The organism is Paraburkholderia sp. J67 (assembly GCF_905220265.1).
In the GTDB taxonomy this organism is placed as follows: Bacteria; Pseudomonadota; Gammaproteobacteria; order Burkholderiales; family Burkholderiaceae; genus Paraburkholderia.
In genome coordinates, this window is record NZ_CAJMZK010000014.1 from 1 (window position 1) to 115,343 (window position 115,343).

The window sequence follows — 115,343 nt, forward strand, 5'->3', positions numbered from 1 at the left end:
AACGCCCTGCGCAAGGGCGCATCTGCTGCAAACCCGCGGGCGCTTGCGCTTGTCGCCATTCTGGTTGCATCGGCGGCGGCAGCGATGGGGGATTTCGCTTCGCCGCGCGTCGAGCATGTGTTGCTCGGCGCGCTTGCCGTGCTATTCGGCGCGGGGGCATCGCTTGGGATTGTCTACACGCTGCTGGCCGGTGTTCTGGTCGGGCGTTTCTTCAAGCGCAGCGTCAGGTTGCCGGCGCAGTTTCCCGGCGTGACGGTGGTGAAACCGCTGCATGGCGACGAATGGCAATTGCCCGAGCATCTCGCGTCGTTTTTCAATCAGGATTACCCAGGACCGGTTCAGTATCTCTTCGGCGTGCATGATGCGAACGATGCCGCGCTCAAACGGGTCGAGGCGCTCCGTGCGCGTTATCCCGACGCGCACATCACCATCGTGGCGGATGGGCGGCTTTACGGGCCGAACCGCAAGATCGCGAATCTCGTCAATATGCTCGAGCATGTCAGCCACGACATTCTGTGTTTCGCGGACAGCGACGTGCGAGTCGACGAATCGTATCTGCGTCACGTCGTGGGCACGCTCGGCGAGCCGGGTGTGGGTCTGGTCACCACGGTCTATCGCGGACTTTGCGCGCCCGGTTACTGGCCGCGTATCGCCGCGGCGCTCACGAACTATCATTTCCTCCCTGGCGTGATCACGGGCGTAGCGATCGGGCGGGCCCGGCCGTGTTTTGGACAGACGATTGCGATCACGCGCCAAACGCTCGACGCCGTTGGCGGTCTCCAGCAGTTCGCCCATCATCTCGCCGAAGACCACGCGCTGGGCGAGGCCGTGCGCCGCATCGGCGCGACGGTGGCGATTCCGCCCGTGACCGTCCAGCACGCCTGCGTGGAAGCGACGTTCGCAGAGTTCTTCAGTCACGAATTGCGCTGGAGCCGCACGATTCGCGCGGCCGATCGCTCCGGCCACCTGGGCGCCGTGCTGATGCATCCCTTGCCCTTGGCGCTGCTTGCCGTGGCGTTCTCCGGTGGTGCGCTAGCGGCATGTTTCATCGCCTGCGCCGCCGTACTGGCCCGCGCCCTGCTGGTGCTCAGGGTCGATCGCGCCACGAACAGCCGCACCCACGGGTTGTGGAATCTGCCGCTCTGGGACATGCTGCAATTTGCGGTCTATCTCGCGAGTTTCTGTTCGTCCGCCGTGGTGTGGCGCGGCATTCGATTCAGTGTGGATGGCAACGGCATGCTGTCGCCTGTCCATGACGAGTGAGCGAGGCGGCATGATGATCGCTTTCTCGAAGAGGGCAATGCACGCAAGAGGGCGTGACAGATGAAGCAGCTTGGTCGTATAGCAGCACTGGCCGGTTTTGCCGTGGCCGTGTACCTGGTGTGGCGCGAACATCCGGCGACGACATGGCGCCTGATGCGCGATGCGGGATTCGGTCTCGTACTCGCGGCAATTGTGCATATCCTGCCGATGTGGGCGAATGCATGGGATTGGCGCACGCTGATCCGTCCCGCCGAGCGTCCGTCCTTGCTGACGATGCTTAAGGTGGTCTGGATCCGCGAATCGGTGAACGGTCTTTTGCCGGTGGCGCGCGTGGGCGGCGAGATCGTGTCGTTCCGGCTGCTTGGCCGTGCGGGCGTGCGTCCCGCGACGGCGTTGGGCAGCCTCGTCGTCGACGTTCAACTGACGCTCATCAGCCAGCTTCTGTATGCATTCCTCGCCTGCGCCTACGTGCTGCACTATTCCACTTCCAGCGCGGCGCGCCCGATCGAAACGCTGCTATGGAGCATTGGCGCGGCCGTCCCCATTCTGGTGATTTTCTCGCTGGTCCAGCATGCGCGGCCGTTCGAGCGGCTGGCTCGCGTGCTCAATCAGGCCACGAGCGGCAAGTTGCTGGCCCTCGTCGGCAAGTCGGTCAGGATCGACCAGGCCGTCAAGCTGATCTGGCGTCGCCGGGGCGTCGTGCTTCGCTACCTGTTCATCTGGCAGACGATCCAGTGCGCCGGGTTCGCGCTCGAAATCTGGATCGCGCTGCGCGTGCTGGGCGCCGAGCCGACTTTCGCTCAAGCCTGCGTGATCGAAGCGTTGATTCAAGTGGTCAGCAGCATTGCGTTTCTCGTGCCCGCGAATCTGGGCGTGCAGGAGGGTGGTTTCGTGCTGATCGGCTCCTTGTTCGGATTCGATGCCCCCACTTGCCTCGCGCTTGCGGGCGCACGGCGGATCCGCGATCTGCTGTTCTATGTGCCGGGTCTCGTCGCGTGGCAACTGGCCGAGTATGTGAAGCCGCGAGAAAGCCAGTCGGGCGCTGCTGCCGCGTCGTGGAATGGCGCGGAGCGCAGCGCCGGGAAGTGAAGTCGCGGGCAGTAACGCCGCGCACGCAATACAATTCGATGTTGGCCGCCTGACTTGCTATGAGCCGGTGGCCGGTCATCCAGAAATTGGCAACAAGCTATGCATGTACAGATTGCGTCGGATCTCCACCTCGATGCCCTGCAAAACAAGTTCCCCGCGAGCCTCCCACTGGAGCCCGCGACCGATGCCGATCTGCTGATACTCGCGGGCGACATCCACCTCGGTGCGGCCGCAGTGGAACGGTTCGCCGACTGGCCCGTGCCGGTGGTCTACGTCAGCGGCAACCACGAGGCTTACGGCGCACGCTACAACGAAACCGTGACGGAGATCGCCGCCCGTGCGCAAGGGACGAACGTCCATTACCTCGAGCGCAGTTCGATCGAGTGGAACGGTGTGCGCTTTCTGGGCTGTTGCCTATGGACGGATTACGAGTTCTACGGCGACCGCGCAACGAGCATGGCTTACGCGCGCGAAGCGATGTCCGATCACCAGGCGATTCGATGCGAAGACGGTTCGCCGTTCGGCCCCGAGGAAGCGCTGGCCGAGCATCGGAGTGCGATCCAGTGGCTCGTCAGGGAACTCGCCGTACCTTTTCGCGGGAAAACGGTTGTTATCACGCATCATGGTGTTTCGCCCGATTCTGTCCACGAACGGTTTCGCGATCATCCGGTCAACGCGGGGTTTCTCAGCGACCTGCGCAAGCTGCTGCCCTTTGCGGATCTCTGGATTCATGGGCATGTGCACGACTCCTTCGATTACCGCTCAGGCGGCGCGCGAGTCATTGCGAACCCGCGTGGTTATCCGCTGAACCTCGCGTCGGCGCAAAGCATGGCCGACTTGCAGTGGGAAAATCGGGCGTTCGATCCGCGTTGCGTCGTCGAGCTTTGATGGCTTCAGAGCAGGCGGATCGAGTCGATGCGCTGGGGCCGCTTTAGTGATCGGTCGAGACCGTTACCGCCTCCCACGCGCGGATCTCCTGTTCCAGCGCCGACAGTTTGCCCCTCACGAGCCCGAGCGCGTCGCTCCCGAGCAATAGATGAGCAGGAGGGTGCTCCGAGGCGATAACCGCGAGCATCGCCTGCGCGGCCTTGCGGGGGTCTCCCAGTTGCTTGCCGCTTTTCTCCTCGCGGGCCTGGCGGATCGGATCGAACAGGACGTCGTAATCGGCAATCGAACGGGGCGTGCGCGTCATCGAGCGGCCTGCCCAGTCGGTGCGGAACGAACCCGGCGCGACGGCGGTCACGGCGATGCCGAAAGGCGCGACCTCCTTGCCCAATGCCTCGGAGATGCCTTCCAATGCGAATTTGCTTCCGCAGTAGTAAGCAATGCCAGGCATGGTGATATATCCGCCCATCGACGTGATATTCAGAATGTGGCCGCGTTTGCGCGCGCGCATGAAGGGCAGGACGGCCTTCATCATGGCAACGGCGCCAAACACGTTCACATCGAATTGCCGGCGCATCTCGGACAACGACGACTCTTCCATGATGCCTTCGTGGCCGTAACCGGCATTGTTGACCAGCACATCGATGGGGCCGACGTCGGCCTCGATGCTGGCCACGATGCCGTCGATCGCGTCGAAGTCGGTGACGTCGAGCACGCGCGCATGGGCGGCCTGCCCGGAGTGCGCTTCGAAATCGCGCGCGGCCTCGGCGCTTCTTACCGTACCGACGACCTGGTGACCCGCCGCTAGCGCCTCTTGTGCGAGCGCGCGGCCGAAGCCGCTGCTGACGCCCGTGATGAGCAGAGTCTTGCTGGATGCCATGGTGGTTGCTCTCGATTCGTGTCAGGAGAGTGCATGGTAGTCTGAGTAAAATGGCAAAATAAGCAAGATTCAACTATTCATCTTGCCTAAAGCTATGAGCGTTAAGCCGATGTATCCCCAGCATCCGAGCTCCTCTTCGCGTAATCGCAACCGCAAGCGCATGATCGCGTTGCTTCGCGAATTGGCGCCGGATGAAGGCTACAACCTCACGGCGCAGCCGGGCGTTCGCATCCTGCGCTCGAACCGGCCCTTGTCGCGCACGCCCGTGCTTTACGACCCCGGCATCGTGATCGTGTGCCAGGGCCGCAAGCGGGGGTATTTCGGCGACCAGCTCTATCTGTACGACGAGGACCACTACCTCGCTGTGTCCGTGCCGGTGCCGTTCAGCATGGAAACCGAAGCGACCGAGGCGCACCCTCTACTCGCGCTATATCTGCACCTGGATTTCGTCCTCGCGGCCGAACTGGCGGCGCAGATTGATGGTGAAGGCACGATGGAGCCCGTGCAGGCGCCGCAAAGCATGATGTCGACGCCGATGGACGACGCGATGCAGGTATCCGTGTTGCGTTTTCTGGAGGCGATGGGGCGGCCGCTCGAAGCCGCCGTATTGGGACCGGGCCTGCTGCGCGAACTGTATTTCCGTGTGCTCACCGGCGCGCAAGGCAGTTCGATGCGCGAGGCGCTGGCGATGAAAGGACAGTTCGGCCGCATAGGCCGATCGCTACGCCTGATTCATGCCGACTACGCACAGGCTCTGGACGTGACGCAACTGGCCGGGGAGGCCGGCATGAGCGTGCCGAGCTTCCACAGCCACTTCAAGACCATCACCCAGGTGTCGCCGATGCAGTATGTCAAGTCGACGCGCTTGCATCAGGCTCGCATGTTGATGGTCCGCCAGGACCTCAGCGCCGAAGCGGCCAGCCACGCGGTGGGCTACACGAGCGCGTCCCAGTTCAGCAGGGAGTTCAAGCGACTGTTTGGCCTGACGCCGGCCGCAGAGGCGAAACGCTTGCGCGAGAGCTTTGCTCTCCCGGAGTCATTCGATGATGCGATTTACGTCTCGTCGCATTGAGTCGCTAAACCGATCCGATGTTAGATAATTCGGTATCCTGCTTATTGCCGACTACAACCTCCCGTCGTCATCGCCATGCACTTGCCCGAGTATTTCGACCGGCCGGTATTCGCTCGGCGGCACGCCCAACTCGCGGCGGAACATGTCGCTGAAGCTGCTGGGCAGATAGCCGAGCAGGCGCGCCACGGCGCTCACCGACTGGCCTTCGGCGAGCCGCGAAACGGCAATCGCCAGTTGCACCTGACGCCGCCATTGTGCGAATCCCAACCCCAGTTCCCGCGTGAACAGACGCGCAAGGGTGCGCACGCTCGCGCCCACCGACGCCGCATGCTGCTCGAAGGCGATCTCGTTCGAAGGTTGGTCGATCACGGCGCGGCACAGCATTGCAAGCCGGCGGTCGCCCGAGCCCGAAGTGTCCGGCAGCGGCACGCGTAGCGACGAACGGCGCGCGTGCGCCAGTTCCATCGCGGCGAGTTGTGAGGCGGTGGCGAGCCAGGCGTCGTCGCGCTCGGCCTCGTGTTCGGCGATGGTGCGGATCAGCTCGCGCAGCAGACCGTCGATCTGGAACACCTCGCAGCGCGCGCTCAGATGGCCGATATCGCGCTCGTGCAGATACAGATTGCGCATCTCGACCTCGCTCATCATATGGATCGCGTGCGGCGTGCCGGGCGGCAGCCAGACGGCGCGCTGCGGCGGTACGACGAGCGCTTCGCGGCCCGCCTCGACCCACATCACGCCGGAGACGGCATAGAGCACCTGCGCCCAGGTGTGCGAGTGCGGCTCGATCTGCAGGCCGCGCGGATAGTGGCGCGCGAGCGAGCGTCCACGGCCGGGGGCGTCATCGAGAACAGGGGGCGCGGCGCGGGTCATAATGGTGCGAGGCGGCAAGGCGAAAGGCGAAGATGAATACGCTATCACGAGCGCGCCGCGCACGGGGTTTAGAAGCGATACGTCAGCGTAATCTGCGCGACCGGATACCAGCGGTATCCGCTTACCTTGTCGTTCAGCCGCTGTTCTTCGAGTGCGATGTTCGCGGGCGTGGCGAACAGTTGATAGATCGACGGCACGTTGTACGCCACGCGCGGGCGCCCATAGGCCACGCCGAGATCCACCGCAAGCCCGAAGCCGCGCGTCGCGCGCCGATGACCGTAGCCCAGGCCGATATACGGCATGGCCCGCGGCAGCGTGATGGTGGCTTCGGGGGCAGGCCCCACTGCGGGCACATAGGTATTGCCGATCACATAGTTGCCGAGCGCATTGGGCACGGCATGACCGTCGAACGAATCATCGTTGATCAACACACCGGCGCTGAGACGGAATCCGTTGGAGGCGAACGGAAACAGATCGCCATAGAGGCCTCCCTGTAGCAGCTTGACGCGTCCTTCGTAGCGGCCGCCGTCGACCGAGGCCGACGAATCGAAGCCCATCCCCTCGATGTCCGCGCGCAAACCGAAATGCGTGCCGAGGTTGATCGCGAGGCCCGGTCCCACGCCCAGCGTGCCGCCAGTTAGATAGGCTTCCTGTGCATAAGCGCCGCATGGGGCGATTGTCGTGCAGACGATGGCCAGCGCCGCCCGGATGAGGCGGGATGGCCTGCCTTGTCTCGTCCTTGCTGCTCTCATCGGTTCCCCTCGTCGTGTTGAGCCAGTCGTTGTGTTGATGGGCTGAACTTTAGGCCCGTGCGTCCGGGTTCGATACGAAAAGGAAGTGGGGATTCGCGGTCTAAATCAGACGTGATCGACGGTCCTTGTCGGAATCCTGGTCATGTAGGAAAGATCTGTCTTGACGCAGGAAGGAGGGTTTTTTTAGGATTCGAGCCAATCTGGATTCGACGTACATCTGGCGTCATTCGTCGATTTCGATACAAGGCATCAGACGTGGCCGGATCGTTGATCGCGCCGTGCCGAATGCGTCAAACCACCTTTGCAAGGGAGTTCACATGGCTCGTCATCACGTGGCGTTCACGGTTTGCGGAGCGCTCCTGAGCGCGTTGATGGTCGTGGCGCTGGGTGCCTGCGGTGGAGGTGGCGGCGGGGGCGCTAGCGCTGCGGTTTCAACCGGTGTCTCGGCGGGGGCGGCATCGGGGGCGAGTGCGTCGTCAGCGGCATCGGACAGCGGCGCGTCGAGCAGTCCTGCGGCAGCGTCGGCACCAGCGGCCAGCAGCACACCCTCTAACGGGGCCACGGCCAATGTGCTGAGGCTGTCGACCGCGGTGCAAAACCAGACCGTCGCGAAGGATGCGGCGGCCTCGGGAATGCTCGCAAGCGTGGGCGTGGCAGGCGTCTATATGGCCGCCGCGAAGCCGTTCCTCACGGCGGTGCTGGCAGGCGCGCCGGCCACGACGGCGAACTGCGCCAAGGGCGGCACCGTTGCCACGGTCGTCAGCAATGCCGGTGCGCCAGGCGTGCGGGCAGGCGAGACAGCCAGTGTCTCGTTCAGCCAATGCGTGGGGCAGATTGCGGCGCCGGAGTTGTCGTCCGCCGATGCGCTTGGCGGAAACGTGAGCTTCGCGGTGCAGTCCGTACAGGGCAGCGTGGGCAGCCGCACGGCGAACTGGTCCTACAGCGCGACCGAGACCGCGAACGCGCTAGCCATCGATTCGTCGAGTGGCTCGACGACCTTCAACGGGACGGTCACGTTCACCGTGGCTTATGACGCGGCCACGGCAACCATGACCACGACGGCGAGCGCGCCAAACCTGACGATTGAGAGAACGCAGACGTCGGCGTCTGGCACGTCACTAGATGGAACGATTTCGATTGGCTCGCTCACATGGACCGATGTCGATAACGTTGCGACCACAACCGAAACGTTGAACGCGTCGTGCGCGGTGAGCGATGTCGTTGCGGGTGTCACGCTCGCGTTCGACGTGACGACGCCGGTTTCGCTCACGATAGCCAACGGCGCGATCGGTGCAGGCACGCAGCAGCTTTCTACCGCGGATACGACGGAAAGCATTGTCGCGCAAAACGCCGCGACGTTCGCGATTACCGTGACGTCTCAGGGCTTGACGGGTGTGTGGACGCAGAGCGCGAGTTCGCTGGCGTCGTGAGTGGTGCGACTAGAGCCAATGGCGGCCTTAACCGGCAAATCACAATGATAAAAGGCCCGCGAACGATATGCGGGCCTTCGGGGTCATTCTTGCGTGGGGGCATCTTTCCATTCACTTAGAATTGCGCTGTTCCATACACCGAGTTCGATCGCTCTCTGTAGCATCCCAACGGTAAGTGGCTCCCGGGGTTCGTATTTTTGGATTCCCCAACGTCGGTGTAGCCAATTCGTGAAAATAGAAAACGGCCACATACTGAACCCTTCCATCTCAAAGTAACGATGGAAATCGAAATCACCCGGTTCGACGTTAAAGTGCTTCGCGAACGCGTCCATAAAGTCATCCGCGTCATCTCCCGTCACGCCTAAATCGTCTTCCAGCGTATCGGATGCGTTCAACTGCCGCTTCGAGGATAGACCGATCTCCCGACGGACGAAATCCTCCAGTTCAACCGAGACTGCCTGTGGTTGCATCGTTGATCTGGTCCTCTGGTCGGGCGAGTTGGTTATAGTGGAGAACCGTCAAGGTAGCGATTTTGACGACATCATAGACCGTTATGGCCCAGCCGATATACGGTGTCCACCGTCCTATGAAAACTCCAAGGCTGTTAACCATGCGGAATTTCATATTCAGCAGTGATTTGTTCGTTAGCGTTGGCAGAATCTGGCGCTCGAAATTGTAATCGAACAGCGCACGGCTGACGCGAGAGGCAATCGACGTTCCTTTGGTCGCATCTCCGAATTTGCCCCGAGTTGGGAGAAAGGGTTGCCCCGCCAGGATGGCGACTACCGACCCAATCTGCTGTATGTCGAGCGCCTTAACTGCTTCCTCGACCATCACACAGAAGAACAGCCCTTGCGGCGTGAGGTTCTTGCGTTCACCGTAGGTATAGCGAGTGGCCCTTTCTGGTGGAACGTCAGCAATTTGGCGTTCATATTCGTTCATTGTTGACCTCGCGTAGGTCAGGCGATAGTGATTAGGAAAGCAGAAAAGTTCCAGCGTATATCTGGTTTTTCCGATGTCCATGGAATTGGAAAAAAACTTTGATTGACGTCATTTTTTCGGTATCTTAATGAGACTCGTAGGTCTAGCGGTGCCGAGGAATCGGCAGGCGCATCTCCCCCGCCAATAAAAAAAGCCGCTCTCACGAGCGGCCTTTCTCACCAGCTTTTCTCACCACCCATCACGCGAACCCAAAGCCCGCGTGACCGGCTGGCAATCAATCCTCCAACAACGAAAGATCGCGCACCGCGCCCTTGTCGGCCGACATCACCAGCTTCGCATACGCCTTGAGCGCAGCCGAAACCTTGCGCGGACGCGGTTGCGCCGGCTTCCAGCCCTTCGCGTTCTGCTCTTCGCGACGACGCGCCAGCTCTTCATCCGACACCAGCACGTTGATCGTGCGATTCGGAATGTCGATGCGGATCTTGTCGCCATTGCGCACGAGACCGATCGCGCCGCCTGCCGCTGCTTCCGGCGAGCAGTGACCGATCGACAGACCCGAGGTGCCGCCGGAGAAACGACCATCGGTCAACAGCGCGCAGTCCTTGCCCAGACCCTTCGACTTGATATAGCTGGTCGGGTAGAGCATTTCCTGCATGCCGGGGCCGCCCTTGGGGCCTTCGTAGCGCACGATCACCACGTCGCCGGCCTTGACCTTGTCGGCGAGAATGTTCGCGACCGCTTCGTCCTGCGATTCGGTCACGTGCGCCGTGCCTTCGAACACGTGGATGCTTTCATCGACACCTGCCGTCTTCACCACGCAGCCATCCAGCGCGATATTGCCGGTCAGGACGGCCAGGCCGCCTTCCTTCGAGAACGCGTGCTCGTACGAGCGGATGCAGCCTTCGGCGCGATCCGAGTCGAGGCTCGGCCAGCGCGTGTTCTGGCTGAACGCCACCTGGCTGGGGACGCCTGCCGGGCCGGCCATGTAGAACGTCTTGACCGCTTCGTCCTGGGTGCGGGTGATGTCCCACTGATTGAGCGCGTCGCCAAGCGTCGGCGCATGCACGGTCGGCACGTCGGTGTGCAGCTTGCCCGCGCGTTCCAGCTCGCCCAGGATCGCCATGATGCCGCCTGCGCGGTGCACGTCTTCGATGTGGTACTTGTTGGTGTTCGGCGCGACCTTGCACAACTGCGGCACGACGCGCGAGAGGCGGTCGATGTCGGCCATCGTGAATTCGATCTCGGCTTCCTGGGCGATGGCCAGCAGGTGCAGGATCGTGTTGGTCGAGCCGCCCATGGCGATGTCGAGCGTGATGGCGTTTTCGAAGGCCTTGAAGCCCACCGAGCGCGGCAGCACGCGGTCGTTCTCGCCTTCGTAGTATTCGCGCGTGAGCGAGACGATGCGCTGGCCGGCGCGCTTGAAGAGCTGTTCGCGGTCCGCGTGCGTGGCGACCACCGTGCCGTTGCCCGGCAGCGAGAGGCCCAGCGCTTCGGTCAGGCAGTTCATCGAGTTGGCCGTGAACATGCCCGAGCACGAGCCGCAGGTCGGGCAGGCCGAGCGTTCGACTTCGGCGACTTCGGCGTCGGAGAACTTGCTGTCGGCGGCGATCACCATCGCGTCGATCAGGTCGAGCTTCTTGACTTCGATGGCCTTGGTGACCGGGTTCGCGAGACGCGTCTTGCCGGCTTCCATCGGGCCGCCCGACACGAAGATCACGGGGATGTTCAGGCGCATCGCGGCCATCAGCATACCCGGGGTGATCTTGTCGCAGTTCGAGATGCAGACCATGGCGTCGGCGCAGTGCGCGTTGACCATGTACTCGACCGAGTCGGCGATGATGTCGCGGCTCGGCAGCGAGTAGAGCATGCCGTCGTGGCCCATCGCGATGCCGTCGTCGACTGCGATGGTGTTGAATTCCTTGGCGACGCCGCCCGCAGCCTCGATTTCGCGCGCGACGAGCTGGCCCAGGTCCTTCAGGTGCACGTGACCCGGCACGAACTGGGTGAACGAGTTGACGACGGCGATGATCGGCTTGGCGAAGTCTTCGTCTTTCATGCCGGTGGCGCGCCAGAGGGAGCGCGCACCTGCCATGTTGCGGCCGGAGGTGGAGGTTTTGGAACGGTATGCGGGCATCGTGGGTGCTAGTGAAAAGTCGCTGAAAAATTAGCGGGCCACGGGAATAAAGGCCCCTTGCACGCCCTCGCGGCCCACCTTTTGAGCGGCGCCCCGGGCAAAAACGGTAATTATCCCATATGGACGGGGATGACGTGCCGGTGCCCCGTTTTCAGGTGTTTGCGTGCGCGCGCAAGGGTTTCTCGCGAAAGCGGCCGGGCTCGGAGGTAAACCGGCGAAAAAACAGGCGAAAAAAAACCGCACGCGAGACTCGCATGCGGTTTTTGACGATCCCCAGGATCGTGCTGCGCCGGCCGACACTGCCAGCCGGCACGCGACATCAGAAGATGTTGCGCAGGCCGACTGCAACGCCGGTCTGGTTGTTGCGGCCCGGGAAGTCGGCCGTTGCCGCGCCCGTGCCACGGGTGAAGTCGACCGTCGTATAGACTTCCGTGCGCTTGGACAGCGCGTACTCGGCAAGCAGTACGGCCGAGTAGCGGATGCCCGTGCTCAGCGTTGCGCCGTCCGAGTTCAGCGCGTTGCTGGCGTGGTCGTAGTAGTAAGCGGCGGTCAGCGTCAGCGGAGCCGTCACTTGCCACACAGCGCCGGCGTAGAGGCCGTTGTCGATGCGGTTGGTGCCCGTCACAGGCGTCGAGAAGCTCGCAGCCGGCGAACCGGACGCTGCCATGTACATGTCGACGATGCCGGTGTTGTCCTGGCCATAGAGCCAGCCTGCCATCGCCTTGACCGGGCCGATCTGGTACACGCCGCTCACGTTGACCACACGGTACTTGTTGTTGTGCAGGTCGCTGTTTTGCTGGTAGCCGGCGTCGAGCGAAACCGGGCCGAACGAGTACGCCGCGGTCACGCCGTACATGTTGTTCGCGCCGGTGCTGCCTGCCACGCCGCCGAAGCTGTACATCGCTTCGACTTCGAGGCCGCCGAAGTGGCCGTCATACTTGACCGAGTTGTTCTGACGCAGACCGTAGCCGAGTGCGCCCGGCAGCCAGCTGTCCTGGTCGAAGTTGCCAACCGTCAGCGGGTCGAACACATTGCCGAGCTGGTCGAACAGCGGGGTGTTCTGGCGGCCGAGCGTCACGGCGCCGTACTGGTTGCTTTGCAGACCGACATACGCCATCCGGTTGAACAGCGTGCCGGAGCTGGCCATCTGGCCGTTCCAGAGGTTGAAGCCGCTTTCGAGGCGGAACACCGCCGACAGACCGCCACCCAGATCTTCCTGGCCCTTCAGGCCCCAGCGGCTGCCGGTGATCGGGCCGACGCCCATCTGGACTTCGCTGTCGTTGTTGGCGTTGGCGTTCGTGAGGTAGCGGACGCTGGTATCGACGATACCGTACAGCGTGACCGAGCTTTGCGCGAAAGCGGACTGGGCCGAGACGGCCAGCAGGAGGGCGCCGAGTGCTGCGGTGGTCTTCTTCATGTAATCCCCGTTTGTATTCGTTGATCCAGCGGTGCAGGGGTGCGAGCGCTGGCGTTAGTCTTCAAACCGTTTATCGAGGGCGGTGTCCCGCGCACGAAAGTGGCGATAATATTTCGAACCATTAAAACTTCTGCAATAAATTTGTCGTGGTGTCGCACAGGCACAACATGGACTGGCGCTTCGCGCAATTGCCCGCTATTCGGGGCGTCGGCGGATTTTTGTTGCCTTTGCAACGCGGTTTGCAGTCCGCCTCGGCATTAAATTGCGAGCGGGTAATATGAACGGCTTGAAACGGGGTTTCCCCTAATTCTTTCTTTCGCGCGATTGGCTCGTTTGCCGCATTGACCGCATTTGCCCATGAATACCCAGGCTCTCGCAGTTCACGACGATGGTCCAGAAGGCCTCTATACGCGCGGCTCGGGCGCAGCGCGTGAATGGTGGCGCGTCTCGCTGTCCGAGCGCGCGAACATGTTCCGCATCGAGCACGGCCACGGCGTCGTCGAGGCGGGTGCGGTGGACATCGACACGGTCGTCGATCTCGACAACCTGGAGGCCAAACTGCTCAAGTGGCGCCGCGAGGGCTTCGTCTCAGGGGGCGAGCGCGAGGACGAGGCGCGCGCCAGCGAGGCGGGCAGCCGCTTCGCGGCCGAGCTTCGGCGCGCGGCAGGGGCGGCGCTCGCGGCGCGCAAGGCGGCGCAGGGCCAGCCTGAGAGCGCTTACGTGCGCATCGGCAATGTCGACATGCCGCTTGCGCACGCCGGCACGCCCTCGGCGCTGGTGCCGGGCATCAACCCCGCGTATCTCTTCACCGCGCTCGCCGACGACATCGCGCTCGATATCGTCGAGAACCGCCGCATCATGCTGATCGGCCACACGGGCTCGGGCAAGACCAGTTTCATCGAGCAGGTCGCCGCGCGCACGGGACATGGCGTGCTGCGCGCGAACATGAACGGCCAAAGCACCATCGGCGACTTCGTGGGCTTCTGGACCGTGAAGGGCGGCGAGACGGTGTGGGTGGACGGCGTGCTGCCCGTGGCGATGCGCGAGGGCTACTGGCTCATCATCGACGAACTCGATTTCGCCGAGCCGTCGATTCTGGCCGTGCTCACCGCCGTGCTGGAACCCAAAGGCCGGCTGCTGCTCAAGGAGCGCGGCAACGAGATCGTGGCGCCGCATCCGTCGTTCAGGCTGTTCGCCACGGCCAATGCTGCGGGCGCGATGAGCGCGTATCGGCACCTGTATCAGGGCGCGAATCTGCTCAACGAGGCTTTCCTCGACCGCTGGCGTGTGTATCTGTTCGACTATCTGTCGAAAGATGAGGAAACCGAAGTATTGGTGCGGACCTTGCCCTCGTTGACGCGAGAACTTGCGCACACGCTCGCCGCGATCGCCGCCGACTGCCGTGCCGCGTTCGCACGCGAAGATCTGGCGAGTGCGTTTTCCACGCGCCGCCTGATCGACTGGGCCGAGTTGATGCTGCGCGCGGGCGACGCCGAACGTGCCGCCGGTCCTGCGATCTACGCGAAAGTGAGCGCCGAGGACGCGGCGCTCATTCGCAGCATCATCCGTCATCATGCGATCTTCGACGCCGATTCCGGCGCGAACGCGTGATGTGAGCCGTTCATGGACAACGCCCGGATCGATGAACTCGAAGTGCGCCTGGGCAAGCTCGCGCGCGTGCTGACCGGCGAGCCGCGGCTGGCCGTGTCGATCGGCGCGGGCGGGCCGCGTGCGGAACGCGAGCGTTTCGTGCTGCCATCGCGTGTGCTTGATTCAATAAAGGATTCCGAAGCAATTGAGGATGTCGAAGCGGAAGAGGCGCTGCTGACCGGCTACCTCGATCTGCTGGCGGCGCGCTGGCGGCATAGCGCGGCGTATCGGCTCGATACTGTGCAGGCGGGGGTGACGGGGCGTATCGCGCAGACTATCGAAGACCGTCGCGTGCTGGCGCGTCTCGTGGCCGATTTTCCGGGCGCGCGGCGATATGTGTCGCGTTGGCGCGCGCAACTCGCAAGCGATGCCGCACGGCGCTGGCAGATGCTCACGTGGCCCGAGCGGCTGGTTTGGGCGATCGAACGCACGCTATGGGACGAGCCGCCCGACGTGAACGAGCGCGAGGTGGTCGCGCTGGCGGCGGCGCTACGCGTGCTCGATGACGAGAACGGGCCACTGCCGGCGGCGCGCGCGAGCCAGTCGACCGGCGCGAGCGTGCGGGCCGCACAGGCCATCGTCGCGGGCGTGCGCTCGCTGGCCTCGCGTGGCGCGAACAACATGATGCAGACGGCGCATCCGATCGAAGAGCTGGATGACGAATCGCTCGCGCGCGAGCTCGACGCGTTCGGTGCGCACGACGACACGGATTTCGCACTGACGCTGGAAGGCGATGAAGCGCAAGACGCCGCGCGCCAACCGGGCGCGCAGACACTCGATGCGGCCGATCAGGCGCAGGACGCGGCATCCGCGCCCGGCGCGGCGCTCTCCGAAGCCGACACCGCGCCGTCACGCGCGGCCAGCGTCGAAGCCGCCTTCGCGAAACCGCCGCGCTCGATCCCGCTCACCACGGCCTTCGACGTGGTCACCGACCTCACCGGCAGCGGCGACGCCACCGCGTGGCGCAAGCTGCGCACACTCGCGCGCGCAGAAACAGGCGCGCTCAAGACGCATCTCGAACGCGTGCTCAAGGCCGATGAACTCACCCACTGGAAGCGCGAGCAGGAGCGCGGCGAGATCGACCGCGCCGCGCTTGCGCGCCTGGCGGTTTCGCGCGGCTATCGCACGCCGTTTCGCGTGAGCAGCAAGGCGAGCGGGCGCGATGCGGCCGTGACGCTGTTGCTCGACCTGAGCGGATCGATGGCGGGGCGCAAGATCGAACTCGCGCGCCTGTGCGCCGCCGCGCTGACCGACGCGCTGCTGCAACTGGACTTCGAGGCCGAAGTGCTCGGTTATAGCTCGGTGGAATCCGCGCCGATGCGCGCGCATTACGAGCGCGAGCGCGCGGCGGGCGTGGATTTGCGCGGCTATAACCGCTTTGTCGAGCGGCTCGATCTGCGCGTTTTCAAGCGCTTCGACGCGCGTGATCCGAGCGGTCTTGCGGCCATCGACTGCGGCCATGAAAACCCCGACGGCGAGGCGCTGGCGTGGGCCGCCGCCCGGCTCACGGCGCGCAAGGCCCGGCGACGCCTGCTGTTCGTGCTCTCGGACGGCTATCCGTCCACCAGCGACGGCGACCCCGCGATCCTGCGCAGCGATCTGCGCGCGCGGGTGGCCGAGGTGGGCGAGCAGGGGATCGAACTCGTTGGCATCGGCATTCAGGACGACGCTGTGGAGGCGTTTTATCCGCATGCGGTGGTCGTGCGCAGACTCTATGAGCTACCCGCAGTGGCGTTTTCGACGTTGAGCCGGATGCTTGCGCGGCGGCGCTGAATGCGGCGTTGCGGCGCGGCCGCGCCTTGCATGCGGCGCAGGCGTGATATACCTTGACGGACAAAACGTTGCGCGGTGCGCAACGAATCGACTGAACAAAGCCAGCACAAAACCAGGAAACCCTACTTCGGTCATGCCCGCTCCCGACCCGAGGACGCACGAAGATTACGATCGCCTCTATTACCGGCTCGATCTTGAGCCCGGGGCCAGTGCGGCTGAAATCAAGCAGAACTATCGACAGCTCGCCCAGATTTTTCATCCCGACAAATGGCGGCATCCAACTGCGGCATCGCTCCATTGGGCTGACGAACAGTTCAAGAAAATCAAGGAAGCGCGCGAGGTGCTGGAGGCTTATTGGGCCGTGCATCACGAGGCGCCAACGGTCGGCTCGGCGCTCAGCAACGCACAACGGCTGCGCGTGCGCGAGCAGTTGCGCGACCTGGAGGTGCGCCGCGAGCGCCTGTGCGGCGAACTGGACGGCTTGCAGCGCGACAAACTGCGCGCGCTGACCGAGATGGCGCGCATGCAAACCGAGCGCGAGCGCTTGATCGGTGAGATCGCGCGCCTGCGCGACGACGCCTCGCTTGAGCGCGCGGCGCATGCTGCGTGGCGCGAACGGGCTCAGGATGCCGACGATGCCGATGCCATGAGCGCGTCGGATGCGACCCTTGCGGCCCCCGCCGAACCGGATCCCGTCCCCGCCGATCGACACCCCATCCGCAATTTTTTCTTCGCACGTTTCGACGATCCATCGCGCGGCTGGCTGATGACGCTGAGCGGCACCGTGTTTGTCTTGATCGTTCTGTTCGTGGCGGCGCACCGGATCGTCTTCAGCGTCTTCGATGCGACGGGGTCCTGGCGCTGGCTGGCGGTGTTGCTGCAAACGCTGTTGATTAGTGCGGGCGCGGTGCTGGCGGGCGGATTTGCCTGGTCGCAGCGCGTTTTGCATCGCGCCGATCGTGCCGGGCGCGTGCATGGCGTTCCGCTTCCGGCACGCGAAACGTGGCAGCGCGTGACAGCGGCCGTGCGTGGCACGAACCGTCACGGTGCAACCTGGCAAATCGAAAACGGCGCGTTGATGCCCGGCGATGCCGGCTTCGCGTTACAGGCGGTCCTGCGTTATTCGACGAAGCCGCAAGGCGAGGGCGAAACGCACCAGGCGGTGACGTTCCGTTGCGACGCGCAGGCCGCGGGTGCGGGCGCAACGCGTGTCGCCTGGGACTTCGCCATCGAAGCGCCCACATGGTGGCTCGTGCCTGCCGCGAGGGTAGTGCGCGATCTGCGCCGCCGCCTTGAAGCGGATCTTTCTGGGCGAGTCTGAGCGCGCCGTCATTTCACCGTCGGGTCGCCCGGATTCATGCCGTCTGTTCAGACTGCGCGAACGGCTGAAAGAACCGGATGCTCAGAACACCTGACGAAACACCCAGTACAAGGCCGCCGATAGCGCGATCGAAGCGGGCAGCGTGAGCACCCACGCGAGCGCGAGATTGCGTACGGTCGACCACTGCAGGCCCGAGCCGTTGGCGGCCATAGTTCCGGCCACGCCCGAGGCCAGCACGTGCGTCGTGGAGACGGGCAGACCATAGAGGTCGGCCATGCCGATGGTGAGCATGGCCACGGCTTCGGCGGACGCGCCCTGGCCGTAGGTCAGGTGCTGCTTGCCGATTTTCTCGCCCACGGTCGTGACGATGCGCTTCCAGCCCACCATCGTGCCCAGGCCGAGTGCGATGGCGACGGCCACCTTCACCCAGGTGGGGATGAACTTGGTCGCATGGTCCATCTGCTTGCGGAAACTGTCGAGCGTCGCGGAATCGGCGCTGGAAAATGCGGGGCTTTGCGCCTTTTCCATCAGCCGGATCGCTTCGGAGGCGACGTACATGTTGTTGCGCACGTTATCGACGATCACTTGCGGCACCTGCGCCATCGAGCCAGACAAGCTCACCTGGTCCGCGATCGTGTCCGTGAGGGCACGCAGCGCGGGCAGCGTTGCCGGTTCGAGCCGGTGCGTGCGCACATAGGTCTCGACGGTAGCGCGTGGATTGTCGGGCGGCGTCCCGGGCGCGTAATGGACCAGCGTGATCGAAGCGGCGCGCGCGGCGGCGACGAAGGTTTCGGTTTCGCTCGGCGTGACCGCCTTGTTGAGTGCGTACGCGGTGGGCACCACGCCGATCAGGATCAGCATGATGAGGCCCATGCCCTTCTGGCCATCGTTGGAGCCGTGCGCGAACGACACGCCCGTACAGGTGCCGATCAGCAGTAGACGGATCCAGAAGGGCGGCGGCTTGTTGGGTTCGGGTTCGCGATACAGGCTGGGCTTGCGCACGAGGAATTTCAATGCGGTCAGCACGAGCGCGGAAAGGACGAAGCCCACCACGGGCGAGAACAGCAGCGCCTTGCCCACACCCGCAGCCTGAGCCCAGTCGACCCCGGACGTGCCCGACGGGCCGCTGATCCACTGGTTCATGATGCCCACGCCGATGATCGAGCCCACCAGCGTATGCGAACTCGACGAAGGCAGGCCGAGATACCAGGTGCCCAGATTCCAGATGATGGCGGCGATCAGCAGCGCGAACACCATCGCGAAGCCGGCGCTACTGCCCACCTGCAAAATCAGTTCGACGGGCAGCAGTTGCAGGATGCCGAACGCGACGGCGCCGCTCGACACCAGCACGCCCAGGAAATTCCACATGCCCGACCACACGACCGCCACGTGCGGTTCGAGCGAATTCGTGTAGATGACCGTCGCGACCGCATTGGCCGTGTCGTGAAAGCCATTCACGAACTCGAAGCCGAGCGCGATCAGCAGTGCGATGCCAAGCAAAACGAAAGGCAATGCTGAGCTTTCCTGCACGACGCGCAGATCGACGACGAGATGATCGATAACGTAGATCGCGCCGATCGCGATGACGAGGAAGAAGAGCGTGACGGCAAGACCGCGGCGGCGTGGCTGCACCGCGCTCAGGGGGGATAAGGGGATGTCCGGCATGTGGGTGCGCTGATGGTTGGGCTCGTGAGCCTCGTGCGCTGCGCCGTAAAAACATCACGCCAGCCGATGCCGTTTGCAAACGTCGCGGCATCGCGCGTGGAAAGAGGCGGGGCGCGTCGGACACGCCGGAATCGTGGCGGGCCGTTCGAGACGCAACAGTGTCGCACAACGCGCGACGTCACTGCATCAGAATGGCTGCTCCGCGATATGTCCCTGCGCCGCGGCGCCCGTTTTATAAGGCTGCCGCGGCTTTCGCGTCGGATTGTCACGGCCACACCTCGCCGGCGAGGTACGCCCCGCCTTCTACATCGAGCGCATCAGAACAGCAGCGCGATACCCGCCATGCCCACAAACTGCGAGCGCGTGCTCGACGGCGTGCTGTTCTGCGAGTCGCCCACGGACGGGCTCGCGTTCACGATATCGCCTGCACCGTTCGCGCCGAGCGTCTGGCCGCTCGCGTGCTGATAGCCCTGAAGCGCATAGAGCGAGGTGCGCTTGGAGAGGTGGTACGTCTCCTTCAGCGAGATCTGCTGATAGCGTGCGGCGTCGCTGATGCCATTCGCCTTCGAGGCCATCGTGTACGCATAGCCGCCGCCCACGTCGAACGACGGCGTGAAGCGGTAGAACGCGAGCGCGGCCCAGGTGTTGAACACGGCCGTATTCGCGAACAGCGACTTGCCGCCCGCCAGGTATTCGACGTTCGAATACGAGGCGCCCAGCACGAGGTTGCCGAGCGTGTAGTTGCCCGCCACCGCCACGTGCTGCACCGCGCGCGCCGAGACATAGCCCGTATTCAGCGACGATTTGCCGAAGCTCCCCGTCGAGGACGTATCGAAGCCAGTCGTGGTCTGCGCGTTGTCCATGCGCAGGTAGGCGGCCGCGAGCGAGACCGGGCCGTTGGCGTAACGCAGCGCGGCACTCCAGGTCTGGCCCTTGCCGGTGCTGCCCGCAATGCCGCCGAGCGCATACATCGCGCTCGCCTGCAGGCCGTACCACGTGGGCGAGGTGTAGATCGCGGAGTTGTTGATGCGTATCGTGGTGTCGAGGCCGTCGATATCGCCGGGGTGCGCGCCCGTCGCGCCGGTGAGCCAGTTGCTGCCCGTGAGCGGGCCGACGAACTGGTAGTACGGCGTGTACTGGCGGCCGAGCGTGAACGTGCCTACGCTCTTGTTCTGCAGGCCCGTGTAGGCCTGACGGTTGAAGAGTACGCCGCTCGATTGCAGTGCACCGGTGTTCGGATCGAAACCGTTCTGCAAATCGAAGATCGCGTAGGTGCCGCCGCCGAGATCTTCCTTGCCCTGCAGGCCGAATTTCGAAGCATAAACGTTACCCTGGCGCAGGTAGACGTTCGAGTGACCGTTCTGGTTGTTGACGTAGGTGATCGCGTCGTCGACCGCGCCGTAGAGCGTCACGCTGCTCTGGGCGAATGCCGGGGTGACGATCAGCGCGGCGCTTGCCGCCACGAAAATGCCGGGGCCGAAGCCAGTCTTCTTCATCGTTTGCGTCTCCAATAAAAGGCAGGATTGCTTATTGTTTTAAATCGACCCGCACAAAATGGACGGGCTGCGCCGCCAGGGCGGCGCGGGGTCTCCGGTGGGATGCGGCCTTCTTTGCGAAGGCTCGCTTTTTAAATTTATTGCTTCAGATACAGCTCATTCGGCCTGCTCGCGCGCTGACCGGGCGCGTTGACGGGCCTGCGCGGCCAGACGCACGGCGGCGTTCGGCGCGCCGTAGCCGTCGTAGCCGCCACGCCGTTCGACCAGTTCGACGAAGAAGCGCTGATCGAGCGTTTCCGTATAGGCGTGCAGGAATTCGCCGCCTTTCTCGTCGCGGTCATAGAGCAGGTTGTGCTCGCGCAGTGCGTCGAGGAAGTCGGCCGGCATCGCGAAGCGCGCTTCGAGATCGTCGTAATAGTTCGCGGGCACGCGCAGCAGCGGCACGCCCGCGGCTTCGAATTCCGTCACGGCGCGGAAGATATCGCCCGTGCTGAACGCCACGTGATTCAGGCCCGTGCCGTGATACGCGCGCACGGTTTCCGCCGCGGCCGTGTGCTGGTCGACCGACGCATTGAGCACCACGCGCAGGCCACGGTCCGCGCTGAAGAGCGCGCGGCTGCGCACGAGACCGTAAGGGTCCGGCACCAGCACAGCGGCGCTCGCCTGCAGACCGAACACCGATTTCAGGAACAGGACCCATGAATCGAACGAACCGGCGGGCAGCGACAGACTCACGTGATCGATGCCGGTGATCGGGCCGACCTCGGTGGGACCGTCGACGTCGGTGAGCACGAAGTCGGCTTCGAACAGCGTCGGCTTGCCGGGCTCTTCGTTCACGAAGTAGTTAAGACTGCCGTCCGGCGCCTGCACGGCCGGCACCACGCGCTCATTGGGACCGACGCGGCCCGAGAACGGCTGATAGCCGAAACCTGCCGCGCGTTCGAGCGCGCCGCGCGCATCGTCCACGCGCAACGCGGAGGCGCACAGCGACAGGCCGTGGCGCTGGAAGAAGGCGTCGGCGAACGAATCGGGCTCGGCGTTCAGCACGATGGCTGCCGTGCCGTGCTGATAGAGCGTGACGTCCTTCGAGCGATGCTGGCCCGCGCGGCGGAAGTGGAGCTTGTCGAGCAGATCGGCCACATCCTTGCGCGTATCGTCGTTGACGGCGAATTCGAGGAATTGCCACTGCGTATGCGCGGGCGCGGCGGGCGGGGTGTAGAGCGTCGCGCCCGCCTTGCTGCCTTCCTTCGCCAGTTCCTCGTGCGTGAGTTCTTCGAGCAGCAGGAGCGAGCGATGGCCGTCGGCCGCGGTGGCGGCAGGCGGCGCGCCACGGAAACCGTCATTGAAGATTTCGAGCGAAAGCGGACCCTGATAGCCGCTCTTGACCACTTGCGCCGTGAAATCCGCGAGCGCGAAGTCGCCCTGGCCGGGGAAGCAGCGGTAGTGGCGGCTCCATTCGAGCACGTCCATCTGCATTTTCGGCGCGTCGGCGATCTGCACGAAACCGATGCGATCGCCCGGGATCGACGCGATCGCGTCGGGCGTATCGTCGAGCGAGAGCGTGTGGAAGCTGTCGAGCGCGAGCGTGAGATTCGGGTGATTCACGGCGTTCACGAGGTTCCACGCCTGACGGTAGGTGCGCACGTGGCGGCCCCAGGCCAGCGCTTCGTAGCAGGTCACGACGCCCGCGGCGCCCGCGGCCTGCGCGAGCTGGCCGAGCTGGTCGATGGCGAGCGCCTCGTCGCCGAGCGAATCGGGCGAGACATTGCTGCACACCAGCAAACGATCCGTGCCCAGTTCGTGCATCACGTCGAACTTGCGCTTGACGCGCTCGACGTTGCGCGCGAGGCGCTCGGCGCTCACGCCCTCGAAGTCGCGGAACGGCTGGTACAGCACGATCGCGAGCCCGAGATCGGCCGCCATGCGGCGCACATCGGCGGGCGTGCCGTCGAAATAGAGCAGGTCGTTTTCAAAGATCTCGACGCCCGTGAAGCCGGCGGCGCTGATCGCGGCGAGCTTTTCCGCGAGCGTGCCGCTGATCGAGACGGTCGCGATCGAACGGCTGAGAGGGGCGAGGGCTGGGGCTTGGGGCGACTTGGACATGGCGTGGCGCGGCAGCGGCAATAACGTTAAGCATAGAACCTGTGGCACCGGGCGGGGACGGCCCTCACCGCAGGATTGTCGCAAGGATAATAAAACTAACTAGTTAGTACAAATTCTGGGAAACCCCAGGTGACCAGCGGGCGCGGGCGGGGCACACTGGCGGCCATGCGTCGGGTGAGCGCATTGGCCGCATGGACTCATGCCGGTCGAATGTGCGCAAACACCGCGCCTGTCGAGACGTCGTAGTGGAGCGTGTAATGCAATTGCCGTCGGTACTGGTCCTCAATGGACCCAATCTGAATCTGTTGGGAACGCGGGAACCCGCGGTATATGGGTCCGAAACATTGGACGATGTGGCGCGCATGTGCCGCGAAGCGGGGCAGCGACTGAACCTCGAAATCGATTTTCGTCAGTCGAACGCGGAGCATCAGCTGATCGACTGGCTGCATGAAAGCCGCACCACGGTGGACGGCATCGTCATCAATCCGGCGGCTTACACGCATACCTCGGTCGCACTGGCGGATGCGCTTTCGGCCATCGCCAAGCCGGTCATCGAGGTGCATATTTCGAATGTGCACCAGCGCGAAGCGTTTCGCCATCACTCGTTCGTCTCGGCGGTCGCGTCGGGGATCATCGTGGGCTGCGGCACCCAGGGCTATGTGCTCGCGCTCGAGCGCATGGCTACGCTGCTGGCGAAATCGTCGGCTGGTTCGTCGGTAAAAAAGGGGGCGTAATGAGCACGCAGAACACCACACTGAAGCCCCGCTCGTTCCTGTGCGGACTGATCGGCAAGGGCATTGGCGGCTCGCTCACGCCCGCGATGCATGAGAAGGAAGGGCGCGAACTCGGCTACAACTATGTGTACCGCCGCCTCGACCTGGATCCGCTTGGTCTCACGCCCGAAGACCTGCCCGAACTGCTGCTCACGGCGCAGCGCGCGGGTTTCGACGGCCTGAACATCACCTATCCGTGCAAGCAGGCCGTGATTCCCCTGCTCGACGAACTCTCCGACGATGCGCGCGCGCTCGGCGCCGTCAACACGGTGCTATTCCGTGATGGCAAGCGCATCGGCCACAACACCGACTGGTCCGGTTTCGCCACGGCGTTCAAGCGCGGCCTGCCTGACGTTTCGCTCGAAGCGGTCGTGCAACTGGGCGCGGGCGGCGCGGGCGCCGCGGTCGCGCATGCGGCCTTGCAGATGGGCGCGCGCGCGCTCACGCTGTTCGACGTCGATGCGGATCGCGCCGCTGCGCTGGCCGCCGAATTGCAGGCGCGCTTCCCGGCGGCTCGCGTGAGCGCGGGCACGAGCGCCACGCTCGAAGCGACGCTCGCCGCCGCGACGGGCCTGATTCATTGCACGCCCACCGGCATGGCCAAGCTGCCCGGCCTGCCGCTGCCCGCCGAGTATCTGCACGCGGGCCTGTGGGTGGCGGACATCGTCTATTTCCCGATCCGCACGGCGCTGCTCGAAGCCGCCGAGGCGCGCGGCTGCCGCACGCTCAGCGGCGGCGGCATGGCGGTGTACCAGGCAGTGGACGCGTTCCGGCTGTTCACGGGCCTGGAGCCCGATGCCGAACGCATGTACGCGCATTTGCAGGCCATGCTGGCGCAGGACGCCAGCCAATAACAACGAGCACCGGGCGCTCAACCAGCCTTTACGTGCACATTCAGGTTCAGGAGACAGACATGGCACCACCCGTATCCACCGGGCGCGACGCGCCGGGCATGGCCGCCGCACCGGCCGAAGGCGCGCTGCGGCGCTCGAAGGCGCGCTACCGCATCCTCGGTCTGCTCGCCATCGGCACGATGATCAACTACCTGGACCGCACGGTGCTCGGCATTGCCGCGCCGCAGTTGACCAAGGAGCTGGGCATCAACGCGGCGCTGATGGGCCTCGTGTTCTCGGCGTTCTCGTGGAGCTACGTGGTCGCGCAGATTCCGGGCGGCGTGTTTCTCGACCGCTTCGGCAGCAAGGTCACCTATTTCCTGTCGATGACGCTCTGGTCGCTGTGCACGCTGGTGCAGGGCTTCATCGGCAGTGTGGGCGCGCTGTTCGCTTGCCGCCTCGGGCTGGGCGCGGCCGAATCGCCGTGCTTCCCGACCAATAGCCGCGTGGTGGCGACCTGGTTCCCGCAGCACGAGCGCGCCTTCGCGACCGGCACTTACACGGTGGGCGAGTACATTGGCCTTGCGTTCTTCAGCCCGTTCCTGTTCGCGCTGATGGGCGCTTACGGCTGGCGCTCGCTGTTCTACGTGGTGGGCGGCGTGGGCATCGTGTTCGGCTTCGTCTGGTGGGCGTTCTATCGCGAGCCGCACGATCACCCGGCGGCCAACCGCGCGGAACTCGACTATATCGAGGCGGGCGGCGGCCTCGCGAAGCAAGAGCGTAAGGCGGAAGCGTCGGCCAAGGACGGCAAGCAGGACGCCAAGGGCGGCTTCGACTGGCGCATGGCCGGCAAGCTGCTGCGCAAGCGCCAGCTCGCGGGCATCTGCCTCGGCCAGTTCGCCGGTAATTCGACGCTGGTGTTCTTCCTGACCTGGTTCCCGACGTACCTGGCCACCGAGCGCCACATGGGCTGGCTCAAGATCGGCTTCTTCGCGATCATGCCGTTCATCGCGGCTTCGGTGGGCGTGATGTTCGGCGGCACGTTCTCGGACTGGATGCTGCGTCGTGGCATCTCCGCCAACGTGGCGCGCAAGCTGCCGATCATCGCCGGGCTGCTGCTCGCGTCGACGATCATTCTCGCCAACTTCGTCGAGAGCAACGTGGCGGTGATCGCGATCCTGTCGGTGGCGTTCTTCGCCCAGGGCATGGCCGCACTCGGCTGGACGCTGGTCTCGGATATCGCACCGGCCGGCATGCTCGGTCTCACGGGCGGGATCTTCAACCTGGCCGCCAATCTGGCGGGCATCATCACGCCGCTGGTCGTCGGCATGATCGTGGGCGCGACGGGTTCGTTCGTCTGGGCGCTGGCCTTTATCGGCACGATTGCGCTGGTGGGCGCCGCGTCCTACATCTTCATCGTGGGCGACATCAAGCGCATCGAGCTTTGATGCGCGGATGAACCGAAGGCGAGCCGGCGAAAGCCGGTTCGCCGCCTCTGCCGATCCCGTGCGCGCGCTTCCCCGGCCCGGCGGGCACGGCAAGGCCCGGTAAGGGCCATGCTAGAATCGGCCGCACCCCTCCTTATTCACGGTCCACAGAATTATTATGGCAAGACCGGCGGCCGCGGCCGAACACAACGATGCTCAATCCGAAAGCCGGCGCAAGTACGATCCGGAGCAGACCAAACGCAATATCCTCGAAGTGGCGACTGCCGAGTTCTCGGCGATGGGTCTCGCCGGTGCGCGTGTCGACGCGATCGCCGAGCGCACCAACACCACCAAGCGCATGCTCTATTACTACTTCGGCAGCAAGGAAGGGCTGTACGAAGCGGTGCTCGACAAGGTCTACGGTGACATCCGGGCGCTGGAGCAGGACCTGCATATCGACGAACTCGATCCTGACGACGGCCTCAAGCGCCTCGTCGAATTCACCTTCGACTATCACGACCGCCATCGCGACTTCGTGCGTCTCGTGACGATCGAGAACATCCACGGCGCGAAGTACATCGAGCGGCTCAAGACCTTCCGCAACCGCAATGCCAGCGTGATCCGCACGATCGAAGATCTGCTCGCGCGCGGCGTGAGCGCCGGCGTGTTCCGCGACGACATCGATCCCATCGACCTGCACTTGCTGATCAGCTCGATGTGTTTTCATCGCGTGGGCAACCGCCATACCTTCGGGGCGGCGTTCGGGCGCGATCCTTCGCATCCGCGTCTGCGCGCGCGTCACCGCGAGATGGTCGTGGACGCCGTGACGCGCTTCGTGCGCAAGACGGCCTGAATGCGCTCAAGCCTGTCTGGCCGGGAAAACCGGCCGCACAGGCGGGGCAGTTGGGGGGCGACGTGCCGCGCCCGGTTATCGGCACGCGGCGCGTCTACCACATCCCCGACTTCCCTCATCCCATAAAAGTGCGCAAACGCATTACACTACGGCCCGGAAGCCCGCATGCGCGGGCCTTGCCCGCGCCGTCCGCCCGCTCGCGTCTCCTGCACCGGCTTCAATTGATCTGAAACCGGTCTGACATCGTTGCGCGCGTCCGGCGCCGGCTCACGCCAACCGGATAAGCCCACGCGCAATGAGCACCGCCATGCCCCGTTCCGGTTCAACCGGACTGCCCCGTCAGACCCAGGGTCGCTACACACTCGGTACGCGCATCGTCCTTAGCTTCGGCCTGCTGTTCGTGCTGATGCTCGCGACGGCCGCGATTTCCTGGGAGCGCCTGCGCGCCATCGACGACGAAGCCTTGAGCCTCACGCGCGACTCCGTGCCGGGCCTGTTCTACTCGACCTCGATGCGCGCCGCCGCGAACCAGACCTATAGCCTCGTGGAGCGCGCGGCTTTCGTCGAGCCCGATGCAGCAGGCATATCGCGCGTGCTCGGTCAACTGCCCGCCGCGATGAGCGAGGTCGAGCAAAACGTCTCGCATTACGAAGCCTCTGTGTTCGATGACGGCGACCGCGCGCGCTTCCAGCATTTTCGCGACGCCTACGCGCGCTTCCAGCCGCAACTGATGACGGTGGTGCACGACCTGCCGGCCCAGCGCAGCGACGCGCAGGCCGCCTTCCTGCAACTCGACGCCTCGTGGCGCGACGTGGTCACGGCCGCCAACACGCTCGTCGAAGCCAATCGCACCCAGGCCGACGACTCCGCGCAAACCATCCGCAGCTCGGTCACGGGTACGGAAATCACGCTCGCGAGCGCGCTCGGCATTGTCCTGCTGGCCGCGCTGGTGACGGGCTACCTGCTGCATCGCGCGATCACGCGGCCGATGGCGCGCCTCGTCGAAGTGCACGATGCCATGCGCATGGGCAATCTCGCGCAGCGCCTCGAACTGGGCCGTCGCGACGAATTCGGCGTGCTGGAAGACGGCTTCAACCGCATGAGCGACGAACTGGCGAGTCTCGTCGCCCAGGCGCAAAAGTCGTCGCTGCAGGTGACGACTTCGGTGGCGGAAGTGGCCGCCACGTCGAAGGAGCAGCAAGCCACGGCCAGCGAGACGGCGGCGACCACGACCGAGATCGGCGCGACCTCGCGCGAGATCTTCGCGACGGCGCGCGACCTCGTGCGCACGATGGGCGAAGTGGCGACCGTGGCCGAGCAGTCGGCGGGTCTCGCGACCACCAGCCAGAGCGGCCTCACGCACATGGAAGACACCATGCGCAGCGTGATGGAGGCGGCGGGCTCGGTGAACGCGAAACTGGCGATCCTCAACGAGAAGGCCGTGAGCATCAACCAGGTCGTGGCGACCATCACCAAGGTCGCGGACCAGACCAACCTGCTGTCGCTGAACGCCGCCATCGAGGCGGAAAAAGCCGGCGAGTACGGCCGCGGCTTCGCCGTGGTGGCGACCGAAATCCGCCGCCTCGCCGATCAGACGGCCGTGGCGACCTACGACATCGAGCAGACCGTCAAGGAAATCCAGTCGGCCGTGTCGGCGGGCGTGATGGGCATGGACAAGTTCGCCGAGGAAGTGCGTCGCGGCATGCACGACGTCCAGGCGGTGGGCGCGCAACTTTCGCAAATCATCGGCGCGGTGCAGACGCTCGCGCCGCGCTTCCAGGTGGTCAACGACGGCATGCAGGCCCAGGCCACCAGCGCCGAGCAGATCACCCAGGCGCTCACGCAACTCTCCGAAGCCGCGCAGCAGACGGCCGAGTCGCTGCGTCAGTCGTCGCAGGCCATCGACAATCTCACGCTCGTGGCCAACGAACTGCGTACGGGCGTCTCGCGTTTCAGGATCGAGGCGTGATGCGCTCGTCGCGTTGCCTGGGTCCGGTCTTTCTCTGAACGGAGCGTTCATGCTCTTTCTCGTGTTCGAGCTGGATGGCGAACGCTACGCGCTCGATGCGCGCGAGATCGTGCGCGTGCTGCCGCTGCAGCCAGTGCGCGCGTTCGCGGGCACGCCGCCATTCATTGCGGGCGTGATCGACCACGAAGGCGCGCCAGTGCCGGTGGTCGACGTGGCGCAGCTCGCGCTCGGACGGCCCGCGCATGCGCTGATGTCCACGCGGCTCGTGCTGGTGAACGACCGGCCGACGTCGGCAGCGGAGTCGGGCGCGCCGCCGCGCCGGCTCGCGCTGCTGCTCGAATGCGCGACGCGCACCCAGAGCTTCGCGCCCGAGGATTTCGCCGAAGGCGGCATCGCCACGCCCGAGGCACGCTGGCTCGGCCCCGTGGCGCGCGACGCGCACGGTTTCGTGCAATGGGTGAAGGCCGATCAGTTGCTCGACGCGCGTGTGCGCGCGCTGCTGTTTCCCGATCCGCCCACCTGGCAGCGCGACGAAGCGGCATCGATTAGCCCCTCGCCGACGGAGCGCGCGCCATGAACGACGCGCGCTTCGCGGCCTGGCTGCTGGAAGAGACCGGCATCGACGCCGAATCGCTCGGCGCGCAGGCGCTCGCGCGTGCCGTAGCCTTGCGAGCGGCCGCGACCGTCGCTGTGGATCTGGCGAACGGCGCCGCGCTGACCGCGCTCTCCGAGGCCGAGCGCGAGGCCTACTGGACGCTGCTGACGACCACCGCCGCCGAACGCCAGGCGCTGATCGACGCGCTCGTCGTGCCGGAGACCTGGTTCTTCCGCGAGCGCGAAGCCTTTGCGGCGCTCGCGCGTGGCGGCATGGAACGGCTCGTGCGGCATCCGGGCGACGTGCTGCGCGTATTGAGCGTGCCGTGCTCGACCGGCGAAGAGCCGTATTCGGCGGCGATGGCGCTGCTCGACGCGGGCTTCACCCACGAGCAATTCGGCATCGACGCGATCGACATCAGTTCGGTCTCGATCGAGGCGGCCGCGCGCGGCGTCTATGGCCGCAACGCGTTTCGCGGCGACTCGCTGGCGTTTCGCGAGCGCTACTTCCATGCGCGCCCGGAAGGCTGGCAACTTGCCGACACCGTGCGCCGCGCCGTGCATTTCGAGCGCGCGAACCTGTTCGACTGGCTCGCCGCGCATCCCGTGCGTTACGACTTCATCTTTTGCCGCAACGTGCTGATCTATTTCGACCGTCAGGCCCAGGACCGCGCGATCGGTCTGCTGCGCTCGCGCCTGGCCGAGGGCGGCATGATCTTCGTCGGGCCCGCGGAGACGGGGCTGATGATGCGTCATGAATTTGCCTCGGCGCAGATTCCGCTCGCGTTCGGCTTTCGCTGGACGGGGGGCGAGGGCGCTTATGCCGCCGATCCACTGACCTCCTCGCTGAGGCCCGCGCGCGCCGTCCAGGCGGCTACGCCGCAAAGCGCGCCATCCGCCGCATTGAGACCGCTTCATGCCGCGCCGCCCGCGCGCGCTGCCGATCCGTTTGCCACGCACGCGGCGACTGCGATGCCCACGACGCGGGGCGCGGCCCGCGCGCATATTGGCAATGGCGGCAATGGCGGCACGCCGCCCGCATCGCGCCCGGCAACGCCGTTCGCCGCGCCGGCATTCGCGGCAAGCAGCGCGAACGCCGTGCCGCCAACGCCGCATGCTCCCACGCTCGCCGAAGCCCGTCGTCTTGCCGATGCCGGGTCGCTCGACGCGGCCGCCCGCGCTGCCGCTCAGCACGCGCAGACCGCGCCCGACGACGCCGAGGTCTGGTATCTGCTCGGCCTGATCGCCGACGCCCAGGGCGAAGCCGCGCTCGCGCTCGGCCACTACCGCAAGGTGCTGTATCTGGAGCCGGGCCATTACGAGGCGCTCACGCATCTGGCCGCGTTGCTCGAAGTGCAGGGCGATGCCGATGGCGCACGCCGCCTGATGCGCCGCGCCGAACGTGCGTCGCAGCGCAGCCCGGGAGGCCCGAATGCTTGAGTCGAAGCTTGAGCCGAACGTGCCGCTCGACGTCACGAACGCCCACGCCGTCCCGCGCGACGACTGCTGGAACCGCATCGGCACACGTGGCGACAACTCGTGCGAACGCCTCACGCAGTACGTGCGCTGCCTCAATTGCCCCGTGTTCGAGCAGGCGGCCGCGCGCATGCTCGACCGCCCGGCGCAGCGCACCGTCGGCCCGCAAGCTGAACAGGCGTCGGCCGCGCAGTCCAATGGCGCACAGAATCACGCCAGCGCGCGCCGCGAAGGCTCGCTCGTGTTCCGGGTCGGCGCGGAATGGCTCGCGCTGCCGGCTTCGGCGCTGCGCTACGTGGGCGAGGCGCGCCCGATCCACTCGCTGCCGCACCGGCGCAGCGCCGCCGTGCTCGGCGTCGTGAACGTGCGCGGCGTGCTCACGCTCGCCGCTTCGCTTGCCGAGTTGCTGCATATCGAACCTGTCGCGCCCGCGGCATCGACTGCTGCGCTCACGGGCGCGCGCCTCGCCACGCCGCGCCTGCTCGTGACCGAGTGGGACGGCGAGACGACGGCGTTTCCCGTCGACGACGTCGAAGGCGTGGCGTATTTCGGCGCCGACGAACTCTTGCCCGCACCCGCCACGCTCGCCCATGCCGCGGGCCGTAACGTGCGCGGCGTATTGACCTGGCGCGGCCGCTCGGTGGGCGTGCTCGAATCCGATGCGCTGTTCGGCGCACTGACCCGGAGCCTGCGATGAGCGACGACGAACTGAGCCGCCGCTCGCTGCTCGACCTGTTCCGCGAGGAAGCGCAGACGCAGACGCGCACGCTCGCGGCGGGCCTGCTCGCCCTGGAGGCGACGCCGAAGGACGCGGCCACGCTCGAAGCCTGCATGCGCGCGACGCACTCGCTCAAAGGGGCGGCGCGCATCGTCGGGCTGCCCGAGGCCGTGGACGTGGCGAGCGCGATGGAGGATTGCTTCGTCGCCGCCCAGCACGATGAGCTGACGGTCGATGCAGGGCGCATTGATGCGCTGCTGGTTGGCATCGACCTGTTAATGGCGGCGGGCGATGCCTCCGCGCCGCCGCTCGCGCGCGAGGTGGTGGATGCGTTCGTCGCGCGGCTGGAAAGTGGCGGACAGGTGCCGGCCACGAATGCGTCTGTAGCGGAGCCTCCCGTTGCGCCCGCAGCGCCCGTCGATGCCGAAGCGCTGTTGGCGGCGAGCATCGCGAGTCTGCAAGCCGCTGCGCCGACACCCGCGCTCGTCACTGAGGAAACGGCGCAGGAGCCCGCAGAGGAAGCGACGCAGACGCTGCCCGCCACCGCCGAGCCATCGCCCGCGCGCGCGCCAGCCGCGCAGCCTGGCGCGGCACGCGCGACCCGTGACAGCGACCGCATGCTGCGCGTGCGCGCGGGCACGCTCGACCGCCTGCTCGGTCTCGCGGGTGAGTCGCTGGTGGAGTCGCGCCGCATGCGTCCGTTCGCCAACGGCCTGCTGCGGGTGCGCCGCGCCCAGGGCGATGTCCTCGCCGCGCTCGGCCATTTCAACGAACGTCACGGCGATACGCTGGGCGCGGAGGCGCAGGCGGCGCTCGCAGCGATCCGCGAGCAACTCTCGGCGCTCGGCAATCAACTGGCCGAGCGTTTCGACGATCTCGACCGCATCGACCGGCGCGGCACGCAACTCGCGCAGCGCCTCTACGACTCGGCCCTGCAATGCCGCATGCGTCCATTCAGTGAGATGACGCATACCTATCCGCGTATCGTGCGCGACCTGGGGCGCTCGCTCGGCAAGCGCGTGCGCTTCGTCATCGAAGGCGAGAGCACGCAGGTGGATCGCGACATCCTCGAAATGCTCGACGCGCCGCTCGGTCACCTGCTGCGCAATGCGCTCGACCACGGCATCGAAGACGCCGATACGCGCCGCCTGCTCGGCAAGCCCGAAGAAGCGACGCTCACGCTCGAAGCGCGTCATAGCGCGGGCAAGCTGCTGATCGCCGTGGCCGACGATGGCGCGGGCGTCGATCTGGGCGCGCTCAAGCGTGCGATCGTGGCGCGCGGCCTCGCGCAGGCCGATGCGGTCGAAACGATGTCCGAGCCCGAGTTGCTGGACTTCCTGCTGCTGCCGGGCTTCTCGATGCGCGAACGCGTGACCGATGTGTCCGGACGCGGCGTGGGTCTCGACGCCGTGCAGAATTTCGCCAAGGCCGTGCGCGGCACGGTGCGTATCGAGAGCGCGGCGGGGCGCGGCACGCGCTTCGTGCTGCAATTGCCGCTCACGCTGTCCGTGGTGCGCAGCCTGATCGTCGATGTCGCCGGCGAGGCGTACGCGTTCCCGCTCGCGCACGTGCGGCGCGCGCTGCGCGTGCCACGCGAGTCCATCGAAATGCTCGAAGGCCAGCAGCACATCGTCCACGAAGGACGGCCGATCGGGCTCGTCACCGCGCGCCAGTTGCTGGGCGCGAGCGGGGCGGTCACGGCCACCGCTTCGGGCGACGTGAGCGTCGTGCTGGTGAGCGACGGCACGGGCCACGACGCGGCGCCCTATGGTATCGCCGTCGATGGCTTCGCGGGCGAGCGCACGCTGGCGGTGCAGCCGCTCGATGCGCGCCTCGGCAAGGTGCGCAACGTGGCCGCGGCCGCGCTGCTCGAAGACGGCACGGTGACGCTGATCGTCGATGTCGAAGATCTCGCCGCCTCGGTCGCGCGGCTCGTGCGCGACGGGCAGCTCGCGGGCGTGACGCGCGGCGCCGACACCGCCGCGCGCGAACGCAAGCGCATTCTCGTGGTCGAGGATTCCTTGACCGTGCGCGAGCTGGAGCGCAAGCTGCTCGAAAAACGCGGCTATGCCGTAACGGTCGCGGTCGATGGGATGGACGGCTGGAACACGCTGCGCAACGGCCAGTTCGACCTCGTCATCACCGACGTGGACATGCCGCGCATGGATGGCATCGAACTCGTCACGATGATTCGCAACGACCCGCATCAGCGCAATGTGCCGGTAATGATCGTCTCGTACAAGGACCGCGAGGACGACCGCCGGCGCGGCCTCGACGCCGGTGCGGACTACTATCTGACCAAGGGCAGCTTCCACGACGAAGCGCTGCTCGACGCCGTACACGACCTGATCGGAGAGGCGACCTGATGAACATCGGTATCGCGAACGACATGCCCCTTGCCGTCGAGGCGCTGCGCCATGCCATCGCGGCGCGGCCAGGGCATCGCGTGTTGTGGGTGGCCGCCGACGGCGAGCAGGCCGTCGACTTCTGCGCGGCCCAGCAGCCCGACGTGATCCTCATGGATCTCGTGATGCCGAAGATCGACGGGGTGGAGGCCACGCGGCGCATCATGGCGCGCTCGCCGTGTCCGATCCTGATCGTCACGAGCAGCGTGGGCGCCAACGCCTGGCGCGTCTACGAGGCGATGGGCGCGGGCGCGCTCGATGCCGTCGACACCCCCACGCTCGCAGGTCCGGACGCGCGCAGCACGATGGATCTGCTGCTCGCCAAGATCGACCAGATCGGCCGCGTGAACGGCGTGACCGAAGCCGCGCGTGCGAGCGCCACGTTCGCGACCGGGGGCGGTGTTAGCACGCCGCTCGTGGCGATCGGTTCCTCGGCGGGCGGCCCGACCGCGCTCGCCACCGTGCTGGGCAGCCTGCCCGCCGGCCTGAACGCGGGCATCGTGATCGTGCAGCACGTGGATCAGTCGTTCGCCGTCGGCATGGCCGACTGGCTCGACGGCCAGACGCCGCTCAAGGTGCGCATCGCTCGCGAAGGCGAGCGGCCGGTGCCCGGCGAGGCGCTGCTGGCGGCGACCAACGATCACCTGCGCATGACAGCGAACGGCAAGCTGGCTTACACTCGCGAGCCTGCCGAGACGCCCTACCGTCCGTCCGTGGACACCTTCTTTCATAGCGTGGTCGAGAACTGGACGGGCGAGGCCATTGGCGTGCTGCTCACGGGCATGGGGCGCGACGGCGCGATCGGCCTGAAGGCGATGCGCGCGAAGGGGTACTACACGATTGCGCAGGACGAGGCGACGAGCGCCGTGTACGGCATGCCGAAGGCGGCTGCGGCGCTGGGCGCCGCGCGCGCGATCCTGCCGCTGCCCGTTATCGCTGGCGAACTGGTGAGCCGTCTGGGCGCGCCGCGCGCGGCCTGAGGCATGCGCCGAACGATACGAGAGTGATTGCCCGACCGGGTGCTTGAGAGCGCGCCCGTGCCGCACGCACCGATACTGTATAGACTAACGCGACCGACATCATGACCGAGAAGCCGAACCATTCACCCGTGCCGGAAGGCGCGCTGACCGAAGACGGGCCCGACGAGGCTTCGCTCGAAGGCGCGCTCGCGGCCGTGCGCACCGCGCTCGAGCAGCCTTTGCCCGGCGCTGCGGACGTGCCGATGATGGTGCTGCTGGTGGACGACCAGGCGATTGTCGCCGAGGCCGTGCGGCGCGCGCTGTCGAGCGAGCGCGAGATCGACTTTCACTACTGCTCGCATCCCGAGCAGGCCGTGCGCATGGCCGAGCAGGTGCGCCCGACCGTGATCCTGCAAGACCTCGTGATGCCCGGCACCGACGGCCTCACGCTGGTGCGCGCCTATCGCGCCAACGACGCCACGCGCGACGTGCCCATCATCGTGCTGTCGACCAAGGAGGAACCCGCGATCAAGAGCGCGGCCTTTGCGGCTGGCGCAAACGATTACCTCGTCAAGCTGCCCGACAGCATCGAGCTGATCGCGCGAGTTAGATATCATTCGCGATCCTATGTAAGCATGCTCCAGCGCGACGAGGCCTATCGCGCGTTGCGCCGCTCGCAGCAGGAACTGCTCCGGGCGAACCTGGAACTGCGCCGCCTCACGCATTCGGACGGCCTCACGGGCCTGTCGAACCGCCGCTATCTCGACGAGTTTCTCAGCGCGGAATGGCGTCGCGGACAGCGCGAGAACACCGAAGTCTCGATGCTGATGATCGACGTCGATTACTTCAAGCCCTATAACGACACCTACGGCCACGTGGCGGGCGACAACGTGCTGCGCTCGGTGGCGACCACGATCCGCCGCGAGGTGAACCAGCCGCGCGATCTGGTGGCGCGCTTTGGCGGCGAGGAATTCGCTGTCGTGCTGCCGGGTGCGGGCAGCGCGTTCGCGCGCCTGCTGGCCGAGAAGATGCGTCGCGACGTGGCGGCGCTGCAATTGCCGCACGTCGGGTCGGCGGTCAGTGAACATCTGACGATCAGCGTGGGCGTGGCGACGCTCACGCCATCGGTCGGCCTCGCGGAAACGGCGCTCATCGAGGAAGCCGACGCCGCGCTCTATCGCGCCAAGCGCGAAGGGCGCAACCGCGTGGCGTTCTCGACCGAAGTGACGGTGCGCAGCTAGGCCCACGCTCCCGCCCTCAAAAATCTTCCTGCTCCTGCGGGAATAAGCGCGCCGCGCGCGCGTTAGCCCATCGTCCCCATTTATTCACGCGACGATCATGGTTCCGCAGGGGCCGCACGAGCAGCGGCCGGTTTCCGAGGCCGATATTCAGGCCTACACTGACGGCTCGCTGTCCGGCGAGCGGGCCACGCGCGTGCGCGGTTATCTGGCGCGCCGACCTGGCGAGTGGCACCGGATCCTGTTCTATCGGCGGCTCAATGCGCAGATGCGGCGCTCGTTCGGCGAAGCTGCGCTGGCGGGCGATGTGCCTGCGCTCACGCGTGTTCGCACGCCTGCACGGGGGCCGCGACGCTGGCTGCTTGCCTTGGCCGGAGCGCTCGCGCTGGTGGCTGCGTCGCTCGCGTGGCTGGCCGCATCGGAACCCAGTCCCCAGGCGCTCAACAACGCGGCCGTCATGGCGTTGATGGAGGCGGGCGGCGGCGCGCAGCCCATGCCAGGGGAGTCCGGCGCGTCCGATACGCTCGCCGATGCGCTCGTGCCCGGCACGCCCGCCGCACTCGCTGCACCCGCCACCGCACCTGCGCCGTTCGATCTGCGCGCCGTGGGCCTGCGCTTCGTGGCCTCGGGCACGATGGAACTCGGCCCGTTCGCGCGTGCGCAGCGCTGGCTCTACGTGAACGCCGACGGCCAGCCGGTCGTGCTGCTCGCCTCGCGCGCCTGGTTTGCGCGCGCGGCGCCGCAGTGGAGCGCGCGCCGCGTGGGCGAGCTGCGGCTGATCGGCTGGATCGGGCGCGGCGAGCGCTGGGTGCTGGCGGGCAACGCGCGCACGCATGGCCTCATGCGTGCGGCCGACGCGGCGACCCAACAACTGGAAGCGCGGCAGGAAACGTCCGGGGACGCGTTGAATCCGGCGATGAGAGGGCAGACAAGGATGGAACATGGACATCCGTGACGAGCTGATCGAACACGTCCCGCGCCTGAGGCGTTACGCCCGCGCGCTGATCAACAACCGCGAACTGGCCGACGATCTCGTGCAGGACACGCTCGAACGCGCGCTCGCGCGCACCGAGCTGTTCCGCGCGGGCACCGATCTGCGCGCCTGGCTCTTCACGATCATGCACAACCTGTTCGTGAATCAGGTGCGCAAGTCGGCGGCGCGTGGCACGCATGTGTCCGTAGACGACGAAAGCGTGCCCGAGACCGACTACGCGGTGCCCGCGACCCAGACAGGTGGGCTGGAAGTGCGCGATCTCGACTACGCGCTGCAACGGCTGCCGGTCGAGCAGCGCGAGGTCGTGCTGCTGGTGGGCCTGGAAGAAATGAGTTACGCCGATGTGGCGCTGGCACTCGACGTGCCGATCGGCACCGTCATGTCGAGACTGTCGAGGGGACGTGAGCGCCTGCGCGCGCTCATGGCCGGAACCGTCCCGCGTGCGAACCTGAAGGTGGTGCGATGAGCGAGCAACAACATCCCGTGACCGAAGACGAGATCCACGCCTACGTGGACGGCACGCTTTCCGAAGCGCGCCGCGCCGATGTCGAGCGCGAACTCGAACGCCATCCCGAACTCGCGGTGCGCACGAGCGATTTTTTCTCGCTGAACAGCCTGCTGCACGAACGCTACGACCGCGTGCTAAGCGAGCCGGTGCCCGCGCGCCTGCGTGCGGCGGTGTCGGCATCCGCCGATGGTGCCGAAGGTGCGGGCCCGGCGGTGGGACCCGTCAAGGGCCACGCACGCCCGGCGGCCAACTGGACGAAGTTCGCGAGTCTCGCGGCGACGCTGGTGCTGGGCGTGGGGATCGGCTGGGGCACGCACTATGGCGCGGATCTCATGAATGGCGCGTCGGGCACTGTGGCGCGCGGCGATCTGCGCCCGGTGAGCGCCGACCCGACGATGAATTTCGTGCACGAGGCGGCGCTCGCCCACGTGGTCTATATGCCCGAGGTCGAACGGCCGGACACGATGGACGCGCGCCGTGAGCAGGATTTCGTGCAGTGGCTGGCGAACCGGCTTGGCACCGACGTGCATCCGCCCATGCTGTCGAAAAGCGGTTTCGAGCTGGTGGGCGGACGCCTGCTGCCCGGCCCGGACGGCGACGTCGCGCAGTTCATGTATCACAACGCACAAGGCGAGCGCGTGACGCTCTGCATCTCGCATCGCAAGGTCAGCAGCAACACCACGGCGTTCAAGCTCTACGAGGACGGCCCGGTGAGCGTGTTCTACTGGATCGACGGCGACTTCGGTTATGCGCTTTCGGGCGGCATCGATCGCAAGGTGCTGTTGCAGTTGTCGCACGATGTCTATGCGCAACTGACTGCGCGTTGATCTTTGGTTGAGCGTGCAACGGTACGCTCAGCCGTCGCTTCGCATGCCAACGCCGAAACCCCGCTCGTTATGAGCAGGGTTTCGGCGTTGCACGCTTAAGCGGCGGCATCAGCCTCCCGTGTAAATATTGCAGTAGCTAACCGGCCCGACGCAGGCGGCGCGCGGCGCGCCCGACTCGCTCGTGCCGGCCACGGGCATGCCCATGCCGCTCGTTTCGTGCGCGGGTGCGCTGTGCGCGACCTGTTGCGCGAACACCGGGCTCACGTCGGGATAGGAGGCGTCGGTGACGAAGCGCGAACCGTTGGCTTCGGCCTCGATCAGCTGCTGGCGCACTTGCTCGCGGGTGAGACCTTGGGCCGATGCACTCGTGACGGCGCCCACGGATGCAGCGGCGACGAGCGTGGCGATCAATACGCGGCGGATAGACATTTGGAACTCCTTATCAGATGGTGTGGTCTTGCGGCTGGCGTCGATTGAACCGGGTCTTGATGATCGGGTTCGTTTCGACGCGGCCTGCATGGATAAGAACGCACCAGCCTGGGAGTTATTCCGCGCGGCTTTGTATCGGGTTTGTATCTGCACAGCGCGATCTGGCCCGCTGCCCTTGCGGGCCAGATCGTTACTGCAGTTTCACATCGACGAAACTGCGCGCGTTATTGCGCTGGATGAGCAGCGCCATGCTGCGCGTCGCCTTCGATTCGAGCGCCATCGCCTGTTCGTGCGTTTCGATCAGCGTGTCGTTGAGCGACAGCACGATATCGCCGGGCTTCACGCCCGCGCGCGCGGCGGCGCCGGTCGACGCGTCCACCATCAGGCCGAGCGGCAAGCCGCTCGAACGGCGTTCGTCCTCGCTCAGCGCGTGCGTGACGAGGCCTAGCCGGTCCGCCACGCTGTGCGCCCTGGTGGCTTTCGTGGTGGTGCTTACGCGCGTCATGCCGCCGCCTTCATTGGCCGGCGCGGCGGCCGTCTCGGCTGTGACGGTGGCGACGGCTCGCGCGTCCTGCCCGTCGGCGGCGGAACTGGGCGCATCGGCGGCGTCCGCCGGGTCGCTTTGGTCGGTCGCCGGGGCGGCCGGCGCGGCGTGTGCCGCCTTGGCGGATTTGGCCGGGACCGCCTTGGTGGCCTTGGCGTCGAGGGTCGCGTTCGAGAAGCGCGTAAGCATCGGCCGGCGGTTGCGGATCAGCTTGAGCGGCGTCTGCGTGGCGGGCGGCACGGCCGCGAGCTGGGTGGCGAGCGTGGCCGCGCCGTCCACCGGTTCCTTGCCGACCTGCACGATCACGTCGCCTGCCTTCACGCCCGCTGCCTCGCCGATCGAGTTGGCATCCACGGTATCGACGAGCGCGCCGCCCGCACGCGGCAGACCGAGCGCCGCCGCGATCCCGGGACTCACGTCCTCGACCTGCATGCCGAAAATGCGCGTCGGCGCGGGCGCCGCCGCCGTGTTACCCGCCGCGTCGGCCTGATCGTCCTGATTCGCGGGCCCGGTCTTGCGCGCCGCCTGCAATTGCGCACGGAACTTGTTGGCCGCCTCGATCGGAATGCCGAAGGTCAGACCGTTGTAGCGGTCGGCGTAGACCTGCACGTCGATGCCGATCACCTCGCCTGCGCGATTGAAGAGCGGGCCGCCGGAGTTGTCGGGGTTCACGGCCACGTTGGTCTGGAAGAACGGGAACGCGTTGCCGTCCGGCAGCGTGCGCGAGGCCGCGCTGACGATGCCCGTCGTCACCGTGTTCTGGAAGCTGTCCGGCGCACCGAGCGAGAGCACCGGTTCGCCCGCCCGCAGCTTCGACGAATCGCCAAGCTTCACGCTCGGCAGATCGTGCGCGTCGACCTGTAGCACGGCGACATCGCTTTGCGGATCGACGGCGACGACTTCGGCCTTGAACTCGCGCTTGTCGGTCAACTGGACGATCACTTCCTGGGCGTTGTCGACCACGTGAGCCGTGGTCAGCACGACGCCATCCGGGCTCACGATGAAACCGGAGCCGCCGCCCGTCATCACGCGCGGCTCGTTCGTGCTCTGGCCTGGGCTCTGGCTGTCCATCGGAGGTCGGGGCGCGCGCTTGAAGAAGGCGAAGAACGGATCGTCGTTGTCGACGGCTTCCTGCTCGGGCGGCGCCGTCTGGTTGTCGGCGCCGCGTGCGATCACGTGCACGACGGCCGGGCCGTAACGGTCAGCCAGCGAAAAGAAGTCCGGTGTTGCCATTGCCGAAGCATTGGCGGGGGCGGGAGGATGCTTTCCCGTGGCCGGTTTTTCTGCGGCCGGTGCGGCGGCCGCCGGCTGGTCGGCGACGGCGTCGTCGGACGCCTGGGAGGGCGTGGCGGCGTGGGTGGTGAGGCAGAAGGTGCCGACGATTAGCACGGCAAGCGCGGCGGCGGGGCGCGAGGTGCAGGCGGGGAACAGACGGGGCACAGCACACCTCCAGTAGTCATCGTGCCGGCGAGCGGGTGCCGACGAAAATAGTGTAGTCACACCGCGCGAGGAGTTGGGGGAGGGTTTGTCCCGTAGCACACAAATATTCGCAATACGTCGGCTATTTCGCTGCGTCGCGGGTGAGCGATGGACGACCTGGTGTGTGACGGATTCGTGATTTCAAACGTCGGATTTCGAGGCGACGATCCGCGCGGCATGATTGCGCCGACAAACTTGCCGCTTTCGGATTGGACGGATGCGTAGTGGCGGGTATGCGGCGTGCGCAGCGCGGCACGGCTGGCGGAACCCGACGGTTTCCGATGCCGTGCCGCGTCGCCTGACGCGATCATCTGGATGGCGAATCGAATGGCGGACTATTCGCAATCGCACCAGCAATGCTGCGGATCGTGCGCAACGATCTGCCGGTACTTGCCGCCATGAAACAGCAGGGGCGGGCCAGCCGATTCGCGCAGCGCTTCCACACGGGCGGTGTAGATCAGGTGATCGCCGCCGCCATGCACCGCGTCGACGCGCGCCGCGATCTGTACGAGCGCGGCGCGCACCACCGGCACACCGCCCATGCGTTCGAGCGGATCGTCGAGCGCCTCGCGCGGCTGGCCGCCAAAGTGCCGGCTCAGCGCTTCCTGGTTTTGCGACAGAAAGCTCACGCCGAAGGCGTCGCCGTGCGCGATCGATTGTGCGAAGCGCGCCTGCGCGCGGACCGAGACGAGGATCATCGGCGGATCGACGGACAGCGACATGAAAGCATTGGCCGTCATGCCCGCCGTGCGGCCCTCGTGCCCGAATGTGATGACGGTGACGCCGGTTGCGAACTGGCCCATCGCGCGGCGGAACCGCGCCGCGTCGAGCTTGAGGTCAAGGTCGCTCTCGAGAGGAGCGAGGGTCGCATTCATGGCTCAGATCAGCGGCGTGCCGGCGCTCTGGCCGCAGGCGAGGCGCCCGTAGGTCTCGAAGTTGGTGGCCGGCGTGACGATGCCGTGCAACGACGCCACGCGCGCGTCATGCCAGACCCGCGCGAACGGGTTGCCGAGCGCCGCGAGCGAGCCGCCCGAGGCGGTAGCGAGCGTGTCCACGGCGTCCCAGATCAGCGTTTCGGCGAAACCCACGTCGCGGCGCACTTTCGCGCGATCCATATAGGCCATGTACTGCCCGGAAGCGGCGCACGCATCGAGCGCATCGGCGTGTTTTTCGATGATGGTGCGCGCGGCGTCGAGCTTCGCCGATGCTTCGCCCACTTGCAGATGCGTGACGGCCGCTTCGGCCTGCTTCGTGTACCAGGAGTACTGGATGCCACGGCGCGGCAGCAATTCCAGGAAGGTGTCGAGCGCATTGCGCGCGATCCCGAGCGCCGGGAACGCGAGGATGATCGCAAGCATTGGAATGCAGGCGACGCGATAGAGCGCCTCGCCCGCAAGATGCGTCGAGCCGTACTGGCCATCGATGGCCTTCGTCATCGACGCCACGCGCTCGTTGGGCACGAACAGGTTGGTCACGCTCACGCTGGAACTGCCGGTGCCGCGCAGCGCCATCACGTTCCAGTCGTCGAGCGTGCGCACGTCGCTCGCGCGCACCAGCGCCACGCCTTGATCGATCACCTTGCCGCTCTCATCGACGATGGGAATGCCCAGCAGATCCCAGTTGGCGTGATAGATGCCCGAGTTGAAACCCCACACGCCTTCTTCGATTACGTAACCGCCATCGACTTTCTTCACGCTGGCCTTGCGCGGCGAGAGCACGCCAACCACGCGGGCACGATCGGGACTGCCAAACACTTCGTCCGTGACTTTCTCGTCGAACAGCGCGGCGGCGGCCCACGTCGTCACGTTGATGAGCGCGGCAACCCAGGCGGTGGAGGCGTCGCCGCGGCCGAGTTCGGCGACGACTTCGAGAAACGTGCGCACCGACGCTTGCTGGCCGCCATAACGGCGCGGCGTGGTGAGTTCTAGCAGGCCGGCGGCGTTCAGGTCGTCGATCGTTTCTTGCGGCAGGCGCGCCATCTGGTCGACCGTCGTCGCACGTTGCTTGAGCGTGGGCACGAGTTCGCTGGCGGCGCGCACGAGCGCGGCTTCGGCGTTCTGGGGCGTGGCAAGGTCATGCGGGGCGTTCATGGTGTCGTCCTCGGTGTGTCTCGTTGTTGAATTATTGATATTGTTATCAAAAATGATGACTCAATCAATAATGAGTAGGCCTGGTGCTTTCCCTGGCGATTCGATAGCGCTTTGAATGGCGCATCGCAAGAGGGATAGGCGAGCGCGAGCGGTGCGAGAAGGCGGCTTGATGCCGGTATCGGGAGCCTGCCCGGCGGGAGCGCGAAAGCAGGGGAGCCGAACCGCGTCCGGCTCCTATCGGTGGGGGGCGTTGCGTCAGCAACGATTCATGCCGCCTGCCAGGCAGGCGCAATCAGGCACGATCAGGCACGATCAGGCATCGAAAGCATTGACCGGTCCAATGAAGTCCAGCTTCCCAACGTCGACGCCATTCGCGCGCAGGATCGCGTAGGCCATCGCAACATGGAAGTAGATATTCGGAATCACGATCTGAAGTAAATAGTTTTCGCCAGTCAGCTTGCCCGGTACCCAGGAGACCTTGATGATTTGACTGGCCGCGTCGTCGTATCGGTTTGCGGGCACGCTTTGCGCGAATTCAATCGTCTTGCGGATGCGTGCACGCGCGTCTTCAAGCGTTTGCTCATTGTCCTCGTGACGCGGCGGCTGCTGTCCAGCAAGCCAGGCGGCCCCGCCTTTCAAATAATCGCAGGCGCTTTGTATCTGATAGAGCAACGCGCCCATGTCGGGCGCGAGACGGGTCGACAATAAAACGGCGGCATCGAAATTCTTCGCGTTTGCGTAACGCTCCGCCTTGTCGAGATACGTTTGCATCGTTCGTACTGCTTGCACACATTGTGCGATTGCCTGTGCATACATCGGGATCTCCAGAAACAGGGTTTTTCATAAAGCAACGCGCCCGCACGACACCGTGAAAGCCCAGCGGGCCGCCCGGCAGGCTTGAACTTCCCCTACAATATTGCGACCTCATTCCACGTGAGAAAACGCGTTGGACCGACTAGAAGCCATGGAAATGTTGCTGAGCGCCGTGGACAGGGGAAGCCTGTCCGCGGCCGCTCGCGAACTGAAAATCCCGGTCAGCACCCTCACGCGCAAAGTCGCCGATCTCGAGGAGTTGCTGGGAACCCGTTTGCTGATACGCACTACGCGCAAGCTCACCTTGACCGACGCAGGCCTCTCGTACGTCGCGGCGGCCCGGCGCATCCTCGATCTCGTGCGCGAACAGGAGCATGAGGCCACGGGCGAATTCGCGACCGCCAAAGGCGAACTCGTTGTGACTGCACCCGTGCAGTTCGGCCGCCTGCATGTGCTGCCGGTCATCAATCAGTTCCTCGCGCAGTATCCGGACATTACCGTTCGTCTGCTGCTCTCCGATCGCAACATCGACCTGATCGATTCGCACGCCGATCTCGCCGTGCGGATCGGAGAGCTCGCGGACAGCAGCATGATCGCCACGCGCATCGGCTCGTTGCGTTCGATCGTCTGCGCGAGTCCGGCGTTCATGGCCCGGCACCCGGCCCCGCGCGAACCCGACGATCTCGTAAAGTACCCCTGCATCGTCTTCAATAGCCCGTATCTGTCGCCGTGGCGCTTCCGCCTTCCCGGCACCCACAAGGTGTACCTGCTGGAAGTGAAGGCCAGGCTGGAGGTCACCTCACCCGACGCCGCAGTCAGCGCGGCCGTGGACGACGCGGGTATCACTTTCGTATTCGAGCACGATGCCGACGAGGCGCTGCGCAACGGACAACTCGACATACTCTTGCCCCGCTTCGAGGTCGACCCTGTGCCCGTGCATCTCGTTCATGTGTCCAGAAACCTCATGGCGGTAAAGCTGCGGCATTTCATCGACTTTGCGGCGCCTAAGTTAAGGGAATCGATGTCCCGCTTCGGCAAGCAAAAGCGCACCTGATTCATCATTCCTCGGCCGGGTCACCGAGCACCCGATCATTGCGTTCGTCGATGACCGCTCGCGTCGTCTGCGTCGCGCCTGGACCGGCGGCGAACCGGACATCCCGATACGTCAGCGCCTGCCCGTTCTGTGCGCGAACCTCCACGGCTTCCACGGGATTGCCGCTCACGTCCTCGACCAGCGTGATTCGTGGCTTGCCATTCGGCGCCAGCCATTTGTCCCCCCATTGCATCAGCGCGACCAGCACCGGGTAAAGATCGGTCCCTTTCGCGGTCAAGCGGTAACCAAACGTGTTGGCGCGTTCCGCGATCGGGAAACGTTCGAGAATGTCCAGTTCGATCAAACGTTCAAGCCGTGCCGTGAGGACATTGCGGGCGATACCCAGCCCGCTCTGAAATTCGTCGAAGCGCCGGCTGCCTTGCGTGCACTCGCGAACGATCAGTAGCGTCCACCACTCGCCAACCTCATCGAGGGCGCGAGCGATCGAGCAGTCCATTCCATCGAAGCGTTTTCTGTACATGATGGAACGTATCCTGGCACAAGTTTCGTCACGCAACTTAACCAGATTCCGGGGAACAGCTTCCCGCTTTGGCCCCGTAGCGTGACGCAACCGTGTCTCCTATAGTTGCGTCACGAAACTTAGCCGACAGTGGCTTCGGGTGAATCGTCCCGGATCGCTGGCACGCTCTGGATCATCCCGCTGCTTTGCGAAGCGGCAACGATCGATCACCTGACGGGCGGACTGGGACATAGCTCTTCGTCGCGCAGCCAGTTAAATCACTTAGGAATGCCATGAATAATGAAATTGATCAGACCGAGGTGGCCGTCACGACGCCACCGGGCGCGGCGACATCCGGCTCCGTTCGATGGGTCGGCAAGGGCGTTGCCGCCGTTGCGATCGTTGCCGTGGCGGCGACGGCTTTGTACCTGCACGGGTCGAATGCCGCGCCCGTTGCCGCACCGCCGCCGCCGTCGGTCAGCATCAGTGCACCGTTACAGCGCGATATCGAAGGTCGGCTCGGGTTTCTCGGCCAGTTCTCGGCCGTGAATCGCGTGGAATTGCGTGCCCAGGTTGGCGGCACGCTCACCCGGATCAACTTCAAGGACGGCGACGTCGTCCATCAAGGCGATCTGCTCTTCGAGATCGATCCCGAGCCCTATCAGATCAAGCTGAGCGAAGCGACGGCCGCACTCGAGGCGGCGAATGCCCGGCTGGCGCTCGCCACGCGGGAACTGGCGCGCGCGCAGGAACTGCAACAGTCGGAGGCGGGAACGGTCGAGAACGTCGATCAGAAAGTCGCCGAGCAACGTGCGGCTCAAGCGGCCGTCGATAACGCCAACGCGCTCGTGCGCGACGCGCGGTTCGACCTCGATCGCTGCAAGATCACGGCGCCGTTTACCGGGCGTATCGGCACGCATCTTGTGTCGACGGGCAATCTGGTATCGGGCAGCCGCGCCGGCACCGGTCCGACGACGCTACTCGCAACCATTGTGTCGCTGGACCCGATCTACCTGGATTTCGACATCAGCGAAAGCGACTACGCCGCTTTCCAGCGCTCGCGCGAGCACCAGAGCGGGCCGCTGGCCGACACCGTGACGATTTCGCCAACCGGCGACAGCGGCTATTCGCGCACCGGCACGCTCAACTTTATCGACAACACGCTCGATCGTTCGAGCGGCACGATCCATGCGCGCGCAACGATTTCCAACAGCGATCTGTCCTTGACGCCGGGTGGCTTCGCCCGCCTGCGGCTGGCGACGACCACGCCACAACCGGCCTTGCTCGTACCCGACGCCGCCGTGCTCCAGGATCAAACGGACCACATGGTGTACGTCGTGGGCGCCGACAACGTGGCCGCGGCGAGGAAGGTGGAGATCGGCGACGTGCGCGGCGGTCTGCGCGTGATCCGCTCGGGACTTGCCCCTACCGATCGCATCGTGATCGACGGCATTCCCACCGTTCGCCCCGGGGCGAAGATTTCCCCGCACGCAGGAAAGATTCAGTTCTCGGCCGAGCAGGGCGATGACGGAGCAAAATCATGAAGCTGACGCACTTCTTTATCGAGCATCCGCGCTTTGCCGCCGTGCTCAATATATTCGCGGTACTGATTGGTCTGGCGACGATGGTGAAGCTGCCCGTGGCCCAGTATCCCAACATCGTTCCCACGACGATCCAGATCACGACCTCGTATCCGGGCGCGTCGGCCGATACGATAGCGCGCACGGTGGCCACGCCGCTCGAGCAGTCCGTCAATGGCGTCGAAAACATGGATTACATTTCGAGCCAGTCGACCAGCAACGGTCAATTGACGATCACGGTAATCTTCAAGGTCGGAACGGATCCCAACACGGCGCTTTTGCTTACCCGCAGCCGCGTGGAAGACACGCTGTCGCGTCTGCCCGTGGACGTGCAGTTGCAGGGCGTGCAGGTGAAGAAGACCATCCAGGCGCTGCTGCTGGGCGTGCATGTCTATTCGCCCGACGGCTCCCGCAGTCCCGAATATCTGTCGAATTACATGCTCAAGGTACGCGATCAGATTGCGCGTTTGCCGGGTGTGTCGGATTTTCAGCTGTTCGGCGAACGGCAGTACGCCATGCGAATCTGGATCGATCCGGACAAAGCCGCATCGTATAACATCAGCGCCGGCGAAATACTCACGGCACTGCGCGCGCAGAACGCCGCGGTATCCGCTGGCGTGCTCAATCAGCCCCCGGTATCGAACAACGGCACGGGTGCCTATCAGATCAACGTCGACGCGCTCGGCCGTCTCACGACCCCTGAACAGTTTGGCGACGTCGTCGTGAAGTCCGATGCGCAGGGCCGCGTGACACGTATTCGCGATATCGGGCGCGTCGAACTCGGCTCCGTCGACTATGGCTCCAAGGCGTATGCCGACCGATACGCGGCCACGCCGTGGTTCGTCATCGCCACGCCCGATGCGAATGTGGTGCAGGTTGAGCATGACGTGTGGGCCAAAATGGCCGAGCTGAAAAAGAGCTTCCCGCCCGGCGTCGACTACATCAAGATCTACGACCCGACCACCTTCGTTTCCCAGTCGATCCACGAGGTCGCCAAAACCATCGCCATCGCGATTCTGCTGGTAGTCGGCGTGGTGTATCTGTTCCTGCAAAACTGGCGCGCCACGATCATTCCCGTTGTCGCGATTCCGGTATCGCTGGTCGGCACGTTCACGATTCTTTCGTTGTTCGGCGCGTCGATCAACAATCTCTCGCTGTTCGGACTGGTGCTTGCCGTTGGGATCGTCGTGGACGATGCCATCGTGGTGGTCGAGAACGTCGAGCGGAACATGGCGCTCGGCATGTCGCCGAAAGAAGCCGCGCATCGCACCATGAACGAGGTGTCGACCGCGATCATTGCCATCGCGCTCACGTTGTGCGCGGTGTTCGGGCCGACGGCCTTGATGTCCGGCATTTCGGGTCTGTTCTTCAAGCAGTTCGCGATTACGATCGCCGCTTCCACGGTCATCTCGTGCTTCGTCTCGCTGACGCTGAGTCCCGCGCTGTGTGCAGTTCTGCTCAAGCCGCACGAGATGGAGAAGTCGCACGGCGGATCGACGGCACTGGGGCGCCTCCATCATGCAGTGTTCGGCCGCTTCAATAGCTCGTTCGACTGGCTGTCGTCGCGCTACGGAAAAATGACGGGCCGCTTTGTTCGCGCGACGACGATCATGCTGATCGCCTACGCCGGTCTGATTGGCGCGACGGCCTTGCAGATGTCGAGAATGCCTACTGGCTTCATTCCCGAGCAGGACATCGGCTATCAGGCGGTGATCGCGTTTCTGCCGCCGGGCGCGAGTCTCGAACGCACCGACAAGGTGATCCGCGAAATCAACGACATCGTGCTCGAAACGCCGGGACTCAAGGGTGTGACGCACACGTCGCCCGTATCGGGATTCGACGTCACGACGGGCACGATTGCGCCCAACGTGGGCACGTTGTTTTACGGTCTGCCTTCGCTGTACGGCAAGCATGTGCCCGGCGTGAATGCAGCGTCGACGCTGGTCGAACTGCGCAAGCGTGTCGCGGGTGTCAAGGACGCGGTGGTGGTCGTGGTCAATCCGCCGCCCGTGCAAGGTCTGGGTGCTGCTGGCGGCTTCAAGCTGATGCTGGAAGACCGGGGCGGACTGGGGCCGCAGGCACTGGCCGACGCGGCGCATGCACTCGTGGCCGCAGCGAACAAGGACAAGGTGTTCGGCGGTGTTTTCACGCTTTACAACGCGGGCGCACCCTCCGTCTATGCCGACATCGATCGCCTCAAGGCTGAAAAAATCGGACTCACGCCGACGGATGTGTTTTCCACGATGGATCTCTATCTGGGTTCGCAATACGTGAACGATTTCAACTTCATGGGGCGTACCTATCAGGTTCGCGTTCAGGGCGACGAAGCATTCCGTCGTACACCTGAGGATATCGGCAGGCTCAAGGTGCGCAACGCAACCGGAGACATGGTGCCGATCAGCAGCGTGGCGACGTTTAAGAACACCACCGAGCCGTATCGCGTGCCGCGCTACAACATGTACCCCACAGCGGAAATCATGGGCGCAGCCGCCCCTGGATTCTCGTCGGGTGAGGCCATCGAACACATGGAGCAGCTCGCTGGACAGGTCCTGCCGAACGGCATTACCTACGAGTGGACCGACCTCGCGCACCAGCAAAAAGAGCAGACCATGTCGCCGCTCGTGATCTTTGCGGCTTCGGCGTTGTTCGTGTTCCTCGTGCTCGCGGCGCAGTACGAAAGCTGGAAAACGCCGCTCGCGATCGTGCTGATCGTGCCGATGTGTCTGCTCGCGGCTGCAATCGGGCTGAATCTGCGAGGCATGCCCATCGACATTCTTGCGCAGATTGGCTTCGTGGTGCTCGTTGGGCTGGCTGCCAAGAACGCCATTCTTATCGTTGAGTTTGCGCGGCAGCGCCAGGACGAAGACGGCGTCGACGCGGAAGACGCCGCGACCCACGCAGCCCATGTGCGGTTGCGCCCGATCCTGATGACGTCGTTTGCCTTTATCGCGGGCGTGGCGCCGCTCGCCATCGCCAGCGGCGCGGGCTCGGAAATGCGCCAATCGCTCGGCACGACGGTGTTCTTCGGCATGCTCGGCGTGACGATCTTCGGATTGGCATTCACCCCGGCGTTTTACGCCTTCGTTCGCAAGCTTGGCACGAAAGGCACCACCGCCTTGCGGCAACTTCGCAGTGGAGAAGTGAAATGAACAACTTCGTATCCAGAACCTCGAAGGCGATCGTGGGCAGTCTGATTGTCAGCGCATTGCTGGCGGCTTGCGCCGTTGGGCCGAATTACGTTGCGCCCACAACAGAGATGGCGCCGTTTCACAACGCGCAGATCGTGGCCGACCGGCAAACCACATTGCCAGCGCCGAGCCTCGATAGCTGGTGGACCGGGTTCAACGATCCCGAACTGGTGAAGGTGGTGCAACGCGCGCTCGATCAAAACCTCGACCTTCAGGCAGCGATCGCCCGCGTTGCGCAGTCGCGGGCCGCGGCTCAGGCGGCGGGTGCCCGCCTGCTGCCGACGGTCGATGCGAATGCGTCGTACACGGCGGAACATCAGAGCGTGCAGAGCCCGCTTGGAGCGCTTGCGAGCGCATTTCCCAATTACAGTCGCGACCAGAAGGAATACATAGCGGGCGCGACCGCAAGCTGGGAAATCGATCTGGCCGGCGGCCTGCGGCGTGCGCACACGCAAGCCACCGAGGAAGAGCAGGCCGCCGAAGCGGCTCAAACAGGCACGCGCGTCTCGATTGCCGCCGATGCGGCCGACGCCTACCTGCAAATCCGCGGATTGCAGGCGGAACTGGCCGTCACTGAGGATCAGGTGGAGACCGATGCACGCCTGCTGCAACTAGTGCAAGCGCGCAAGCAGGCCGGTGCATCCGACGAACGCGAGGTGGCCCAAGCCGAAGCCTTGCTGCGGCAGGCACGCGCCACGGTGCCGACCTTGCGCGTGTCGCTGGAAGCGCAATTGAATCGGCTCGACGTGCTGATGGGTGCACAACCGGGGACCTACGCGGCAGAACTCGGCGCAAACGCTGGCGCCATTCCCGATGTGCCGGCAATCGGCAACGCGGATCAACCGGTCGACGTTCTGCGGCGTCGCCCCGACATCATTGCGGCCGAACGTCATCTGGCGGCGTCGAACGAAGCGATCGGCGTGGCGCTAGCCGATTACTACCCGAAGATTTCGCTCGCGGGCGCACTGGGATTCGACAGCATTTCGGCGGGCCACTTCCTGAGCGCGAAGTCGTTTCAACCCGTTGGGACAGGTGCGCTGCAATGGCGTCTGTTCGATTTCGGCAAGGTGGACGCCGAAGTCAAGAGCGCTCGCGGCGCCTACGCGGAAGCGCTGGCGCAGTATCGCGAGGCCGCGCTCAAGGCCACCGAAGATGTTGAGGATGCCTTGATGACGCTCTCGCAAACCGAGATCCGCGCGCAGGAAATCCAGCAGGAGGTCGACGCGTTGACGAAGGCGCGCGATCTTTCGGAGAAGGCTTATCGCGCGGGGGCGATCACGCTGACCGATGTGCTCGACGCCGACCGGCAGTTACTCGACGCGCGCGACGATCTCGATGCAACAAGGGCGGATGCTGCCCGCGCCGCAGTGCGCACGTTCCGTTCGCTGGGCGGGGGATGGGATGCACCCCGTCAGCAGGTCGCGCAGGCCAACTGACTCACAGCCACCACTTAACCGCTTTATGGGGAACAGCTTCCTGATCGCGGCCCGTAGTGCGATCAGGTTGGCTTCCCTATAGTTTCGTCACGAGACTTATTTCGAAATTGCTTCTGGAGCAGCCGACATGGATCGCCGCCTTCTAACACTCTCACTCGGTATGTTCGCGCTGGGCACCGATAGCTTTGTCTTCGCGGGCATCCTGCCTGAAATCGCACACTCGTTTGGCGTCAGCATCGGCGCGGCGGGTCAGCTGATTAGCGTCTACGCGCTGAGCTATGCCTTGCTCGGCCCGACCATCGCGGCGCTTGCGGCAAACGTCGCACGAAAGCGTTTGTTGCTCAGCGGCATTGGATTGTTCGTCATCGCCAATCTTGGCACCATCGTGGCGCCGAATCTTGGCATCGCCTTGGCCACGCGGGCTTTCGCGGGCCTGGGCGCGGCGATGTTCTCGCCGACTGCCAGCGGCACCGGCGCTTCACTCGTGCCGCCGGAGCGGCGTGGCTACGCGCTCTCGATCATCGTTGCGGGTTTGACGACCGCTACCGCGCTGGGCTCGCCCATCGGCGCCGTGATTGGCGGGCTCGCTAGCTGGCACTGGACGCTCGTTCTCGTTGCTGTGCTCGGTGCCGCCGCATTCGCCGGTATCCTGGCGTTCTTGCCCGAAGTGCCGCTGCCGCCGGCCATTTCGCTCGCTCAGCGCCTGTCGCCGCTCACCGATTCCCGCGTTGGGCTTACGCTCACGACGACCGTGCTCGCGCAGATCGGCACCTTCATTATCTTCAGTTACTTCTCCGTGGTATTCGACCGTGCTACCGGCCATAGCGCCATGGTGCTGGGAGGACTGCTGGTGCTGTGGGGCCTCGCGGGAACATGCTCGAATCTGCTGACGGGACGCATCCTCGACAAGATCGGTTCGCACAAGGTGGTGATGATCAAGCTGGCTATCGTGGCCGTCGTCATCCTCACCATGCCGATCACCGGCGCCCATCTCTGGAGTGCGGCGATTGCCGTCACGATCTGGGGCGCCTGTGCATGGGGCGTGCTGGTGCCGCAGCAGTTTCGCCTCGCAAGCCTGAATCCGCCGATGACCGCCGTGCTGGTCGGCCTGAATACTTCGGCGACCTATGTGGGTGTGTCGATCGCCGGTGCGCTCGGCGCGGCCGTGATCCCGGTTATTGGCAGCCACAACCTGGGCTACCTCTCCAGCATTCCCGTGGTCATCGCGATTCTCGTTTCCGAACTCGCGACGCGCCGCATCGCATCGTTTGCCAAAGCCGCCAAAGGTGCAGTAACGGCCTGAGCTTCAATCCCGATACAAGGAAAGCATCATGTCTAACGTCAGCACATTCCGTGAGTTGCACGAAAATTCGTTTCCGCTCCTGTTGCCCAATGCGTGGGATGCCGGTAGCGCAAGGCTAATCGAGTCGCTGGGAGCACCCGCAATCGCCACGACCAGCGCCGGCTTTGCGTGGGCGCTGGGATATCCAGACGGCCGCATTCTCCCGTTCGATGAGGTCGTGGGTGCCGTTCGGCGCATCGTCCGCGTGCTGAGCGTGCCCTTGTCGGTCGATATCGAGCATGGCTATTCCGACGACCCAAGGACCGTTGCGGACCATGTCATGCGACTGGTGGATCTCGGCATCGCAGGGATCAATATCGAGGACGGCCCTGACCCTGCATCGCTTCTCGCTTCGAAGATCGAAGCGATCAAGAATGCCGTGGCGAAATCTGGCTCGGACCTCTTCGTCAACGCACGCAGCGACGTCTTTCTTGCAAGGCTGGTTGAACCATCGAAGCAGCCAGAAGAGTCGATTGCCCGTGGCGCGCTGTATGCGTCATCCGGCGCGGATGGTCTTTTTCTGCCGGCGCTCGTGAATGCATCCGATATCGAAACGATTGCCGAGGCAACCCGACTCCCGCTGAACGTCATGGCCGTGTCAGGGCTCGCCGACGCGGCGACGCTCGGCAAGCTGGGCGTGCGGCGGCTCAGTGCGGGTAGCGGCATTTCGCAAGTCGTGCTCGGCAAAGCGAAAAGCATCGCGCAAGACTTTTTGGCGAACGGTCGCGCGGATGCGCTCGACGATCAGCCCTTGGCGTATTCAGCCATTCAGGGGCTTTTCGCCAACGTAGCGGCTGCGTGAAAGGAGCACGTGCAGCGAAGGATTGATCGCGCGCGTTTATCCATCGAGTAGGTGCCGGCGCATGCGGTCATTCAGATATTGTTATTCAGTCATGCTTATTTTTATTGTCAGCGAGTCAAGGAGATTGTGATGATGCTAAAGGGAAAACGCGCTCTGGTTACCGGAGCCAGTCGAGGTATTGGCGCAGCCATCGCCCAGGCTTTGGCGCAAGCGGGTGCGGATGTGGCGATCACCTATGAAAAGTCGGCAGAGCAGGCCGCCAGTGTCGTGAAGGCGATCGAGGCGCAAGGTCGGCGCGGTATCGCCATCCAGGCGGATAGCGCCAATGCAACGGCGGTTCTCGCGTCTGTGCAACAGAGCGTCGAAGCCTTGGGCGGGCTCGATATTCTGGTGAATAACGCCGGTATTCTCCGCATGGGCGATGTCAAGGATATTTCCATCGAAGACATCGACGCGACGCTCAACGTCAATGTTCGCGCACCGATTGTGGCAGCCAAGGCCGCCATTCCGCATCTGGGCGCGGGTGGGCGGATTATTTCAATCGGCAGTTACTTTGCCGACCGCGTGCCGGCGTCGATGCTCGGCGTGTACGCCAGTTCGAAGTCCGCTCTCATTGCGTTCACGCAGGGACTGGCAAGAGAACTCGGCCCACAAGGCATTACGGCGAATCTGGTCCAACCCGGCTCCATCAATACCGATATGAATCCGGTCGAAGGGCCGTTTGCGTCGACGCTGAAATCGCTGACGGCCACTGGCGACTACGGCAAGGGTGACGACATTGCCCAGGCGGTGGTATTTCTGGCGAGCGCCAACGCCAGTTACGTGACTGGCGCCACGCTCACGGTCGACGGAGGGGCTAACGCTTAAGCAGGTCACCCGGGGCGCGCTTCGCGCTCCGTTCCATCGCTTATCCAGAAGCGCATTGATCCAAATCGGCGGAAACTATCAGGCAAGCCGATGATTGAGATCGTAAATTGTGAGTTTTCTTATGTGCCGTGCGTTTATACGATATTCATTGCCGGCACAGTCTTCGTGCAGACGGCACCGCAAGCGCCTCTGGAGGAGCGATGGAACATCAGCCCCGCACGCAGAACGAAAAACTCGAAGTCAAGACGACGACTTGCTACATGTGCGCGTGTCGCTGCGGCATACGTGTGCATTTGCGTGATGGCGAGATTCGTTATATCGACGGTAATCCCGAGCATCCGCTGAATCAGGGCGTGATCTGTGCCAAGGGATCGTCGGGGATCATGAAGCAGTATTCGCCGGCGCGGCTCACACAACCTTTATTACGCAAACCTGACGCCATACGCGGTACGGCGCAGTTCGAGCCCATCTCCTGGGAAGCTGCGTTCGATCTGCTTGAAAAGCGCCTGGCCCATTTACGCGCGACCGACCCAAAACAATTCGCGTTGTTCACTGGCCGCGACCAGATGCAGGCGCTAACCGGTCTCTTTGCCAAACAGTTCGGCACGCCGAATTATGCCGCGCACGGAGGGTTCTGCTCGGCGAATATGGCGGCCGGCATGATCTATACGATGGGCGGATCGTTCTGGGAATTCGGTGGACCGGATCTCGACCGGGCCAAGCTGTTCTTCATGATCGGCACGGCAGAAGATCATCACTCGAATCCGCTGAAGATTGCGATTTCAAAGTTCAAGCGCGCGGGTGGCCGCTTCATCGCGATCAATCCGATCCGCACCGGCTATGCGGCAATCGCCGACGAATGGGTGCCGATCCGTCCTGGCACCGATGGGGCGCTTTTCATGGCGCTCATGCGCGAGCTGATTGAAAGCAACGCGTATGACCGCGAATTCGTGGAGCGTTACACGAATGCGGGCGAACTGCTCGATATGCGGCCCGAAAGCGATACGTATGGTTTGTTCGTGCAGGACAAAACGGTTGACGTACGCAATCCGCTCTTTCCGCAGAATCATCTGTGGTGGGACGCAGAGAAGCAGCACGAGGTGCCGCATCACGCGCCGGGCGTGCGGCCCGCGCTTGAGGGGCGCTATACGCTCGCGGACGGCACGCCCGTCGCGCCGTCGTTCCAACTGCTGCGCGAGCAGGTTGCCAATTGCACGCCTGAATGGGCTGCCGGGATCACCGGCATTCCCGCAGACACGATCCGCCGCCTTGCCCAGGAAATGGCCGACGTCGCGCGCGATCATCAGGTCACGTTGCCGATTCCCTGGACCGATGCGTGGGGCAAGACTCACGCATCCGTCACGGGCGCGCCGATTGCTTTTCACGCCATGCGCGGGCTCGCCGCCCATTCAAACGGCTTTCAGTCGATACGCGCGCTAGCGGTGCTGATGTCCTTGCTCGGCACCATCGACCGGCCGGGCGGCTTCCGGCACAAGTCGCCGTATCCGCGCGCGGTGCCGCCCTCGGCGAAACCGCCCAACAGCCCCGACAACGTGAAGCCCAACACGCCGCTTGCGAATGGTCCGCTCGGCTGGCCGGCCGCGCCGGAAGATCTCTTCGTCGATGCCAACGGCGAGCCCGTGCGCATCGACAAGGCTTTCTCGTGGGAATATCCGCTCGCCGTGCACGGGCTGATGCATAGCGTGATCACGAATGCGTGGCGCGGCGATCCGTATCCGATCGATACGTTGTTGATCTTCATGGCCAACATGGCATGGAATTCGTCGATGAACACCGTCGAAGTTCGCAAGATGCTGGCGGACCGGCACGAAAGCGGCGAGTACAAAATTCCGTTCATCGTGGTGTGCGATGCATTCCAGTCGGAGATGACTGCTTTCGCCGATCTCGTTCTGCCCGATACCACTTATCTCGAACGTTACGACGCGATGTCGATGCTCGACCGGCCGATTTCCGAATTCGATGGTCCCGTCGACTCCGTACGCGTGCCCGTCGTGCAGCCAACGGGCGAGTGCAAACCGTTTCAGGAGGTGCTGGTCGAACTGGCTGGGCGTCTGAAACTTCCCGCCTTTACGACACCGGAAGGCAAGCGTAAATACCGCGACTATCCCGACTTCGTCATCCATCATCAGACGGCGCCGGGCTCGGGCGTGGGCTTCCTGATGGGATGGCGCGGTACGGAAGGCGACAAGGCGCTGGTTGGCGAGCCGAACCCGCAGCAGTGGGAGCAATACGCGAAGCATAACTGCGTCTATCACTACACGCTGCCCGAGTCGATGCAGTACATGCGAAACGTCAACGGGCCTTATCTACAGTTCGCCGTCGAAAAAGGATTTCGTAAGTTTAACGAACCAATCGTTATCGCGCTCTACTCGGATGTGATGCAGAAGTTCCGGCTCGCCGCGCAGGGCAGGACGAAGGGGCGACAGCCGCCCGACCATTTGCGCGCGCGCGTCGAACAGTATTTCGATCCGCTGCCATTCTGGTATGCGCCGCTCGAACACGATGCGACCGATCATGCGCGCTTTCCGCTCGCAGCGGTCACGCAACGGCCGATGGCCATGTATCACTCGTGGGATTCGCAGAACGCGTGGCTGCGGCAAATCCACGGCGAAAACTATCTCTACATGAATCCGCGTACGGCGGCCGCACAAGGCATCGAGGACGGCGGCTGGATTTACGTCGAATCGCAATGGGGCAAAGTGCGCTGCATGGCGCGTTATAGCGAAGCGGTGGAGCCCGGCACGGTCTGGACGTGGAACGCTATCGGCAAGTCCGCGGGCGCATGGAATCTTGGTCCCGACGCCAACGAATCGCAGCGCGGCTTTCTGCTGAACCACCTGATCGCCGACGAAATTCCAGTCAAGCGCGCCGATCATACGCGCACGTCGAATTCCGATCCGGTCACGGGGCAGGCAGCGTGGTACGACGTGCGTGTGCGTATCTATCCGGCGGAAGCGGATGCCGACCACACGCTACCGCAGTTCGCGCCCATGCCCGCGCTACCGGGCGCGATCGGTGCGGCCGCTGGCGGACTCATCCAGCGCGTTGTGCAGACCTATTTTGCCGGGCGCGGCGAGTTTGCCGCGCGTCTCATGAAAGCCACGCAGCGTAAGTAAACCGGAGAGCAGGCGATGACACAGATGGCGCTCGTGATCGATCTGAACGTCTGCGTGGGTTGCCACGCGTGCGTGACGAGTTGCAAGGAGTGGAACACCTCGGGCGAGGCGGGCAGTCTTGCCGACTTTCGCCCGTACGACGCCGATCCGTCGGGCACGTTCTTCAACCGCGTGCAGACGTTCGAAGCCGGCGAATATCCGCTTGCTGACACCATTCACTTTCCAAAGTCCTGCCTGCATTGCGAAGACCCGCCGTGCGTGCCGGTCTGTCCGACCGGGGCAAGCTACAAGCGCAAGGAAGACGGCCTCGTGCTGGTCGATTACGACCGCTGTATCGGCTGTAAATACTGCGCGTGGGCCTGCCCCTATGGCGCGCGCGAAATCGACGAAGCGCGCAAGGAAATGACCAAATGCACGCTGTGCAGCGATCGTATCTACAACGAGGCGCTGCCCGAGCGCGATCGCAAGCCTGCGTGTGTGCTGGCCTGCCCAACCTCGGCGCGTCTGTTCGGCGACATTCACGATCCCGAGTCGGTGGTGTCGAAGGCGATACGCGAACGCGGCGGTTATCAGTTGATGCCGGAGTGGGGCGCGCGGCCGTCGAATCACTATTTGCCGCGCCAGAAGGTGACGTCGTGCAGTAGTGGCACGTGTGCGTGCTCGACACCGGAGGAAGGCGAATCCGCCACGCTCGAAACCCAGGTCGAACGCGGCACGCTCAATCTGGCGTCTATTGCTACGCGCGTTTGAACATCGTGTTCCGAATCGAAGCGAGGATAGCGTTATGAAACCGGCATTTTCAGTGGTATTTCTCACGACGCTAAGCGGCGCGGGCCAGGGGTTGCTCATCGCGCTCGTGGGCGTCGAACTGGTGTTAAGGCTTCGCTTTGGCGATGCGGGCGCGGCGCCGATGGCGTTCTATGTCGTCGGCGCAGGGCTTTCGTGCGCGCTCGGGACATTGGGGCTCGTCGCATCGTTCTTTCACCTCGGGCATCCCGAGCGGGCGTGGCGCGCGATTGCGATGTGGCGCACCTCGTGGCTTTCGCGCGAATGCCTTTGTCTACCCGCGTTTCTTGGCTGCACCTTTGCGTATGGCCTGGCGCATTTGTTGGGCGCCTCGTTTTCGCTAGCGATAGGTGGCGTGGCGGTCGTGGCCAGTGTGCTGCTTTTCGTGTGCACCGCCATGATTTATGCGTGCCTGCGCTTTCTTCAGGAATGGGCGACGCCGCTCACGCTCATCAATTTCATGCTGCTCGGCTGCGCGTCCGGCTTTACGCTGGCGACCGCATGTGCGGCAGGATTCGCGCCGGCCATGACCGTGCCGCTCGCCATGTGCGCGTGCGCGTTGACGCTCGCTGGCTGTGCGTCACGTACGGCGTCGCTCATTCGCAATGCGCGTCTGCGCCCGAAATCGACGGTTCAAAGCGCGACCGGTATTCGCGCGGAGCGCGTCGAGCAGAAGTCGCGCGGCTTTACCGCTGGCGCCTTCAACTTGCGCGAGTTCTTTCACGGCAAGACGCCGCTTGCGCTTGCCCGTATCAAGTGGACGTTCCTGATAGCGGCGTTTCTCGCGCCTTTCTGCCTCGTGGCGATTGGGGGCGGCGTTCGATCCGTCGGGCTGTCGTTCGCGCTGCTTTGCGCGGCAGCGCTTATCCAGTACGCGGGGCTGGTGGCGGAGCGCTGGTTCTTCTTTGCCGAGGCGCGACATCCGCAGAATCTTTATTATCGGCAGTCGTAGCGGGCGGAGTTTCATCGCGCCAATGCGGTGCAGGCGGTCGTAGAACCCTAACGACGCAAAAATATTTCGCGACCGCCACAATATCCGTGGACCTGAAACGTCTTCAGGGACATGGAACCGCCACCCAACTCGCAGCCGATGACCGACCGAGACAGCGAAATCACCGCGACCGTGGTGCGTGAGCGCGCGAGGCTCGGCAATTTCATCCGGCGCCGGATACGCGACCAGGACGACGCCGAGGACATCCTCCAGGACGTGTTCCACGAATTTGTGCAGGCCTACCGGCTTCCCGCGCCGATCGAACAGGCGAGCGCGTGGCTGTTCCGTGCCGCGCGCAATCGCATCGTCGATCGGTTCCGCAAGAAGAAGGAGCAGCCGCTCGCCGATCTGTCCGAGGCCGGGGACGATGCCGACAGTGAATATCGCCTCGACCTCGCCCTGCCAGCGCACGATGCGGGCCCGGAAGCGCTCTATGCGCGCAGCCTGTTGCTCAAGGCCTTGCAGGAAGCGCTCGATGAGTTGCCGCCCGATCAACGCGACGTTTTCATCGCGCACGAACTGGAGGGGCGCTCGTTCAAGGAACTGGCTGCGCAAAGCGGCATCGCGCTCAATACGCTGCTCGCGCGCAAGCGCTACGCGGTCTTGCATCTGCGCGCGAGGCTACAGCCCATTTATGACGATCTTGACCGATAGAGGAGTCGACGGATGAAGTTTCGAATCAGATGCGCGGGTAAAGCGCTGCTTGTGGTGGTCGCCATCGCCGTACTGGGATGGGTGGTCATGATGCTATGGAATTGGGTGATTCCGGCGTTATTCGTCGGCGCTCGAACGATCGACTTCGCCCACGCGTTGGGCCTGCTGGTTTTGAGCCGCATTCTGTTTGGCGGATTCCGCGGGCACGGCGGCGGACGCGCCCGGCGTCACTGGCGCAAGTGGGAAGCGATGACGCCCGAAGAACGGGAGCAGTTCCAGTCGGCATGGCGAGCGAGGCACGCGCGGCGCTCGGGAGACGAAGCATGAGCGAGGCATCCACGGTTGACTGCAAGCAGAAGCCGGGCGTGATTGTGCCCGTCGTCGACCTGAAACGTTGCGAGGGCAAGGGCGATTGCCTGGAGGTCTGCCCCGAGCAGGTGTTTGAGATCCGGCGCATCGACGAAGCCGATTATCGCGGTCTCGGTTGGGGGCATCGCCTGAAGCTGCGCGTGCATGGAATGAAGGTCGCCTACACACCGAATGCCGATGCCTGCCGCTCGTGCGGTCTTTGCGTGACGGCGTGCCCCGAGCGCGCGATCAAGCTGGCCAGAGCGGCATAGTCTTGAAGGCGTGCGCAGAGGGACGCGGACGTCTGCGGTAGACTGCTGCCTTTCGCAATGTGTATGGACCCGGGACAGAGGTAACACATTGATCCGGTCATTCCGCCACCTTCATGTCCGTCTCTTTCCCTCCCACCGAAGAACAGCTCGCCGCCGTCTCTGCCGCGCACCAGGGCGGCGACCTCAAGATCAAGGCTTTCGCCGGCGCTGGAAAGACGTCTACGCTCCAACTCATCGCGAACCGTTTCGGGCAGCGGCGCGGCATCTATCTCGCCTTCAACCGGGACATCGCCGCGGCCGCAGCACGGAAGTTTCCATCGCATATCGTGTCGCGCACGATGCATGCGCAGGCCTGGAGTGCGGCCAGCGCAGCACTCAAACAACGCGGCAGTCTCCAGGCCGAGGCGCCGCACGCGCTGGCCGCCCGCTTCGGCTTCGGGCCGGTGCAGGTGCGCACGGTGACGGGTCGGGCTGTCGAGATCACGCCGTTCGAGACCGGCCGGATGATCGCCGACGCGCTCGGCCGTTTCTGCCGCTCGGCTGACGCGCAGCCGCACGCACGTCACATCGTCGTCGACGACAAGCTCGACGAGGCGGCAAGCGCCGCGCTGCAAGCCTGGCTGTTGCCTGCCGTGCATCGGTTGTGGGAGGAGAGCGCCGCGGCCGGGTCGGGCAGCGCCGTGTCGCCCGATGTCGTGCTCAAGCTCTGGGCGATGTCGGAACCGCGCATCGAGGCGGACTACATTCTCTTCGACGAGGCGCAGGACAGTGACGGCGTCATGCTCTCCGTGCTGGCGCGTCAGCGCCACGCGCAGGTGATCTACGTAGGCGATCCCTATCAGCAGATTTACGAGTGGCGGGGCGCGGTCAACGCGATGGCGCAGATCGACGCGCCCGAATGCGCGCTCACGGAATCGTTCCGGTTCGGCGCGACGTTCGCGGCGCTGGCGAGCCGCCTGCTTGCGCGTCTGGGCGAGCCGGTGCCGCTGCGCGGCCAGGCTGCGATCGGCTCGATCCTGGTGGAGGACCCCTCGATCGCGCCGCCAGTGGACGCCGTGCTGTGCCGCAAGAACGTGACCGCCATCTGGCAACTGGCAGCGGGCCTCGAAGCGGGCCACCGGCCGGCAATCCGTATGAGCCCGGCGGAGGTAACCGCTTTCGCGGACGGCGCCGATCAGCTACTCGCCGGGCAGCGCGCGTTCCGGCCAGCGGCGTTCACCCTGTTCGAGACTTGGGCCGATGCGCAGGCCTTCTCGCGCACGCCGTTTGGTCAGGACCTGCTGCCGCTCGTGCAGATCGTCGATGAACTCGGCACGGGCTATCTGCGCTCGCTTGCGCAGCAGTGCACGCCCGAGGCGCAAGCCGACTATGTCATCTCGACGGTCCATCGAGCGAAGGGCCTGGAGTGGAAACGGGTGCGCGTGGCGAACGATTTCCGCTTTCGCGGCGCGGACGGCAGGCCGGTTCCCGATGAGGACGAAATTCGCCTGCTCTACGTGGCGATCACGCGTGCGCAGCACGTGCTGGACATCTCGGCGATGCGCGACGAACTGCTGCGACTGGTGGCCCATCGTGGCTGAGATAACACCGTCGTGATTGCGCCGAGGAACATCAATCAGGCAGCAAGCCTGGATCGGGCAGGGTAACGCTGAAACGACTCAGGGAGCGGGTAGCCATGAGTGCATCGGCTCGCCATGTATTCCAGTTCGAATGACTGGAACGTGGAGCCGTGCAAGGCTTTGAGGAAGAGGGTGGCAGGGGAAGAAGGATTCGAACCTTCGAATGCCGGAATCAAAATCCGGTGCCTTAGGCCAGCTTGGCGACTCCCCTACGTAGGGGCGAGATCATAACAGAGGTTTGGAAAAGCGCAAAGGGCAGAGCAAGGAGATTCTGCATTCTCCGATTGGTCTGCGCGCGAGGCGGGTGGCCCAACCGCGCTTTGGTAGGTCAGCGAGCGATCCAATCCGCTCATCCCCCGCTGCGTTGCACAAAAATTGACATTAATTGCGATACGGGGTTTCCCGTATGCAAAAAAGTATCAGTGCGGCGTCTTATTTTCAGTAGCCGATTCGCATGGGGACAGGTAATTTTCAGACATGGCGGGCGCATCGAATCCGCGAGTCGAACTACAAAGAATGCACCGCCGCAGGAGGAAGACACATGCTATCCACGCAGGACGCGATGACGCACAGGGATGCGGGCCATGCCCGGCTGGACCAGCCCGATCTCGAACTGGTCGCGGTTCCGGTTGCCGAATCGTTCAAGGTCTGGGCGCATGGCTATCCCTATCGGACGGTGCGCTGGCATTTCCATCCCGAGTACGAGATTCACCTCATCACGGCCACGACGGGCAAGTTCTTCGTGGGCGATCACATCGGCAATTTCGCGCCGGGCAATCTCGTGATGGTCGGGCCGAATCTGCCGCATAACTGGGTGAGCAGCGTGCCGCAAGGCGAACGCGTCGACGAACGTTGCCTCGTCCTGCAATTCGACGCTGCGTTTGTCGCGCGCACCATCGAGGCGTTTCCCGAATTCCGGCGCGTGGAAGCGCTGCTGGACGCGTCGCGCGGCGGTCTGCTGTTCCCCCCGGAAACGGGTGCTGCCGTCGAGCCGATCCTGCGCGAGATGGTGAGTGCGCAGGGGCTGCGCCGCGTCATGCTGTTCATTGGGCTGTTCGACCAACTGCTGCGCAGCGCCGAGCCGCAAAAGCTCGCGAGCGCCGCCTATCGCGCCGACCCAAGCCGTTATGCCGGTTCGCGCATCAATCACGTGCTGACCTTCATCGGCAAGAATCTCTCGCAGGAATTGCGCGAGACGGATCTGGCCGCGCTCGCGGGTCAAAGCGTCAGCGCTTTCTCGCGGTATTTCCGCCGACACACGGGCGTGCCTTTCGTGCAGTACGTGAACCAGTTGCGTATCGATCTTGCGTGTCAGTTGCTGTTATCCGACGAACTGAGCATCACGGCGATCTGCTATCAGGTCGGCTTCAACAATCTCTCGAATTTCAACCGGCAGTTCCTGCAGATCAAGTCGATGTCGCCTTCGCGGTGGCGATCGTGGCAGCGCCTCAATGCCGCCAGCGCCGCCGAATCGGCCGACCGGACCCTCGTGCCCGCCTAGCGCAAACATTGCACGCAAGATGAAATGTCGCGCGGGGCTTTTCGTGCCCCGCGTGGGGAAGCTTTACCTGTTGTCCACCGGCGGCACGCGCTGCACCGGCATTTTTCCAACGAGACAAGCAAACAAAGGAGACAAGCCATGACCAAACTCTCAACCCATCTGATCAATGCGGCCTTGCTGGGCTTTGCGCTGACCGGCGCGAGTGCATCCTTCGCCGCGCCCAGCGGCACGGTGGCGTTCCTGATGCCCGACCACGCCTCGACGCGCTACGAGCAACATGACTTTCCGGGCTTCAAGGCGGAAATGGCCAAACTCTGCGCCGGTTGCAAGGTGCTGTACCAGAACGCCAATGCCGATGCGTCGACGCAGCAGCAACAGTTCAATTCGGTGATCGCGCAGGGCGCGAAGGTGATCGTGCTCGATCCGGTGGACTCGACCGCAGCGGCCTCGCTGGTCCATATGGCGCAAAGCCAGGGCATCAAGGTCATTGCCTACGATCGCCCGGTGCCGTCCACGCCGGCGGACTATTACGTGTCGTTCGACAACGAGGAGATCGGCAAATCCATCGCGCAGTCGCTGGTGCAGCGGCTCAAAGAGGCAGGCGTGGCGACCGGCAAGGGTGGTGTGCTGGAGGTCAACGGCTCGCCTACCGATGCGGCGGCAGGTCTCATCAAGAAGGGCATACACGAAGGGCTGGAAGGCAGCGGCTACAAGACGCTCTCCGAATACGACACGCCGGAATGGGCGCCGCCCAAGGCCCAGCAGTGGGTGAGCGGACAGATCACGCGCTTCGGTTCGCAGATCGTCGGCGTCGTGGCCGCCAACGACGGTACGGCTGGCGGCACCATCGCCGCCTTCAAGGCCGCGGGCGTCAATCCGGTGCCGCCCGTGACCGGCAACGACGCGACGCTGGCGGGCCTGCAACTGATCGTGGCGGGCGATCAGTACAACACGATCCTCAAGCCGAGCGAGATCGTCGCGGGTGCGGCCGCCAAGGTCGCCGTGGGCTTCCTCTCGGGCGATAAGCCCAAGGGCGAAACGACGCTCTTCAACACGCCGTCGCAGCTTTTCAAGCCGGCTGTCATCACCGCGAAGAACATCAAGGCCGAGGTGCTGGACAAGGGCTTCACGAGCGCGAAGGACCTGTGCACGGGGCGCTACGCGGACGGCTGCAAGAAGCTGGGTATTGCGAATTGATCAGGTATGCAGATCGAATGGGGTGCGGCGCCTGCCGTCCCCCTGGTTTTCCAGAGAGCAGGTAATTCCATGACTGAGCCCATGATTGAGAACACCCCAACTCGCGCGTCGCAGGGCGAACTCGTGCTGAGTCTGCGCGGCATCTCGAAGCATTTCGGCGCGGTCTCCGCGCTCACCGACATCGAACTCGACGTCCATGCAGGCGAAGTGGTCGCCCTCGTGGGCGACAACGGCGCCGGCAAATCGACGCTGGTGAAGGTGCTGGCAGGCGTGCATCAGCCGAGCGCTGGCACGATCACGTTCCGTGGCCAGCCGGTCACGCTGACCGATCCGGCCACGGCGCTCGACCTCGGCATTGCCACGGTGTTTCAGGATCTCGCGCTGTGCGAGAACCTCGATGTCGTCGCGAACATTTTCCTTGGCCGCGAATTGAGTCCGATGCGGCTCGACGAAGTGCAGATGGAAGTGCGCGCCTGGACGCTGCTGAACGAACTGTCGGCGCGCATTCCCGATGTGCGCGATGTGGTCGCGTCACTCTCCGGCGGGCAGCGCCAGACGGTCGCGATCGCGCGTTCGCTGTTGCTGGACCCGAAGCTGATCATGCTCGACGAGCCCACTGCGGCGCTCGGCGTGGCCCAGACGGCCGAGGTGCTGAACCTGATCGAGCGCGTGCGCGAGCGCGGCCACGCGGTGATCATGATCAGCCACAACATGGAGGACGTGCGCGCCGTGGCGGATCGCATCGTCGTGCTACGCCTCGGGCGCAATAACGGCGTCTTTTATCCCGATTCCTCCAATGCGGAACTGGTCGCCGCCATTACGGGCGCGACGGAAAACGCGGTGTCGCGCCGCGCCGGACGGCGAGCCGCGCAGCAGGACGTTCAATGAAAGGAATGATCATGAGCAAGCAAACGCAGGGCGCAACGCAGTCGCCCCCGCCCCCGCTACTCGACCGCAGCGATGTGCGCGTCAAACATGCGAGCGGCGTTGGCGAGACCGTGTCGGCTTTCGTCGACCGGATCCGCTCGGGCGACCTCGGCTCGCTGCCGGTCATCGTGGGTCTCGTCATCATCTGGACGGTGTTCACGAGCCTGAACCCGGTCTTTCTCTCCGCCGACAACCTGGTGAACTTGCTGTTCGACTGCTCGACGGTCGGCGTCATTTCGCTTGGCATCGTGTGCGTGCTGCTGGTCGGCGAAATCGATCTTTCGGTGGGGTCGATGAGCGGCTTTGCCTCGGCGCTGCTGGGCCTCTTGTGGGTCAACGAGGGCTGGCCGGTGCTGCTCGCCATCGTCGTCGCAATCGTTGTGGGCGGCGCGATCGGCGCGCTCTACGCGATGCTCCTGAACCGCCTGGGGATGCCGAGCTTCGTGTCGACGCTTGCCGGGCTGCTCGCGATTCTCGGCATGCAGCTCTATGTGCTCGGCTCGGACGGTTCGATCAACTTGCCCTACGGCTCGGCGATGGTGAATTTCGGGCAACTAATGATTATTCCAGCCGTCGTCTCGCACGTGCTGGCGTTGCTGCCGGGGCTCACGATGGTGGTGCTCGGGCTGCGCACGCGCGAACGCCGCCGCGCGGCCCGTCTTTCGGCGCCGTCGGTCAGCGGCTTGCTCGCGCGCGCCGCGATCATCACGCTGTTGCTCGAACTCGTCGTCGCCTATCTCGACCGGGGGCGCGGCGTGCCGCTGATGTTCGGCGTATTCCTTGGCCTGACCGTCGCGATGAATTACGCGCTCACGCGCACGCGCTGGGGACGTTCGATGAACGCCGTGGGGGGCAATCGCGAAGCCGCGCGGCGCGCCGGTATCAACGTGCGGCGCATCTATACGAGCGCGTTCGTGCTGTGCGCCGCGCTGGCCGCACTGGGCGGCGTGCTCACGGCGACGCGGCTGGCATCGGCCAGTCAGCAGGCCGGCACCGGCGACGTCAATCTCAACGCGATTGCGGCGGCCGTGATCGGCGGCACGAGCCTGTTCGGCGGGCGCGGCAGCGCCTGGTCCGCGGTGCTCGGGATCATCGTGATCCAGTCGATCGCGAGCGGCCTCACGCTCCTCAATCTGTCTTCGTCGCTGCGTTTCATGATCACCGGCGCGGTGCTGGCCATCGCGGTGATCGTCGATTCGCTGGCGCGCCGCTCGCGTGTCACGCATGGCCGCGCCTGAGCGCGCCTAACTCAATGCATCCTGGAGAGTCGTTCATGTCTGAATCCATGAAGGGGAAAGTGGCCGCCATCACCGGCGCGGCTTCGGGTATCGGTTTCGAATGTGCCCGCGCGCTGGTCGGGCAAGGTGCCAAGGTCGTGTTGATCGACCGCGCGAAAGAACGGCTGGATGCGTGCTGCGCGGAGCTGGGGCCGAACGCGCTGCCGCTGCAGGTGGATCTGCTGCAGGGCGCCGAGGTGTCGGGCATGCTGCCGAAGATCCTCGAGCTGGCGGGCGGACTCGACATTTTTCATGCGAACGCGGGCGCCTATATCGGCGGCGAGGTGGTGAGCGGCAATCCCGACGAATGGGACCGCATGCTGAACCTGAACATCAACGCGGCGTTCCGCAGCGTGCACGCGGTGCTGCCGCACATGGTCGCGCAGGGCTCGGGCGACATCCTGTTCACCAGTTCGATCGCGGGCATCGTGCCGGTCGTGTGGGAGCCGATCTACACGGCGTCCAAGTTCGCGGTGCAGGCTTTCGTGCACACCACGCGCCGCCAGGTCGCCAGGCATGGCGTGCGGGTGGGGGCGGTCGCGCCGGGGCCCGTGGTCACGGCGCTGCTCGACGACTGGCCGAAGGCCAAGATGGAGGAAGCACTGGCCAACGGCAGTCTGATGCAGCCGAAGGAGGTCGCCGATGCGGTGGTCTTCATGCTGACCCGGCCGCGCAACGTGACCATTCGCGACCTCGTGATCCTGCCTAACAGCGTGGATCTCTGAGCGTCGCCGCTTAATCATCGGACAGACACACTGCAATGAGTTCTGAGAACCTGGAAAGCACGGCATCCGGCGCGCGCTATGTGATCGGCGTGGACGTGGGCACGGGCAGCGCCCGCGCCGGCATCTTCGATGCGAAGGGCGTCATGGCGGCGTCGGCGAAGCACGACATCACCGTGTTTCATTCGAGCGGGTCGATCGTCGAGCAGTCGAGCACGGAAATCTGGCGTGCTGTCGGCCTCGCCGTGCGCGACGCGCTGGCGGCGGCTGCGATCGCGCCGGACGCCATTGCCGGTATCAGCTTCGATGCGACCTGCTCGCTGGTCGTGCTGGGCGAAGGCGGCCGGCCGCTGGCCGTCGGGCCCACGGAAGCGGACGAGCGCGACATCGTCGTCTGGATGGACCATCGGGCCGTCGATCAGGCGCAGCGCATCAATGCCACGCGCCATGAGGTGCTGCGCTTCGTCGGCGGCACGATCTCGCCGGAGATGGAGACGCCGAAGCTGCTTTGGCTGCTGGAGCATCGCCCGCACGTGTTCGAGGCCGCCTGGCAATTCTTCGACCTGACCGATTTCCTCACATGGCGCGCGAGTGGCGACCTGGCGCGCTCTACCTGCACGGTCACCTGCAAATGGACCTATCTCGCGCACGAGCGGCGCTGGGACGAGAGCTACTTTCGCGCGGTGGGGCTGGGCGTGCTCGCAGATGAGGGATTCGCGCGTATCGGCCAGCGCGTGGTCGAACCTGGAACGTCGCTCGGGCACGGGTTGACGCCGCAGGCCGCCGCCGAACTCGGTCTGCTCGCCGGGACGCCGGTGGCCGCGGGCGTGATCGACGCACATGCGGGCGGGATCGGCACGGTGGGCGCCGATGGCGCGCCCGAAGCGTGCCTCGCCTACGTGTTCGGCACGTCGTCGTGCACGATGACCACCACGCGCGAGCCGGTCTTCGTGCCCGGCGTGTGGGGGCCGTATTTTTCGGCGATGGTGCCGCAGACCTGGCTGAACGAAGGCGGCCAGTCGGTCGCCGGGGCGGCGATCGAGCGGCTCGTCGGCATGCATCCGTTGGCGCACGAGATGCAAGGTCGCGCCGCTCAGGCCGGCCAGTCGCTGCCCGCCATGCTTGCGGGGCTGGCGGCGCAGGCATCCGACTCGCTTTCCGGGACGGTGGCGCTCGCCCACGATCTCCATGTGGTGCCGGAATTCCTCGGCAATCGTGCGCCGTTCGCCGACCCGCACGCGAGGGCGGTCATCGCGGGCCTGGGCATGGAGACCGATGAGGCGAGTCTCGTGGCGCTCTATGTTGCGGGCATCTGCAGCATCGGCTACGGCCTGCGTCAGATCATCGAGGTCCAGGCGGCGGCAGGTGCGCCGGTCGAGCGCGTGGTGATCAGCGGCGGTGCGGGGCGTCTGGGTCTGGTTCGCCAGTTGCTCGCCGACGCGACGGGCCGGCCCGTGCTCGCGACCGAGGCCGAGGAGCCGGTGCTGCTGGGCGCCGCGATGCTCGGCGCGGTGGCGGGCGGCCTTTACGACGACCTGCCGCTGGCGATGGCGCGGATGTCGCGGATCGACAAGGTTCATGAACCGGCCCGTGGCGAAATTGCCGCGCTGCATGAAGCGCGCTACGCGGCGTTCAAGCAGTTGCAGGACGTAGCGCGGAGTCTTCGCCAGACGCGGGCCTGAGTGTCGCACTGTCGCTCGCACAACGCCCTTCACGCAGGGCAGCAGTGATCCTCTATGCAGCAATGGCGCGTCCCGGCGGTAGCACGGACGCGCCTCTCCCATTTCCCGCGCAGTTATCTGTCCCGATTTCTCTCTGATCGCTCTGTCTGGTTGCTCATAACGTGGACTAACTACGTGTGAGCTTATGGTATTCCATAATATTTCATGATTCTTCCAATGGTTACGATGGCATACCATATTATTTGCCAGCGGGACTCGTGAACCCAATCGAGGCCGCTAGCCTCTTTGTCTCGCCGCGTTGAGACCAACCCGCGCGCGGATCGATCGCGCCGGTACCAGACAGGCAAGGCAGGTGATGCAGATAAAACAATCAGGATGCCGAATGAAAATGAAAGCAATCTCCTGAGACCACAACGGACAGCAGCGAATTTGACGAAGAGAGGAGCAGGCATGAAGCACCGTTCTACCAGGAAGGCACAGATTGCATGGTTGCTGGCGGGAAGCGCGCTGGTCACATTGAACGCGCACGCACAGTCGTCGGTCACGTTGTACGGCGTGCTCGATGAAGGGATCGACTACGTCAACAACAGTGGCGGCCATTCACTCTGGCGCATGCGCGACGGCACGTACGACGGCGTCTATGGCAGCCGCTGGGGGTTGAAGGGCAGCGAGGATCTGGGCGGCGGGCTGAGCGTCCTGTTCAAGCTCGAATCCGGCTTCAGCACGGAAAACGGCCAAAGCCGTCAGGGTGGCCGCCTGTTTGGGCGTCAGGCGTATGTGGGGCTTTCGGATACGCGCTTCGGCACGATCACACTTGGGCGACAGTACGATTCGGTGGTCGATTATCTGCAACCGCTCACCGCGCCGGGGCAACTGGGCGGCCCGCTCGTGCACGCGGGCGACATCGACAATACGGACAACTCGTTTCGCGTCGACAACGCGATCAAATATGCGAGCCCCAAGATCGGCGGCCTGACTTTCGGCGGTCTTTATTCGTTCACGAATACCAACGCGCCGGGGCGCGGTACGACCGGGTTGTGGAGTCTCGGGGCCAACTATGCCTTTGGTGGCTTCAACATCGCGGCCGCGTATCTGTATGCGAAAAATCCGGCCGTGCTGCTCAGCGACGGCGATTTCGTGAGCAACACCACGGGTTCGGCGATTGGCGCGAGCGGGCCGTTCAGCTACGTCGGCAATCCGGCCAATGAGCAGGTCTTTGGCGCGGCCATCAACTACGCGCTGGGATCGGCCACGCTCGGTCTCGATTACACCAATACCAAGTTCAACGATGCCAACGGCACGAACGGCACCGTGATCTTTACGAACTACGAAGCGTGGGGCCGCTATAACCTGACTTCGGCCTGGTATGTGGGCGCGCAGTACGTGTACACGCACGGCAATATCGGCTACAGCCAGCAGGTGCCGATCTATCACCAGGTGGGTTTGACGACGGCCTACGCGTTGTCGAAGCGCACATCGATCTATGCGATGGGCGTCTGGCAGAAGGCGGCAGGCGCCGCCTCGAATGCCGATATCTTCGATTACTCGGTGGCGTCGGCGTCGTCGAACAACCATCAGACGATGGTGCGCATCGGCATGTATCACCAGTTTTAACGCGGCTCGAAGCCGCTTCAACTCGCGCGTGCCGACGGTATGTCGGCTCGCGCGAGTTCTATTGCGCATGCCGCCTGCTGGCACACTGTGCGCGTGACGCGCCACACATTCGAAATCCCATAATGCTTCTTATAAGAGGCATTTTAAGCGACAGTGCCCCCTTTGTGCTACATTTATGAAGCATATTGGAGGTAAACGGTGGAACGCACCCTGCAAATATTCCTGGATGATCGCTGGATCGACTGCGCCCAGATCGAGTTCGACGGCGGCCGGTGCCAGTGGAGTTTCCAGATCATGTATGCGGTCGATCACACTAGCGACCCGCTGTCGTTCGTCGAGCCCGTAGACACGGAGTTCCGGTTTGGGCGCACACTCCCGGCATTTCTCTACGACCTCGTGCCACAGGGTGGCGGTCGGCGCTTCCTGCTGGGCGAACTGAATCTGCAGGACGGGCCGGACGCGGATTTCCCGTTGCTCTGCGCGGGCGCGTTCAATCCCATCGGGCGCATCCGGGTCGCTGAGGCTGTCGACTACTTCGACGCCCACGTGCAGCGGCACCCGGACGCACGCGGCCTGCCGGGCATGTCGCTCGACGACGTGGTCGAGCGAAGCGCCGACTTCAAGGAAAGGATGTATCTGCACGGCATGCTGGGCACCGGCACCACGGGGGTGCAGGGGGCGGCGCCGAAATATCTGCTCACGCGCGACCAGGCCGGATTGCTGCATGGAGATGCGGTGCTGCCGGATGCACAGGCGACCCAGCACCTGATCGCCAAGCTACCGCGCGGCAATACGTCCGCCGACCTCAAGGTGCTGCACAACGAGGCAGCCTATATGCGGGTGGCCGCCGCGCTCGGCATCCGCACGCACGAAACCTTGCCCAGCCTGCATGGCGACGTGCTGCTGATTCCGCGATTTGATCGGCGGGTGCGCGACGGGCGGGTCGAGCGGCTTCACCAGGAAAGCGTGGCCTCGCTGCTGGGTCTTTGCGGATTCGACCAGCGCCCGCACCTGTTCGAGGTCGTGTCGGCCATCCGCAGGGTGGCGACCGATCCGGCGGCTGAAACGCTCGAATTCATCAAGCGCGACGTGCTGAACCAGGCCATGCGCAATACCGACAACCACGCGCGCAACACGGCGGTGCAACTCGTCGATGGCCGCGTGCAGTTGACCCCGCTGTTCGATTTCGCACCGATGTATCTCGACCCCGAACTGGTCCCCCGCACGCTCAGATGGTATCGGCCGGACGCCACACGGGTCGAACTGACGCAATGGGGTGACGTGCTGGCGACGCTGCCGGTGGACGTGGGCGAGCGGCAGCAGCTCGGCGAGGCGCTGAGCCGGTTTGCCGCGCAGGTCGAACGCCTGCCCGAAGTCATGCTGGCGCAGGGCGTCGATCACGACATCGTGCAGTTCCTGACACCATCGATCGACACGCAGGTCCGGCAACTCAAGGCCTTGCGTTCGAACGTCCCGCAATCCGTAGAGATCGATCATGCCTCGCCGAACACCCCCAAGCCGTGAGGAACAGAATGCCCGGCGCCGGGAGTTCTATGAGCGCATCGAGCGGGGCGACATGAGCCTTGCCGAAGCGATGAAGGCGATGCGAAAGATGACGGGCCTGAACCAGGCGGATTTCGCGGCCCATCGCGGCGTCAGCCGCCGTGTGATTCAGGACATCGAGCGGGGCACGGGAAATCCAACCGTGGAATCGCTGAACAGTATCGGCAAGCTATTCGGCCTTCAGGTCGGCTTTGTTCGCCTGCGGCGCAGTGAACCTCTGCCGCCGTCATCGGAGTAGGCACTGCCGCCCGACGTCGGCTCCGTCGCCGCGAAGATCAGCGCGGCCGCGACGACGCGCCTCGCTCCTGCCAGCAGCGCAAGCCGAAAAGCGGCAGGAGCCCGTAGGCATGATCGAGCATGTCCGATTGCAGGTTTTCGTACGGTTCCCAGCGCGTTTCGTCGATATAGAGAAATATTTCGAGTGCAACCACGGGCTCGCCAGACTGCACTTGCCGCACGACGATCGGCATGTCGCGGCGAACCGCTGGATGATTGCGAAAATAGGCGTTCAGATAGAGGCGGTAGAGCCCGAGGTTCGTGCGGCGCTGGGTGTCCCCAGGGACCGCGCCTGCGAGCGGCCGTCCAGCATCGTTGCCCAGATGAACGAGCAGCGCCGCATCGGGGAAGCGAACCGTGTCGGCGTCGAAATGAATCGCATGCTTGACGCGTCGGCCGCCTGACTCCGTCATGCCGCGCCAGTTCTTCACGCTATTCGTCAGCAGTACGTAGCTGGGCAGCATGACGATCGAGTTGTCGAAGTTGCGCACCTTGATCGTGTTCAACGCGATGTCGATCACCGTTCCGTCGGCGACGTAGCCGGGGACTTCGATCCAGTCTCCCACCCGCACCATGTCGTAGACGGTGAGCTGAATGCTGGCGACGAAGCCAAGCAGGGAATCGCGGAAGATGATGATCAGAAGCGCGGTCATCGCGCTCAGGCCCGTCAGGAAGTAGGCCGGGGAGCGCTCCAGCAGAACCGAGATTCCTGCGATCAGTGCAATCACATAGAGCGCGATGGTTGCCGTCTGCAAAAAGCTTTTGATGGGCCGCTCGCTCGCAGTCGGAAAGTGGCTGTAGCGCTCGCCGACACTATTCAGGAAGGCGAGCGCCGCGCGCAAGAGCGTGTACACCATGTAGCAGGCAGCGAGTACCGACAAGGGATGCCCGAGCGCCGCAATCAGCGGGAACGTGAGACCAGAGAGCAGCGGGGCGGCCGCATAGAGGATCATGGCGGGCACGAGCGGCGCGAGCCGATGAAATACCTTGTGGGATTCGGCGGCGCGCAGCCACTTGCGCTGTGGCTGGCGAGCGAGGCGGCCAACGATCGTCAACATGATCGCGCGCGCAACGTAATAGCAGATCGCGCTGGCCAGCAGGATGGCGAGCAGCAGGGCGACGACGAGCAGAATGGCGACGAGCGTGCTGTCGGTGTAGACCTGGAAGTGATGCCAGTCGGGGCCGCCCTCGATACGCAGTGCCTTGTCGAACATGCGTCCCTCCCGTACCGGCAGAAACCTTCGCGGGGCTCGTGTCCCATCTGGCCGGGCGGCCAGCATAGTCCCCCGCGGCAGCCTACGCCCGAACCGGTCGCCGCACCAGCGCGACCGCCAAAGGAATGTGGGCGAGCTAACACAGGCGGGCGGCGAATCCCGGCCGCCACGATGGCGCCTATGCCGGGGCGGCGCGCAAATCGGGCGTCGGGTGCCGCAGGCGCTGCAGCACGACGTTCAGTCCGCGTTGCCGCAAGCGCCTGCCGCTGCGTGAATCTCGTCGTGACGCAGCACTTCTTTCATGATCGCGCCCACGTCGGCGTCGCGGATGCCCAGACCCCGCAGCGCGAACTCCGTGAAACGGTCCACGGTCTCGGGCGTGCGGCGCTTTTCGAGGATCTGGCGCAGCACATACAGCGCGCCGCCGATGATGCAGTCCATGCCCGCGAGCACGTCGGCGCAATGAAAACGTCCCGCGTCCACGCCAATGCGGATATCGCGCGCGAGCCGCCCGCCCATCGTCTCGACCAGATCGCCCACGCTCGACGCGGCGTTGATGAAGAACCAGCCCCAGATCGGATCGGCGAGCGTATGGCGCATCACCTGGCGCACATTCAGGCCGACGATCACGGCGATGTCGGCGTCGGCGGGACGGATGCGGTCGAGCAGATCGGCGATCGCGAGCATGTCCTCGACGAACACGGCGCGCGCGATCTCTTCCTTGGTCGAGAAGTAGTTATAAAACGAGCCGAAGGCGACCCCGGCCTGTTCGGTGATGTCGTTGATCGCCGTACCCGTGATGCCTTTCTGGCCCATCACTACGCGCGCGGCCTGCATGAGCTTGCCGCGCGTGCGGGCGCGCACACGTTCGTTGATGCGGGGCGCGGGCCTGGCGGCCTGGACCGGTTCGGCCGTTTTCTGGGCGGTTCCCGGGGTGTCAGCGGTTTTCGCCGCGGCGCGTTTGCGCGCAGGCGCTGTTTTGACGGCGGGGGCGGGCGCGGCGGTGCTGCGTCGGGTGGAGGCCATGAGGGATCGAAGTGCGGAAACCGGGTGCGGACTGAATGCGAACAGAAGGACAGCCAAGCCGCCATTATTGCCGCACTCGGCGCAAATGCCTATCGGTGCGCTGTGGGTGCTTACACGATCCGCGTGTCATGCGCGTGTCGATGATATGAAAGCGCGTGCTTGCCTGCAAAAGCGCGGATATGGCATGCTTGCGCCGATTAAACGGCCACACCATCATGGATCTCGCCTCGTCCATTGCAACCTACGGCGCCGACATGTCGGGCTTGATTTGCGGTTTCCGCTTCATGCCGGGCGAGCCGGGCCAGCCCGTCAAGGGCGAAGACGTGCTCGCCGCGCTGCAGGGCGGCGCGCCGCAGGACGGCGCGTTCTACTGGCTCCACTTCAATCTCGCGCATGCCGCGAGCGCTTCGTGGATGCGTGCGCATCTGGATCTGCCCGACAGCTTCTTCGAGATGCTGGTGGAAGGCTCGCACTCCACGCGCATCGAGCAGGTGGACGGCGCGCTCTATGCCGTCGTCAACGACGTGATGTTCGATTTCGAACGCACGCCCTCGCAGATCGCCACGCTCTGGTCCTATACGCACGAGCGCCTGCTTGTCACCGCGCGCATGAAGCCGCTGCGCTCGATCGACCGCTTGCGCGGCGACGTGCGCAACGGCGAGACGTTCCGCTCGCCCGCCGATCTGCTGATTCATCTGCTGCGCGACCAGGCCGATCTGATGGTGGAGATCGTGCGCCGCACGAGCGTGGACGTAGATCGCGCCGAAGACCAGTACCTCGCGTCGCGCCGTTCCGGCAGCCGCCATGACCTGGCGGCCATGCGGCGCATTCTGGTGCGCTTGCAACGAATGCTCGCGCCCGAGCCGGGTTCGGTGTTCCGCCTGCTCGCGCGTCCGCCGCGCTGGCTGCAGCTCGCCGACATGCAGGATCTGCGCGAGACGACCGAAGAATTCACGCTCGTGCTCGGCGACATGGCGGGCCTGGTCGAGCGCATCAAACTGCTGCAGGAAGAGATCGGCGCGCGCCTCGAAGAGCAGAACAACCGCACGCTCTTCACGCTCACCCTGGTGACGGTGCTGGCCTTGCCGATCAATATCGTCGCGGGTTTTTTCGGCATGAACGTGGGCGGTATTCCGCTGGCCGAAAACCATCACGGCTTCTGGCTGATGGTGCTGATCGTGGCCGGCTTCACCGTGCTGCTCGGCTGGTGGGTGTTCCGCTTGCGCGGATCGGTGGATCGTTAGCACTGGAAAGCACATCGTCGCGCGCGTGTTTTTGAACGCTGTCGATGGCTTCGCTGATTTTTTCCGTCGAGACGCCACGCATTCCGCGCAAGTCACGCGCTATATACTAGCCGCTCGATTCCTCTGCCAAAACGAGCGACATGCCCGTCATGCCCTTGCCAGCCAACCCATCGTCCGCCGAAGACGCGTGCGCATTGCCTGCCCTCGGCGCGGCGTCCGGTCGTGGCGCGCACAACGACGACCCGGCGCGGGCCGGCGTGACGGGGCAGGATCCCCTTCTGGATGCACTGATGCGCCTGGCAGCCCGCCATTTCGATGTGGCCGCCGCCTGCGTGCTGCCTGGCGAGGCGGCGGACGTGCCCGCGTGGCTGGGCGCGGGCGTCGATGCGCCGTTGCGCGAGGCGCTGCGGGAAGTGCGTGAAGTGCTGCGCACGACTGCCCGTAATGAAAACGAAAGCATGGTCGAGCCCTGGATCGTCAACGATCTCGACTCCGACCCCGCATGGCAGGCCTGCCTGTCGCGCGCGAGTGCGCTGCCGTTTCGCTTCGTGGCCGCCTGGCCGCTCACGGGCGCGAATGGCGACGCGCTGGGCAGTCTCTGCCTGCTCGATCATGCGCCGCGCGAGCTATCGGCGCAGCAGCGCGCGAGTCTCGACGATTTCGCCCGCGTGATCGCGGCGCTGGCGCACGAAGCGCTACCCTCCGACGCCACCTTGCGCGCGGAACTGGACACGCTGCGCGAGCGCGAACGTCTGCTCGCGCTGGCCATCGCGGGCAGCGGCACCGGTATCTGGGACCGCAACGTGGTGACGGGCGAGATCCGCTACTCGACGGGCTGGAAGGCCATGCTCGGCTATGCCGACGACGAAGTGACCAACCGCATCGAGGACAGCTATCTGCGCCTGCATCCCGAGGATCTCGCCTATGTGCAGGCGACCATGCGGGCGCATTTCGAAGGCCGCACCGACCAGTACGAAGTGGAGCACCGCATCCGCTGCAAGGACGGTAGCTACAAGTGGATCTGCAGCCGCGGCAAGGTCACCGCGCGCGGCAGCGACGGCCACGCGCTGCGCATGGTGGGCACTTCGACCGACGTGACCTCGATGCGCGAGATGGCCGAACGCCTGCGCGAATCGGTCAATCTCGTCACCAATCTCACCAATGAAGTGCCGGGCCTCGTGTTCCAGTGCCGCCGCGCGCCGGACGGCCACACCTGCTTTCCCTACGCGAGCGCCGGCATCGGCGAGATCTACGAGCTTACGCCCGAGCAGGTCGCCACTAACGCCGCCGGCATCGACGCGCTGATCCACCCCGACGATCTCGACGCGTACCGCGCCTCGTTCGCGGAGTCGGCGGCCACGCTTGCGCCCTGGCATCTGGAATACCGGGTGCGCCTGCCGCAACAGGGGTTGCGCTGGCGTCAGGGCGACGCGAAGCCGCAACGTCTGGCCGATGGCGCGACGGTCTGGCACGGCTTCATCACCGACGTCACGGAGCGCAAGCGCATCGAGGCCGAGTTGCAGGAATTCGCCATGACCGACGGCCTCACGCGCCTCGCGAACCGGCGGCACTTCATGGCGCGGCTCGACGCGCAGCTCGTGCTGCTGCGTCGCACGGGTGGCCCCGACTGCGCGCTGATGATGTGCGACCTCGATCACTTCAAGTCGATCAACGACCGCTTCGGCCATGCGGTGGGCGACGACGCGTTGCGTCACTTCGCGTCGGTGCTGCGCGAGCATCTGCGCGTGGGCGATGTGGCCGGGCGCATCGGCGGCGAAGAGTTCGCGATCCTGCTGGGCGGCGCCGATCTCGACGGCGCGTGCACGGTCGCGCGGCGCATCCAGGACTGCATCGCCGAGGCGCCGCTGCTTTCGCAAACGGGCACGGTGGTGCTCACCGTCAGCATCGGCGTGACGCAACTGCGCGTGGACGACGTCAGCGCCGAAACCCCGCTCTCGCGCAGCGACGTTGCGCTCTATCGCGCGAAAAAGGGCGGCCGCAACCGCATCGAACGCGCGTGACCCTGCGCGGGCGCATCGGATGCGTCTGACGCCTCAACGTCGAAACCGCTATCCCTGCGGCGTGATTTGCTTAGCGCGAATCGTTACTTCTGCTTATGCAGCGTGACAGGTAGCATTTTTTACACCTTCATTGCTGCTTCGCACCTCTTTCGCGCTACGCATTCCATCATGAGCCACGATAACGATATCCGCTTCCATCGCCGCCGCACCTTGCTGGCCGCGCTCGGCACCACGATCGGCGCCACGCTCGCGGGCGCGGCGCTGCCCGCCTGGGCCAAATATCAACCCGACCAGTTCCGCATCGGCTATCAAAAGGCCGCGAGCACGCTCGTGCTGCTCAAGGCCAACGGCACGCTCGAAAAGCGTCTCGCGCCGCAAGGCATCAAGGTCACGTGGAACGAGTTTCCGGCCGGGCCGCAACTGCTCGAAGGGCTGAACGTGGGCGCGATCGACTTCGGCTATGTGGGTGAAGCGCCGCCTGTGTTCGCGCAGGCCGCGGGCGCGGATTTCGTCTATACCGCCTATGAATTGCCGACGCCGCACGCGGAAGGCGTGGTGGTCGGCAAGCAGTCGCCGATCAAGTCGGTGGCCGAATTGAAGGGCAAGAAGATCGGGCTGAACCGTGGCTCGGACGTGCACTGGTTCCTCGTGGCGCTGCTGCAAAAGCACGGCATTGCACTGGGCGACATTCAGCCGGTCTTTCTCGCACCCGCCGACGCGCGCGCCGCGCTGCAAAGCGGCGCCATCGACGCCTGGGCGGTGTGGGACCCGTTCCTTGCCGCCGTCGAGGCGCAGGACGGCGCGCGCCTGCTGGCGGATGCAAGCGGCGTGGCGAGCCATCACCAGTTCTTCCTGAGCCAGCGCGAATTCGCGACGAAGCGTCGTGATGTGATCGCCGCCGCACTCGACGAACTCGGCAAGACGGGGCAGTGGGTGCGCGAAAACACGGCCGCTGCCGCTGCGAGGCTCGCGCCGATTCAGGGCCTCGACGCGGCCACGATCCAGACCGGCCTCTCGCACTACGCGCACGAATATCGCCCGATCGACGCGGGCGTAATCGCGGAGCAGCAGAAGATCGCCGATACCTTCTACGATCTCAAGATCATCCCGCGCCGCGTGACGACGAAGGACGCGGTGCTCGCGTAAGAACGCATAAAAACGCGCAGAAACAAAAAGGGCGGCTCGAAAGCCGCCCTCGCTACGCAATAAGACTCACTCGATCAGTGCGGCGACGACCAGCCCTTGTAGCTGCCCACGTTGTCGCGCGTGACGAGTTGCGGCGTCATCTGGATCAGCGGATTGGCCGGCTTCTTGCCGTTCATGATGTCGTAGCCCACGCTCACGGCCGTCTGCGCCATCTTCCACGGGTCCTGGCTGGCCGAGGCCTGCACCAGCGTATCGCTCTTGAGCGCCGTTTCGATATCGGGCGCGCCGTCCACCGAGGTAATCACGATGTTGCTGCGATGCAGTTGCTTCGCGGCCAGATCGCTGCCCACGGCCTGCGGGTCGTTGATCGTGAACACGCCGGCCACTTGCGGGAAGCGCGTGAGATAACCCTGCATCGCATTCATGCCGCCTTCGCGCGAACCCTTGGCGTCCTGGTCGTCGGAGAGAATCTTGATGCCCGGCGATTTCGCGAGCACCTGCTTGCAGCCGTTCACGCGGTCGATCACGGCCGACACCTGCGGGCCGTTCTGGATAATCACGTTACCCTTGCCGTTGATCTTCTTCACCAGATACTCGCACGAGATTTCACCGGCCTTCACGTTGTCGGTCTGCACGGTGGCGTCGGCGCCCGCTGCGCTCACGTCTACGGCCACCACCACGATGCCCGCGGCGCGCGCCTTGCGCACGGCCGGCTCGATAGCCTTGGGATCGGACGCGTTCAACAGGATCATGTCCACGTGCGCCGAAATGAAGTTGTCGATCTGCGTGAACTGCTTGTTCAGATCGTAATCGGCGGATACGGCTGTGACTTTCGCGTTCGGGTTGAGTTGTTTGGCCTTGGCCTCAGCGCCCTGCACGATGGTCACGAAGTAAGGATTGCCAAGCGAACCCACGGTGATGCCGATCGACTTCAACTGCTTGTCGGCGGCATGCGCGCCCTGCAGGGCGAAACCGAGTGTGAGAGCAGCAGCGGCGGCGAGGATAGTCTTCTTCTTGAGCATGAGCTTGTCTCCAGAGAGGTCCTGTTGGTGTGTTGTCGTGCCGGGCGGGCGCAGCAGGACCGCTTGCGCCCGCCTTCTTGTCGAATCAATCAGGTGCGGGCCGAACCGCGCTGGCGATAGCGGTCGAGCGCCACGGCGCCGACGATCACGAGGCCCTTGATGATGTATTGCCAGATGTCCGAGACGCCCAGCAGCACGAGGCCGTTCGTGAGCACCGCAATGATGAGCGCGCCGATCAGCGTGCCGACGATCGAGCCCACGCCGCCCACGAAGCTGGTGCCGCCCAGAATCACGGCGGCAATGGCGTCGAGTTCGTACGACTGGCCCAGTTGCAGGCCGTTGGCCGCATAGAGGCGCGCCGCCGACATCACCGCGCCAAGACCGGCGAGCAGGCCCGAGACGGCATAGACGAACATCTCGATGGCCCAGACCTTGATGCCTGAGAGGCGCGCCGCTTCCGGATTGCCGCCCACCGAGTAGATATGCAGGCCCAGCACCGTGCGGCGCAGCACGAACCACGACGCGGCCACCACCACGAGCGCGATGATTACGAGCCAGGGCACACCGAGCAGCGTGCCGTTGCCGATGAACGCGAACGAGAGTTGCGGGTTGAAGATGGTGGTGTCGTGACCCATCAGGCGCGCGATGCCGCGCACCGCCGTGAGCGAACCGAGCGTGACGATGAACGGCGGCAGGCGCAGCAGCGAAATCAGCGCGCCGTTGATGACGCCAAAGCCGAGACCGACACCGAGCGCCGCCGGAATGCCGAGCCAGCCCCAGCCAACAATGGTGGATGCGAGCATTGCGGCGACCGCACCCGCGGCGAGGATCGAGCCCACCGAAAGATCGATGCCGCCCGTGAGGATCACGAAGGTCATGCCGGCGGCCAGCACGATATTGATCGAAGCCTGTTGCGTGACGATCGACAGATTCTCCAGCGTGAAGAAGCCGTCGGTGAGCAGGCCGAAGCCAATGCACAGCAGCACCAGCACGGGCAGCATGCCCGCCGTGCGCATGATGGACTTCATGCGTGCGCGCCGACCGTCGATGGCCTGCGAGCGCGTCGCCTGCGCGGGACCGGCCGCGACGCCGTGGCGGGGAAGAATGTTTTTCATGATGTCGTGCTCCTCAATATCTCTTCGACGGATGCGTCTTATGTGCCAGGGGCTACAGGCAAGCGATCAGGCGGCCTCGCCGAGCGCGGCCTGCGAGCCGGTGGCGAGTTCGATGATGGCTTCCTGGCTGATGGGCTTGCCGGTATAGCCGCCCAGTTCTCCGGCGAATTCGCCTTCGCGCATGACGAGCACGCGGTCGGCCACGCCGATGATCTCGGGCAGCTCGCTCGAAATCACGATGATGCCCACGCCGGTTTTGGCGAGGTCGTTGATGATGCGGTAGATCTCCGACTTTGCGCCGATATCGACGCCACGTGTGGGCTCGTCGAGGATCAGCACGCGCGGCTTCGTCTCCAGCAGACGCGAGAGCAGCACCTTCTGCTGGTTGCCGCCCGAGAGCGCGCCCACGTTCACGCGCGGGCTCGGCACGCGAATCGACAGCGCGCGGATCGAGTCCTTCGCACGGGACGAACCGCGCGCCAGATCGAGCACACCGAAGCGCGCGTCGCGTCCGGCCACGGCCACGTTGATGTTGTCGCGCACGCTCATGTCGAGGAAGAGGCCTTGATGCTTGCGGTCTTCGGTCAGATAGACGAGACCGGCTTCAATGGCGTCGCGCGGCGTATGGACGGACAGCGTGTGGCCGTCGATGGCGATGTCGCCGCGTGCGCGCGGCTCCGCGCCGAAGATCAGGCGCGCGAGTTCGGTGCGGCCCGCACCCACCAGCCCCGCGATGCCGAGCACTTCGCCCGCATGCAGATCGAGGTTGCAGCCACGCACGCGCTTGTCGTCGGCGACATCGCGCACGGTGAGCACCACCTTGCCCGGATCGTAGGGCGCGTGGGCCTTTTTGTAGAAGCCCGAAATATCGCGCCCCACCATCATGCCGACGAGGCTTTCCGCGCTCAGCTCTTCGCGCATCAGCGTGCCCACGTAGCTGCCGTCGCGCAACACGGAGACGCGGTCGGACAACTCGTAGATCTCGGCCATGCGATGGCTGATGTAGATGATCGCGAGGCCTTCCTCGCGCAATTGCCGGATCAGCTTGAAGAGGCGCTCGGTTTCGCGCGAGGAGAGCGGCGTGGTCGGCTCGTCCATCACGATGATGCGCGCCTCGGTATGCACGGCGCGCGCGATTTCCACGAGCTGGCGTTCGGCGATCGAGAGCGAGCCCACCAGCGTGGTCGGCCCGAAGGTCGCGCCCAGACGCGTGAGTACGTCCTCGCAGCCGCGCTCCATCGTGGCGCGATCGACCACGCCGAAGCGGCGGCCGCCTTTGCGCAACTCGCGGCCCGCATAGATGTTTTCGGCCACGCTCAGATTGGGCGCGAGGCTCAGTTCCTGATAGATCACGGCCACGCCCAGTTCGCGCGCGGCGAGCGGCCCGTCGATCACGACGGCCTGGCCGTCGAGCAGGATTTCGCCGCCGGGATCGGCCTGATAGGCGCCCGAGAGAATCTTCATGAGCGTCGATTTGCCCGCGCCGTTCTCGCCCATCAGCGAATGGACTTCGCCGGGCCAGACCGAGAGGCGCACATTGTCGAGCGCGCGCACGCCGGGAAAGGTCTTGCTGATGCCCCGCATTTCCAGCAGCGGGGGCGTCGACTCAGAGCGCGACATGGCTCACCTCCTGGGCTTGCGCCTGCGTGGGTGTTTGCGCACCGGCACCCATCAGGATGCCCGCGCGCGGCGAGAAGTTGAAGAACATCGGCAGCGTGGCCGCGCCAAGCGCGCCCGCGTCGGGGCCGAAGGTGCCGCGCACCAGCGCGGGCGTGCCGCGCGCCTCGGGCGCCGTGGCCGCGACGGCCACGCGCAGACGCTCCATGAGCGTGTCGATGAGGCCCGCGTCCACGTCGGCGTCCAGCACCACGGCGGGCACATCGAGCACGCATAGCGCCGAGCGCAAGGCGGGCGCGAGCGCGTCGATGCAGTCGTCGAGCCACTCTTCGACGCCCGGATGGCCGCTGGCGATATGGCCTTCGAGGTCGGCGCGGCTTTCGACGCGTGCGCCGCGATATTGCAGATGGCGGCGCAGCGCGATCAGCGAAGCGCGCGAGAGCAGGATGTCCCACTTGCCGTCGGGCCGGTACGCGGAGGGCAGCGTGCTGGGCGGCACCGGCATCACGGCGAAATCGCCCGCATTGCCCGAGAGGCCGCGCACGCAATCGCCGCCAACGGCAATGCCGCCGCCGATGGCCGGGCCCAGAAAGAGGTACAGGAAGTCCTCGCGCTGACGCCCGCAGCCGTAAAAGATCTCGGCGATGGCGGCTGCGTTGCCGTCGTTCTCGCTGAACACGGGCAGCGCGAGCGCGCGGCCCAGTTCGCCCGCGAAATCGACTTCGCTCCAGACGCGGAAGGTATCGGCGGGCAGACCCAGTTCGCGCAGCCAGCTACCGAGGTTGTACGGCTGCGCCACGCCAATGCCCGCCAGACGTTTGCGTTCTTCCTTGTCGAGCAGTCCTGACAATTCGAGGATGTCGCGTTGAACGATTTCCTGCGCTTCGGCGGGTTGCGGCAGCAGCATGTCGTGCGAGCGCCGCTCGATCATCTGGCCCGCGAAGTTCACGAGCACGGTTTCGATATTGGTCCGGTCCAGGCGCACGCCGATCGCGAACGCGCCGCGCGGCGAGAGCCGCAGCAACGAGGCGGGCTGACCGCGTCCGCCGTCCAGACGCCGCCCACTGAACTCGATCAGGCCGCTCGACATCAGCGACGTGATGATGCTGCCCACGGCCGTGCTGGTGAGGTTCGCAAGGCGGGCGAGATCGGCCTTCGAGGCTTCGCCGGCGCGCCGCAGCGCCTGAAGCAGCAGGCGCTCGTTGAAGCGGCGGACATTGGCCGAGTTGCTGCCCTGGCCCACATGCGGACTTCTCACGCGTCTCCTCCGGTGGCGTCGCCTGCCTTTGACTGCGGCGGCGACTAAATAAATCAAGTTGATTTATTTAATGCCGGAAACGCCGCCGTGTCAGCCTGGGGAAATCCCGGCGATATTCGGGTCTTCGTCTTGCAGGGCGTCAATGGGATGGCCGCTTTAGGCAATGGAGCGCGTTTTCCCGCGCTATCCTGACGCACGCTTTCACATCGACTACATCGACTACAGGGGGCTGGCACTTCATGGCATATCTGCTGCTCATCAGCGAGCCGCGCGGCCAGCGCGACGCCCGCACCCAGGCCGAAGGCGAGGCGCTCTACGCGAGCATGCTGCGCTTCGCCGACGATCTCGCCGCGCGCGGCGTGCTGCTTGACGTGCAATCGCTGGTTTCCGATCGCGACGCTGTGCGCGTGCAGGTGCGCGATGGCCGCGCGAGCACGCTGGACGGCCCGTTCGCCGAGGCCAAAGAAATGATAGGCGGCTTTTTCCTGATCGATTGCGCCACGCGCGAGGAGGCGCTGGCGATCGCGCGCGAGTGCCCGGCGGCGCAATGGGCCAGCGTGGAGGTCCGCGAGACCGGTCCATGCTTTCGCTAGGGGCGATTGCCTCGTTTGCCTGGTGCTTACCCCAGGTCTGCAAAAAAATTATCGAAGCGTGTCGATTGGCGTGGCGGTCGCGCGTCGTGTGAATGAGCGCATCGAAGGATGCCGCTTTCACAATCCGAACGAACCTGGAGAACGTAATGCGATTCATGATCATGGTGCGCGCGAACGCGCTGAGCGAAGCCGGCGAGCAACCCGACGACGAAACGATCTTCGCGGACATGGCCACCTACCATGAGGAACTGGCGCGCGCGGGCGTGCTGCTCGACGCCGCGGGTTTGCAGCCCAGTTCGCGGGGTTTTCGCGTGCGCTACAAGGACGGCAAGCCCGACATCGTGGACGGCCCCTACGCCGAAACAAAGGAGCTCATCGCCGGCTATACGCTGATCCAGGTGCGCTCGCGCGACGAAGCGCTCGAATGGGCGCGGCGCTTTCCCGCGCCATTCGGCAAGCAGATGGACGGCGAAATCGAAGTGCGTCAGCTCTATGAACTCGACGATTTCGAGCAGATGGAAAGCATCGAGCGCTTTCGCAAGCTCGAAGCGCAGAGCAAATTCAAATAAAACCCGTCAGTTATCCCAACCAACAGTCAATCAAGGAAACGATCATGCATAAGCACATCTTCGTCAATCTGGGCGTGCGCGACCTGAAGCGCTCGATGGACTTCTTCGGCGCGGTAGGTTTTCGCTTCGAGCCTAAATTCACCAACGACCAGGCGGCCTGCATGGTGATCGGCGAAAACATCTTCGCGATGCTGCTCACTACCGACTTCATGCGCACGTTCACCGACAAGACGCTCGTCGATGCGCGCGAGCAGACCGAGGTGCTCACGTGCCTGTCGTGCGAGTCGCGCGACGAGGTCAACGCGCTGGTGGAGAAAGCGCTGGCGGCTGGCGGCACCTCGAAGCGCCCACCGATGGACTGCGGCGAGTCGATGTATGGCCGCAGCTTCGAAGATCCCGATGGCCATATCTGGGAACTGATGTATATGTCGCCGGAAGCGGTCGAGAAGGGGGCGCATGGCTAGTCGGGCACGCCAGGTGGCTGGCGACGGCACCGCTGACGCGATCCATCGTTCGATCGACGCGGTCTGGCGCATCGAGCGGGCGCGGGTGATTGCCCACGCCGCGCGGGTGCTGCGCGACGTGGGCCTTGCCGAAGACGCCGCCCAGGATGCGCTCGTTGCGGCGCTCGAAAGCTGGCCTGCGAGCGGGATTCCCACCAACCCCGGAGCGTGGCTCATGACGGCCGCCAGGCATCGCGCGCTGGACCGCCTGCGGCGCGCCGCGGCCCATGCTCGCGCGCATGAAGCGATCGGCGCGGACCTCGAAGCGTTGCAGGCGCATTTCGCGCCCGATATCGCCGAGTCGCTCGACGCCGCACGCGAAGACGAGATCGGCGACGATCTGCTGCGGCTCATGTTCGTCGCCTGCCATCCCGTGTTGCCGCGCGAGCAGCGCGTGGCGCTCACGCTGCGGCTGTTGGGCGGCCTCAGCACGCCCGAGATCGCGCGGGCGTTTCTCGTGGCCGAGGCGACCGTCGCGCAGCGGATCGTGCGCGCCAAACGCGCGCTCGCGGCGGCCAGGGTGCCTTTCGAGGTGCCTGATGCCCAGGCGCGTGCCGAACGGCTCGCATCGGTGCTCGAAGTGCTTTATCTGATCTTCAACGAGGGCTATGCGGCCACGGCTGGCACGGACTGGATGCGCCCGGCGCTCTGCGAGGAAGCGTTGCGGCTCGCCCGCATGCTGGCCACACTCACGCCCGCGGAAGCGGAAGTGCATGGGCTCGTCGCGCTGATGGAATTGCAGGCGTCGCGCTTGCCCGCGCGCGTGGATCGCGAAGGCCGCGCCGTGCTGCTCGCGGATCAGGATCGCACACGCTGGGACCGTTTGCTGATCCGGCGCGGCTTCGCGGCGCTCGAACGGGCGCAGCACTGTGCTTCGGATGACGAAGCGTTGAGCGCTTCCGGCCCCTACGCGCTGCAAGCCGCGCTCGCGGCCTGCCACGCACGCGCGCCGAGCGCCGATCAAACCGACTGGGCGCGCATCGTTTCGATCTACGACGCGCTCCTGCACATCGACCCGTCGCCGGTGGTGCGGCTCAACCGCGCCGTGGCCGTGGGCATGGCGCAAGGGCTGCAAGCGGCGCTCGCGCTGGTCGATGCACTGGCCGATGAACCCGCCTTGCGTCATTACCCGTGGCTGCCCGCCGTGCGCGGCGATCTGCTCGCCAGGCTCGGACGCCTCGACGAAGCGCGTGCCGCGTTCGAGCGCGCCGCCGCGCTCACGCAGAACGCCCGCGATCGCGAAGTGCTGCTTGCGCGCGCCGCATCGCTCGGGTCTCAGACGCCCTGAGCCGTCAGCAGCCGCAACTGTTCGAGCAGCTTGACGGCGGGACTCGGCAGAATCCCCTGACGCCGCCGGAAGGCGGTGAGCGTGCGCCGCCCGACCACGCCGGGCAAGTCCAGTGTGTCGAACACGCCCGCCTTGCTTTCGGTCACGTACATCGTCGAGGCCATCCAGCTCAGGAACCCGGAGCGCTCCACCAGGCTCTTGAGTACCGTAATGGAGCGCGTCTCTACCACCACGTTCGGCAAGCCCAGCCCCTGCGCGGCGAAGGCCTGCTGCATGTGCTCGAAGGGACCGGTGCCGCGCGGCGGTATCGCCCATTGTTCGGTGAGCGTGTCGGCGAGAGTCAGGCCCGGCTTGCCGCGTAGCGGATGATCGAGTGCCGCTACCACGTAGCTCGCGTCCTCCCAGCGACAGTCGGCGATGGCGGTGATTTCGTCGGTGTCGGGCACGGCCATGCTCAGCGCGAGGTCGATCTCGCGCTTGACCAGCGCATCGGCGAGCCGGTCCCAGACGCCTTCGATGATCTCCACCCGCAGCGTCGGCCAGCGCGCCAGCACGCCGCTCACCGCAAGCGGTAACACGAGGCTTGCTATGCTGCCCACCGCCCCCACGCGGATGGTGCCGCGCGCGAGACCGCGCATCGCGTCGATCTCCTCGCGCGCCTGCTCGGACTCGCGTTGCAGCAGGATGGCGTGCGGTAGCAGCGCCTCGCCCACGGCGGTCAGGTGCATGCCGCGTGAATGACGCTCGAAAAGCGGCGCGCCCACCTGTTCTTCGAGGCGGCGCACCACCCGGCTCAAGGCGGGCTGCGTGATGTGCAGGGTCTCGGCCGCGCGGCCGAGGCTGCCGCACGCGACGATGGTCGCGAAGGCGTGCAGCTGTTGAAGGTTGTAAGTCATGCCCAAAGGTAATGGCTTTTCGCGAAATAGGCAATTTTCGGTTACCCGAGGTCTACCGATAATGAAGCACCGATCCAACGCGCCCATCAGACAGGAGACCGTGCATGACAGGCAGCGCGCAGCAGCAACCCAAACCCGATAACAACACCGAATGGACCGTGCGCGACGCGGTCATCGACTTCGCACGCCGCGTTGGCATGACGTCGATCTTCGCCAATCCCGGCTCTACGGAGCTGCCGATGTTCCGCGATTTCCCCGCCGATTTCCGCTACGTGCTGGGCCTTCAGGAAGCCGTGGTCGTGGGCATGGCCGATGGCTACGCGCAGACCACGGGCAACGCGGCGCTCGTGAACCTGCATTCGGCGGCCGGTGTCGGCAACGCGATGGGCAACATCTTCACGGCGTTCCGCAACCGCACGCCGCTCGTCGTCACGGCGGGCCAGCAGGCGCGCGCGATCCTGCCGTTCGACCCGTTTCTGGCCGCCACCCAGGCGACCGAGTTACCCAAACCCTATGTGAAATGGAGCATCGAACCCGCCCGCGCCCAGGACGTGCCGCTCGCGATCGCGCGCGCCTACGCGATTGCGATGCAGGAGCCGCGCGGCCCCGTGTTCGTGTCGATTCCCGTCGACGACTGGGACCAGCCTGCCGAGCCGGTTGCCGTACGCGAACTCGCGCACACTGCGCGCCCCGAGCCCGCGATGCTCGCGCGCATCGGCGCGCTGCTCGATAGCTGCAAGCGGCCCGCGTTCGTGGTGGGCGGTGCGGTGGACCGCGCGGGCGCGGCCGACGACGTCGTGGCGCTGGCCGAACGCCATCGCGCACGCGTCTTCGTCGCGCCGATGACGGGCCGTTGCAGCTTTCCCGAAACGCACCGGCTCTTCGCGGGCTTTCTGCCGGCGATGCGCGAACGCATCGTTGAATTGCTGGCCGGGCACGACGCGATCTTCGCGATTGGCGCGCCCGCGTTCACCTATCACGTCGAAGGGCACGGGCCGCATGTGCCGCCCGGCGCGCAGTTATGCCAGTTGATCGACGATCCGAACGTGGCCGCGTGGACGCCCGAGGGTCTGGTTGCCGTCGGCAATATTCGTCTGGGCGTGCAAGACCTGCTCGCACGTCCCGCACCGCCCGAGCGCGCGTTGCCCGCCGCGCGCCCGCAGCCGCCTCGCGCTGTGCCGCCGCAGCAGCCAGGCGAGCGCATGTCCGTCGCGTTTGCCTTGCAGACGCTCGCCGAAGTGCGCGATCCGTATGCGCTCGTGGTGGAGGAGGCGCCCAGCGCGCGCCCCGTCATGCAGGCGAATCTGCCGATGGCGCGCCCCGGCAGCTTCCTCACGATGGACAGTGGCGGCCTGGGGTTCGGCATGCCCGCGGCCGTGGGTGCGGCGCTCGCGCGACCCGGCGAGCGCGTGATCGCGCTGATCGGCGACGGCTCCAGCATGTATTCGATCCAGGCGATCTGGAGCGCCGCGCAGATGCGTTTGCCGATTACCTTCGTCATCCTGAACAACACGCGCTACGCCGCGTTGCAGGACTTCGCACCGGTGTTCGGCTTCGCGAAAGACGATCCGGTGCAGGGCACCGATCTGCCGGGCCTGGATTTCGTGACGCTGGCGGCGGGCATGGGTTGTCCTGGGGCGCGCGTGAGCGAAGCCGCACCGCTTGCCGATGCGCTGCGCGAGGCGCTGCGGGCGAGCGGTCCGGCGCTGGTGGAAATCGTCGTGGCCTGAAACGATCGTTTCCGGGTTGACGCAGCATAAAAATTCGATAAGGAGGCCGTAATGCAAGAGACGATGGAAATCGCGATCCTGGGCGCGGGGGCGATGGGGTCGCTGTTCGGCGGGCTGCTGGCCGAAGCGGGGCACGACGTCACGCTAGTCGATGTCGACGATGCGCACCTGGAAGCGATCCGCCGCGACGGTCTGCGCCTGGCCACCGACGCGGGCGAGCGCGTCGTGACGAAGCTGCACGCCTGCCGTCCCGGGGCGGCCTCGCGCGCGCCCGAACTGCTGATTGTCTTCACCAAGACGATGCATACCGAGGCCGCGCTCGATGCGGCGCGCGTGCTGATCGGCCCGCACACGACGGTGCTTTCGCTCCAGAACGGACTCGGCAATGTCGAGCGCCTCGAGCGCAGCGTGCCGCGCGAACGCATCATGGTGGGCGTGACGACGTGGCCCGGCGACAAGCCCGCGGCCGGGCGCGTGAATTCGCACGGCAGCGGCATGATCCGCCTGATGAGCGCCGATGGCGAGATGCGCGCGAGCGTGGCGCGCGCGGTGGCGGCGCTCAATTCGGCCGGACTCGACTGCGCCGCCGACCCCGATGTCTGGGTCACGATCTGGGAGAAGGTCGCGTTCAACGCGGCGCTCAATAGCCTCTGCGCGGTGACGCAATGCACGGTGGGCGAGCTCTCGAACGTACCCGACGGCCCGGCGCTTGCGCTGAAGATCGTCGCCGAAGTGGCGGCGGTGGCGCGCGCGAGCGGCGTGGCCGTGGACGAAGCGCATATCGTCGGCAACGTGCAGCACGCGCTCGCGAGCCATCGCTCGCATCGGCCTTCGATGCTGCAGGACGTATTGGCGGGCCGCCGCACCGAGATCGAGGCGATCAACGGCGCCGTGGTCGAAGCCGCGCGCGCGGTGCCGATGGCCGTGCCCTGCACGCAAACGCTGCTGCAACTCGTGCGCCTCGTGGACGCGAGCGCGACGCGCTAGCTACGTGTGCCAAGCCATGCCGATACGTCATGGCCCTGGTGCAAATGAGCAATGCCCGTTGCGCACGGGCGCAGCGATACTGACGCAGCGCGCATAAGACACAGACAAGCGCGTTCGTGCACACAACAATAGATGGAGACAACTCGATGAACTATTCCCCTCCCGCCCCGGCGGCGGGCGCGGCCGAAGCCGATAGCGCGGCGCACGCTGGCATCGCGCACGGCGGCACGGCAGTCGATATCGGCCAGGCGCTCGACGATGGCCCCTTCACGCTGCTGCAAAAGTGCGTCGTCGTGCTCGCGGCGCTCTCGATCGTCGTCGATGGCTTCGATAGCCAGTTGATCGGTTTTGCCATTCCCATGCTCATCAAGGAGTGGGGCATCACGCGCAACGCGTTCGCGCCGGTCGTGGCGGCGGGGCTCATCGGCATGGGGATCGGCAGCGCGTGCGCCGGTCTTTTCGCGGATCGCTTCGGGCGTCGCTGGGCGGTGATCGGCAGCGTGCTCGTGTTCGGTATCGCGACCTGCTCGATCGGGCTCGCACCGAATATCGCGGTCATCGCGGCGCTGCGTTTCGTCGCGGGCCTGGGCATTGGCGGCGCGTTGCCCAGTTCGACCACGCTGACCGCCGAGTACACGCCCGCGCGCCTGCGCACCTTCGCGGTAACGGCGACGATCGTTTGCGTGCCGCTCGGCGGCATGTTGGCTGGCTTGTTCGCGGCGCAGGTGCTGCCCGTGTATGGCTGGCGCGGCCTCTTCATCGCGGGCGGCGTGCTGCCACTCGTGCTCGCCATTGCGTTGCTCGTGTCGTTGCCGGAGTCGCCGCGCTTTCTCGCTCGCCGCGCGCAGCGCTGGCCGGAACTCGCGCGCCTGCTCGGCCGCATGGCGCGCGACGTCGCGCCCAACGCCACCTTCACCGATCTGCGCGAGCAGCGCGCGGAAAAGCACGTGGGTTTCACGGCGCTCTTTCGCGATGGCCGCGCCCGCGACAGTGCCGCGATCTGGGCGGCGTTCTTCATGTGCCTGCTGGCCGTCTATAGCGCGTTCAGCTGGCTGCCGTCGATGCTCACGGCCGAAGGCCTGTCGGTCTCGCTCGCGGGCTATGGCTTGAGCGCCTACAACCTGGGCGGCGTGATCGGCGCGTTGGGCTGTGCGCTGGCGATTTCGCGCTGGGGCTCGCGCGGGCCGATGCTGCTCTGCTGCGCGGGCGGCGCGGCCAGTGCGTGGATGATCCTCGGTGTCGGCGCGACCCAGCACACGGGCTGGCTGATCGCCGGACTCGGTCTGCATGGACTGTTCGTCAACGCCGTGCAATCGACGCTCTATGCGCTGTGCGCCTACGTCTATCCGACCAGCGTCCGCGCGACCGGCACGGCATCGGCGCTGGCGTTCGGCCGCATCGGCGCGATTCTCAGCGCGTTCGCGGGCGCGGCCGTCATCACGGCGGGCGGCGCGTTCGCCTATCTGCTGATGCTGGGCGCGGCAATGGCCGCCGTGCTGCTTGCGCTCGCCGTCGTGCGTCGCCATATTCCCGCCGATCAGGCTCGCTGATCGTTCGTTCCCCGTCGCGCGCCGCTGACTGCGCGCGCGGCGGCTCTCATCGTCTGACCCACGAATTCGCGCATGCGGGCGAAGGCGTTCGCTCGCATTCGATCAGGATTGCGAATCAAAAAATCACAACAGGAGACTTGCATCGTCATGAAACTTCGGATCGCAGCAGGAGCGGCGCTGCTCGGCGCCAGCGCGGCGGCGTGCGCGCAAAGCAGCGTCACGCTGTATGGCATCGTCGATACCGGCATCGAATATGTTTCGCATGCCAATGCCGCGGGCGACGCCGTGGTGCGCATGCCCGGCATCACGGGCGAGATGCCCTCGCGCTGGGGCGTGCGCGGACGCGAAGGGCTGGGCGGCGGATGGTCGGCCATCTTCGCTCTGGAGAGCGGCTTTAACATGCGCAGCGGCACGCTCAACCAGGGCGGCCGGATGTTCGGCCGCCAGGCGTGGGTGGGCCTCGACACGCCGTATGGCGCGCTCACCTTCGGTCGCCAGTACACGATGACCTTCTGGGCCATCACCGACGCCGACCTGCTCGGCCCCGACATCTACGGTGGCACCGCGTCGTTCGACCAGTATCTGCCGAGCGCGCGCAGCGACAACACCGTCGCCTACAAGGGCACGTATGCGGGCTTCACGCTGGGCGCGACCTGGTCGTTCGGGCGCGATTCGGCGGGCACGGGCAACTCGCCGGGGCAGGGCACCTGCGTGGGGCCGGTGCCGGGCAGCGCGCAGACCTGCCGCGAGTGGTCGGCGATGCTGCGTTACGACCGCAACGGCTACGGCGTGGCGGCGTCGTACGACCAGCAGCGCGGCGGCGCGGGCGCATCGGCGAATCTCTATGACGGCACGCCCACTTTCGCGTTCACGAACCCCGGCGATACCGACGTGCGCATGCAGCTGAACGGCTATGGGCATATCGGCGCGCTGCGTCTGGGCGGCGGCTGGCTCGGGCGGCGCGTGGACACGGTCTCGGCCGCGACGCCGAACGTGCATTCGGATCAGTTCTACATGACCGCTTCGTATCCGGTCACGGCGGCGTTTATCGTCGATGGCGGCGTGTATCACATCGTCAACGCGCACGACGATGCGCGCGGCACGATTGCCGCGCTGCGCACCACCTATCTGCTCTCGAAGCGCAGCGCGGTGTATCTCCAGGGTGCCTACCTCTGGAACAGTGCGAAGGCGGCTTATACCGTGAGCCAGGGCGGCGGCGGCACGACGCCTGCGCCGGGGATGGGGCAACTAGGCATCATGGCGGGTATCCGGCACAGCTTTTAAAGTGGCGAAGCCGCGCGCCTCACGCGCGCGGCCATCCGTTTTGCGCGTGTTACGACGCCAGTTCCACGCGCTTGATTTCCTTCACGATCACCAGATAGCTGAACACCGTGATGGCCGCGTTCACGCCCACGAACGCGAGCGCTCCGTCGAACGATCCGGTCTTCGCCACCAGATAGCCGATCACGATCGGCGTGACGATCCCGGCCACATTGCCGAACATATTGAAGATCGAGCCAGACAGGCCGATCGCTTCCTTCGGCGCCGTATCGGCCACCACGGCCCAGCCGAGCGCGCCGAGTCCCTTGCCGAAGAACGCGAGCGACATCAGCGCGACCACCAGCCAGTCGCTGTGCACGTAGTTACAGCCGACGATGCACGCCGAAAGCGCCATGCCGCCCACGATGGGCGCCTTGCGCGCCACGGTGAGCGAGCAGCCGCCACGGATCAGCGCGTCGGAGAGCACGCCACCCAGCACGCCGCCGAGAAAACCGCAGACCGCCGGCAGCGACGCCACCAGACCCGCTTGCAGGATCGTCATGCCGCGCGCCTGCACGAGGTAGATCGGGAACCACGTCAGGAAGAAATACGTAATGACGTTGATGCAGTACTGCGCGAGATAAACGCCCAGCAGCATGCGGTTCGTGAGCAATTGACGCATCAGTTGCCAGCCGCTGTTCGCCGCGCGCGCTTCACGTTGGTCGCGCGTTTTGCGCTGATGACCGTTGACGAGGCCGCCGCCTTCCTCGATGTAGTCGAGTTCCTGGCGGTTGATATGCGGATGGCTGGCCGGATTCTTCATGACCTTGAGCCACACGAGCGCAAGCACCAGCCCGCCGACGCCCATCATCAGATACACGTGGTGCCAGCCGTAGGCATGCGTGACCCACGCCATGAGCGGCGTGAACACGACCGCCGCGAAGTATTGCGCCGAATTGAAAATGGCCGATGCGGTGCCGCGTTCTTTCGTCGGGAACCAACTGGCGACCACTTTCGCGTTAGCCGGAAACGCGGGCGCTTCGGCCGCGCCCATCACGAAACGCAGCGCGAAGAGGGCTGCGACGGCGGCCGCCGCGCTACCCAGCACGCCAATCGCGCTTTGCAGCAGCGTGAACAGCGACCACAGGAAGATGCTGCCCGCGTAGACGCGGCGCGCGCCGAAGCGGTCGAGGATCCAGCCCGCCGGCAACTGCGAGAGCACATAGGCCCAACTGAACGCCGAGAAGATATAGCCCATGTGGATGGCGTCGAAGCCAAATTCGCCGCGCATCGCGGTGCCGGTCACCGAGAGCGTGGCGCGGTCCGCGTAGTTGAGCGTCGTGATGACGAAGATCAGCGCCAGGATGACGTAGCGGACTTTGGTGCGCGCGGCGGCGTCGGCGGCGGCGGGATTGGCGGTACGGCTCAACGGCATGGTGCTGGACCCTTTGGTGCGCGGGAAGGTGGGCTTCCCTGTCTCGGTACGGCTCTAGTTGTAATACGTCTTTTAAACTTGTCAGAGCCAATCGTACCGTGCCTGTCAGCGCAGGATCAATCGCGATGCGCGAAAATTCCTATGAATTGCGGGTAAACGTGGATTTGTCGCTGCTCGCTGCGTATGGGATCGTCCCGAAAGTTGTTCGACAACATGGCGGACGCGCCCACGGCGCGCAAAGGCAAACATGAACAGAAAGGTGGTGCAGGCGATGGTGGGGGCGGTGATCGGACTCGCGGGGGCGGTCGCGGCGCAGGCGGCGACATTCGTCTACGTCTCGAATGCGGATAGCGAGGATATTTCGGTGTTCCGTCTGGACGACACCAGCGGCGCGCTGGCGGCCGTCGAAACGGTGCCGGTCGGCGGCACGGTCATGCCGATGGCGCTTTCGCCCGATCATCGGCGGCTCTATGCGGGCCTGCGCTCGCAGCCGTATCGCGTGGTGAGTTTCGCGATCGATCCGCTCGACGGGCGGCTCGCCGAACTGGGCCGCGCGCCGCTGGCCGAAAGCATGGCGTATCTGTCGACCGACGCGACGGGCCGCTATCTGCTGTCCGCCTCGTACGGCGGCAATCAGTTGGCGGTGAACCGCATCGGCACGGATGGCGTAGCGGGCGAGGTCCAGCAGACCATCAAGACCGGACCGATGGCGCATGCGATCCGCACGTCGGCGGACAACCGCTATGCGTTCGCCTCGGTGCTGGGCGCGGATGCGTGGTTGCGTCTGCGTTTCGACGCCACGACCGGGCAATTGGCTGAGGACGCCGCGCCCGCGTATGCGTTGCCTGAAAAGTCCGGCCCGCGCCATTTCGTGTTCGCGGCCGATGGGCGCTTCGTGTATCGGATCGACGAACTGGACGGCAAACTGCACGTGCTGGCCTTTGATGCCACGCACGATACGGTCAAGCCGATCCAGACGATTTCAATCTTGCCGCCCGATTTTCACGGCGACAAACCGTGGGGCGCGGATCTCCATCTCACGCCGGACGGCCGCTTTCTCTACGCGTCGGAGCGCACGTCCAGCACGCTCGCGGCGTATCGGGTGGACGAGGCGACGGGCAAGCTCGCGCGCATCGGCACCTATGCGACGCAGAAGCAGCCGCGCGGCTTCAATATCGATCCTTCGGGGCGTTATCTGTTCGCGGTCGGGCAGCTGTCGCCGACGATGAGCGTCTATCGCATCGACGCGAAGACCGGCGCGCTGCACGAGGCCGGGCAGTATCCGGTGGGCAAGGGCGCGAACTGGGTCGAGGTGGTGAGCTACGCGGGGTCGAACGAGTAGGTCCGGTGTCGATCGACTATCGCATAACAGGCGATCGACACCGGAACCGTTCAGCGCTCGCCGCCGAACTGCGCGGTGAGCGTTTCCATCCATATCGCGCCGACGGCGTCTAGCGCGTGTGCCGTCTGGCTGTCATCCAGGCTTGCTGCGCGATCTGCGGCGTGCAGCGCAATGGGCCGGCATGACAGGCCCGTGACCGAGCCGAGCCAGTCGAGCTTGTCGACGGCCTGGCTACAGAGCGCGAGCACGCAGCCCGGCGGCAGGGGCGCAAGCAAGCGGTCGACGTCGACCGGATGGCGCGCGGGGGCCGCAGCTTCCGCCTCGAACGACGCCAGCCATTGCGCGTGCAATTCGTCGGGCGCATGCAATTCGAGCAGGCTGAACTGCGGCGCGTTGCCGAAGCGTTCGGTCAATGCCGTGACGAGGTGCGGCGGGGTCGTATCGTCGACCACCGCGCACACCTGTGTCAGCGAACAGGGCGCGCGCAGCCAGACGCCGCGATCCGTGTCGATTGCCAGAGCGGGGCGCATGGCGATCAACCGTCGCGGAACAGGAAGCTATAGGCATTGAGCGCGGGCACGCCGCCAAGATGCGCATACAGCACCTTCGAGCCCGCCGGAAATTCGCCCAGGCGCACCTTGTCGATCATCCCGTGCATGGATTTCCCCTCGTAGACCGGATCGGTCAGCATCCCTTCCATACGCGCGCAAAGGCGAATCGCCTCCAGCGTGCCGTCGTTCGGCAGCCCGTATTCGGGGCCGCCGTAACGCGTGTCGAGCACGATATCCTCGTCGCGGATCGGGCGGCCCAGATTGACGATCTCGGCGGTATGGCGCGCGATGCGCGCGATCTGGTCGCGCGTTTGCGCGGGCTTGGCCGAGGCGTCGATGCCGATCACGCGATCGGCCCGCCCATCATGCGCAAAACCCACCACCATCCCGGCCTGCGTGCTGCCCGTCACCGAGCATACGACGATGTAGTCGAACTGGAAACCGAGTTCCTTTTCCTGCTCGCGCACTTCCTCGGCAAAGCGCACAAAGCCCAGGCCGCCTAGCGGATGCTCGGAGCAGCCAGCCGGAATCGGAAACGGCTTGCCGCCTGCCTTGCGCACGCTTTCCAGCGCGTCTTCCCAGCTAGGCCGGATACCGATGTCGAATCCATCGGGCACGAGCCGCACGTCGGCGCCCAGAATGCGCGACATCTCGATGTTGCCGACGCGGTCGTACACCGCGTCGTGGTAGTTCACCCAGTTCTCCTGCACGAGCACGCACTTCAGACCCAGATGCGCGGCGACGGCCGCCACCTGGCGCGTCTGGTTCGACTGGATGCCGCCGATCGACACCAGCGTGTCGCAACCTTGTTCGAGCGCTTCGGGAATCAGGTATTCGAGCTTGCGCGTCTTGTTGCCGCCAAAGGCGAGACCGCTATTGCAGTCCTCGCGTTTCGCATAGAGCTCGACCTTGCCGCCCAGATGCGCGGAAAGGCGTTTGAGCGGTTGAATGGGGCTTGGACCGAACGTCAGCGGATAGCGGGGAAAACGGTCGAGGTTCATGCGTCGCTCCTGGCGGTGTCGGTGAAGTAGTCGTCAGTGAATGATAGGAACGCACGTAAAAAATGAGCTTGCGAAATAAATATCGAATACTTACTTTGAAGGCGTGTAGCGCTCAGTAGACAAACTTTTAGTTCGTACAGAAGGAGCAAGACGCAATGAAATTAAGCCGGAATGCCGACGCCGCCACGCCCGCCGCGCCGGTGCTGGATCGCATCGATCGCGCGATCCTGCGCCAGTTGCAGGCCGATGCGTCGATCTCGAACGTGAGCCTCGCGAGCAAGGTGAAACTCAGCGCGCCGGCCTGTTTGCGGCGCGTGGAGCGGCTCAAGGAGATGGGGCTGATTCGCGGGGTCGTCGCGTTGCTCGACCCGAAGGCGCTGGGCGCGGGAATGGCGGTCGTGATCGGCTTCGTGCTCGATCGCTCGACGCCCGAGGCATTCGCGGCGTTCGAGAAAGCGGCGCGCAAGGTGTCAGGCTGTATGGAGTGCCACGTGGTGACGGGCGAGTTCGATTACTTCATGCTCGTGCGCACGCGCGACAGTGAGAGCTTCAACCGGCTGCACGCCGAGCAGTTGTTGTATCTGCCGGGCGTGCGCCAGGTGCGTTCGTTCATGGTGCTCAAGGAGATTCTGTCGACGCATGCGTTGCCGCTTTGATCGGGCAGAGCATGGGGAATAACTAGCGCAGCGAGCAGTTGACCCAATGCGCAATGCGCTCGCCATCGAGGCGCGAGCCTTCGGCGCTCGCGCTGTTCAGCATGGTGACGATCACGGGACGCCGGCCATGCGCCATCACCCGCATCACCATGTTGTGCCCGGACTCGTTGATGAAGCCGGTTTTCTGCACGCTTGCCTGCACACGTCCGTAACGCACGAGACGGTTGCTGCTCACATATTGAAGCTGGCCGTGGCCCGTTGTCACGCGTTGCTCGTCGTCGGTCGAGTAGCGGCGAATCAGCGGATAGCCGTTGGCCGCGCGCACGAGCCGCGCGAGTTCGCGCGCGGTGGAGACGTTCTGCGGCGAGAGCCCCGTCGCGTTCACGAAGTACGTATGCGGCATGCCGAGTTGCTGCGCCTTCGCATTCATCGCGGCGACAAACGCGGGACGACCGCCCGGATAGTCGCGCGAGAGCGCCGCCGCCGCGCGATTCTCGGACGACATCAGCGCGATGTGCAGCATATCGGCGCGTGTGAGGCTCGATCCCACCGTGAGGCGCGAGTGGGTGAACTTGAGCGTGTCCAGATCGGCATCCGTCACGCCGATGTGCTGCGCGAGCGGCGCCTGGCGCTGGTCGAGCCAGACCACGGCGGTCATCAGCTTGGAGACCGAGGCGATGGGGGCGACGACATCGGCGTTGCGCGCGTAGAGCGGCGTATGCGTCTGTTCGTCGACGATATACACCGAGCGCGAAAAGAGCCGCTTGCGCGAAGCGGGCGTGAAGCCGCAGCGCGCGAGCAGATGTGGCGCGTTGCCATATTGCGCGACATCCGTGACAGGCGCGACATTAGCGCTTTGCGAGGCGCGCGACGGCGGTGCGCCATGCGGCGTGTGCCGTGTTTTCATGCGCTTCGTGCGATGGGCGCGTCGCTTCTCGTCAGCGAGCTTGCTGGCGGCGACAGCGGGTGTCGCATGACGCGCCGGGCGCGGTTTGCGCGAAAGCTTTTTCTTTTTCGCCACGACGTGCGTGTGGGCATCGGCGTGATGCCGGTGCGGCGTGGCGGCGTAGCTGGCGGTCGCCGTGACGCTGGCGAGGAACAGGGCAGAAAGGGCGAGCGAAAGTCGGGAAAGGGAAATCACCGGCAGAGGCAGTTGAAGCAGGTACGGATGGGCTGGATGCGAAGCGCCGGGACTGGGCAGATGCAATACTGATGCAAGCCATTGGGCGCAACACGCGAGAGCCCTCCATGTTACATGGCATGACAGGCCGTGGCGCAGCTTCTTGCGGGCAAGTTGTCGCGACGAAGACGTGTTACCGGTCTCAGGGTTATCGCGGATGCTTGCGCCTGGAGGCGCTTTTAGAATGGTCTGATGCCAACATTGCGCGCCGTAGCCGCGCGCGCACCCGGAGTTTTCGATGCCTCGTTTTGCCGCCAATCTTTCGATGATGTACACCGAACACGCATTTCTCGACCGTTTCGCCGCGGCGGCGCGTGACGGTTTCGAGGCGGTCGAATATCTATTCCCCTACGAACATGCACCCGAAGAACTGAAAGCGCGTCTCGATGAGGCCGGTCTCGCGCAGGTGCTGTTCAATGCGCCGCCGGGCGACTGGGCCGCCGGTGAGCGCGGTATCGCCGGCTTGCCTGGCCGCGAGGACGAATTCCGCCACGGCATCGAACGCGCGCTCGACTACGCGCGCGTGTTGGGCAATCGCAAGCTGCACGTGATGGCAGGCATCGCTGCCTCGCCGGACGCGCGCGCGGCGCAGCGCGAAACGTATCTGAAGAACCTCGCTTTTGCGGCGCAGGCTGCGCAAAGCGAAGGCGTCACGATCCTGATCGAGCCGATCAACACGCGTGATATGCCCGGCTATCTGCTCAACCGCCAGGACGATGCGCATGCGATCTGCGCCGAGGTAGGCGCGCCCAATCTCCAGGTGCAGTTCGACTGCTATCACTGCCAGATCGTCGAAGGCGATCTCAGCGTGAAGCTCGAGCGCGACATGGCGGGCATCGGCCATATCCAGATCGCGGGGGTGCCCGAGCGTCACGAGCCTGATCGTGGCGAGCTCAACTATCCCTGGCTTTTCGAGCGCATCGACGCGCTTGGCTATACGGGCTGGATCGGCTGCGAGTATCGGCCGCGCACGACGGCGGCGGCGGGACTCGGCTGGATTCGGCCTTGGCTGCCCGCGCGAGGTTGAGGCTATCCCGTCGCTGCCGGCCCGCATCATTCGTCGCAAATTCTTCGCTAAGCATTCCCACAAGCATGAACGGAGCATTCGAACATGAAAGTGCTGATTACCGGTGGTGCGGGGTTTCTGGGCCAACGTCTGGCGGGCGAGCTGCTCGCGCGCGGGGCGTTGCATAAGACATTGCAGGGCGGCGGCGCGCCCGAGCCGATCACCGAACTGGTGCTGCTCGACACGACGCCCGCGCATGCGCTCGACGATGCGCGCGTGCGCGTCGAAACCGGCGATGCCGCGGATCGCGCGGTGCTGGAGCGTCTGATCGACACGGACACCGCCGTGATTTTCCATATGGCCGCGCTGCTCAGCGCCGAAGCCGAAGCCGAGTTCGATCAGGGCTTGCGCATCAATCTCGACGGCACGCGTGCGCTGCTGGAGGTTTGCCGCGCGCGCGGGCATACGCCGCGTCTCGTGTTCACGAGTTCGGTGGCGGTCTATGGCGGCACGCTGCCCGAGGAGGTGCGCGACGACACCGCGCTCGATCCGCAGTCCTCGTACGGCGTGCAGAAGGCGATGGCCGAACTGCTGATCGGCGACTATTCGCGGCGCGGTTTTGTCGATGGGCGCGTGCTGCGTCTGCCGACCGTCGCGGTGCGGCCGGGTCGGCCGAGCGGTGCAGCGTCGTCGTTCGCGAGCGGCATCGTGCGCGAGGCGCTCAACGGCGAGACCGCCGTGTGCCCCGTGAGCGGTGCGACGAGCATCTGGCTGCTCTCGCCGCGCAAGGCGGTGCAGTGTCTCGTGCGGGCCAGCGAAATCGACGCGGCGGTGCTGGGCACGCGGCGCATCGTCAACCTGCCGGGCGTGTCGACGACCGTGGACGAGATGATCGAAACCCTGAGCCAGTACGGCGGCGCGAAGGCCGTGGCGCGCGTCGACTGGGAGCCGGACGAGGTGATCGAGCGCATCGTCACCAGCTGGCCGGGGCGTTGGGACGACACGCGCGCGCGCAAGCTCGGCTTCGTGGGCGATACGTCGTTTCACGCGATCGTGCAGGCCTATGTGGAAGACGATCTGCCCTGGGCGGAAAAGCGCGCGTGGGTGGGACTGCGCAAGAAGGGCGAATGAACCGACAAGACTACGAAACGCACGACGCGCGTTTTCGCTCGCTGATCCAGGCGAATGCGCCGCTGGAAAAAATCGCCGGCGATTGCCTCTGGACCGAGGGGCCGGCGTACTTTCCGGCGGCGGATATGCTCGTGTGGAGCGACATCCCGAACAACCGGATGATGCGCTGGGCGCCCGGCATGGGCGTGGGCGTGTTCCGCACCAACGCCAATTTCAGCAACGGCAACACGCGCGACAACGAAGGGCGCCTCGTTACCTGCGAGCATGGACGTCGTGGCATCTCGCGCACGGAGCATGACGGCAGCGTGGTGCTGCTGGCTTCGCACTATCAGGGCAAGCGCTTTAACTCGCCAAACGATCTTGTCGTCGATACGCAGGGCACGATCTGGTTCTCCGATCCCGACTACGGGATCATGAGCGACTACGAAGGCTTTCGCGCCGAGGGCGAGATTGGCGGCTGCCACGTCTATGCGCTGGCGCGCGGCGAGCGTGAAGCACGCCGCGTCGCCGACGATTTCGTGAAGCCTAACGGTCTGGCGTTTTCGCCGGACGAGTCGCGGCTTTATATCGCCGATTCGGGGGCGTCGCACGTGGAGGGCGGCCCGCGCCATATCCGCGTGTTCGACGTGGATGGCGGCGTGCTCCGGAATGGGCGCGTCTTCATTGAAATGGCGAGCGGCGTGCCCGACGGCTTTCGCGTGGACGAGCAGGGCAACGTCTGGACCAGCGCCGAGGACGGCGTGCACTGCTACTCGCCGCAGGGCGAGTTGCTCGGCAAGATCCTGCTGCCGGAAGTGGTGTCGAACCTCACCTTTGGCGGCTTTAACCGCAACCGGCTTTTCATTACCGCGACGTCCTCGGTGTATTCGCTCTACGTGGGCGTGCGCGGCGCGGGGCGCTAGCGCCGGGCTGCTTCAGGCAGTCGTGGAGAGCAAACCCGTGGTTTGACCGCTGGCCAGCATCAGTTGCACCAGCTCGGCCTGCGCGGTTTCCAGCGACGATTCGATCTGGTTCACGGCTGCGAGCGCGGTGCTCTGCTGCGCGGCCGCGGCCGATTTGGCCGTGTTCGCGGCACCCGAGGCGCCTGACGTATTCGAGGCGCCGCTCGTGCCGTTTGTGCCGCTCGTGCCATTTGCACCGCTCGTCGACGAGCTTTGCGAGCCCGACTGCGAGGACGCGCCAGAGGAAGAAGCGGACGCCGAACTACCGACCGCGTTCTGCGCCTGCGCCAGTTGCGACTGGAGCGATTTGATCAGCGCCTTGAGCTTGTCGATGGCGGTCGTGGTCGCATCGCTCGATGACGACGATCCTCCGCCTCCACCTCCGCCACCACCACCGGACTTCTTCGCGCCCGAGGTCGAACTCGTGGACGTGTCCGACGACGAGCTGCTGGATGTGCCGCTTGTGGCGTTGCTCGACGAACTGCTGCTATCCGTGCTGCTGCTGGTGCTCGAAGTCGCGTTCGACGCATTCGACGCGTTGGACGCCGACGTGCCGTTGCTCGTTGTACTGGTGTTTGTCGTAGCGGATGTGGTGGCGACGGTGGCCGCGCTGGTCGGCTGAATCTGCATGGCTTCCTGTCCTCGAAATGATGCGGCACCGCTCACGAGCGCGGTAAATACCCCTGATCTGGATATCGGCGATGCGCAAGCAGGCCTTGAGCGCCAAGTTGTTACCAACGCTTACCAGATGTTGCGCATGCGCTTCCGATGCATTTCACATGCTTTTGAACCGGTCCGCGTAGAGACGGCTCACGACGAGCTTCGCCGCGTGGCCGTTCAGCCGCAGCGTGAGCTTGCCGGCTTCGTCGCGCGATGCACTCGCGATGGCGTCGGCGCGCACGACCGTGCCGCGGTGGATCTGCCAGAACACGCTCGCGTCGAGCCGTTGCAGCAGATCGCGCAGCGACAGGCGGATCAGATGTTCGCGCTCGGCGGTGACGACGCGCACGTATTTATCGGCGGACTCGAAGTACAGCACCTCATCGACGGGAATCATCGTGATGGTGTTGCCCGTGCCCGCCTGGATCACGCGCAGCGGTTCCGCGCCGGCCTGCGTGGCTTCGTTCGCGATGCCGAGCAGGCCGCGTAGTTGCGCGACCAGCGGTTCTAGCGCGTTCGACGCGGTGACCGTGTTGGCCGTTGTGCGCGCGGCGAGCGCCGACTGAAGGCGCTCACAGGTGCGCGCGAGCCGCTCCGTCTGGACCGGCTTGAGCACGTAGTCGAGCGCCGCCTGCTCGAACGCGCGCACCGCATAGTCGTCGTAGGCCGTGACGAACACGACGAGCGGCGGTGCGTCGCCGGCCTCGTCTCCCGGCCAGTCTTCGGCGAGTGCCTGCGCCGCGTCCAGTCCGCTCATGCCCGGCATGCGGATGTCGAGAAACGCGACGTCGGGGCGTTGCGCGAGGCATTCGCGCACAGCTGAAGCGCCGTCGCCCACCATCGTCACGATGTGCAATTCTGGCCACAACCGCAGCAATTCGGCCTGTAGGTTCGCGGCCAGCAGGGGTTCGTCTTCGGCGATCAGGGCGGTGGCGTGCATGGGCGTGTTGCGGGAAGGGGGAAGGGAGAAGGCGCTCAGCGCGGCGAGGCGATCGGCAGGCTCACGGTGGCGAGCGCGCCGCCGCGGCCATCGCCGGGTTCGGTCAGCGTGAAGCGCGCGGCATCGCCGTAGAGCGCGGCCAGCCGCTCGCGTACCTGGCTCAGGCCGAAGCGCGTGCCGTCGGCGGGTGGGGCGTGCAGACCCGCGCCGGTGTCGCGCACGTCCAGTATGAGCGTCGCGCCTTCGCGGCGCGCGCCGATCTCGATCTCGCCGCCCGCGATGTTCGGTTCGAGCCCGTGCTTGATGGCGTTTTCCACCAACGGTTGCAGGAGCAGCGGCGGCACGGGAAGCGCGCCCAGCGCGTCGGGCAGGTCGAACGTTGCGCGCAGTCGCGGGCCCATGCGGACCTGCATCAGTTCGAGGTAGTCACGCAGGCGTGCGAATTCGGCCGCCAGTGCGTGCGAGTCCGAACGCGAGGCGTCGAGCGTCGCGCGCAGAAAGCCGTTCAGATGATCGAGCATCGCCTGTGCGCGCGGCGGATCGCTGCCGATCAGCACGCGCAGGTTCGCGAGCGTGTTGAACAGCATATGAGGTTCGAGTTGCGACACGAGCAGCCGCAGTTGATTCTCGGCGGCGGTGCGCAGCGCCGTCTGCGTGCGCACTTCCATCGCCGCGAGCCGCCCGCGCATGTAGAAGAACCAGGTGCAGCCGAGCGCCAGCGCGAAGGTCGGGCCGAAGGCGGGCAGCAGATCGCCGGTATTGCGAAAGAACGCGAACGGATCGCGGTGCACGCCGGTGAGCCAGTCGCCGATGGCGTGCCCGGCGAAGTAGCCGAGCAAGACCGAGAACACGAGCCACGGCCCCATCAGCCTCCAGCCGGGCCAGACGCGCTGGGGCGCGGCGGCGCTGGCGGTGTCGTTTGACTGGCGCTGCGTCAGGGCCGCAAGCCCATAACGGCCGCCTTCGATCAACGCCTGGATGCAGAGCGTGATGCTAAAGGAGTACTTGAGATTCGCCGCGAGCGTGTCGTGCGCCAGACTGCCGAACAGCACGGTGCTGATCGCGCCCATCGGAATCGCGATGCGCAGTTCTCGCCAGAGCCAGGCGAGCGCGTTGCGGGTGGGTTGCATGTCGCCGTCCGGGGTCGGTGCGGGTGGAGATGCGCGCGCCGCGTGGGCCGATGATGCAGGTGAGCGCGGCGTGTGGCGGATTGTAGCGTCTGGCGCCTCGCGCGGATTACCAGAGTGCGGCGTTGCGTGTCAGCACGTTGCGGGCGATGCGCCACATGGCATAGCTGCGCGAGAGGAACACCCCGCTGAATGCGCCGTAGGCCAGACCGGTGAGACAGGCGAAGTTCGCGTCGTCGATGCGTGCGGGATGGATCGCGAGCGTTGCGCCGACCGCGAATTTCACGCAGAAAAGACCCAGATAGAGCGCGAGGGGAAGCCAGCTGCCCGGTACGACCAGGCATTCCTGTGTCGCCGACCAATGCACGCCGTTCCAGGCACCTTGTGTCGTCATCACCGAAAACAGGGCGGCGGCCCCGAGTGCCCAGGCCGCGAGCGCAAGCGGTTCGTGGGCGAAGACCGAGACCACGCCATAGAGCGAGAGCGCGGTCATGACGAGTGGCAGCGTCGTGGCGCTGCGCAGCGAACGGCGGCGCGGCTCGCTTTGGCGCATGCCGAGGACGATCAGGGCGACGAGGGTGCCCCAAACCCAATGGGGCGTGTGTTGGATCAGGCTGGCAAACATGGCGGCGACCTCCGGCGTGTGGGGTGAGCGAATCGATGTGGCTCATGGTCGGGCCGTGCGGGTTTGCCCGCGACCGGAATGCGACGGACGGGCGCCTGGCGTCGCGAAACGATGGCTTTGTGGTGCGAAGTGAGATTACCGGGGGGCGCAGATAGTGATTGGGCTGACACATAATGTCTTCATACTTTTTTCATCGTGAAAATGATGTTGAGTACTTCCAGATCCATCTCGCAATGCGGCTGGTTTTGTGGAGATTTGCAAAAAGATATTATATTATTATTGATGAGTGATATGGTTCAAGGTTTGAAGGTTGGCATTTGGTTGTGATTCTGATATTAATTAATAATCTTTATTTCATTTAATTCGATTATGTTGGCGGCGTGAATTTCGAAAACGTCGTTTCTCTCGAATCCCTGATTTTATGTTTTTATTATCATGACCATGAATCGAGAAATCGAGTTAATTAGAGAGATATATCATACCGGTAATGTCGAGGAGGCTATCCGGTTGACGGATGAAATGCTCGAGCGCCAACCCGATCATCCAGAATTGCTAAATATTGCGGGTGTGTGTAATTTGAAAATAAAAAATTACGTGGCTGCCGAGGATTATCTGCATCGTTCTGTCCGGGTCGCGCCTCGATCCGCCGATGTTATGAATAACCTGGGGGTGCTGTACCGGGAGACTGGACGCCAGGAGGAAGCTGAACGATGGTTTCGTTGCGCTATTGCCGTTGTCCCGAATCACGAACAGGCTCTGTGCAATCTGGGTCTCTTGTTGCGATGGAAACGGCACCTTAAAGATGCAGAAGATTTATTATCAGGAGCAGTCAGGGAGGTACCTGAAAGCCATCGGTTGTTGAATATGCTAGGAATGATTCTTAAAGATCGGGGGCGGCTCGACCACGCCCAGACGATATTCAGGCAGGCGCTCGCGCTGCAGCCACATAACACTGACTACAAATTGAACCTCGGCAATCTCTTGCTCTATCAGGGTAACTGGCAGAGCGGGTTGCCACTCTTCGAGGCACGCTGCGCAACTGAATCCCAGGGTGCGTACGCTAGTCCGCCTCCTGTTTCGTTTCCACAATGGCGCGGGGAATCGATTGAAGGCGCGTCGCTGCTAGTGTGGCCCGAGCAGGGACTTGGAGATGAAATACAACTTTCACGCTACATCCGGAGAATTAAGGAACGCGGCGCCACGCGAGTGACATTGGTTTGCAGTGCCGCAGCGCTAAGATTATTCTCCGCTCTGACAGAGGTCGATGCGATTGTCGCTCGCGAGGCATTTGATCCTTCAATCTGTGCCGTTCATGACTTCTGGACATACATATGGAGTATTCCCCTTAATTTGCGCGAACGGCCCTGGTCGGGTTCGTCAGGCCTGCCATACCTCAATGTGTCAGCGGGCGCCGGTCTGAAATGGGAGCATAGAATTCCCAAAGGGCGACTACGAGTTGGCGTGGTATGGCGGGGAAATCCTGCTAATCCGAATGATTATTTTCGCTCTTTGCCAGCCTTGAACGTATTGGAACGTCTATGGGAAATCCCGGGAGTCGTGTTTGTTTGTCTCCAGAAAGGTGTCAGCGAAACAGCCTTGAGGTCGGAGATCGGCGATCGCTTCATCTTGAACCTTGGCAACAGGGTTACAGATCTTGCCGATGTCGCGGCAATCATTTCACGACTCGATCTTGTCATCGGCGTGGATACGGCGGTCGTCCACCTGGCGGCGGCACTCGGCAAACCCACGTGGATTCTGCTGGCGAACGTAGCAACTGACTGGCGTTGGGGATCTGACGGTGTAACTTCAGAGCTGTATCCAGGTGTTGTTAGCTTGTTTCGTCAAGGAGTCGATGATGTCGACTGGTCGGGTGTCGTCACCCGCGTCGCCGATGCACTGTCGTCGAGTCAAAAGCGTAAAGGTGCTTGACAAGGCATTGTTGCGAGTCAGGCGGATAAACCGATTTTGGTTGTAGTCGCTCGTTTTTGCGATAATTATATTAACTTCTACTCTGTTCGCAAATTCTGGTGCGTTATTTGTTTGCCTGGATTTTTAATCGATGGAACATTGCATGATTATTGATGTGAGTATTTGATGCGTTACTTAATAATTAAATATCAGTGATCATGTATCTGCGAATGGTGTTGAGGTATCGCGCGATGGCGCGCACCCCGCATTCGGTGAAAGCCACTTGGGGGCGTATCATGCGATGTCGCGCTCAGGCGCTCACACAAACGATTTCGCCAAGGCTTCCGCCCGGCTTTCTCTGGCATGCAACTTCCCGGCTCCACCGTTCCCATTTCGCTCGTGCTTGGTTTTCTCGCTGCCGCCCGCGCGCGGCCCGAAGTGGTCGAGCGCTATCTGGAGCAGGCGGGCATCCCCGGGGAATTGCTGAACGAACCGGGCGCGCGCGTGACCGAGGAGCAGTTCTCCACGCTCTATCGCATGCTGGCGATCGAACTCGACGACGAAATGCCCGGCATCTTCAGCCGCCCCTTTCGCAGCGGCACGCTGAAATTTCTCTCGCTGAGTCTGCTGGACGCACGCAATCTGGAAACGGCGCTGCATCGCTTTGGCCAGTTTTTCCATATCGTGCTCGACGACTTCCGGCTCGAATCGCGCCGCAGTGAACTGGTCGCGCAGGTGGAGCTGCGCCCGCATCCCGCGTATGGGCCGATCGGCCCGTTGGGGCAGGAGCTCATGCTCAAGCTCGCGCACGGGGTGTCGTCGTGGTTGATCGGCCAGAAGATTCCGTTCCTCCAGGTCGATCTGGCCTGCGAGCGTCCGGCTCATGCGCACGATCACCGCTATTTCTTTTCCGGCCCGGTGCGCTTTGGCTGTGAGACGGCGCTGTTCCGCTTCAGCGCGGCCTATCTGGACATGCCGATCCGGCAGAGCAAGCGCAATCTGCGCCAGTTTCTCGCACGCTCGCCGGGCGACTGGATCTTCGAATCGTTCAGCGAGCAACTGGTGAGCCATCAGGTGCGCCAGTACCTGGCGAACACGCTGCCCGATCTGCCGACCATTGAAGCGGCCTCCGAGCATCTGCATTGCTCGGTGCGCACGCTGTGCCGCCGCCTCGCCGCCGAGGAGACGTCGTTTCAGGTGCTCAAGGACGATCTGCGCCGCGACGTGGCGATCCAGCGCTTGACCGACACCCAGGACACCATCGCGGCCATCGGCGCCGATATCGGCTTCGACGATCCCAGCGCATTCCATCGCGCCTTCCGTCACTGGACCGGCAGCACGCCCGGCACCTATCGCGGGCGTGCCTGACGCGCAACCCCAAAGCGGCTGATGCGCATTCCCGGCGCAGCCCCAGTGCACACCAGGTTCAACCCTGGTCAACCTCGTATTTCACGCGTCCGTCAGACATGGCGTGGCCAGATTTGTCACTAGATGGGCCTGTTTGGACAGTCCGGCGGCGTGCCTTTGCCGCTACGATTGGCCAACATTGCCCGTACGCGAATGGCGCTCCCGCCGCTTCGCCGCAGGGCGTCCCTGATCTACCGCGTGATTGAAAGGTTCGCCATGAGCTTTACTGCCCCCGTCAAGGATATGTTGTTCGTGCTGAAAGAGCTGGCCGGCATCGACAATATTGCAACGCTGCCCGGCTACGAGGACGCCGGCTTCGAAACCGCCCAGGCGGTGCTGGAGGAGGCCGCGAAGCTGTGCAGCGAAGTGCTCGCGCCGCTTAACGTCGAAGGCGACCGCGCGCCGAGCAGCTGGCGCGATGGCGAAGTCACGGCAACGCCGGGCTTCAAGGAAGCCTTCGCGCAGTTCGCCGAAGGTGGCTGGCAAGGTTTGCAACATCCCACCGAGTACGGCGGCCAGGGCTTGCCGAAGCTCGTGGGCACGCCTTGCAACGAAATGCTCAATGCGGCGAACCTCTCGTTCGCGCTGTGCCCGCTGCTGACCGACGGCGCGATCGAAGCGCTGCTCACGGCCGGCACCGAAGACCAGAAGCAACGCTATGTCCCGAAGCTGATTTCGGGCGAGTGGACCGGCACGATGAACCTGACCGAGCCGCAGGCCGGTTCCGACCTCGCACTGGTGCGCTCGCGCGCCGAACCGCAGGCCGATGGTTCGTACAAGGTGTTCGGCACCAAGATTTTCATCACCTGGGGCGAACACGACATGGCCGGGAACATCGTCCATCTCGTGCTGGCGCGCGTGCCGAACGCACCTGAAGGCGTGAAGGGCATTTCGCTCTTCATCGTGCCGAAGTTCCTGATCAACGAAGACGGCTCGCTGGGCGCGCGTAACGACGTGCATTGCGTGTCGATCGAACACAAGCTCGGCATCAAGGCAAGCCCGACCGCGGTGCTCCAATACGGCGATAACGGCGGCGCGATCGGCTACCTCATCGGCGAGGAAAATCGCGGTCTCGAATACATGTTCGTGATGATGAACGCGGCGCGCTTCGGCGTGGGCACGCAGGGCGTGGCGATCGCCGAGCGCGCTTACCAGCAGGCCGTGGCCTATGCGAAGGAGCGCGTGCAGAGCCGTCCCGTCGACGGTTCGGCCAAAGAGTCGGTGACGATCGTGCGTCACCCCGACGTGCGCCGCATGCTCGCGACCATGCGCTCGATGACCGAAGGCGCCCGCGCGCTGGCGTATGTGGCGGCAGGCCATGCCGACATCGCGCATCGTCATGCCGACGAGGCCGTGCGCGCACGTCATCAGGCGATCTACGAATTCCTCGTGCCGATCGTGAAGGGCTGGAGCACGGAAATGGCCAACGAGGTCACGAGCCTCGGCGTACAGGTGCACGGCGGCATTGGCTTCATCGAGGAAACCGGCGCGGCGCAGCACTATCGCGATGCCCGCATCCTGGCGATCTACGAAGGCACCACGGCGATCCAGGCGAACGACCTGATCGGCCGCAAGACCGCACGCGATGGCGGCGCGGTGGGGAAGGCGCTGCTCGACGAAGTGGCGGGCACCATCGAGGCACTGGGCCAGGCAGGTGGCGCGGCGGCGACGTCGATGCGCACGCAACTGGAGCAGGGCGCGCAAGCCCTTTCGCGTGTGGTGGATTACGTGCTGGAGAACGTCAAGCGCGATCCGAACGCGGTCTTCATCGGCAGCGTGCCGTATCTGAAACTCGCGGGCATCGTGCTGTGCGGCTGGCAACTCGGCCGCGCCTTGCTGGCGGCGCAGCGCAATCTCGCCGATGACCCCGCGTTCTACGGTGCGAAGATTGCGATGGCGCAGTTCTACGCCGAGCATGTACTCTCGCAGGCGGGTGGTCTCGCGACGGCGGTGCTCGCCGCGCGCGGCGACGAAGGCGTGCTCACGCTGGCCGAAGACCAGTTCTGATTGTGGATGGTGACCGGAGCAGCGGCCTGAGACGGGCCGCGCTCCGGGAGATGGGGGAGACGCAGGATGAATTCGAACGATTTGATCGCGCAGTTTGGTCCGCGTGAATCGATGGAATACGACGTGGTGATCGTTGGCGGCGGCCCGGCCGGGCTGTCGGCGGCGATTCGCCTCAAACAAATTGCAGCGGAAAAAGGCGCCGAGATCGGCGTGTGCGTGCTGGAAAAAGGCTCGGAAATTGGCGCGCACATTCTTTCGGGTGCCGTCATGGATCCGCGAGCGATCAATGAACTCTTTCCCGACTGGAAAGAGCAAGGCGCGCCGCTGAGCGTGCCGGTGACGGAAGACAAGTTCCTGTTCCTGTCGGAAACGGGCGCGAAGTCGGTGCCGAACTGGGCGCTGCCGAACAACTTCAAGAACCACGGCAATTACGTCATCAGCCTCGCGAACGTGACGCGCTGGCTGGGCCAGCGGGCCGAAGCGCTGGGCGTCGAGATTTTCCCGGGCTTTCCGGCCGCGGAGATTCTCTATAACGACGATGGTTCGGTGAAGGGCGTCGCCACCGGCAACATGGGTATCGGTAAGGATGGCGAACCAACCGAGAACTTTCAGCTCGGCATGGAGTTGCACGCGAAGTACACGCTCTTCTGCGAAGGCGCGCGCGGGCATCTGGGCCGTCAACTGAACGAGCACTTCAAGCTGGGCAAGGACGCCGATCCGCAGGTCTACGGTATCGGCATCAAGGAACTGTGGGAAATCGATCCCGCGAAGCATCAGCCTGGCCTGGTCGTTCACACTGCCGGTTGGCCGCTCGAAAGCGACACGTATGGCGGCTCGTATCTCTATCACACCGAGAACAACCAGGTGATGGTGGGTTTTGTCGTCGGCCTGGCTTATACGAATCCGTATCTCTCGCCGTTCGAGGAATTCCAGCGCTACAAGACGCACCCGGAGATTCGCAAATATCTCGAAGGCGGCAAGCGCGTGTCGTATGGCGCGCGTGCGATCACGGCGGGCGGCCTGATGTCGCTGCCAAAGCTTGTGTTCCCCGGCGGCGCGCTGGTGGGCGACGATGCAGGCTTCCTGAACGCTTCGCGCATCAAAGGCAGCCACGCGGCGATCAAGACCGGCATGCTGGCCGCCGAAGCGGCATTCGAAGCCGTGCAGGCGGGTCGTCAGAGCGATGAACTGAGCGCCTATCCGGATGCGTTCAAAAAGTCGTGGCTGCATGAAGAACTGTACAAGGCACGCAACTTCAAGCAGTGGATGAGCAAGGGCCTGTACCTCGGCACGATCATGGTGGGCCTCGAGCAGAAAGTGCTGGGCGGCAAGGTGCCCTGGACGCTGCACCACCAGCATCGCGATCACGAGATGCTCAAGCCCGCTTCAGAATGCAAGCCGATCGTCTATCCGAAACCTGACGGCAAGCTCACGTTCGACCGCCTTTCTTCCGTGTTCATTTCGAATACGAACCACGAAGAAAATCAGCCCGCGCATTTGACGCTGAAAGACGTGAACGTGCCGGTCGGTATCAATCTGACGACCTACGCTGGCCCCGAAGCGCGTTTTTGCCCGGCAGGTGTCTACGAATTCGTCAAGGACGATTCGGACGAAGACAAATTGCAGATCAACGCGCAAAACTGCGTGCACTGCAAGACCTGTGATATCAAGGATCCGACGCAGAATATCGTCTGGGTCACGCCCGAAGGTGGCGGCGGTCCCAATTATCCGAACATGTAATGCCCACCGCGCTTCAGGCGCGGGCCCCATAGAACGAGGAGTAGACAATGAGCAAGGAAGTCGTAGTCGTTGGCGGCGTGCGGACCGCAATCGGTAAATTCGGCGGCAGCCTGAAGGACGTGGCGCCCACCGAACTGGGCGCACTGGTGTTGCGCGAAGTGCTCGCACGCAGCGAAGTCAAGCCCGAGGACGTGGGCCATGTGGTGTTCGGCAACGTGATCGCCACGGAACCCAAGGACCTCTATCTGTCGCGCGTCGCGGCCATCAACGCGGGCATTCCGGAAACGACGCCGGCCTTCAACGTCAACCGTCTGTGCGGCTCGGGCCTGCAGGCGATCGTGTCGGCGGCGCAAACCATTCTGCTGGGCGACGCCGATGTGGCGATCGGCGCGGGCGCGGAAAACATGAGCCGCGCGCCGTATATCACGCCGGATGCGCGTTTCGGCGCGCGCATGGGCGATGTACGCCTCGTCGACATGATGCTCGGCGCGCTCAACGATCCGTTTCACACCATCCCGATGGGCGTGACCGCCGAGAACGTCGCGCGCAAGTTCGACATCTCGCGCGAGCGCCAGGATGCGCTGGCGCTCGAATCGCATCGCCGCGCGGCGCACGCCATTGCCGAAGGCCGTTTCGCAAGCCAGATCGTGCCGGTCACGCGCAAGGTGAAGGGCCGCGACGTCGTGTTCGATACCGACGAGCATCTGCGTACCGACGCAACGATCGAGGACTTCTCGAAGCTCAAGCCCGTGTTCGCGAAAGAGAACGGCACGGTTACGGCGGGTAATGCCTCGGGTATCAACGACGCTGCTGCTGCAGTGCTGCTGATGTCGCGCGAAGCTGCCGAACAGCGCGGCATCGCGCCGATGGCGCGCCTCGTGGCCTATGCGCACGCGGGCGTCGATCCGCTGCATATGGGCATTGGCCCGGTGCCCGCCACGCGTCTCGCGCTGCAACGCGCGGGCCTGCGTATCGAAGACCTCGACGTGATCGAGTCGAACGAGGCATTCGCGGCACAGGCTTGCGCCGTGACGCAGGAACTGGGCCTCGATCCGGCCAAGGTGAACCCGAACGGTTCGGGCATTTCGCTGGGCCATCCGATCGGCGCGACGGGCACGCTCATCACCGTGAAGGCGCTGCACGAACTGCAACGTGTGAACGGCCGCTATGCGCTGGTGACGATGTGTATCGGCGGCGGTCAGGGCATCGCAGCGATTTTCGAGAATCTGCGCTAAGTTCCATTAGCGCGCGGCATGAGACTGGAGACACACATGCAATACGAGGCAACCCAAGCAAACGACGCGAACGAAGCCAGCGAGGACGCGACGTCGGCCTATGCCTATCCTCTCCTGATCAAGCGCCTCCTGCTCACGCCCATGGCGCATGCGCGCGAGCAGGAAATCGTCTACCGCGGCAAGGTGCGCATCACCTATGCGCAGCTTCAGGAGCGTATCGCGCGACTCGCCAATGGGCTGCAGCGCCTGGGCGTACAAAAGGGCACCACGGTTGCGGTGATGGATTGGGACAGCCATCGCTATCTGGAAAGTTATTTCGCAATCCCAATGATGGGCGCGGTGCTCCAGACCGTGAACATCCGACTGTCGCAGTCTGAAATCGCCTATACGATCGACCACGCGCGCGC

At 64.8% G+C, this 115,343-nt stretch carries 98 protein-coding genes and 1 tRNA gene (1 of these 99 running past the window's edge); 68 read left to right on the forward strand and 31 right to left on the reverse strand.

From position 1 onward, the window contains the following. The first annotated feature begins 84 nt into the window (after nucleotides 1–84). The 3 genes from hpnI to U5782_RS23515 all read left to right on the forward strand — a co-directional run bounded on the left by hpnI (nucleotide 85) and on the right by U5782_RS23515 (nucleotide 3,240). Nucleotides 85–1,263: a bacteriohopanetetrol glucosamine biosynthesis glycosyltransferase HpnI gene (hpnI, locus tag U5782_RS23505; protein WP_322046424.1), complete on the forward strand. Its 1,179-nt coding sequence runs from the start codon at nucleotides 85–87 to the stop codon at nucleotides 1,261–1,263. A 60-nt stretch (nucleotides 1,264–1,323) separates the two neighbouring features. After that, complete coding sequence (locus tag U5782_RS23510; RefSeq protein ID WP_322046281.1) at nucleotides 1,324–2,352, forward strand: lysylphosphatidylglycerol synthase domain-containing protein; 1,029 nt, start codon at nucleotides 1,324–1,326, stop codon at nucleotides 2,350–2,352. Between the two features lie 99 nt (nucleotides 2,353–2,451). After that, on the forward strand, nucleotides 2,452–3,240 hold the full coding sequence (locus U5782_RS23515; RefSeq protein WP_322046282.1) for a metallophosphoesterase: 789 nt from the start codon (nucleotides 2,452–2,454) through the stop codon (nucleotides 3,238–3,240). Nucleotides 3,241–3,283: 43 nt separating this feature from the next. On the opposite strand, the gene U5782_RS23520 is transcribed toward U5782_RS23515, so the two are convergent. Further along, complete coding sequence (locus tag U5782_RS23520) at nucleotides 3,284–4,117, reverse strand: oxidoreductase (protein ID WP_322046283.1); 834 nt, start codon at nucleotides 4,115–4,117, stop codon at nucleotides 3,284–3,286. Nucleotides 4,118–4,277: 160 nt separating this feature from the next. Here U5782_RS23520 and U5782_RS23525 point away from each other — a divergent pair, with 160 nt between their 5' ends. After that, nucleotides 4,278–5,189 carry an AraC family transcriptional regulator gene (locus U5782_RS23525; protein ID WP_322046284.1) on the forward strand — a complete coding sequence of 304 codons (912 nt, stop codon included), beginning with the start codon at nucleotides 4,278–4,280 and terminating at the stop codon, nucleotides 5,187–5,189. Nucleotides 5,190–5,240: 51 nt separating this feature from the next. Here the strand turns inward: U5782_RS23525 and U5782_RS23530 are convergent, their stop codons facing one another. After that, a complete protein-coding gene (locus U5782_RS23530) occupies nucleotides 5,241–6,059 on the reverse strand; it encodes a helix-turn-helix transcriptional regulator (RefSeq protein WP_322046285.1) in 819 nt (272 codons plus the stop codon). A gap of 68 nt (nucleotides 6,060–6,127) precedes the next feature. Next, a complete protein-coding gene (locus U5782_RS23535; protein ID WP_322046286.1) occupies nucleotides 6,128–6,811 on the reverse strand; it encodes a hypothetical protein in 684 nt (227 codons plus the stop codon). A 317-nt stretch (nucleotides 6,812–7,128) separates the two neighbouring features. Between U5782_RS23535 and U5782_RS23540 the strand changes: the two genes are divergently transcribed. Then, nucleotides 7,129–8,241, forward strand: a complete 1,113-nt coding sequence (locus U5782_RS23540; RefSeq protein ID WP_322046287.1) for a hypothetical protein — start codon at nucleotides 7,129–7,131, stop codon at nucleotides 8,239–8,241. 83 nt (nucleotides 8,242–8,324) lie between these two features. Here the strand turns inward: U5782_RS23540 and U5782_RS23545 are convergent, their stop codons facing one another. From U5782_RS23545 to U5782_RS23560, 4 genes are all read right to left on the reverse strand, one after another. After that, complete coding sequence (locus U5782_RS23545) at nucleotides 8,325–8,711, reverse strand: DUF1493 family protein (protein ID WP_322046288.1); 387 nt, start codon at nucleotides 8,709–8,711, stop codon at nucleotides 8,325–8,327. Then, nucleotides 8,686–9,183, reverse strand: coding sequence for an STM2901 family protein (locus tag U5782_RS23550; protein ID WP_322046289.1), 498 nt, complete (start codon nucleotides 9,181–9,183; stop codon nucleotides 8,686–8,688). Before U5782_RS23550 ends, U5782_RS23545 begins: the two co-directional genes overlap by 26 nt. Nucleotides 9,184–9,457: 274 nt before the next feature. Beyond that, entirely contained in the window at nucleotides 9,458–11,317 is a 1,860-nt protein-coding gene (ilvD, locus tag U5782_RS23555) for a dihydroxy-acid dehydratase (protein WP_322046290.1), read from the reverse strand. 319 nt (nucleotides 11,318–11,636) lie between these two features. Then, complete coding sequence (locus U5782_RS23560; RefSeq protein ID WP_322046291.1) at nucleotides 11,637–12,734, reverse strand: porin; 1,098 nt, start codon at nucleotides 12,732–12,734, stop codon at nucleotides 11,637–11,639. A gap of 357 nt (nucleotides 12,735–13,091) precedes the next feature. Here U5782_RS23560 and U5782_RS23565 point away from each other — a divergent pair, with 357 nt between their 5' ends. The 3 genes from U5782_RS23565 (at nucleotide 13,092) to U5782_RS23575 (ending at nucleotide 17,478) form a co-directional block, all read left to right on the forward strand. Next, on the forward strand, nucleotides 13,092–14,345 hold the full coding sequence (locus U5782_RS23565; protein WP_322046292.1) for an AAA family ATPase: 1,254 nt from the start codon (nucleotides 13,092–13,094) through the stop codon (nucleotides 14,343–14,345). Between the two features lie 12 nt (nucleotides 14,346–14,357). Then, a complete protein-coding gene (locus U5782_RS23570; RefSeq protein WP_322046293.1) occupies nucleotides 14,358–16,157 on the forward strand; it encodes a cobaltochelatase CobT-related protein in 1,800 nt (599 codons plus the stop codon). A 133-nt stretch (nucleotides 16,158–16,290) separates the two neighbouring features. Continuing rightward, nucleotides 16,291–17,478 carry a J domain-containing protein gene (locus U5782_RS23575; protein WP_322046294.1) on the forward strand — a complete coding sequence of 396 codons (1,188 nt, stop codon included), beginning with the start codon at nucleotides 16,291–16,293 and terminating at the stop codon, nucleotides 17,476–17,478. A gap of 81 nt (nucleotides 17,479–17,559) precedes the next feature. On the opposite strand, the gene U5782_RS23580 is transcribed toward U5782_RS23575, so the two are convergent. The 3 genes from U5782_RS23580 to U5782_RS23590 all read right to left on the reverse strand — a co-directional run bounded on the left by U5782_RS23580 (nucleotide 17,560) and on the right by U5782_RS23590 (nucleotide 22,742). Next, complete coding sequence (locus U5782_RS23580) at nucleotides 17,560–19,143, reverse strand: inorganic phosphate transporter (protein WP_322046295.1); 1,584 nt, start codon at nucleotides 19,141–19,143, stop codon at nucleotides 17,560–17,562. 317 nt (nucleotides 19,144–19,460) lie between these two features. After that, the gene (locus U5782_RS23585) at nucleotides 19,461–20,639 is read right to left on the reverse strand and encodes a porin (RefSeq protein ID WP_322046296.1); all 1,179 of its coding nucleotides are present in this window, start codon (nucleotides 20,637–20,639) and stop codon (nucleotides 19,461–19,463) included. Between the two features lie 156 nt (nucleotides 20,640–20,795). Next, nucleotides 20,796–22,742, reverse strand: coding sequence for a bifunctional sugar phosphate isomerase/epimerase/4-hydroxyphenylpyruvate dioxygenase family protein (locus U5782_RS23590; RefSeq protein ID WP_322046297.1), 1,947 nt, complete (start codon nucleotides 22,740–22,742; stop codon nucleotides 20,796–20,798). Nucleotides 22,743–22,999: 257 nt separating this feature from the next. On the opposite strand from U5782_RS23590, the gene aroQ reads away from it, so the two are divergent. The 14 genes from aroQ (at nucleotide 23,000) to U5782_RS23660 (ending at nucleotide 38,316) form a co-directional block, all read left to right on the forward strand. Beyond that, complete coding sequence (gene aroQ / locus U5782_RS23595; RefSeq protein ID WP_322046298.1) at nucleotides 23,000–23,476, forward strand: type II 3-dehydroquinate dehydratase; 477 nt, start codon at nucleotides 23,000–23,002, stop codon at nucleotides 23,474–23,476. After that, nucleotides 23,476–24,369: a shikimate dehydrogenase gene (locus U5782_RS23600; RefSeq protein ID WP_322046299.1), complete on the forward strand. Its 894-nt coding sequence runs from the start codon at nucleotides 23,476–23,478 to the stop codon at nucleotides 24,367–24,369. The genes aroQ and U5782_RS23600 overlap by 1 nt, the downstream gene beginning before the upstream one ends. Before the next feature lie 98 nt (nucleotides 24,370–24,467). Then, entirely contained in the window at nucleotides 24,468–25,796 is a 1,329-nt protein-coding gene (locus tag U5782_RS23605) for an MFS transporter (protein ID WP_322046425.1), read from the forward strand. 157 nt (nucleotides 25,797–25,953) lie between these two features. Then, entirely contained in the window at nucleotides 25,954–26,628 is a 675-nt protein-coding gene (locus U5782_RS23610) for a TetR/AcrR family transcriptional regulator (protein ID WP_322046300.1), read from the forward strand. A 295-nt stretch (nucleotides 26,629–26,923) separates the two neighbouring features. Continuing rightward, the gene (locus U5782_RS23615) at nucleotides 26,924–28,597 is read left to right on the forward strand and encodes a methyl-accepting chemotaxis protein (protein WP_322046301.1); all 1,674 of its coding nucleotides are present in this window, start codon (nucleotides 26,924–26,926) and stop codon (nucleotides 28,595–28,597) included. 49 nt (nucleotides 28,598–28,646) lie between these two features. Then, nucleotides 28,647–29,174, forward strand: coding sequence for a chemotaxis protein CheW (locus U5782_RS23620; protein ID WP_322046302.1), 528 nt, complete (start codon nucleotides 28,647–28,649; stop codon nucleotides 29,172–29,174). Further along, a complete protein-coding gene (locus U5782_RS23625; RefSeq protein ID WP_322046303.1) occupies nucleotides 29,171–30,631 on the forward strand; it encodes a CheR family methyltransferase in 1,461 nt (486 codons plus the stop codon). The genes U5782_RS23620 and U5782_RS23625 overlap by 4 nt, the downstream gene beginning before the upstream one ends. Continuing rightward, nucleotides 30,624–31,364 carry a chemotaxis protein CheW gene (locus U5782_RS23630; RefSeq protein WP_322046304.1) on the forward strand — a complete coding sequence of 247 codons (741 nt, stop codon included), beginning with the start codon at nucleotides 30,624–30,626 and terminating at the stop codon, nucleotides 31,362–31,364. Before U5782_RS23625 ends, U5782_RS23630 begins: the two co-directional genes overlap by 8 nt. Then, nucleotides 31,361–33,751, forward strand: coding sequence for a hybrid sensor histidine kinase/response regulator (locus tag U5782_RS23635; RefSeq protein ID WP_322046305.1), 2,391 nt, complete (start codon nucleotides 31,361–31,363; stop codon nucleotides 33,749–33,751). Before U5782_RS23630 ends, U5782_RS23635 begins: the two co-directional genes overlap by 4 nt. Further along, on the forward strand, nucleotides 33,751–34,770 hold the full coding sequence (locus tag U5782_RS23640; RefSeq protein WP_322046306.1) for a chemotaxis response regulator protein-glutamate methylesterase: 1,020 nt from the start codon (nucleotides 33,751–33,753) through the stop codon (nucleotides 34,768–34,770). The genes U5782_RS23635 and U5782_RS23640 overlap by 1 nt, the downstream gene beginning before the upstream one ends. 101 nt (nucleotides 34,771–34,871) lie before the next feature. Beyond that, nucleotides 34,872–35,990: a diguanylate cyclase gene (locus U5782_RS23645; RefSeq protein ID WP_415914396.1), complete on the forward strand. Its 1,119-nt coding sequence runs from the start codon at nucleotides 34,872–34,874 to the stop codon at nucleotides 35,988–35,990. A gap of 97 nt (nucleotides 35,991–36,087) precedes the next feature. Continuing rightward, nucleotides 36,088–36,942 carry a transcriptional regulator gene (locus U5782_RS23650; protein WP_322046307.1) on the forward strand — a complete coding sequence of 285 codons (855 nt, stop codon included), beginning with the start codon at nucleotides 36,088–36,090 and terminating at the stop codon, nucleotides 36,940–36,942. Continuing rightward, nucleotides 36,929–37,447 carry a sigma-70 family RNA polymerase sigma factor gene (locus U5782_RS23655; RefSeq protein WP_322046308.1) on the forward strand — a complete coding sequence of 173 codons (519 nt, stop codon included), beginning with the start codon at nucleotides 36,929–36,931 and terminating at the stop codon, nucleotides 37,445–37,447. The genes U5782_RS23650 and U5782_RS23655 overlap by 14 nt, the downstream gene beginning before the upstream one ends. Next, nucleotides 37,444–38,316, forward strand: coding sequence for an anti-sigma factor (locus U5782_RS23660; RefSeq protein WP_322046309.1), 873 nt, complete (start codon nucleotides 37,444–37,446; stop codon nucleotides 38,314–38,316). The genes U5782_RS23655 and U5782_RS23660 overlap by 4 nt, the downstream gene beginning before the upstream one ends. 108 nt (nucleotides 38,317–38,424) lie before the next feature. Here U5782_RS23660 and U5782_RS23665 read toward each other — a convergent pair whose 3' ends face one another. From U5782_RS23665 to U5782_RS23685, 5 genes are all read right to left on the reverse strand, one after another. After that, entirely contained in the window at nucleotides 38,425–38,745 is a 321-nt protein-coding gene (locus U5782_RS23665) for a DUF4148 domain-containing protein (protein WP_322046310.1), read from the reverse strand. A gap of 190 nt (nucleotides 38,746–38,935) precedes the next feature. After that, nucleotides 38,936–40,729 carry a trypsin-like peptidase domain-containing protein gene (locus tag U5782_RS23670; protein ID WP_322046311.1) on the reverse strand — a complete coding sequence of 598 codons (1,794 nt, stop codon included), beginning with the start codon at nucleotides 40,727–40,729 and terminating at the stop codon, nucleotides 38,936–38,938. A 374-nt stretch (nucleotides 40,730–41,103) separates the two neighbouring features. Continuing rightward, the gene (locus tag U5782_RS23675; protein WP_322046312.1) at nucleotides 41,104–41,643 is read right to left on the reverse strand and encodes a flavin reductase family protein; all 540 of its coding nucleotides are present in this window, start codon (nucleotides 41,641–41,643) and stop codon (nucleotides 41,104–41,106) included. A gap of 3 nt (nucleotides 41,644–41,646) precedes the next feature. Next, on the reverse strand, nucleotides 41,647–42,858 hold the full coding sequence (locus U5782_RS23680; RefSeq protein WP_322046313.1) for an acyl-CoA dehydrogenase family protein: 1,212 nt from the start codon (nucleotides 42,856–42,858) through the stop codon (nucleotides 41,647–41,649). 312 nt (nucleotides 42,859–43,170) lie between these two features. Next, a complete protein-coding gene (locus tag U5782_RS23685; protein ID WP_322046314.1) occupies nucleotides 43,171–43,674 on the reverse strand; it encodes a DUF1993 domain-containing protein in 504 nt (167 codons plus the stop codon). 148 nt (nucleotides 43,675–43,822) lie between these two features. Here U5782_RS23685 and U5782_RS23690 point away from each other — a divergent pair, with 148 nt between their 5' ends. Next, nucleotides 43,823–44,725 (forward strand): LysR family transcriptional regulator, encoded by a 903-nt coding sequence (locus U5782_RS23690; RefSeq protein ID WP_322046315.1) that lies wholly within the window; start codon nucleotides 43,823–43,825, stop codon nucleotides 44,723–44,725. Nucleotides 44,726–44,729: 4 nt separating this feature from the next. Here U5782_RS23690 and U5782_RS23695 read toward each other — a convergent pair whose 3' ends face one another. Continuing rightward, a complete protein-coding gene (locus U5782_RS23695; RefSeq protein WP_322046316.1) occupies nucleotides 44,730–45,245 on the reverse strand; it encodes a helix-turn-helix domain-containing protein in 516 nt (171 codons plus the stop codon). Between the two features lie 272 nt (nucleotides 45,246–45,517). On the opposite strand from U5782_RS23695, the gene U5782_RS23700 reads away from it, so the two are divergent. From U5782_RS23700 to U5782_RS23760, 13 genes are all read left to right on the forward strand, one after another. Next, complete coding sequence (locus U5782_RS23700; RefSeq protein WP_322046317.1) at nucleotides 45,518–46,768, forward strand: efflux RND transporter periplasmic adaptor subunit; 1,251 nt, start codon at nucleotides 45,518–45,520, stop codon at nucleotides 46,766–46,768. Beyond that, complete coding sequence (locus U5782_RS23705; RefSeq protein ID WP_322046318.1) at nucleotides 46,765–49,953, forward strand: efflux RND transporter permease subunit; 3,189 nt, start codon at nucleotides 46,765–46,767, stop codon at nucleotides 49,951–49,953. Before U5782_RS23700 ends, U5782_RS23705 begins: the two co-directional genes overlap by 4 nt. After that, a complete protein-coding gene (locus U5782_RS23710; protein ID WP_322046319.1) occupies nucleotides 49,950–51,428 on the forward strand; it encodes an efflux transporter outer membrane subunit in 1,479 nt (492 codons plus the stop codon). Before U5782_RS23705 ends, U5782_RS23710 begins: the two co-directional genes overlap by 4 nt. Before the next feature lie 127 nt (nucleotides 51,429–51,555). Further along, complete coding sequence (locus U5782_RS23715) at nucleotides 51,556–52,731, forward strand: MFS transporter (RefSeq protein WP_322046320.1); 1,176 nt, start codon at nucleotides 51,556–51,558, stop codon at nucleotides 52,729–52,731. A gap of 28 nt (nucleotides 52,732–52,759) precedes the next feature. Next, a complete protein-coding gene (locus U5782_RS23720; RefSeq protein ID WP_322046321.1) occupies nucleotides 52,760–53,572 on the forward strand; it encodes an isocitrate lyase/phosphoenolpyruvate mutase family protein in 813 nt (270 codons plus the stop codon). 126 nt (nucleotides 53,573–53,698) lie between these two features. Further along, complete coding sequence (locus U5782_RS23725) at nucleotides 53,699–54,439, forward strand: SDR family oxidoreductase (RefSeq protein WP_322046427.1); 741 nt, start codon at nucleotides 53,699–53,701, stop codon at nucleotides 54,437–54,439. Nucleotides 54,440–54,639: 200 nt separating this feature from the next. Then, entirely contained in the window at nucleotides 54,640–57,576 is a 2,937-nt protein-coding gene (locus tag U5782_RS23730) for a molybdopterin oxidoreductase family protein (protein ID WP_322046322.1), read from the forward strand. Between the two features lie 15 nt (nucleotides 57,577–57,591). Next, the gene (locus U5782_RS23735; protein ID WP_322046323.1) at nucleotides 57,592–58,326 is read left to right on the forward strand and encodes a 4Fe-4S dicluster domain-containing protein; all 735 of its coding nucleotides are present in this window, start codon (nucleotides 57,592–57,594) and stop codon (nucleotides 58,324–58,326) included. 34 nt (nucleotides 58,327–58,360) lie between these two features. Next, nucleotides 58,361–59,314: a dimethyl sulfoxide reductase anchor subunit family protein gene (locus U5782_RS23740; RefSeq protein ID WP_322046324.1), complete on the forward strand. Its 954-nt coding sequence runs from the start codon at nucleotides 58,361–58,363 to the stop codon at nucleotides 59,312–59,314. 111 nt (nucleotides 59,315–59,425) lie between these two features. Next, nucleotides 59,426–60,007 (forward strand): RNA polymerase sigma factor, encoded by a 582-nt coding sequence (locus U5782_RS23745; protein WP_322046325.1) that lies wholly within the window; start codon nucleotides 59,426–59,428, stop codon nucleotides 60,005–60,007. Between the two features lie 12 nt (nucleotides 60,008–60,019). Continuing rightward, nucleotides 60,020–60,334: a hypothetical protein gene (locus U5782_RS23750; RefSeq protein WP_322046326.1), complete on the forward strand. Its 315-nt coding sequence runs from the start codon at nucleotides 60,020–60,022 to the stop codon at nucleotides 60,332–60,334. After that, the gene (locus U5782_RS23755; RefSeq protein WP_322046327.1) at nucleotides 60,331–60,627 is read left to right on the forward strand and encodes a 4Fe-4S dicluster domain-containing protein; all 297 of its coding nucleotides are present in this window, start codon (nucleotides 60,331–60,333) and stop codon (nucleotides 60,625–60,627) included. Before U5782_RS23750 ends, U5782_RS23755 begins: the two co-directional genes overlap by 4 nt. Before the next feature lie 113 nt (nucleotides 60,628–60,740). Beyond that, nucleotides 60,741–62,207 carry a UvrD-helicase domain-containing protein gene (locus U5782_RS23760; protein ID WP_322046328.1) on the forward strand — a complete coding sequence of 489 codons (1,467 nt, stop codon included), beginning with the start codon at nucleotides 60,741–60,743 and terminating at the stop codon, nucleotides 62,205–62,207. A 172-nt stretch (nucleotides 62,208–62,379) separates the two neighbouring features. Here U5782_RS23760 and U5782_RS23765 read toward each other — a convergent pair. After that, nucleotides 62,380–62,457: transfer RNA gene (locus U5782_RS23765), tRNA-Gln, on the reverse strand. 330 nt (nucleotides 62,458–62,787) lie between these two features. Here U5782_RS23765 and U5782_RS23770 point away from each other — a divergent pair. From U5782_RS23770 to U5782_RS23810, 9 genes are all read left to right on the forward strand, one after another. Beyond that, the gene (locus tag U5782_RS23770) at nucleotides 62,788–63,747 is read left to right on the forward strand and encodes an AraC family transcriptional regulator (RefSeq protein ID WP_322046329.1); all 960 of its coding nucleotides are present in this window, start codon (nucleotides 62,788–62,790) and stop codon (nucleotides 63,745–63,747) included. Between the two features lie 138 nt (nucleotides 63,748–63,885). Beyond that, complete coding sequence (locus U5782_RS23775) at nucleotides 63,886–64,944, forward strand: sugar ABC transporter substrate-binding protein (RefSeq protein ID WP_322046330.1); 1,059 nt, start codon at nucleotides 63,886–63,888, stop codon at nucleotides 64,942–64,944. An 81-nt stretch (nucleotides 64,945–65,025) separates the two neighbouring features. Then, nucleotides 65,026–65,832, forward strand: a complete 807-nt coding sequence (locus tag U5782_RS23780) for an ATP-binding cassette domain-containing protein (RefSeq protein ID WP_322046331.1) — start codon at nucleotides 65,026–65,028, stop codon at nucleotides 65,830–65,832. An 11-nt stretch (nucleotides 65,833–65,843) separates the two neighbouring features. Then, nucleotides 65,844–67,109: an ABC transporter permease subunit gene (locus U5782_RS23785; protein ID WP_322046332.1), complete on the forward strand. Its 1,266-nt coding sequence runs from the start codon at nucleotides 65,844–65,846 to the stop codon at nucleotides 67,107–67,109. A 35-nt stretch (nucleotides 67,110–67,144) separates the two neighbouring features. After that, the gene (locus U5782_RS23790; protein ID WP_322046333.1) at nucleotides 67,145–67,873 is read left to right on the forward strand and encodes an SDR family oxidoreductase; all 729 of its coding nucleotides are present in this window, start codon (nucleotides 67,145–67,147) and stop codon (nucleotides 67,871–67,873) included. A 35-nt stretch (nucleotides 67,874–67,908) separates the two neighbouring features. Continuing rightward, nucleotides 67,909–69,552, forward strand: coding sequence for an FGGY-family carbohydrate kinase (locus U5782_RS23795; protein WP_322046334.1), 1,644 nt, complete (start codon nucleotides 67,909–67,911; stop codon nucleotides 69,550–69,552). Between the two features lie 450 nt (nucleotides 69,553–70,002). Continuing rightward, on the forward strand, nucleotides 70,003–71,166 hold the full coding sequence (locus U5782_RS23800) for a porin (RefSeq protein WP_322046335.1): 1,164 nt from the start codon (nucleotides 70,003–70,005) through the stop codon (nucleotides 71,164–71,166). A 198-nt stretch (nucleotides 71,167–71,364) separates the two neighbouring features. Next, entirely contained in the window at nucleotides 71,365–72,690 is a 1,326-nt protein-coding gene (locus tag U5782_RS23805; RefSeq protein WP_322046336.1) for a HipA domain-containing protein, read from the forward strand. Between the two features lie 52 nt (nucleotides 72,691–72,742). Continuing rightward, a complete protein-coding gene (locus tag U5782_RS23810) occupies nucleotides 72,743–72,967 on the forward strand; it encodes a helix-turn-helix domain-containing protein (protein ID WP_322046337.1) in 225 nt (74 codons plus the stop codon). Nucleotides 72,968–73,004: 37 nt separating this feature from the next. On the opposite strand, the gene U5782_RS23815 is transcribed toward U5782_RS23810, so the two are convergent. Both U5782_RS23815 and U5782_RS23820 read right to left on the reverse strand, forming a co-directional pair. Beyond that, nucleotides 73,005–74,219 (reverse strand): mechanosensitive ion channel family protein, encoded by a 1,215-nt coding sequence (locus U5782_RS23815; RefSeq protein ID WP_322046338.1) that lies wholly within the window; start codon nucleotides 74,217–74,219, stop codon nucleotides 73,005–73,007. 237 nt (nucleotides 74,220–74,456) lie between these two features. Next, complete coding sequence (locus U5782_RS23820) at nucleotides 74,457–75,245, reverse strand: TetR/AcrR family transcriptional regulator (RefSeq protein ID WP_322046339.1); 789 nt, start codon at nucleotides 75,243–75,245, stop codon at nucleotides 74,457–74,459. A 215-nt stretch (nucleotides 75,246–75,460) separates the two neighbouring features. Between U5782_RS23820 and U5782_RS23825 the strand changes: the two genes are divergently transcribed. The 3 genes from U5782_RS23825 to U5782_RS23835 all read left to right on the forward strand — a co-directional run bounded on the left by U5782_RS23825 (nucleotide 75,461) and on the right by U5782_RS23835 (nucleotide 79,656). Further along, complete coding sequence (locus U5782_RS23825; protein ID WP_322046340.1) at nucleotides 75,461–76,489, forward strand: transporter; 1,029 nt, start codon at nucleotides 75,461–75,463, stop codon at nucleotides 76,487–76,489. Nucleotides 76,490–76,629: 140 nt separating this feature from the next. Beyond that, nucleotides 76,630–78,510: a diguanylate cyclase gene (locus U5782_RS23830; protein ID WP_322046341.1), complete on the forward strand. Its 1,881-nt coding sequence runs from the start codon at nucleotides 76,630–76,632 to the stop codon at nucleotides 78,508–78,510. 168 nt (nucleotides 78,511–78,678) lie between these two features. After that, nucleotides 78,679–79,656 carry a sulfonate ABC transporter substrate-binding protein gene (locus U5782_RS23835; RefSeq protein WP_322046342.1) on the forward strand — a complete coding sequence of 326 codons (978 nt, stop codon included), beginning with the start codon at nucleotides 78,679–78,681 and terminating at the stop codon, nucleotides 79,654–79,656. 74 nt (nucleotides 79,657–79,730) lie between these two features. Here the strand turns inward: U5782_RS23835 and U5782_RS23840 are convergent, their stop codons facing one another. From U5782_RS23840 to U5782_RS23855, 4 genes are all read right to left on the reverse strand, one after another. Further along, nucleotides 79,731–80,678, reverse strand: a complete 948-nt coding sequence (locus U5782_RS23840) for an ABC transporter substrate-binding protein (RefSeq protein ID WP_322046343.1) — start codon at nucleotides 80,676–80,678, stop codon at nucleotides 79,731–79,733. Nucleotides 80,679–80,767: 89 nt separating this feature from the next. Beyond that, nucleotides 80,768–81,793, reverse strand: a complete 1,026-nt coding sequence (locus tag U5782_RS23845; protein WP_322046344.1) for an ABC transporter permease subunit — start codon at nucleotides 81,791–81,793, stop codon at nucleotides 80,768–80,770. Nucleotides 81,794–81,859: 66 nt separating this feature from the next. Continuing rightward, complete coding sequence (locus U5782_RS23850) at nucleotides 81,860–83,413, reverse strand: sugar ABC transporter ATP-binding protein (RefSeq protein ID WP_322046345.1); 1,554 nt, start codon at nucleotides 83,411–83,413, stop codon at nucleotides 81,860–81,862. Continuing rightward, complete coding sequence (locus U5782_RS23855; protein WP_322046346.1) at nucleotides 83,400–84,668, reverse strand: ROK family transcriptional regulator; 1,269 nt, start codon at nucleotides 84,666–84,668, stop codon at nucleotides 83,400–83,402. The genes U5782_RS23850 and U5782_RS23855 overlap by 14 nt, the downstream gene beginning before the upstream one ends. A gap of 239 nt (nucleotides 84,669–84,907) precedes the next feature. Here U5782_RS23855 and U5782_RS23860 point away from each other — a divergent pair, with 239 nt between their 5' ends. From U5782_RS23860 to U5782_RS23875, 4 genes are all read left to right on the forward strand, one after another. Next, nucleotides 84,908–85,261 (forward strand): YciI family protein, encoded by a 354-nt coding sequence (locus tag U5782_RS23860; protein WP_322046347.1) that lies wholly within the window; start codon nucleotides 84,908–84,910, stop codon nucleotides 85,259–85,261. A 146-nt stretch (nucleotides 85,262–85,407) separates the two neighbouring features. After that, nucleotides 85,408–85,830 (forward strand): YciI family protein, encoded by a 423-nt coding sequence (locus U5782_RS23865; protein WP_322046348.1) that lies wholly within the window; start codon nucleotides 85,408–85,410, stop codon nucleotides 85,828–85,830. A gap of 44 nt (nucleotides 85,831–85,874) precedes the next feature. Further along, nucleotides 85,875–86,294 (forward strand): VOC family protein, encoded by a 420-nt coding sequence (locus U5782_RS23870; RefSeq protein ID WP_322046349.1) that lies wholly within the window; start codon nucleotides 85,875–85,877, stop codon nucleotides 86,292–86,294. Continuing rightward, nucleotides 86,287–87,621 (forward strand): RNA polymerase sigma factor, encoded by a 1,335-nt coding sequence (locus U5782_RS23875; RefSeq protein WP_322046350.1) that lies wholly within the window; start codon nucleotides 86,287–86,289, stop codon nucleotides 87,619–87,621. The genes U5782_RS23870 and U5782_RS23875 overlap by 8 nt, the downstream gene beginning before the upstream one ends. On the opposite strand, the gene U5782_RS23880 is transcribed toward U5782_RS23875, so the two are convergent. Further along, nucleotides 87,609–88,517: a LysR family transcriptional regulator gene (locus tag U5782_RS23880; protein WP_322046351.1), complete on the reverse strand. Its 909-nt coding sequence runs from the start codon at nucleotides 88,515–88,517 to the stop codon at nucleotides 87,609–87,611. The genes U5782_RS23875 and U5782_RS23880 overlap by 13 nt on opposite strands. Before the next feature lie 104 nt (nucleotides 88,518–88,621). Here U5782_RS23880 and mdlC point away from each other — a divergent pair, with 104 nt between their 5' ends. The 4 genes from mdlC to U5782_RS23900 all read left to right on the forward strand — a co-directional run bounded on the left by mdlC (nucleotide 88,622) and on the right by U5782_RS23900 (nucleotide 94,068). After that, nucleotides 88,622–90,247: a benzoylformate decarboxylase gene (gene mdlC / locus U5782_RS23885; protein WP_322046352.1), complete on the forward strand. Its 1,626-nt coding sequence runs from the start codon at nucleotides 88,622–88,624 to the stop codon at nucleotides 90,245–90,247. 63 nt (nucleotides 90,248–90,310) lie between these two features. Then, nucleotides 90,311–91,234 (forward strand): 2-dehydropantoate 2-reductase, encoded by a 924-nt coding sequence (locus U5782_RS23890; protein ID WP_322046428.1) that lies wholly within the window; start codon nucleotides 90,311–90,313, stop codon nucleotides 91,232–91,234. 146 nt (nucleotides 91,235–91,380) lie between these two features. Then, entirely contained in the window at nucleotides 91,381–92,784 is a 1,404-nt protein-coding gene (locus U5782_RS23895) for an MFS transporter (RefSeq protein WP_322046353.1), read from the forward strand. Nucleotides 92,785–92,931: 147 nt separating this feature from the next. After that, nucleotides 92,932–94,068 (forward strand): porin, encoded by a 1,137-nt coding sequence (locus U5782_RS23900; RefSeq protein ID WP_322046354.1) that lies wholly within the window; start codon nucleotides 92,932–92,934, stop codon nucleotides 94,066–94,068. A 49-nt stretch (nucleotides 94,069–94,117) separates the two neighbouring features. Here the strand turns inward: U5782_RS23900 and U5782_RS23905 are convergent, their stop codons facing one another. Continuing rightward, nucleotides 94,118–95,479, reverse strand: coding sequence for an MFS transporter (locus U5782_RS23905; RefSeq protein WP_322046355.1), 1,362 nt, complete (start codon nucleotides 95,477–95,479; stop codon nucleotides 94,118–94,120). A 247-nt stretch (nucleotides 95,480–95,726) separates the two neighbouring features. On the opposite strand from U5782_RS23905, the gene U5782_RS23910 reads away from it, so the two are divergent. Beyond that, on the forward strand, nucleotides 95,727–96,821 hold the full coding sequence (locus tag U5782_RS23910) for a lactonase family protein (protein WP_415914397.1): 1,095 nt from the start codon (nucleotides 95,727–95,729) through the stop codon (nucleotides 96,819–96,821). Nucleotides 96,822–96,871: 50 nt separating this feature from the next. On the opposite strand, the gene U5782_RS23915 is transcribed toward U5782_RS23910, so the two are convergent. Both U5782_RS23915 and U5782_RS23920 read right to left on the reverse strand, forming a co-directional pair. After that, nucleotides 96,872–97,351 (reverse strand): hypothetical protein, encoded by a 480-nt coding sequence (locus U5782_RS23915; protein WP_322046356.1) that lies wholly within the window; start codon nucleotides 97,349–97,351, stop codon nucleotides 96,872–96,874. Nucleotides 97,352–97,356: 5 nt separating this feature from the next. Next, the gene (locus tag U5782_RS23920; RefSeq protein ID WP_322046357.1) at nucleotides 97,357–98,373 is read right to left on the reverse strand and encodes a 1-aminocyclopropane-1-carboxylate deaminase; all 1,017 of its coding nucleotides are present in this window, start codon (nucleotides 98,371–98,373) and stop codon (nucleotides 97,357–97,359) included. A gap of 155 nt (nucleotides 98,374–98,528) precedes the next feature. Here U5782_RS23920 and U5782_RS23925 point away from each other — a divergent pair, with 155 nt between their 5' ends. Next, nucleotides 98,529–99,029 (forward strand): Lrp/AsnC family transcriptional regulator, encoded by a 501-nt coding sequence (locus U5782_RS23925; protein WP_322046358.1) that lies wholly within the window; start codon nucleotides 98,529–98,531, stop codon nucleotides 99,027–99,029. A gap of 22 nt (nucleotides 99,030–99,051) precedes the next feature. Here the strand turns inward: U5782_RS23925 and U5782_RS23930 are convergent, their stop codons facing one another. Continuing rightward, a complete protein-coding gene (locus tag U5782_RS23930; protein ID WP_322046359.1) occupies nucleotides 99,052–100,170 on the reverse strand; it encodes a serine hydrolase in 1,119 nt (372 codons plus the stop codon). Between the two features lie 277 nt (nucleotides 100,171–100,447). Between U5782_RS23930 and otnI the strand changes: the two genes are divergently transcribed. The 4 genes from otnI to U5782_RS23950 all read left to right on the forward strand — a co-directional run bounded on the left by otnI (nucleotide 100,448) and on the right by U5782_RS23950 (nucleotide 103,909). Continuing rightward, nucleotides 100,448–101,236 (forward strand): 2-oxo-tetronate isomerase, encoded by a 789-nt coding sequence (gene otnI / locus U5782_RS23935; RefSeq protein WP_322046360.1) that lies wholly within the window; start codon nucleotides 100,448–100,450, stop codon nucleotides 101,234–101,236. A gap of 84 nt (nucleotides 101,237–101,320) precedes the next feature. After that, the gene (denD, locus tag U5782_RS23940; protein WP_322046361.1) at nucleotides 101,321–102,346 is read left to right on the forward strand and encodes a D-erythronate dehydrogenase; all 1,026 of its coding nucleotides are present in this window, start codon (nucleotides 101,321–101,323) and stop codon (nucleotides 102,344–102,346) included. After that, the gene (locus tag U5782_RS23945; RefSeq protein WP_322046362.1) at nucleotides 102,343–103,248 is read left to right on the forward strand and encodes an SMP-30/gluconolactonase/LRE family protein; all 906 of its coding nucleotides are present in this window, start codon (nucleotides 102,343–102,345) and stop codon (nucleotides 103,246–103,248) included. Before denD ends, U5782_RS23945 begins: the two co-directional genes overlap by 4 nt. Before the next feature lie 160 nt (nucleotides 103,249–103,408). Continuing rightward, entirely contained in the window at nucleotides 103,409–103,909 is a 501-nt protein-coding gene (locus U5782_RS23950; protein ID WP_322046363.1) for a hypothetical protein, read from the forward strand. A 153-nt stretch (nucleotides 103,910–104,062) separates the two neighbouring features. On the opposite strand, the gene U5782_RS23955 is transcribed toward U5782_RS23950, so the two are convergent. From U5782_RS23955 to U5782_RS23965, 3 genes are all read right to left on the reverse strand, one after another. Beyond that, on the reverse strand, nucleotides 104,063–104,887 hold the full coding sequence (locus tag U5782_RS23955; RefSeq protein WP_322046364.1) for a LytTR family DNA-binding domain-containing protein: 825 nt from the start codon (nucleotides 104,885–104,887) through the stop codon (nucleotides 104,063–104,065). A 35-nt stretch (nucleotides 104,888–104,922) separates the two neighbouring features. After that, the gene (locus tag U5782_RS23960) at nucleotides 104,923–106,017 is read right to left on the reverse strand and encodes a sensor histidine kinase (RefSeq protein ID WP_322046365.1); all 1,095 of its coding nucleotides are present in this window, start codon (nucleotides 106,015–106,017) and stop codon (nucleotides 104,923–104,925) included. A gap of 106 nt (nucleotides 106,018–106,123) precedes the next feature. Further along, on the reverse strand, nucleotides 106,124–106,639 hold the full coding sequence (locus U5782_RS23965; RefSeq protein ID WP_322046366.1) for a DUF6622 family protein: 516 nt from the start codon (nucleotides 106,637–106,639) through the stop codon (nucleotides 106,124–106,126). A 435-nt stretch (nucleotides 106,640–107,074) separates the two neighbouring features. On the opposite strand from U5782_RS23965, the gene U5782_RS23970 reads away from it, so the two are divergent. The 6 genes from U5782_RS23970 to U5782_RS23995 all read left to right on the forward strand — a co-directional run. After that, nucleotides 107,075–108,568 carry a tetratricopeptide repeat protein gene (locus U5782_RS23970; protein ID WP_322046367.1) on the forward strand — a complete coding sequence of 498 codons (1,494 nt, stop codon included), beginning with the start codon at nucleotides 107,075–107,077 and terminating at the stop codon, nucleotides 108,566–108,568. A gap of 342 nt (nucleotides 108,569–108,910) precedes the next feature. After that, nucleotides 108,911–109,915 carry an AraC family transcriptional regulator gene (locus U5782_RS23975; protein ID WP_322046368.1) on the forward strand — a complete coding sequence of 335 codons (1,005 nt, stop codon included), beginning with the start codon at nucleotides 108,911–108,913 and terminating at the stop codon, nucleotides 109,913–109,915. Nucleotides 109,916–110,170: 255 nt separating this feature from the next. Beyond that, complete coding sequence (locus U5782_RS23980) at nucleotides 110,171–111,961, forward strand: acyl-CoA dehydrogenase (protein ID WP_322046369.1); 1,791 nt, start codon at nucleotides 110,171–110,173, stop codon at nucleotides 111,959–111,961. 66 nt (nucleotides 111,962–112,027) lie between these two features. Further along, the gene (locus U5782_RS23985) at nucleotides 112,028–113,701 is read left to right on the forward strand and encodes an electron transfer flavoprotein-ubiquinone oxidoreductase (RefSeq protein ID WP_322046370.1); all 1,674 of its coding nucleotides are present in this window, start codon (nucleotides 112,028–112,030) and stop codon (nucleotides 113,699–113,701) included. A gap of 47 nt (nucleotides 113,702–113,748) precedes the next feature. Next, nucleotides 113,749–114,936 carry a beta-ketothiolase BktB gene (gene bktB, locus U5782_RS23990; protein WP_322046371.1) on the forward strand — a complete coding sequence of 396 codons (1,188 nt, stop codon included), beginning with the start codon at nucleotides 113,749–113,751 and terminating at the stop codon, nucleotides 114,934–114,936. A 36-nt stretch (nucleotides 114,937–114,972) separates the two neighbouring features. Then, nucleotides 114,973–115,343, forward strand: the 5' portion of a protein-coding gene (locus tag U5782_RS23995) for a fatty acid--CoA ligase (protein ID WP_322046372.1). It continues 1,306 nt past the right edge of the window; 371 of the gene's 1,677 nt are visible here — the first part of the coding sequence; the start codon lies at nucleotides 114,973–114,975; its stop codon lies off the right edge, out of view.

Coding starts and splice junctions, on each gene's coding strand:
- hpnI (WP_322046424.1), top strand. CDS start 85: ATGGGGGATTTCGCTTCGCCGCGCGTCGAGCATGTGTTGCTCGGCGCG.
- U5782_RS23510 (WP_322046281.1), top strand. CDS start 1,324: ATGAAGCAGCTTGGTCGTATAGCAGCACTGGCCGGTTTTGCCGTGGCC.
- U5782_RS23515 (WP_322046282.1), top strand. CDS start 2,452: ATGCATGTACAGATTGCGTCGGATCTCCACCTCGATGCCCTGCAAAAC.
- U5782_RS23520 (WP_322046283.1), bottom strand. CDS start 4,117: ATGGCATCCAGCAAGACTCTGCTCATCACGGGCGTCAGCAGCGGCTTC.
- U5782_RS23525 (WP_322046284.1), top strand. CDS start 4,278: ATGATCGCGTTGCTTCGCGAATTGGCGCCGGATGAAGGCTACAACCTC.
- U5782_RS23530 (WP_322046285.1), bottom strand. CDS start 6,059: ATGACCCGCGCCGCGCCCCCTGTTCTCGATGACGCCCCCGGCCGTGGA.
- U5782_RS23535 (WP_322046286.1), bottom strand. CDS start 6,811: ATGAGAGCAGCAAGGACGAGACAAGGCAGGCCATCCCGCCTCATCCGG.
- U5782_RS23540 (WP_322046287.1), top strand. CDS start 7,129: ATGGCTCGTCATCACGTGGCGTTCACGGTTTGCGGAGCGCTCCTGAGC.
- U5782_RS23545 (WP_322046288.1), bottom strand. CDS start 8,711: ATGCAACCACAGGCAGTCTCGGTTGAACTGGAGGATTTCGTCCGTCGG.
- U5782_RS23550 (WP_322046289.1), bottom strand. CDS start 9,183: ATGAACGAATATGAACGCCAAATTGCTGACGTTCCACCAGAAAGGGCC.
- ilvD (WP_322046290.1), bottom strand. CDS start 11,317: ATGCCCGCATACCGTTCCAAAACCTCCACCTCCGGCCGCAACATGGCA.
- U5782_RS23560 (WP_322046291.1), bottom strand. CDS start 12,734: ATGAAGAAGACCACCGCAGCACTCGGCGCCCTCCTGCTGGCCGTCTCG.
- U5782_RS23565 (WP_322046292.1), top strand. CDS start 13,092: ATGAATACCCAGGCTCTCGCAGTTCACGACGATGGTCCAGAAGGCCTC.
- U5782_RS23570 (WP_322046293.1), top strand. CDS start 14,358: ATGGACAACGCCCGGATCGATGAACTCGAAGTGCGCCTGGGCAAGCTC.
- U5782_RS23575 (WP_322046294.1), top strand. CDS start 16,291: ATGCCCGCTCCCGACCCGAGGACGCACGAAGATTACGATCGCCTCTAT.
- U5782_RS23580 (WP_322046295.1), bottom strand. CDS start 19,143: ATGCCGGACATCCCCTTATCCCCCCTGAGCGCGGTGCAGCCACGCCGC.
- U5782_RS23585 (WP_322046296.1), bottom strand. CDS start 20,639: ATGAAGAAGACTGGCTTCGGCCCCGGCATTTTCGTGGCGGCAAGCGCC.
- U5782_RS23590 (WP_322046297.1), bottom strand. CDS start 22,742: ATGTCCAAGTCGCCCCAAGCCCCAGCCCTCGCCCCTCTCAGCCGTTCG.
- aroQ (WP_322046298.1), top strand. CDS start 23,000: ATGCAATTGCCGTCGGTACTGGTCCTCAATGGACCCAATCTGAATCTG.
- U5782_RS23600 (WP_322046299.1), top strand. CDS start 23,476: ATGAGCACGCAGAACACCACACTGAAGCCCCGCTCGTTCCTGTGCGGA.
- U5782_RS23605 (WP_322046425.1), top strand. CDS start 24,468: ATGGCCGCCGCACCGGCCGAAGGCGCGCTGCGGCGCTCGAAGGCGCGC.
- U5782_RS23610 (WP_322046300.1), top strand. CDS start 25,954: ATGGCAAGACCGGCGGCCGCGGCCGAACACAACGATGCTCAATCCGAA.
- U5782_RS23615 (WP_322046301.1), top strand. CDS start 26,924: ATGAGCACCGCCATGCCCCGTTCCGGTTCAACCGGACTGCCCCGTCAG.
- U5782_RS23620 (WP_322046302.1), top strand. CDS start 28,647: ATGCTCTTTCTCGTGTTCGAGCTGGATGGCGAACGCTACGCGCTCGAT.
- U5782_RS23625 (WP_322046303.1), top strand. CDS start 29,171: ATGAACGACGCGCGCTTCGCGGCCTGGCTGCTGGAAGAGACCGGCATC.
- U5782_RS23630 (WP_322046304.1), top strand. CDS start 30,624: ATGCTTGAGTCGAAGCTTGAGCCGAACGTGCCGCTCGACGTCACGAAC.
- U5782_RS23635 (WP_322046305.1), top strand. CDS start 31,361: ATGAGCGACGACGAACTGAGCCGCCGCTCGCTGCTCGACCTGTTCCGC.
- U5782_RS23640 (WP_322046306.1), top strand. CDS start 33,751: ATGAACATCGGTATCGCGAACGACATGCCCCTTGCCGTCGAGGCGCTG.
- U5782_RS23645 (WP_415914396.1), top strand. CDS start 34,872: ATGACCGAGAAGCCGAACCATTCACCCGTGCCGGAAGGCGCGCTGACC.
- U5782_RS23650 (WP_322046307.1), top strand. CDS start 36,088: ATGGTTCCGCAGGGGCCGCACGAGCAGCGGCCGGTTTCCGAGGCCGAT.
- U5782_RS23655 (WP_322046308.1), top strand. CDS start 36,929: ATGGACATCCGTGACGAGCTGATCGAACACGTCCCGCGCCTGAGGCGT.
- U5782_RS23660 (WP_322046309.1), top strand. CDS start 37,444: ATGAGCGAGCAACAACATCCCGTGACCGAAGACGAGATCCACGCCTAC.
- U5782_RS23665 (WP_322046310.1), bottom strand. CDS start 38,745: ATGTCTATCCGCCGCGTATTGATCGCCACGCTCGTCGCCGCTGCATCC.
- U5782_RS23675 (WP_322046312.1), bottom strand. CDS start 41,643: ATGAATGCGACCCTCGCTCCTCTCGAGAGCGACCTTGACCTCAAGCTC.
- U5782_RS23680 (WP_322046313.1), bottom strand. CDS start 42,858: ATGAACGCCCCGCATGACCTTGCCACGCCCCAGAACGCCGAAGCCGCG.
- U5782_RS23685 (WP_322046314.1), bottom strand. CDS start 43,674: ATGTATGCACAGGCAATCGCACAATGTGTGCAAGCAGTACGAACGATG.
- U5782_RS23690 (WP_322046315.1), top strand. CDS start 43,823: ATGGAAATGTTGCTGAGCGCCGTGGACAGGGGAAGCCTGTCCGCGGCC.
- U5782_RS23695 (WP_322046316.1), bottom strand. CDS start 45,245: ATGTACAGAAAACGCTTCGATGGAATGGACTGCTCGATCGCTCGCGCC.
- U5782_RS23700 (WP_322046317.1), top strand. CDS start 45,518: ATGAATAATGAAATTGATCAGACCGAGGTGGCCGTCACGACGCCACCG.
- U5782_RS23705 (WP_322046318.1), top strand. CDS start 46,765: ATGAAGCTGACGCACTTCTTTATCGAGCATCCGCGCTTTGCCGCCGTG.
- U5782_RS23710 (WP_322046319.1), top strand. CDS start 49,950: ATGAACAACTTCGTATCCAGAACCTCGAAGGCGATCGTGGGCAGTCTG.
- U5782_RS23715 (WP_322046320.1), top strand. CDS start 51,556: ATGGATCGCCGCCTTCTAACACTCTCACTCGGTATGTTCGCGCTGGGC.
- U5782_RS23720 (WP_322046321.1), top strand. CDS start 52,760: ATGTCTAACGTCAGCACATTCCGTGAGTTGCACGAAAATTCGTTTCCG.
- U5782_RS23730 (WP_322046322.1), top strand. CDS start 54,640: ATGGAACATCAGCCCCGCACGCAGAACGAAAAACTCGAAGTCAAGACG.
- U5782_RS23735 (WP_322046323.1), top strand. CDS start 57,592: ATGACACAGATGGCGCTCGTGATCGATCTGAACGTCTGCGTGGGTTGC.
- U5782_RS23740 (WP_322046324.1), top strand. CDS start 58,361: ATGAAACCGGCATTTTCAGTGGTATTTCTCACGACGCTAAGCGGCGCG.
- U5782_RS23745 (WP_322046325.1), top strand. CDS start 59,426: ATGGAACCGCCACCCAACTCGCAGCCGATGACCGACCGAGACAGCGAA.
- U5782_RS23750 (WP_322046326.1), top strand. CDS start 60,020: ATGAAGTTTCGAATCAGATGCGCGGGTAAAGCGCTGCTTGTGGTGGTC.
- U5782_RS23755 (WP_322046327.1), top strand. CDS start 60,331: ATGAGCGAGGCATCCACGGTTGACTGCAAGCAGAAGCCGGGCGTGATT.
- U5782_RS23760 (WP_322046328.1), top strand. CDS start 60,741: ATGTCCGTCTCTTTCCCTCCCACCGAAGAACAGCTCGCCGCCGTCTCT.
- U5782_RS23770 (WP_322046329.1), top strand. CDS start 62,788: ATGCTATCCACGCAGGACGCGATGACGCACAGGGATGCGGGCCATGCC.
- U5782_RS23775 (WP_322046330.1), top strand. CDS start 63,886: ATGACCAAACTCTCAACCCATCTGATCAATGCGGCCTTGCTGGGCTTT.
- U5782_RS23780 (WP_322046331.1), top strand. CDS start 65,026: ATGATTGAGAACACCCCAACTCGCGCGTCGCAGGGCGAACTCGTGCTG.
- U5782_RS23785 (WP_322046332.1), top strand. CDS start 65,844: ATGAGCAAGCAAACGCAGGGCGCAACGCAGTCGCCCCCGCCCCCGCTA.
- U5782_RS23790 (WP_322046333.1), top strand. CDS start 67,145: ATGTCTGAATCCATGAAGGGGAAAGTGGCCGCCATCACCGGCGCGGCT.
- U5782_RS23795 (WP_322046334.1), top strand. CDS start 67,909: ATGAGTTCTGAGAACCTGGAAAGCACGGCATCCGGCGCGCGCTATGTG.
- U5782_RS23800 (WP_322046335.1), top strand. CDS start 70,003: ATGAAGCACCGTTCTACCAGGAAGGCACAGATTGCATGGTTGCTGGCG.
- U5782_RS23810 (WP_322046337.1), top strand. CDS start 72,743: ATGAGCCTTGCCGAAGCGATGAAGGCGATGCGAAAGATGACGGGCCTG.
- U5782_RS23815 (WP_322046338.1), bottom strand. CDS start 74,219: ATGTTCGACAAGGCACTGCGTATCGAGGGCGGCCCCGACTGGCATCAC.
- U5782_RS23820 (WP_322046339.1), bottom strand. CDS start 75,245: ATGGCCTCCACCCGACGCAGCACCGCCGCGCCCGCCCCCGCCGTCAAA.
- U5782_RS23825 (WP_322046340.1), top strand. CDS start 75,461: ATGGATCTCGCCTCGTCCATTGCAACCTACGGCGCCGACATGTCGGGC.
- U5782_RS23830 (WP_322046341.1), top strand. CDS start 76,630: ATGCCCGTCATGCCCTTGCCAGCCAACCCATCGTCCGCCGAAGACGCG.
- U5782_RS23835 (WP_322046342.1), top strand. CDS start 78,679: ATGAGCCACGATAACGATATCCGCTTCCATCGCCGCCGCACCTTGCTG.
- U5782_RS23840 (WP_322046343.1), bottom strand. CDS start 80,678: ATGCTCAAGAAGAAGACTATCCTCGCCGCCGCTGCTGCTCTCACACTC.
- U5782_RS23845 (WP_322046344.1), bottom strand. CDS start 81,793: ATGAAAAACATTCTTCCCCGCCACGGCGTCGCGGCCGGTCCCGCGCAG.
- U5782_RS23850 (WP_322046345.1), bottom strand. CDS start 83,413: ATGTCGCGCTCTGAGTCGACGCCCCCGCTGCTGGAAATGCGGGGCATC.
- U5782_RS23860 (WP_322046347.1), top strand. CDS start 84,908: ATGGCATATCTGCTGCTCATCAGCGAGCCGCGCGGCCAGCGCGACGCC.
- U5782_RS23865 (WP_322046348.1), top strand. CDS start 85,408: ATGCGATTCATGATCATGGTGCGCGCGAACGCGCTGAGCGAAGCCGGC.
- U5782_RS23870 (WP_322046349.1), top strand. CDS start 85,875: ATGCATAAGCACATCTTCGTCAATCTGGGCGTGCGCGACCTGAAGCGC.
- U5782_RS23875 (WP_322046350.1), top strand. CDS start 86,287: ATGGCTAGTCGGGCACGCCAGGTGGCTGGCGACGGCACCGCTGACGCG.
- U5782_RS23880 (WP_322046351.1), bottom strand. CDS start 88,517: ATGACTTACAACCTTCAACAGCTGCACGCCTTCGCGACCATCGTCGCG.
- mdlC (WP_322046352.1), top strand. CDS start 88,622: ATGACAGGCAGCGCGCAGCAGCAACCCAAACCCGATAACAACACCGAA.
- U5782_RS23890 (WP_322046428.1), top strand. CDS start 90,311: ATGGAAATCGCGATCCTGGGCGCGGGGGCGATGGGGTCGCTGTTCGGC.
- U5782_RS23895 (WP_322046353.1), top strand. CDS start 91,381: ATGAACTATTCCCCTCCCGCCCCGGCGGCGGGCGCGGCCGAAGCCGAT.
- U5782_RS23900 (WP_322046354.1), top strand. CDS start 92,932: ATGAAACTTCGGATCGCAGCAGGAGCGGCGCTGCTCGGCGCCAGCGCG.
- U5782_RS23905 (WP_322046355.1), bottom strand. CDS start 95,479: ATGCCGTTGAGCCGTACCGCCAATCCCGCCGCCGCCGACGCCGCCGCG.
- U5782_RS23910 (WP_415914397.1), top strand. CDS start 95,727: ATGAACAGAAAGGTGGTGCAGGCGATGGTGGGGGCGGTGATCGGACTC.
- U5782_RS23915 (WP_322046356.1), bottom strand. CDS start 97,351: ATGCGCCCCGCTCTGGCAATCGACACGGATCGCGGCGTCTGGCTGCGC.
- U5782_RS23920 (WP_322046357.1), bottom strand. CDS start 98,373: ATGAACCTCGACCGTTTTCCCCGCTATCCGCTGACGTTCGGTCCAAGC.
- U5782_RS23925 (WP_322046358.1), top strand. CDS start 98,529: ATGAAATTAAGCCGGAATGCCGACGCCGCCACGCCCGCCGCGCCGGTG.
- otnI (WP_322046360.1), top strand. CDS start 100,448: ATGCCTCGTTTTGCCGCCAATCTTTCGATGATGTACACCGAACACGCA.
- denD (WP_322046361.1), top strand. CDS start 101,321: ATGAAAGTGCTGATTACCGGTGGTGCGGGGTTTCTGGGCCAACGTCTG.
- U5782_RS23945 (WP_322046362.1), top strand. CDS start 102,343: ATGAACCGACAAGACTACGAAACGCACGACGCGCGTTTTCGCTCGCTG.
- U5782_RS23955 (WP_322046364.1), bottom strand. CDS start 104,887: ATGCACGCCACCGCCCTGATCGCCGAAGACGAACCCCTGCTGGCCGCG.
- U5782_RS23960 (WP_322046365.1), bottom strand. CDS start 106,017: ATGCAACCCACCCGCAACGCGCTCGCCTGGCTCTGGCGAGAACTGCGC.
- U5782_RS23965 (WP_322046366.1), bottom strand. CDS start 106,639: ATGTTTGCCAGCCTGATCCAACACACGCCCCATTGGGTTTGGGGCACC.
- U5782_RS23970 (WP_322046367.1), top strand. CDS start 107,075: ATGACCATGAATCGAGAAATCGAGTTAATTAGAGAGATATATCATACC.
- U5782_RS23975 (WP_322046368.1), top strand. CDS start 108,911: ATGCAACTTCCCGGCTCCACCGTTCCCATTTCGCTCGTGCTTGGTTTT.
- U5782_RS23980 (WP_322046369.1), top strand. CDS start 110,171: ATGAGCTTTACTGCCCCCGTCAAGGATATGTTGTTCGTGCTGAAAGAG.
- U5782_RS23985 (WP_322046370.1), top strand. CDS start 112,028: ATGAATTCGAACGATTTGATCGCGCAGTTTGGTCCGCGTGAATCGATG.
- bktB (WP_322046371.1), top strand. CDS start 113,749: ATGAGCAAGGAAGTCGTAGTCGTTGGCGGCGTGCGGACCGCAATCGGT.